The sequence below is a fragment of the Streptomyces sp. T12 genome (genome assembly GCF_028736035.1).
Lineage (GTDB): Bacteria > Actinomycetota > Actinomycetes > Streptomycetales > Streptomycetaceae > Streptomyces.
In genome coordinates this window covers 2,404,957-2,517,410 of sequence record NZ_CP117866.1, presented here as the reverse complement: position 1 = coordinate 2,517,410, position 112,454 = coordinate 2,404,957, and the positions used below count along the sequence as shown (strand labels likewise).

Genomic DNA, 112,454 nt, shown 5'->3' with positions numbered 1-112,454 from the left:
TGCACCACACCCAGTGGTACGGGCAGCACGAGCACTGGTACTGGCTGCCCGCCACCTCCGTCTTCCTCGTCAAGCCCGACCTCGGGCCGCTCGTGTCCCGGGTGCTGTGCCGGGCTGCCGGCACGGTGCTGGGAGCCCTCCTCTTCGCGGGCTTCGCGGCCGTGCTGCCCCGGCCGGAAGGGCTCATCGCGCTGGTGGCTCTCAGTGGTGCCCTCATTCCCGTGGCCACTCGGCACTTCGCCGCCCAGACCGCCGTCGTGACCGTCCTCGTGCTCGCCCTGGTGATGGTGGGCGGCGAGCCGCAGGCCTCCGCGAGCCGGATCGGGGAGACGCTGCTGGCCTGCGCGATCGTGCTGGTCGTGGGGCATCTGCCGATGCCGGGGCAGCGGGGCGGGGGTGTGCGAGCACGGCTCGCCGCGGCCAACCGGGCCGCACATGCCTACCTCGCGCATGTGCTGCGCGAGTCCGACGCCCGTACCCCGCTCCGGTCCGAGGCCCATGACGTGCCGGACGGCGGTGACCCGGCCCGTTCGGGCGACCGTGCCCTCCGTTGGACCCTCCGCCGCGAGGCCTACCGTGCGCTCGCCGAGGCGCGGGCCGCCATCGCTCTGGCCGCCGCGGAACTGCCCGCGCTCGCCCGGCACACGGAGGGCGCGGACGAAATCGTTGCCACCCTTGAGCGGCTCGTCGACACGACCACCGCGTGCGCCGTGCACCTCGACGACTCGGGCCGGCTCACGCCCTGGCACACCGCCCACCTCGCCGAGTTGCTGGAAGAACTCGCGCAGGAGCGCGACCGGGTCGGGCTACCGGGCCCCGAAGCCCCCGAGGTGCCGCTCGCCGGCTGACGTCGGCGCGGTGGCCCGCACCGCAGAGAGGCTGCTCCCCGCGCCGGTGCCGTTCAGGTCGGGCGTTCCGGCCACCGACCCCACGACTCGGACCCTCGACTCCACGACTCGGCCCCCTCGACCCCTCGGACCCCTCAACCCCCGACCCGTACCCAGACCGGCGCGTGATCCGACCCCGCCTCACCCCGCCGCTCCGCCGGATCCGCCCCCACCGACGGCAGCTCCGGCGAACCGGCCCCAGGCAACCCCGTCCCCGTCCCCGCCCCCGTCACCCGGAGGACCAGACGGTGGCTGCACAGTATGTGGTCGATCAGCTCACGCCGCCCCGAGTTCACCCGCGAGAACCGCTGCTCGGCGGGGATCAGCGGCGCCACGTTCCACAGGCGGCCGGCGTCGCCCTTGTCGGCCGTCCTGAAACCGGACGTGCCGATCTCCGAGCCGGGCGGGCCCAGCAGGATCTGCGTGGTCGCCGCCTGCACCTCGTCGTTGAGGTCGCCGAGGACGGCCACGTCCCGCCGACGTCCGTCACCGGCCAGCAGCACGTCCGCCAGCGCGCGCAGCGCCGTCGCCTCCGCCGCGCGCCGGTGGAGGGCGTATGCGCCGTAGCGGGCCCGTTCGCCCTCGTCACGGGGGAAGAAACGATCGCCCGGATACGTCAGCAACTTCGACTTGAGGTGGGCCACGGCCACCCTCAGCGGCCCGGTCTCCGCCTCCGTCTCCACCGCGAGGAAACCCCGGCCCGCCTCCGAGACCGTCACACCCTCGTCGGCCGCCTGTACCGGGTTCAGCTTCGCCGGGAACGCGTTCGTGTCGTGCAGGACCCGGAGCTCCGTACGGCTGAGAAAGCCGACCCGGATGCCCCGGCCGTCCGGGTGCTCGGAGAGCGCGACGTGCCAGTCGCCCGCCAGCATCCCGACCAGGTCCCGCAGGGCCTCCGGCTCCCCGACCTCCTGTATGCCGAGCAGTGCCGGGTCGAGTTCGGTGATGACCGCGGCCAGCGCGGCGAGCTTCGTCTCGTACGTGGCCTTGTCCTTGGGGCCGAACTCGCCGCCGGGCCGGTAGAGGTTCTCCAGGTTCCAGGTGCCGAGGAGCATGCCGGGCTCCTTCCAGAAGCCGCGGGCCGTCAGGCCGCCGAGCGAGCCGTGGTGAGGCCAGCGTGCCCGTGCGTCAGGTCCGTGCGACAGTCCCGTGACCGGATGCGCGGTTCACCTCACGCGACCCGACGACCGCGTCGTACGTTGGCGTGATGACGCCTTCTCCCGCAGAAGCTCCCGCCGACCTCGTCATCACCGGCTGCACCGTCCTCGTGCACGACGATCAGGAGCGGATCGGGTTCGAGGAGGATGCCGCGATCGTCGTACGAGGCGGAGTCGTCGAGGCCGTCACGACCGCCGGCGCCGTGCGCGACCGGCCCGCCGTCGAGCGCCTCGACGCGTCCGGCCAGGTCGCCCTTCCCGGTCTCGTCAACTGCCACACCCACGCCCCGATGGTCGCCCTGCGCGGTGTCGCCGAGGACCTGCCCACCGAGGAGTGGTTCAACGACGTCGTCTGGCCCGTCGAGTCCAACCTCACCGAGAAGGACGTGGAGCTGGGGGCGCGGCTCGCCTGCGCCGAGATGATCCGCGGCGGCGTCACCTGCTTCGCCGACCACTACTTCGCGATGGACGCCGTCGCCGCCGTCGTGACCGAGTGCGGGATCCGTGCCCACCTCGGCGAGGCCTACTTTTCCTCCCAGGGACCTCAAGGCCGGGAGAAATCAGTGGAGTTCGCGCTACGGCAGCGCGGCGGCGCCGACGGCCGTATCACCACCGCCCTCGCCCCGCACGCCCCCTACACCGTCGACGACGCCGACCTGGCCGCCACCGCCGAACTCGCCCGCGAGCACGGCCTCCCCGTCCACCTCCACGCCTCCGAGAACCGCGACCAGGCCGAAACCAGCCTCGCCCGCCACGGCGTCACCCCCATCGAGGTGCTCCGGCGCACCGGAATCCTCGACGTGGACGTCCTCATCGCGCACGGCACCGGCATCCTCGACCGCGACCTGCCGGTCCTGGGGAATGCCTCCGGGCATACGGCCGTCGCCACCGCTCCCCGCGGCTACCTGAAGTTCGCCTGGCCCACCACCACACCCGTACGCGCCCTGCGCGACCTCGGCATCCCCGTCGGCCTCGCCACGGACGGCGCCGCCTCCAACAACTCCCTCGACGTATGGGAGTCGATGGCGCTCACCGCCCTCATCCAGAAGTCGACCACCGGCGATCCGCGCTGGCTGACCTCCCGTCAAGCCCTGCACCACGCCACCCTGCAGAGCGCCCGCGCGGTCGGACTCGGTGACGCGGTCGGCAGCATCACACCCGGCCGGCGCGCCGACATCATCCTGGTCGACCTCACCGGCCCGCACACCCAGCCCGTCCACGACCTCGCCGCCACCCTCGTGCACAGCGCCCGCTCCTCCGACGTCCGCACGACGATCGTCGACGGGCGGGTCCTGATGCGCGACCGGGAGCTGCTGACCATCGATGTCCCCGCGGTGGTAAGGGAGCTGGGGGATCGGATGCCCTCGCTCCTGGACCGCAGTCACGGCAGGCGCATCCAGGAGTACGGCACATAGTCCGAGGTCCGTCGGCTTCGCCGACGGCCCTCACCGATCCGTGATCACGATGAGTACGGCGAGTGACACGGGGCGTAGTGGCTGATCATCGAGAGTGAGCGGTCGCTCACACATCGCGGTGAACGAGTGTCAACTACGTCTCAGTCCCGTCACCGGGCGAGGCGTTTCACCTCCGGCAGGCGTTAACTCCTACAAGTACGACGCTTACTGGAGGTGCAGGATGGTGAACGGGCGAACAGTGCTCGAACGCTTTCCCGCGGGCGGGCCGCGGGGATCGTGGCCCGCGGAGGAGTTCGCACACGCGCGGCGCATGGAGGGTCTGGACGCCGAGGTCGTCATGGACCTCGCGACGGACGCGTTCCTGGTGATCGTCCGTGGTGACCTCGCGGCTGACGCCGCCGCGTGACACGTGACATGAGGGCCGGGGCGCTCCCTGCCGGGCCCTCGTGCTGATCAGCCCGCCTTCGGGGCGGGCACCCGTGTCGTGAACTGCTCCGCCTGGAGCGAGTACAGCTCGGCGTAGACACCGCCGGTGGCCAGCAGTTCGTCGGGCGTGCCGGACTCCACCAGCCGCCCCTGGTCGAGGACGTGCACCAGATCGGCATGGCGTACGGACGCCAGCCGGTGGGTGATGAGGACGACCGTCTGCCCGGCGGAGGCCAGCGCGCGGATCTTCTCGAAGACCTCCAGCTCGGCCCGCGCGTCCAGGGCCGCGGTCGGCTCGTCCACGATCAGGATGTGGCCGCGCCGGTAGGCGGCCCGGGCGATCCCGAGCCGCTGCCACTGACCGCCGGACAGCTCGTGCCCGCCGCTGAAGTGGCGGGCCAGCAGGGTGTCCAGGCCACGCGGCAGATCGGCGACCACGTCCTCGGCCCCGGCCTCGGCGAGCGAGGCGGCCAGACGTTCCTCGGTGAGGGGCGCGGAGGAGCGTCCGACGGCCACATTGACCCGGGCGGTGAACGGCCAGCGCTTGAAGTCCTGGGCCACCATCGCGATGCGCTCGGCGAGTTGGTGCCGGTCGGCGCCGGCCGCGTCGACGCCGTCCCACAGGATCCGGCCCCGGTCCGGGACGTACAGGCCCGCCAGCAGCTTCACCAGGGTCGTCTTGCCGGAGCCGTTCTCGCCGACCAGCGCGACGATCCGGCCGAGGGGGAGGGTGAGCGTGACGTCGTCGAGGGCGGGGCGGGCGGATTCGCCGGGGTAGCTGAAGGTGACGTTCTCGAAGCGGACCTCCCGCGGGTCTTCCGGCAGGGCGGCCCCACCGACCGGAATCGCCCGTTCGGCCGCCTCGACGTACAGCCGCTGCAGATCGCCCACGAAGAGGGCCTCCTCGTGGAGGGCGTTGACCTCCAGGACGAGGGTGTCGAGGCTCGAAGAACCGGTGCGGATGGCGATGACGGCCGTGCCCGCCACCGAGAGCGCCATCGCGTCGGCGAGCAGCAGCCCGCCCAGCGTCGCGTACGTCGCGACGGTCGCGAGCCCCGTCCACGCCGCCGCGATGAGCCCCGTACGCGCCGCCAGCCGGGCCAGCCGCGCCTGCTCCGCCTCCGCCGTCTCCGACATGGCCCGGTAGTGGCGCAGCAGGAACGGCCCGACGCCGTGCACCCGGATCTCGGGCGCGGCAGCGGGCTCCGTCAGCAGCCCGCTGATCAGATGGCCCGCGCGGGAGTGCTGCACCCAGGTGTGGAAGGACTCGTAACGCCGCCGTGCGTTGGTCAGGGCGCTCCAGGCGCTGGGCAGCGTCATGGTGGCGAGGAGGGGGAGCAGGGCGGGGTGCAGCACGGTGAGCACGCCGGCCGCGGCGATCAGCGAGATGGCCGCGTTCACGACGCGCGTGCTGTACGCGATCATGCGGCGGGCGGACCCGGCGCCGTACTGCGCGGTGTCCAGCAGCTTGTGGAAGGCGTGGTCCTCGATCGCGGCCAGCTCCACGGCCGCCGCCCGCTCCAGATACAGCTCGGTCGCCACCCGCTCGACCTTGGGCTCCAGGCGCCCGGTCGCATACGTCGAAGCGGCCCGCAGCAACGTCGAGACCACCATCACGACGGCCATCGCGACGAGCGCGGGGACGGCACCCCGTAACCGCTCCTCCAGCGCCCCGCCCCCGATCAGCCGCCCCAGCACACTGTTCACGGCGAGCAGCCCGACCGCCTGTCCCAGCCCTCGCCCCACCTCGGCCACCAGCACGGTCCGCGCGGCCCGCCGGTCGGCCTGCCAGGCGAGCCGGAAACTCGACGCCAACAGCGACGGCAGCCGCGTCACCATGGCCCGCAAGCTCAGCTCCAGAAAGGCGTCCCGATGCTGATTCCACCCCATGTCGTACCGCAGGGGACCCCCGAAGAGCAGCCGCTCCGACTCAGAAACCCCGGCTCCACCAGCACCGCGCTTCTTTCCCACGCTAGCCCCTCCCCCGACCGCCCTCGTGGCGGAGGGCCACTATGGCGGGGTGGGGGCGTTCGGGGGAGGGCGCGAATGGGGGCGGGGGGTATGCGCGGGCGTACGCCCGTTTCAGTCACGCGCTGATCTGCCGAGACCACGTAGGCGTGGTCCCCGTCACCCGGCACAACGCCACATACAAAGGAATCGGCGGCGTATAAGGAACCGTCCCGGACGGCCGATGAATCAGCCTAGGGGTGTCCAGCACCACCGCCCCCGTCGTGTACCGCACAGCCGCCGGCCACTCCAGCGCGTAGTCGGAGTCGGACGGCACAATCCACCACCAGTGCACGTCGTCGGCGTACACGCACCCCACGCGAGGCAGTCGCGGCAGGACCAGCGGCCCGAAGCGCGCGGGAACAGCCACCGCGTCGCAGCCCAGCGGCGCCGTCATGCCGTCGGGAAAGGGCAGCCGCCGAGGAACAGCAGCGGAGCGCATACCGCGGCGGAGCCGGACCAGCGAGTCCAGGCTCAGCACCTGACCACCGCCGGACGCGCCGCTCACAGCCATGCGGACCCCGTTCCCCCACCGTGCCGCGCCTGCGCTTCGTCCTCGTCGCCCGAACCCCCGGCTGGACCCGGCTTGGGCCGGGACCCCCACCCGAGGTCGTTGTGCGGCCCAGTGTCCCCATGGGCGGTGTCCGGGAACCCGGCGGCGCGCCGCAGATCCGCCCAGACGACCAGCCCGGCCCCCTGCTCCTGGGTCCCCCAGGCGTGGCAGAGGGCGTCGATGAGAAGCAGTCCCCTCCCGTGCTCCTCCTCGGGTCGCGCCGCCAACGGATGGGGCTCACCCGGCGCGCACCCTTCGTCGCGCACGGCTATGCGTACCAGCTCGGCACCATCGCGCAGCTCACACACGATGTGCTCGCTCGCGGTGTGCACGATCGCGTTGGTGACCAGCTCGGACACGACCAGAGTCGCCGTGTCGCAGGTGTCCTCGCATACCGCCCAGCCGTTCAGCCGAGCCCGGGTCAGACGTCTGGCCTGCGCGGGAGAACCCGGATGCGCGGCCAGTTCGAAGCGGAACCGGCGCTCGGCGGCGGCACCCCGCTGGGGCCCGACTGCCGGGGCGGCACCGAGACCGTGGGGGGCCGCGGCGTCTGTTCCTAAGGGCGGGGACGGAATCACGCTTGCCACTATCGCCCCGCCGTGAACACTTGGCAAGTGTCACTCTGAAAATTGCAGAGTGCTGTGTGACGCGGTGGAAGGCCGTGGCACACTGCTCGCAACAGCATGTCGAGCGGCGCCAGTTGGGATCGCCGAGGATCCACCGGTTCACTGGTTCACCGGGGTCTTCGAATAGGTCTTCGAATGGCGCCGTCGGCCTGTCGGGATTCATCGGGATTCAATCGGCCTGTCGGTACTCATTCGTGGAGGTGGAGCGTGAGTGAGCCACGGTCCGCGCCGACGGTCGGTCAGGTCGTCCTCGGTCGGCGCCTGTTGGACCTGCGGGAGCGCGCCGGACTCAAGCGTGAGGAGGCCGCCCGTATCCTCCGCGTCGCCCCCGCCACGGTCCGCCGTATGGAGATGGCCGAGGTCGCGCTCAAGATCCCGTACCTCCAACTGCTCCTGAAGGCCTACGGCGTCTCCGACGCGGAGGCCGACGGCTTTGTGCAACTGGCCGAGGAGGCCAACAAACCCGGCTGGTGGCAGCGGTTCCACGACATCCTGCCCGGCTGGTTCTCGATGTACGTCAGCCTGGAGGGCGCCGCCGGCCTCATCCGGTCCTACGAACCCCACTTCGTGCCCGGCCTGTTGCAGACCGAGGACTACGCGCGCGCAGTGATGAGGTCGGGCGCCATCGGCCAGACCAGCCCCGACGACATCGAGCGCCATGTCGCCCTGCGCATGCAGCGCCAGCAACTGCTCACCCGTGAGGACGCGCCCCGGCTGTGGGTCGTGATGGACGAGACCGCGCTGCGCCGCCAGGTCGGCGGCCCGGAGGTGATGCGTGCCCAGCTCGACCGGCTGCTCGAGGCCACGAAGCTGCCCAACGTGACGCTGCAGGTGGCGCCGTTCGCGAACGGGCCGCACCCCGGCACGTACGGGCCTTTCGTGCTGTTCCGATTTGCCATGTCAGAACTGCCGGACATGGTCTACAGCGAGTACCTGACCGGCGCCGTCTACCTCGACGCGCGCACCGAGGTGGCGACCCATCTCGAGGTCATGGACCGCATGGCGGCGCAGGCCGCTACGGCACATCGCACGAAGGGGATCCTCCGGGATCTCCGCAAGGAGCTGTGAATGGATCGCATCAAGCCGCGCATACACGTCTACAACGGCATGCCCGCGCGGGACTTGGGCAGCGAGGGCTGGCACAAACCGTGGAGCGGCGGCAACGGCGGCAACTGTCTGGAGGCGATGAAGCTCGCCGACGGCCGGATCGCCGTGCGTCAGTCGACCGATCCGGACGGTCCGGCGCTGATCTACACCACGGACGAGATGACGGCGTTCATCGAGGGCGCCAAGGCGGGGGAGGCGGACTTCCTCCTTTCCTGAGCCACTTGCCTGTCTCTCGCACAACTTCCTTTACTTGGTGCTTAGTTGATAATCCATTGCGTTTTACGGAGTGCCCCATGATCGAGATCGACACCAGCAAGCCGCATCCCGCGCGGATGTACGACTGGTATCTCGGCGGCAAGGACAACTACCCCGTCGACGAGGCCATGGGGAAGCAGATGCTCGCCCTCGACCCGCGCGTCCCGGTGATGGCGCGGGTCAACCGCGCGTTCATGCACCGCGCCACCCGCTGGCTCGCCAAGAGTGGCGTGCGCCAGTTCCTGGACATCGGCACCGGAATCCCGACCGAGCCGAACCTCCATCAGATCGCCCAGCGGATCGCCCCCGACGCGCGCGTCGTCTACTGCGACAACGACCCCATCGTGCTGGCCCACGCGGCGGCCCTGCTGCGCGGTACGGACGACGGTACGACCGAGTACCTGCAGGCCGATGTGCGCGACCCCGACGCCATCGTCGAAGGCGCGAAGAAGGTCCTGGACTTCAGCCGTCCGGTGGCCCTTTCCCTCGTCGCGCTGCTGCACTTCGTCTCCGACGAGGACGGCGCGCACGAGCTGGTGAGCCGGCTGCTGTCCGAACTCCCCTCCGGCAGCTACCTGGTGGTGACCCACGCGAGCGCCGACTTCACTCCCGAGGAGTCGAAGGCGGCGACCGAGAAACTCAAGGCGGCCGGCGTCACCCTGGCCCTGCGCTCCCGCGAGGAGTTCACCCGCTTCTTCGACGGCCTCGAACTCGTCGAGCCCGGCGTCGCGGTGCCGCACCACTGGCACCCCGAACTGGGTGAGCCCGTACCCGGGCAGGATGACGGGGTCATCCCCGGGTACGGGGCGGTGGGGCGCAAGCCGTAGTTCTTCCTACGGGGTCGTTCTTCTTACAGGTACGACATCATGCGCCGCGGAGCGTCCACCAGGCGGCTGAGGGCCACCACCGGCAGCGGGGGCTGCTCCACCTTGGCCGGGCTGAGGTTCAGCCCGTAGTAGATCTGCTCGATCGACGGCGGGCCGACCGCGAGGTTGCGTCGGACCGCCTGCGACGGCGACTCCTCACCGGTCTTCACGAGGTACGCAGCGACCATCGCGCCCGTGCGGCCGACACCCGCGCCGCAGTGCACGAACACCGGGCCGGACGCCGACGAGACGACGCCGAGGAAGCGCTGCACCTGCTGGGGCGACGGCGTCTGCCCGTCACGGATCGGCAGGCGTACGGTCTTCAGCCCGGCCTTGCCCGGTTCGGCCAGCTCGGTCGCGCTCATGTGCTCGGCGCGCAGGTCGACGACGGTGGTGATGCCCATGCTCGCCAGTGCCCGGTAACCGGCAGGGGAGGGGGCGGAGCCGCGCCACAGCCGACCGCTGCTGTCCACCGGCTGGAAGTGGTTCACGCCCTGGACGGAGCGCGTCCCGGCCGGCGCCGAGGTCTCCTCGCGGGCCAGGTACGACAGCCCCAGGATGCTGCCGGCGCCGGCTGCCCACAGGGCGATGTAGCCGATGACGATGCCGAGGAGGATCCGTAGGGCGCGCCGTGACAGGGGGCGCTTGTGGAGAGCGGGGGAGGGCAGGGTTGCGGTGAGGACAGCCATGGGCGACCCGGGGGGCTAGGGGACGGGGTCGTTGGAATCGTAACCCGGGGTTTGTGATCAACTGGGTGATAAGTCCGTTTTGTGCGATTAGTCTCACTTGGCATGTTCAATTACTCGGTGCACGCAGTCGGACGGTCACGGTGCGTGGGGCACGGGGCGCGAGCTGGTCGGTCACGGTGCGTGGGGCGCGGTCAGCCCTCGTCCGCCTCCGCGTCGCCGACGCCGAGCACCGTGAGGTGGGCGCGCTCCAGGGTCGCGTCCTCCAGGCAGCCGCGCAGCCGCATGAGGTCGTGCTCGGTGAGGGCGGGCCGTACGACCCCGGCGTACGTGCCGTCCCCCAGGTCGCCCAGGCTGGCGTGCCGCAGCGGTGCGGCCGTGGAGTGCCGGCAGCTCTCCCAGATCTGCTGTGCGGCCAGAGCCTTCCCGTCGGACGACATGTCCGTGCCCCGCAGCTCGATCTGGACGACCACGGAGGTCGCCTTGTTCTCGTTGGCCTCTTCCTTCCTGGTCTGGGTGAGATCGGCGAGCCCCACGACCAGCGCGGCGACCAGGGCGGCGCCGACGAGGGTGACGGTGGTGAGACGTGCGGTACGGCCCCGGGAGGTGCCACCGGCCACCGGTGGCAGGTCCTCCAGATCCTCCAGGTCCTCCGGCGCTGCGGGGTCGGGTGCGGCGAGCACGGCCAGCCGCCCGGCCAGGCGCCGCTCGGCGGGTTTCGCCGTGGCCGACGCGACCTTCTGCACCACCCAGGCGAGCCCGGACAGCACTACGCCGGCCACCATGAGGACCGGCACGAAGACGTACGCCCGGTCCGCCGGGTCCTCCAGCCACCGGAACCGCCTCTCCTCCCGCGCCGCGGCCGGCTCGCGCAGCCGCGTCAGTACGTCCTCCTGGCGGGCGTCCAGCTCCCGCTGCCGCCGGTCGGTGTCGCGCAGCCGCTGCTCGATCCGGTTCAGCCGCCCCAGCGTCGCCAGGCCCAACAGCATCACCTCGACGACCAGCAGCAGCACCCCGCAGATCATCGCCCGCTGCCACTGCCAGCGGTACAGATAGACGACCAGGTAGGTGCCCGCGCCGGTGGCGACCAGCGCTCCGAAGACGTACGCGATCTTCCTCATGGCGCGTCCCCCAGTCGTACGTCACCTGCCGTTCCGTCGACGGTGAGCCGGGAACCGGGCGGGAAGCGGCGTACGGCGTCGGTGGCGCCGACGACCGCGGGGAGCCCGAACTCCCTTGCCAGAACGGCCAGATGGGACAACGGGCTGCCGGTCTGGGCGACCAGGCCGGTGAGGCCGGGCAGCAACGGGGCGAGCGCGGGGTCCAGGGTGCGCACGACCAGGACGGCGTCCGTCGGCCGAGGGCCCGTCCCGTCCCACACGGTTCCGACGACGCGCCCCGCTGACACGCCCCGTACACCGTCGCCCCGGCCGTCTTTCCGTTCGGCGACGACGACCTGACCGTCCGCGAGCCGGAAGGCGTCCGGCAACGGCGGTGACTGGGCCTGCGGCACGCGCGCGTGGAGGTCGTCGGGCAGGGTCCCACCGTCCAGCAGGGCGGCCAGCTCCGCCCACCGCAACAGCCCGACACGCTCCATGCCGACCCCCAGTCGCCGCGCCACCTCCCGCACGAGCCGCACCTGCAGTTCCTGCACCCAGCGGATGCGGAGGCGGAGGGCTTCTCGGGGTGGGAGGGCGGTGAAGGAGGGGGAGTGGGGGGTGGTGGAGCTGGTGGGCGCGGTGGGGTGTGGGGTCAAGGGGCGGGAGAGGGCGGCGGTTATCGAGTGGGGAGTGGTGTGGGTGGCTGTGGCTGATGCTGCGTGTGGGGCGGCGTAGATGGCGAAGGCCGCGCTCGTGGGGGTGCCTCGCTGTGACCGCTCGGGGCGGGCGGTGCCGTTCGCTTTGAGGGCCGGGGTCGGTTCGACCTGGCTCGGGGCGGCCGGTGCCGCCTGGTCGGAGGCGGTCGTCGCCGGTGCCGCCATTGCCGTCGCCGTAACGCCCGGCAGTCGCCCCCGTCCGCGCAGGCGCGGGGCGGTGAGGGTCAGGATCACCGGGTCCGTGGCGACCACCTGGTCGTCGGGGATGCCCAGGGCGCGGGCCTCGGCCAGGGCGGCCAGGGCCGTGCCGGCCGCGGTGCGGCTCTTGGGCGGTTCGTCGAGGAGGGCTCCCGCGAGGGCCTCCTGGGCGTGCAGGGAGACCAGGACCCGGCGGGCCCAGCGGAGCTCCGTGGCCAGGGCCGAGCCGGAGAGCCCGGTGGGCGACGGGATCTCGGCGAGGCGGCGGTCGACGTCCGCGGCGAGGTCGGTCGCCAGGCCGGGCAGCGCGGACGCGAGGCGGCCCACCCGCCAGGCCGCGGTGAGCCGGCGCGCTCCCGGCGCCGGGTTGAGCAGCGCGAGCCACCGGTGCCGCGGCGGCACGGCACCCAGGAGCCGCAGATCGGCGGCGGCGCGGCCGGTGACCGTCGTGACCACCGGCACGGAGTTCAGCAGCCGGCGCGGCGCGCTGCCCCCGATGTCGAGCGCGGCGGCGAGCCCACGGGCCATCGGCGCCACCCACAGGTCCTCCTCCAGCGGCGCCAACTGTTCCGGCAGCGTCTCCGCCACCGGACCGGGCCCGAGCAGGCGCGCCCCGCGTGCCGGCCGAGCCGTCATCGCGGTGATCGGCCGGCTCTGGAACAGCCACAACCGCCCGTCCGCGTCGAACCCGAACTCGATGTCCTGCGGCCCGCCGAAGACCCGACGGACCTGCCGCGCCAGCCGCGCCAGCCGGAACAGCTCGACGCGCGTGAGCAACGAGCCGCCCCCCTCGGACGAGGCTCGCAGGCCGCCTGAGGGCTCGGCCGGCGGACCGCCGGAGGGCTCCGTCGGGCCGTCCGAAGTCTCCGTCCGCAGGAGCCGTCCGTGCCCGCTCAGCCAGTAGTCGGTGCCGGCCTGCGCCCCACTGACCAGGCTGTCCGGCCCGCCGCGCACCGCGCTGACCAGCATCCGGTCGGCCCGCCCCGCCACCGGGTCGGCACCGAACATCACCCCGCCGACCCGTGCCGTGAGCATGGGCTGCACCAGCACCGCCATCGGTGCCGTGGACCCGTCGGACCGGTGTGCCGAGTCGAGCACGGTCTGTACGGCCCTACGAAAGTCCCGCCAGCCACGCACGTCGAGAACCGAGGCGAACTGACCGGCCAGGGACGACTCCTCGGTGTCCTCCTGCGGCGAGGAGGACCGTACGACGAGCGGGCGGGTGCCGCCGTCGGAGAGCTCGTCCCAGGCGCGCCGCAGGGCGACGGTGTCGCGTACTGCCTGGTGCGGTATCACGAAGCCGGGGAGCACGGGCAGCCCGGCGCGGGCCGCGCGGGCGAGGTTCGCGGCCTTGGACCCCATCAGTCCGGGAAGCGCGCTGCCGGGCCGGTCCAGCGGGGCCATGGCCGGGCCGTACGTCTCGGCCTTGCCCGGCGTGACGTCGTCCCGGAGTTCGTCCCCGTCGCGCGCACCTTCTCCGTGACGTTCATCGAGCGTCGTCATCGAACACCCTCCAGGACCGACCGCCAACAGGGGGGACGCGCTGGGGTGGCCCTGCGCCTGACGACGGAACGAAGGATGGGGGCGAGCCGCTGCCGTCCCGGGTCCGGGTACGACGACTACACGCCTCCTGCTCCGATGATCCCACTCCTGTTCGGATACATGTAGCCCGGAAGTCATCTTTCGGACACATGCGAGAACAACTCAGAATGCGACCGTATGCCTGTAATGAGAGATATATCCAGATTCAGTGGCCTTCGCCCGGCGGTAGCACCCCGCACAGTGCCTCCAGCGCGGCCCCGTAGGCGTGCTCCGAGGGTGTCGCGTATCCGACGACGATGCCGTCACGGATCGGCATGGCCGTCTCCGTGGCGTCCGGATGTCGGAACTCGGCGAGGCCGTCCAGGGCGATGCCCTGCCAGGTGGCAGCCTTGACCGTGGACCGCTCGGTGCCGGGCGGCAGCCGCAGCACCGCGTGCAGTCCGGCGGCGACACCGGTGACCTCGACGTGCGGCGCGTGCGTGGCGAGCGCCGCGACGAGGCGGTCGCGGCGGCTCCGGTACCGCTGTCGCATCCGCCGGACATGACGGTCGTATGCCCCGCGGGCCATGAAGTCGGCGAGGCTCAGCTGGTCAAGGGTGCTCGCCCACGCCTCGCGCTCGCCCTTGGCCGCGAGCACGTCGTCGACGTACCGCTCGGGCAGGACCATCCAGCCGAGCCGTACCGCCGGCGACAGGCTCTTGCTGACCGAGCCGATGAAGATCACTCGCTCGGGATCGAGCCCCTGGACGGCGCCGACGGGTTTGCGGTCGTAGCGGAACTCCCCGTCGTAGTCGTCCTCCAGAACCACGCCCCCACGCGCGCGTGCCCAGTCGATCACGGCGGCGCGGCGCTCGGGGTGCAGCGGGCCGCCGGTCGGGAACTGGTGCGCGGGCGTGAGCAGTACGGCACGCTCGCGCACCAGCCGGTCGACGCGTGCGCCGTCCTCGTCGAGGGGGAGCGGTACGGTCCGCACGCCCGCGGCGGCGAGGAGTTCCCGGTGGAAGCCCAGCCCGTACGCCTCCACGGCCAGCGGACCGCGCAGCACACCGCCGCCCCCGCCCCCGCCCCTGTCCTGCCCGAACAGCAGCCGCAGGGCGTGCGCGAAGCCGGAGCAGATCACGATCCGGCCTGGCTCGGTACGCACGCCACGCGCGCGTGCCAGGTACTCGGTGAGCGCCTCCCGCAGTTCCACGCGCCCGGCGGGATCACCGGGCCCGAAGACCTCGTTCGGCGCCTGCTGGAGGGCCCGCCGATAGGAGGCCAGCCAGGCAGCGCGCGGGAACGCCGACGCGTCCGGCGTGCCCTGCCGAAGGTCGTGCCGAGGTCCACGCGCGCGTGGAGGTGCCTTACGGGGCACACGCTCGGCGCGCAGGGGTTGGGCGCGCTCGGCCACCCTCGTCCCCGAGCCCTGGCGGGCGGTGAGCCAGCCCTCGGCCACCAGCTCCGCGTACGCATCGGCCACGGTGTTGCGGGCTACCCCCAGGTCGGCGGCGAGCGAGCGGTACGGCGGCAGCCGGGTGCCGGGCGCCAGCCGCCCGCTGCGCACGGCCTCGCGCAGCGCACGGATCAGCGCGGCCCGGTGCCCGCCCGGCCTGCCCGGCCCGGATGACCCGGGTGGCCCGGCTGACCCGGACAGCTCGGATGAGCTGGACAGATCCAGGTGCAGGTCGGCACCGATCCGCTCCGCGGAATTGACCCACAATTTCGCCATGGAAATGCACCCTACAACCGGTCTTTTTGGCCCGTAGGTTGATTCACATGACGACGAACACGATCGACACCAAGCCCGTAGCGTCCATCGCCGAGACCATCAACGAGGCCGAGGCCGCCCGCACCCGCCTCGACTTCGCGAAGTCCGCCCCGAAGGCCTTCCGCGCCATCGTGGGCTTCGACGCCGCCGCCCGTGAGGGCCTGGACCCGGCGCTCGTCGAACTGATCCAGATCCGCGCCTCGCACCTCAACCACTGCGCCTACTGCCTTCACATGCACACCAACGACGCCCGCAAGGCCGGCGAGAGCGAGGACCGGCTGCACATGGTCGCCGTCTGGCGCGAGGCCCGCCACTTCTTCACCGAGAAGGAACAGGCCGCCCTGGCCCTGACGGAAGCGGTGACCCTGGTGGCCGACGGCGGGGTCTCCGACGAGGTCTACGCCCAGGCCGCAGCCCACTTCGACGAAGGGGAACTGGCGCACGTACTGGCCCTGATCCTCACGATCAACACGTGGAACAGGGTGGCGCTGGCGACGGGGAAGGTGGCGGTGACGGACGAGCGGCGTTAGGGCCCGCTTCTCGCACCCGCGATCACTGCCGCTGCCGCTGCCGCTGCCGCGTCAGACAGTCATGGGGCGGTCGTACGGCGAGATCGGCGACGGCAGCCGTGAACTTCCCGTCAGGTAACGGTCGACGGCCGCTGCCACCGCCCGCCCCTCGGCGATCGCCCACACGATGAGCGACTGCCCCCGGGCGGCATCCCCTGCGGCGAACACACCGGGGACGTTCGTGGCGAACCCGGCATCCCGGGTGATCGTGCCGCGAGGCTCCAGCTCCAGCCCCAGCTGGTCGATCAGCCCGTCTTCCCGGTCGGGCCCGGTGAAGCCGAGGGCGAGCAGTACGAGGTCGGCCGGCAGCGTCCGCTCGGTGCCCGGCATCGGGCTGCGCTGCGCGTCCACCTCGGTCAGGTGCAGCGACTGTACGTGTCCGTCGGCGTCTCCCGTGAAGTGGAGCGTGGACGCCGCGAACAGTCGCGCGTCCGCGTCCGCCGCGGGCGCCGTCTGAAGATCGCGCGCCTCCTCGTGCGCGGCCGACAGACGGTAGATCTTCGGGTACGTCGGCCAGGGCTCGGCGTCCTCGTCCCGCTCGGCGCCCGGCTGGGCGTAGATGTCCAACTGCGTCACGGACGCGGCACCCTCCCGCACGGCGGTGCCCAGACAGTCGGCCCCCGTGTCCCCACCGCCGACGATGACGACATGCTTCCCGGCGGCGGACATGGGGGACGTCTCCAGATCCCCCTCGCACACCCGGTTGGCCAGCGGCAGATACTCCATCGCCTGATGGATGCCGCTCAACTCCCGCCCCGCGAGGGGGAGTTCACGCCAGGCCGTGGCTCCCGTGGCGATCACCACGGCGTCGTAGCGCGACCGCAGCTCGGCGGCCCCGATGTCCCGCCCGACCACCGTCGACGTACGGAACTTCGTCCCCTCGGCCTGCATCTGCTCGATCCGGCGCTCCAGATGGTGCTTCTCCATCTTGAACTCGGGGATGCCGTACCGCATCAGCCCGCCGATCCGGTCGTCCTTCTCGTACACGGCGACCGTGTGCCCCGCCCGGGTCAGCTGCTGCGCCGCCGCGAGCCCGGTGGGCCCCGAGCCGATCACCGCGACCGTGCGCCCGGACAGCCGGTCCGGCGCCCTCGGGGGCGCGAAACCCTCTTCCCAGGCCCGGTCGGCGATCGCGCACTCGACGTTCTTGATGGTGACGGCCGGCTGATTGATCGCCAGCACGCACCCCGCCTCGCACGGCGCCGGACACAACCGCCCCGTGAACTCGGGGAAGTTGTTCGTCGCGTGCAGCCGGTCGGCGGCCGCCCGCCAGTCCTCCCGCGACACCAGGTCGTTCCACTCGGGGATCAGATTGCCCAGCGGACAGGCGTCGTGGCAGAAGGGTATGCCGCAGTCCATGCAGCGGTCGGCCTGCTTGCTGATGATGGGCAGCAATGCCCCGGGGACGTACACCTCGTCCCAGTCCTTGGCCCGCTCCTCGACGGGCCGGCGCGGCCAGTCCTGGCGGGGGGTGGTCATGAAACCCTTGGGATCGGCCATGGCCGTCTTCCTTGCGTGCGCGTGTGACGTGTGGGAGCCGTGCGTCATCGGGCGGCACTCTTCCGGCAACGATACGTCTCACGGACCACGTGCGCAGAGTAGGGGGACAGCGCTTTCTCCGGCGGTCGCCACGGGGGTCGCTATGGGGGTCGCTACGAGGGTCACCACGGGGGTCCGGAGAGCAACGGGTCAGCTGAGGGACAGCACGTAGCACAGCGTCGCGGCGGCGGACGCGACCGTGCGGACGTGGTTCCACGCCGTCCACTCGCGCACGTACGTCGGCCAGTAGGCGGCCGCCTCCTGAGTGCCCGCCTCCAGCTTGAGCAGCGCCTCGTTGCGCGGCACGTTCGCCACCATGGTCACCCCGAACGAGCCGAACAGATACAGCGCACTACCCAGCAGCAGCTCCACCGTTCCCTCGTCCGGCCAGAGCACGAACGTCACCACGGCGATCACCGCGCACAGCACCGCCGACCCGACGAACACGAGCATGAACGCCGGCATCAACGCCGTCACGTTGATCGCCTTCATCGCGGCCACGCCCTGCGCGGGCGGCAGCGCGGCGAGCCCACGCATCACGAAGGTCGAGAAAGCGCAGAAGACTCCGGCCACGAGACCGGTCCCGACCACGCCGATCACGATCAGTACGAAGTACGGTCCATCAATCATGTCAACGTCAACTCCCGTATCCCGCCGGGATCCTGCCCGGCTCCCTCCATCACTACCAGTGAAAACGTGCACGAGATCAGTGACCATGGCCGAGCGGCGCGAGCACATACGCGAGCGTCCAGCGGGGCGCAGACGGGTGCTGCGGTGAACGTCGCGCCTTGAGGGAGGGCGCTGGGTAGGGGGCGGTTCGCCCCCAGCGGTTTGTCTACTGGCGGTTTGCCTCCCGGGCCCCGCCGCGGCGGCATCGGCTCGGCTGTTCCTGACTCCGTCGGCACTTTCAGCCGACCCCCGACACCTCCGCCCGCCACCCCCGCAACGTCGTCTCCACCGCCGCCGCGATCCGGCGCCGAGCCTCGTGGCGCGGCACCCCGCTCATCAGCAGCTGGTCGTACGGCGTGTCCATATGCCGTACGGACGCCATGACCGCCGACGTCACCGCCGCCTCGGACAACGCCTGCCCCGCCGCACTCCTCCCCACCCGTCCACTGCCCCGCACCGACGCATGCGCGGCTATGTCCTGCGCCCGGTCCGCCGGACACCCCGGGAACAGCCGCCGTATCTCACCCGCGAACGCCTCCGCGAACCGCACGTCCTCCCGCGCCCGACGCCGGGCGTCCCGCACCCGGCGCCGCCGGCGTGCCTCCGCGTCCGCCAGGCACCGCTCCTCGGCGCGAGCGAGTCCCGCCTCCTCGACGAGGACGCCCTGCCGCTCATAACGGCTCCTGCGTCGGTTGAACCGCACGACCACCGCCGACAGCGCACTCTCCTCCCGTGACCGACGTGTCAACGCCGTGTCGCCGCGCGGCAGAAACACCAGATGCCCGAGGTCGGAACAGTCGAGACACCGCGGCGCACCCTCCTCCAGCACGAGCATCTGCAACGGTCCCGCATGACACTCCGCACACTGCCGCCGCTTGAGGGGCTGGATCACGAGAAGGCCGGTACGGGGCGGGGGAGTTGCGAGGGGCGCCATACGGGGTTCATTCCCCTCGGGGCAGGCCTGGGGAACTCCCTGACCGGGGCAGAGGAGCCGTCTGGTCAGCGTTGGCGACGGCGACGGCGACGGCGACGATGGCGAGGGCGCGGAGCGCGCCGCACCCGTGCCGCGCCGTGTCGCATCATGGGCCGTGTGCGACTCGAAGCGATCACCTGGGACCGGCTCGGCGACCTGCTGGCCGAGCGGCTGCTCGACCTGAAGCCGGCCGATGGCAGCCCTTGGCCGCGTATCGCGTTCGACGGTGCCCCGGCGGCCCGCCCGGGCGACCTCGCCGAGCGCGTCGGGGAGGCGCTGCGCATGCGCGGCCGGCCCTCGCTCGCCGTCGGCGCGGAGGGTTTCCTGCGCCCCGCCTCGGTCCGCCTGGAGTACGGCCACCAGGACGTGGACGCCTACTACGACGGCTGGTTCGACACCGGCGCCCTGTGGCGAGAGGTCTTCGGCCCCCTCGAACCGGGCGGTGACGGTCGCGTCCTGCCCGACCTGTGGGACCCGGTCACCGACCGAGCCACCCGCAGCTCCTACGTCCAACTCCCGCCTGGCGGCGTCCTGTTGCTGCACGGCCCCCTCCTGCTGCGTCACTGGTTCCCCTTCGACCTGACTGTCCACGTCCTCCTCTCGCCCGGTGCCCTGCGCCGCCGTACCCCCGAGACCGAGCACTGGACCCTCCCCGCCTTCGAGCGCTACGACTACGAGACCGACCCCGCCGGTACGGCGGACGTCCTGGTACGCGCCGACGATCCGCGACACCCGGCGTGGAGCGGTTGATCCTTGAGGGGGAGCGCTTGCGCGCTTGCGTGCTTGAGCAGTTGAGCCGGAGTCGGCAAAACCAGTTCTATATGCACGTGCATTTAATTACTCTGTCCCCATGACGACCTCCACGAGTGATCCGATCTCCTTCGACGACTCCGTCCGCTCCCTGCTCGACGGCAAAAACTTCGCCAGCGTGGCCACCCTCGACCCCGACGGCGCCCCGCAGAACTCGGTGGTCTGGATCAAGCGCGAGGGCGACACCGTGCTCTTCTCCTCCGTCGACGCCCGCCAGAAGGTGCGCAACCTCCGCCGCGACCCCCGCATCAGCGTCTCGGTCTACGACCTTGCCAACCCCTACACCTCGGTCGAGATCCGCGGCACCGCCGAGATACTTCCGGACGACGCCAAGCGGCTCCCCTTCGAGCTCTCGCACAAGTACCTCGGCATCGACCCGCCCGCCGAGAAGGACGACGAGACCCGCGTGATCATCCGCGTCGTCCCGCGGAAGATCGTGGGCTTCTCGGCCTGAGCGCCGCCCGCTGCCGGGGCCGTACCGCTCGGCTCCGGGTGCGGGTGCCGGGTGGCACGGCGAGAATGAAGGGCGCCGGGACTAGCGGTGCGTCGTGCGCCGCGCCGGCCGTCCGGCATCGGGAGGTACTCCATGACCACTGCCGGAGACATCATGCACCGTGGTGCCCAGTGGATCCCGGCCCACGAGACCCTGGACCGCGCTGCCCAGCTCATGCGCGAGCTGGGCGTCGGTGCCCTGCCCATCAGCGACCAGAACGAACGGCTCTGCGGCATCCTCACCGACCGCGACATCGTCATCGGCTGCGTGGCCGTGGGACGCGACCCGAGCAAGGTCACCGCCGGTGAGATGGCCCACGGCACCCCCCGCTGGATCGACGCCAACGCCGACATCAGCGACGTGCTCCGGGAGATGAAGGAGCACCAGATCCGCCGGCTCCCCGTGATCGAGAACAAGCGCCTGGTCGGCATGATCAGCGAGGCCGACCTGGCCCGGAACCTGCCGGAGAACGAGGTCGCCCACTGGGCCGAGAGCGTCTACGCCAGGACCACGGCACCGACGACGCACTGACCCGGCGCACGTCCCCTCACGTCCTGTGCCGTCTCCGTCCGGCCGACCGTGCCGGACGGGGACGCGCCGCAGTCGGCCGGCGGTCGGCCCAAGGAAGCGTCAGAGCCATCCGTTGCGCCGGAAGCCGCGGTACAGCGCCACACACGCGACGGATATCACGCCTACGACCAGCGGATAGCCGTACGTCCAGCGCAGCTCCGGCATGTAGTCGAAGTTCATCCCGTACAGCCCGCACACCATCGTCGGTATGGCGACGATCGCGGCCCATGCCGTGATCTTCCGCATGTCCTCGTTCTGCGCGACCGTGACCTGTGCCAGGTGCGCCTGCAGGATCGAGTTCAGCAGTTCGTCGAAGGCCGCTATCTGCTCCTTGGCGCGCAGCAGATGGTCCGAGACGTCGCGGAAGTAGGCCTGTATCTCCGGCTCGACCACCCGGATGGGCCGCGTGGCCAGTTCCTCGAGCGGGCGACTCAGTGGAACCACGGCCCGCTTCAGTTCGAGGAGTTCCCGCTTGAGCTGGTAGATCCGCCCCGGGTCGGCCCGCGCGCCGTTCTCCGCGAACACGTCCGTCTCGACCTGGTCGATGTCCTCCTGCACCGAGTCGGTGACGCTCAGATAGTCGTCGACCACATGGTCCGCGATCGCGTGCAGCACCGCCGCGGGGCCCTTGGCGAGCTGCTCGGGGCTCGACTCCAGTTCCTCGCGCAACGGGCCCAGCGAGCCGTGCCGCCCGTGCCGCACCGTGATCACGAAGTCCCGGCCGACGAACACCATGATCTCGCCGGTGTTCACGACCTCGCTCGTCGCCGTGAGTTCCTCGTGCTCGACGTAGCAGACCGTCTTGAACACCGCGAACAGCGTCTCGTCGTAGCGCTCCAGCTTCGGCCGCTGATGCGCCTCGACCGCGTCCTCGACGGCCAGCGGATGCAGGGCGAACAGCTCGGCGATGCCCGCGAACTCCTGGTCCGTTGGCTCATGGAGGCCGAGCCAGACGAACCCGGCGCCGCGTTTGCGCACCTTCTGTACGACGTCGACCAGGTCGCCGCTCTCCGGGACCCGCACGCCGTCCCGGTACGTCACGCAGTTCACCACCGAGGAGCCCAGCGGGGACCTGGCGGGATGGCTGAGGTCGACGCGGGGGCGCCGTCGAGTCAGCCGTGCCACCTTGCGGAGGCCGCCGACCTTGCTGAGGCCCGTGACCTTCCGCAGATTCCCTGCCATGGACATCTGGATCTCCTTGCGTGGATCTCCCCATTGATGTGCGACTCGCCTCCGGGGCACTCCAGCCCCTTCGGCTCGCTCGCGGTGCGCCGCATCTCTGCGCCGTGGTCCGCCAGTTTGCCAGGTGGGTGTGAGACGTGGGTAAGCCTGTGGGAGCAGGTGGTTCCGCTTTGTTCCCGGCTGTGGATGAAGAGTCCGCGTCGGCGTCGCCACTGGGGAGGGGCGGCCGTACCGGATTCAGGGCCGTCCTGCCGAATTCGAGGCCGTCCTGCCGAGCGTCGCCCCCTCCGGACAAGCCGGGCAACTGGGATGATCGCATCATGACGCGAACCCACGGGTATCTCCTCGGCAATCGGCAGGGCGAGGCGGGCGAGCGCTTCGACGCCTTCGCCACCCTCTTCGACCCCACGACGTTCCGACACCTAGAACGGCTCGGCGTCGGACCCGGCTGGCTCTGCTGGGAGGTGGGCGCCGGCGGCACCTCCGTGGTGTCCTGGCTGGCCAAGAAGGTCGGCCCGACCGGACGGGTCGTCGCGACCGACATCGACACCTCACGGCTCACCCCGGCCGCCCGTCCGCCGGTCGAGGTCCGCGTCCACGACGTGGGTGCGGACGAGCCGCCGGGGGAGGGGTTCGACCTTGTGCACGCACGGCTTGTGCTCGTGCATGTGCCGGACCGCGAACGGGCGTTGAGCTCGATGATCAGCGCCCTGCGCCCCGGCGGCCGACTTCTGATCGAGGACGCCGACCCCGCTCTGCAGCCCCTGCTCTGCCCCGACGAGTACGGCCCCGAACAGCAGCTCGCGAACCGCCTCCGCAACGGCTTCCGCACACTGCTGGCCAAACGTGGCGCCGACCTCTCCTACGGCCGCAGGCTTCCGCGTCTGCTCCGTGAGGCAGGTCTGCGGCGGGTGGAGGCCGAGGCGTACTTCCCGGTCGCCTCGCCCGCCTGCACCGCCCTGGAGTCCGCCACCGTCCGCCAGATCCGCGACCAGCTCGTCACCGAGGGCCTCGCCACCGACGAGGACATCGACCGCCACCTCGCCAACGTCGCCGCTGGTGACATGGACCTGGCCACTGCCCCGATGATCTCGGCGTGGGGCCGCAAGGCGTAAGTGTGGAGCGAGAGTTGACGTGGATTCAGCGGGGTGGGCGGAAGCCGGTCATCGTCACTTCGCCGTAGGTGGCCTTCCACCCACCCGGTTCACCGCCAGCGCACCGGCCCGGCAGCCCTCCCGCGCCGCATCCTCGGGCCCGGCGCCCGCGAGCAGGGCCGCGAGGAAGGCGCCCGTGAAGGCGTCGCCGGCCCCCGTTGTGTCCCTCGGCGTCGCCGGCGCGGCGGGGACGTGGGCGCGCACGGCGCCGGACCGGGCCACCAGCGCACCGTCCGCGCCCTGCTTGGCGACCACCAACGGCACGTGACGGCTCAGCTTGGCCGCCGCGTCCGCCGCGTCGGACAACCCCGTGAGCAGGCATGCCTCATCTCGGCTGGGCAGCAGGACGTCCACGCCTTCCACCAGTGCCAGGAAACGGTCGACGCCCAGCTCCACGAGGAAACCGGCCGACGCCGGATCCAGGCTCACCGGCACACCATGCGCGCGTGCCGACGCCAGAGCCACCGCCACCAGGGCCCGGCTCGGCTCGGAGAACAGCAGGTAGCCCGAGAGGTGCAGGCGGGCGACACCGTCGAGCAGCGCGTCCGACCAGTCGTCGGGGTCGAGCCGCAGGGACGCTCCGCTGTCGGTGAGGAACGTCCGCTCGGCAGCGGCGTCCGTGTCGACCAGGCAGATCACCGTCCCGGTCGGCGCCTGCGGATCCACGACGAGAAGGGGCCGTACTCCGCTCGCGGTCAGCGCCCGCTCGTGCCACGCTGCCGCGTCCGTACCGACCCGCCCCAGCAGCCGCACCTCTGCACCGCCCCAATGCGCGGCCCAGCAGGCCACATTGGCGCCCGCGCCGCCCGGCACCGTCCGGATGGCCGCGGCCGTGTCCGTGCCCGAGGCGAGCGGCCCCCGGTGCCGGGCGATGACGTCCGTCACCACGTCCCCGACGACCAGCAGCGCGCCGCCGCGCTCGCCGGCCGGGACGGGCCCGTCCCCCGCGTCGCCGCGCCCCGGCCCGTTCCCCGGCTCGCTCACGCCCCGGCCCAGGCCGCCGCGATCCGCCCTGCCAGCCGTACGTTGCCGCGCACCGCCGCGAGATTGGCGCTCAGCGAGGCACCCTCCGTGTGCCGTACCAAGTAGTCCAGCAGGAACGGCGTGACCGCCTGACCGGTGATGCCCCGCTCCTCGCACGCGTCCAGCGCGTCGGCGAGCACACGCGCGTGCAGCTCGGGATCCAACTGCTCCGCCTCGGGCACCGGATTGGCGACGATCAGCGCCGACTCCGGCCCGTCGAGCGCGTCCTGAGCGCGCATCACCTCGGCCGCCTCCTGGGGTGACTGAAGCGTCCAGTCCACCGGATGCCCCGAGTCGGACAGATAGAAGCCGGGGAAGTGCTCCGTGCGGTAGCCGGCGACCGCGACGCCGAGGGTCTCCAGCCGCTGCAGGGTCGCCGGGACATCCAGGATCGACTTCACGCCGGCGCACACCACCGTGATCCGCGTGCGCGCCAGCAGCCCCAGGTCGGCCGACTCGTCCTGCGTCACCGTCCACTGCCGGTGCACGCCGCCGAGCCCGCCCGTCGCGAACACCCGTACGCCCGCGAGGGCCGCCAGCAGAGCCGTCGCCGACACCGTGGTCGCCCCGCTCGCCCCGGAGGCCACCGCGAGCGGCAGATCACGGTGCCCCAGCTTGCGGATCCCGTCCTCGTTCGCGATCCGCTCCAGCTGCTCCTTGTCCAGTCCGACATGGGGCCGCCCGTCCAGCACGGCGATCGTCGCGGGAACGGCGCCCTCCTGCCGTACGACGTCCTCCAGCTCCAGCGCCACCTGCAGATTGCGCGGGCGGGGCAGCCCGTGCGCGATGATCGTGGACTCCAGGGCCACCACGGGTTGACGCGCGTTGATCGCCTCCCGCACTTCTTCGGACACCATCAGCACCACGCGCCTGCCTCCTGTCGTTCGGTCTTCCCTCATCTCTGGCGGGCGGCACGCCCGGTCAAACCCTTGCGGCCTGTGGGGGACGACACCAGCCTTGGACGCATGACCGACAACACGACACGTCTCGACCACGTGGTCCTATGGGTGAGCGACCCGGCCGCCTCGGCCGAGTTCTACGAGAAGACACTCGGCATGGCGCCCATCAGGCTCAGCGAGTTCACCGCGGGCGAGGCGCCGTTTCCCTCGGTGCGCGTCAACGAGGAGACCATCCTCGACCTCATGCCGATGGCCATGGCGGAGCGCATGAAGATGCTCCCCGGTGCCGCCCGGAGCGCGGGGCACCCGGTCAATCACGTCTGTCTGTCCTTGCCGGAGGCCGACTTCCAGGGGCTGCGCACCCACCTGGAGGAGCACGACGTGCCCGTGTCGGACTACTCGTACGACTCCTTCGGCGCCCGCGGCAAGGCCAGGCGCAGCTTCTACTTCCGCGACCCCGACGGCAACGTCTTCGAGGCCCGGCACTACGACTAGCACGCCGGCGAGGGGGGGCACGCGTGCGTGGCCCCCCTGCGGTGACGTCAGACCGGCCGTACGCCGTCCAGCGCCCCATGCGGGCTCAGCACGTACTTGCCCGATCGTCGAGCGGTGACTCTTGGCCCGGCCGAGGCCGAGCCGCACCTTCAGCGTGCCGGACCTGGCGTCGTCGTCGATCCCGCGGGGTCGTCCGTGACGTACGGCCCTGGGATGCCGAGAGCACCGCGCGCGCGTGATCCCCATCAGCCGTGTTCGACGACCTCTCCGGTGATCTCGTGTCCGAGGACCTGCCCCTTGGGCGCGGTCGTCCGCCCGGGTCTGTCCTGAAGCATGAGCGTCGGGTGGTCGATGCTCCTGACTCCCCGCCCCGTGCCCGGCTTGAGATACGCCACTGCCCTGTTTCCGCGCATGCATGATCACCGTCCCTTCAGCTCCGTGTCTGTCGGATGCCGGTCGGATGCCAGCGGCTGTGCGCATGGCGGAGTCTGGTGCCGCGGCCGTGGTCCGGCCAGCCTCCGCGCGGCCACCGGAACCGGCGGCGACCGGAAACACCTGGCCTCGTCCGCCCAGGGTGTGCCGGGCGAGCCAGGGCTTGACCTCAGTCGCCCGCCGGAACGTCGGCCGCCCGTCTGCCCCGCGTGAACAGCACCAGCGCCGCCAACGGAAGCAGCAGGCAGGCGGCGGTGAAGTTCAGCCAGCCGTAGCTCGCCTGGGCGACCACGAGGCCGGCGACCGCGCCACCGACGCCCGCGGAGGCGTTCATGACGAGGTCCGACAGCCCCTGAGCGGCGGCCCGCGCGGGCTGCGGCACGGAGTCCGTGAGCAGCGCGGAACCGGACACGAGCCCCGCCGACCAACCGAGGCCCAGCACGAAGAGCCCGACGGCCGTCTGCCCGTGACTGCCACCCGCCGTACCGGCGAGGAACACCGCGCACGCCAGCAGTCCCACCGCGAGCCCGATCCCGGACAGCCGCCCCAGCCGGTCCGACAACCGCCCCATGAGCGGCGCGAACGCGTACATGCCGGCGATGTGCCCGCTGATGACCAGCCCGATCAGATCGATGCCCGCGCCGTGGTGGGCGAGGTCGACCGGGGTCATCGCCATCACCGACACCATCGCCGTGTGCGCCACGGCAACGGTTACCACCGCGAGTCGCGCACGCGGGGAGGCGGCCACGGCTGCCATCCCGGCGCGCAGTGAACGGGCCGCGGGCGACTGCTCCTCGGCCGGTGCGAGCGCACGCGCCGTCAGCAGCGGGTCCGGCCGCAGCAGTACGGCCACCACGACCGCGGATATCAGGAAGATCCCGGCCGCCCACAGGAACGGACCCGCCGCCGCGGGTATCCCGAGGCCCGTGACGCTCCGACCGGCGGGCGAGGCGATGTTCGGGCCGAGGACCGCGCCGATGGTGGTCGCCCACACGACGAGGGAGATGGCACGGGCCCGCCGCTCCGGCTCGGCCAGATCGGCGGCCGCGAACCGCGCCTGGAGGTTCGCCGACGAAGCCGCGCCGAAAGCGGCCATCCCGCAGAGCAGCAGAGGAAAGCTCCCGATGTCGGCCGCGACCACCGTGACACCGGCGCCCAGGGCTCCGATGAGATAGGCCAGGACGAGCCCTGGACGTCGCCCCCGCGCGGTCATCAGCGCGGCCAGCGGCATCGACAGCACCGCCGTACCGGCCACGGTCGCGGTGGGTGCGAGCCCGGACAGTGACTCGGTGCCGCTGACCTGCGTCGCCAGGACGGCCGCGAGGGCGATGCCGGTGGCGACGCCCAGCCCGCCCAGGATCTGCGTCGCGATCAGCACGGCCGAGATACGGCGCCGCAGTGCCGGCAACCGGTCGGGCGTGACGGACGCGACGGCCCCTCGCTCGACGGCGGTCATGAGGCAGACCCGGCTGTACGCCGCGTCCGAGCGGCCGACATGGGGCGGCGCACCGGACCTGCCGACCCGGGACAGCACACCGGACCTGTCGCGTACATGTGGGTGAAAGGTGTCGTCACAGGCGCAGTCTCCCCCCTCTTCTCCTGCCTGTCTTCTGTCGCCTGTCCGACTCTGCGGAAGACCGGAAGCCCTCAGAACAGCGGCTCCGGCAGCACCCCCTCCAGCGCGAGCAGCTTCCGCTTGGTCTCCAGGCCGCCCCCGAACCCGCCGATGCCGCCGTCGCTCTCCACGACCCGGTGGCAGGGCACGACGACCGGCAGCGGATTGGCGCCCATCGCCATCCCCACCGCCTGGGCCGCGCCCGGCTGCCCCACCCGTCCGGCCAGATCGCCGTACCCGACGACCGTGCCGTACGGGACACCGGACGCCAGCTCGTGCAGCACCTGCCGGTTGAAGCCGGAGATGAGCGACCAGTCCAGCGGCAGCTCGAAGTCGCGCCGCGCACCGGCGAAGTACTCCTCCACCTGACGTGTCGCCTCGGCCAGCAGTGGAGAACCGGGCGCCTCGACCGGCTCGGCGCCGAGCCGGGACGCCAGTCGGTCGAGCGCCTTCTCGCGCACCCCCTCCGTGGCGTGGAACACGACGCTGACCAGGCCGTCGCGGGTCGCGGCCAGCATCAGCGGACCGATGTCGGTACCGACGACGGCCCACACGACCTGATGCTCGTACTGCCCATGGCTGTCCATGCGCCCACCGTACGACCCACCACTGACAACGCCCCGGGAGCGGGCCCCGGCTGCCGGGCGGGACGGCCGGGGCTGTCGGGCCTCAGCCCTTGGGGAACGCGTCCCGCACCACGTCGGGACTGTTGGTGATGATGCCGTCGACTCCGTACCTGCCGACCAGCCGAGCGGTGTCCGCGTCGTTCACTGTCCAGGTGAAGACCTCCAACGGCCCGCCGTGCGGTCCCTGGAACCCATGGACGGAGGCGACATAGTCCGTGGAGATGGAGGAGTACGAAGGGTTGATCTGGTCGGCGAAGGTCGCATACCAGGACAGGTCCGCCACGGGCGGCGTCCCCAGGAAGCCGGTCTTCACGGCCGGCTTCAGCCGGTGGACGGTGCGCGTGCTGTCGGCGCTGAAGCTCTGCACGATCAGCCGGCTCGCGAGGTGGCCCGGGTCGAGCCAGCCCTCGTTGCCCAGGACCTTGAGGGTCTGCTGCTCGATGCCCGGGTACAGCTCAGGGTTCTTGATCTCCAGAAGCAGCTTCTGGCGGTGCAGCTCCACGCGGTCCATGAACTGCTCCAGCGTCGGTACGCGCTCGCCCGCGTACGCGGGGCCGAACCAACTGCCCGCGTCCAGGTGGGCGATCTCGGCGGCGGTGAAGTCCTTCACCTTCCACGGCGCCCGGTCGGGGAAGATCTCCTCCACATCGGTCGTGCGCTTGAGATTGTCGTCGTGGAGGACGACCAGCTCGCCGTCCTTGGTGCGCTGGACGTCGTTCTCGACCCAGCTGATGCCCAACTCGGCGGCCTCGTCGACGGCGGCCAGTGTGTTCTCGGGGGCGTAGGCGGAGGCCCCCCGGTGGGCGATGATCGTGGGCCGCTCGGCGCCGGCCCGGGCGGCGTGGGCGGGGAGCAGAAGAGCGGCGGCTCCCAGGAGCGCGGTCGTCGTGGTGGCTACAGCGCGCGCGTGCATGCGTACTCCTCGCGTCGAGCGATCACGGACAGCTCAACTGTGACAGCAGAGGGTCAACGGTGGGGGAGTACAGAATGGCCACAGATTGAATGGAGTTGCCCGGGCCCGCTCACTCGTGCCGCACAACTGGGGCAAGGCCGTGTTTCTTTGCCGGAGAATCGTTCGACCATTCCGGTGGGGGTTACTCTCTGCCTCAACCCTGACCGCTCGGTCGGTCGTGGGAGGGGGCGCATTTCACAGAGTTCCGGGACGTAAAAGGGCGGGAAGGGCAGCTGCGTATGCAGGGCACGATCGACGGATTCAGCTACGGACTCGTCACACCGCTGGTGGCCTACCTGATGGCCTGCCTCGGTGGTGCCCTCGGTCTGCGCTGCACCACAAGATCGATGCTCGTCTCGCAGTCCTGGCGCCCGGGCTGGCTCGCCCTGGGCTCGGCGGCCATCGGCTCCGGCATATGGACCATGCACTTCGTCGCGATGATGGGGTTCACGGTCAAGGAGACGCCGATCCACTACGACAAGCCGATGACGTTCGCGAGCCTGGCCGTCGCCGTCGTCATGGTGGGCGTCGGGATCTTCATCGTCGGCTACAAGGGCGCCAGCGGAACGGCCCTGTTCACCGGCGGCACCATCACCGGCCTGGGCATAGCCTCGATGCACTACCTGGGCATGGCCGGCATGCGGCTCAACGGCAAGCTGGAGTACAACACGTTCACCGTCGCCGTCTCCGTCGCCATAGCCATGGTCGCGGCCACCGCCGCCCTGTGGGCCGCCGGACAGGTCAGAGGGCTGATGTGGAGCGTGGGCGCGAGCCTCGTCATGGGCCTCGCGGTCAGCGGCATGCACTACACCGGCATGGCCGCCCTCAGCGTCCATCTCCACGGCACGGAGGCCCCCGCCACGGGCGACTCACCCGCCGCCCTGCTCGCGCCCATGCTGATCGGCCCGCTCGCCTTCCTGCTCCTCGCGGGCGCCGTCATGCTGTTCGACCCGAAGCTGGTCATGGGGAGGCCCGCCGGCGTCCCCGTCGAGCACAAGCCCGGCGTCCCGGCCCACGCCACCGTCCCGCACCCCACCCGCCGCCCGCCGCTGCGCCGCACCCTCGGGCAGCGAGGCCCCCGCACCCCGCAAAACCACTGATCGGACCGCGTTGTCAGTGGCGGGTCGTACGGTTGACTCCATGCGGCCCGTTTCCAGCATCGAACGCACGGTGGCGCCCTTCGAGGTCGTCAGCCCCTACCAGCCCAGCGGCGACCAGCCGCAGGCCATCACCGAGCTCGCCCGGCGCATCGAAGCCGGCGAGAAGGACGTCGTCCTGCTCGGCGCGACCGGCACAGGCAAGTCCGCCACCACCGCGTGGATGATCGAGAAGCTCCAGCGCCCCACCCTGGTGATGGCGCCGAACAAGACGCTCGCCGCCCAGCTGGCGAACGAGTTCCGCGAGCTGCTGCCGAACAACGCCGTCGAGTACTTCGTCTCGTACTACGACTACTACCAGCCCGAGGCGTACGTCCCGCAGTCGGACACCTACATCGAGAAGGACTCCTCGATCAACGAGGAGGTCGAGCGCCTGCGTCACTCCTCGACCAACTCGCTGCTCACCCGCCGCGACGTCGTCGTGGTCGCCTCGGTCTCCTGCATCTACGGCCTCGGTACTCCACAGGAGTACGTGGACCGCATGGTCCCCCTCAAGGTCGGCGAGGAGATCGACCGGGACCAACTGCTGCGCCGTTTCGTCGACATCCAGTACACGCGCAACGACCTGGCCTTCACACGTGGCACCTTCCGGGTGCGCGGCGACACCATCGAGATCTTCCCGGTCTACGAGGAGCTCGCCGTCCGCATCGAGATGTTCGGCGACGAGATCGAGGCGCTGTCCACGCTGCACCCGCTCACCGGCGAGATCATCAGCGACGACGAGCAGCTGTACGTGTTCCCGGCCTCCCACTACGTCGCGGGCCCCGAGCGCATGGAGCGGGCCGTCAACGACATCGAGAAGGAGCTGGGCGAGCGCCTTGCCGAGCTGGAGAAGCAGGGCAAGCTCCTGGAGGCCCAGCGCCTGCGGATGCGCACGACGTACGACCTCGAGATGCTCCGTCAGATCGGCAGCTGCTCCGGAGTCGAGAACTACTCGATGCACTTCGACGGCCGCTCGCCCGGCTCCCCGCCGAACACCCTGCTGGACTACTTCCCGGACGACTTCCTGCTCGTCATCGACGAGTCGCACGTCACCGTGCCGCAGATCGGAGCCATGTACGAGGGCGACGCGTCCCGCAAGCGCACCCTCGTCGACCACGGCTTCCGCCTGCCCTCCGCCCTCGACAACCGCCCCCTGAAGTGGGAGGAGTTCCAGGAGCGCATCGGACAGACGGTCTACCTGTCGGCGACCCCGGGCAAGTATGAGCTCTCCCGCTCGGACGGCCAGGTCGAGCAGATCATCCGCCCCACCGGCCTTATCGACCCCGAAGTCGTCGTCAAGCCCACCGAGGGCCAGATCGACGACCTGGTCCACGAGATCCGGGGACGGGTCGAGAAGGACGAGCGCGTCCTGGTCACCACTCTCACCAAGAAGATGGCCGAGGACCTCACGGACTACTTCCTGGAGCTCGGCATCCAGGTGCGTTATTTGCACAGCGACGTCGACACGCTGCGCCGCGTCGAGTTGCTGCGCGAGCTGCGCGCGGGCGAGTTCGACGTCCTGGTCGGCATCAACCTCCTCCGCGAGGGCCTCGACCTTCCCGAGGTGTCCCTGGTGGCGATCCTCGACGCCGACAAGGAGGGCTTCCTGCGCTCCGGCACCTCCCTCATCCAGACCATCGGCCGCGCAGCGCGCAATGTCTCCGGCCAGGTCCACATGTACGCCGACAAGATCACCCCGGCGATGGAGAAGGCCATCGACGAGACCAACCGCCGTCGGGAGAAGCAGGTCGCGTACAACAAGGCGAAAGGCATCGACCCCCAGCCGCTGCGCAAGAAGATCAACGACATCGTCGCGCAGATCGCCCGCGAGGACGTCGACACCGAGCAGCTGCTCGGCACGGGCTACCGCGCCAAGAAGGACGGCCGCGGCACCAAGGCCCCCGTGCCCTCCCTCGGCGCCAAGGCGGCCAAGGGCGCCAAGGCTGCCAAGCCCGCCAAGGGCAAGGCCAAGGAGACGGTGCCGACCGACCGGCCGGCGGCCGATCTCGCAGAGCAGATCGAGGAGTTGACGGAGCGTATGCGCGCCGCCGCCGCGGATCTGCAGTTCGAGATCGCGGCCCGGCTGCGTGACGAGGTGTCCGAGATGAAGAAGGAACTGCGCCAGATGAAGGAGGCGGGCCTGGCCTGACGGGACCACGGGCGCTGGTCCACGCTTGCGGAACCAGCGTCCCCGAACGGCCTCCCAGGGCATGCCGCGCACGCGCTGTGTTGCAAGACCGACACAAAGTGCGGACCGGGGTACGGCACTGTCAGTGCCCCTGCGTAGGGTTCTCGTCATCCGCGGAGTCCGCGGCCAACAGGGGACAGCTCGAGAGGGGAATCAGCACGTGACCGTCAACATGACCAAGGGTCAGGCCATCAGTCTGCAGAAGAACGACGGCGGCAGCCTGACCGCGGTGCGCATGGGTCTCGGCTGGCAGGCGGCTCCCCGGCGCGGCCTGTTCGGCTCGCGCACGCGGGAGGTCGACCTCGACGCCTCTGCGGTCCTGTTCGCGGACAAGCAGCCGGTCGACGTCGTCTTCTTCCGCCACCTGGTGAGCGACGACGGCTCGGTCCGCCACACCGGTGACAACCTCGTCGGCGGTGTCGGCCAGGGCGGCGACGACGAGGCGATCCTCGTCGACCTCGCGCGCATCCCGGTCCACATCGACCAGATCGTCTTCACCGTGAACTCCTTCACGGGCCAGACCTTCCAGGAGGTGCAGAACGCGTTCTGCCGCCTGGTCGACGAGACCAACGGTCAGGAGCTGGCCCGCTACACGCTCGCGGGCGGCGGCTCCTACACGGCCCAGATCATGGCGAAGGTGCACCGTTCGGGCCCGGGCTGGACGATGACGGCCCTCGGTACGCCGGCCAACGGCCGCACCTTCCAGGACCTGATGCCGTCGATCCTGCCGCACCTGTAGGACCTTCCGCACCGTAGGACCTGAAGGGCCTGGGGACCTGTGAGGCGGCCCGGCGAGCAGCACACAACACAACAAGCGACACAGGGGGACGAAGGCATGACGGCCGAGCTGGTGCGGGGGCAGAACCACCCGCTCTCCCAGGCCCGTCTGGAGATCCGGGTCTCGGCCGGCACGCCGATCGTGGCCGCAGCCACGCTCGGTGACGAGCAGGGCCGGATCCACGGCGTCGAATGGGTGGCGCACCCCGGCGCCCCCACCCTGCCCGGCCTCGAGGTCTCCCGGCAGGCGGCCGCCGACCATCGCCTCGCGGTGGACCTGGACGCCATGCCGGAAGCCGTCCACCGTGTCAGTGTGCTGCTCGCCCTGCCCACCGGGGTCGCCGGTCCGACCCGGTTCGGCGCCGTCGCCACCCCCTTCGTCGCGGTCACCGGCCTCGACGGCACCGAGGTCGCCTCCTACAGCATCACCGGCCTGGAGGCCGAGTCGGCCGTCGTCGCCCTGGAGCTCTACCGCCGCCAGGGTGCCTGGAAGGTGCGCGCCATCGGCCAGGGCTACGCCGGCGGCCTCGCCGACCTCTTCACCGACCAGGGCCTGCCCGAGGCCCGGCAACTCGCCGGCGGCATCAACGACGCGGTGGCCCAGGGCGTGGCCCGCTCGGTGCCGGCACCCCCGCCCCGGCCGGACGGCGACCGCTCCCGGCAGGCGGCCGCTCCGGCACTCGGCGCGGATCAGGGCGGTCCCGCACCGCAGGGCGCCGCCGACCCCGTACCGCCGCAGCCGACGTCGCCCTACGGCACCCAGACGCCTGGTGTGCCCGGGCAGTCCACACCGCAGCCGAACTCCCCGTACGGCACCCAGCCGTCCGGCGTACCGGGCCAGTCCGCGCAGCAGCCGTCGTACCAGAGCGGAACCGGCGCCACCGATCCCGCCCAGCCGTCCGCGCCCACGTCCGGCGGCCCGATCGACTACAGCCACCCGCGCCGCCAGAACGCGGCTCCGCCGCCGCCCCCGCCGACCGCGCCCCCGGCCCAGCCCGGGCAGCCCGCGCAGCCGGTCGCGGGTGACGCCACCGGCTGGTCCATGGACGAGCGGCTCTACAACCAGGTGTGGGGCATGTTCGAGGACCTGGCCCGCACGACCGCCGCCTACCGCAGCGCGGTCGACTTCGCCGACTCGCGCATGGAGAAGGAGCTCGACCAGGTCCTGTCGGACCCGCGCAGCCGGATCGGCGGACAGGGCGACGCCGCACGCGAGGCGGCCCAGGCCAAGCACGCCGAGCTCGTCAACCAGGCCAGGGCGACGCTCGACCGGGACCTGACCCAGCTCACCGCCGAGTCCGAGGTCGTCGAACCCGCGCTGCCAGCCGCGTACGCGCGCTGGGACAACCCCGTCTGGCACGGCTACCGCGTACCGATGGAGATCCCCATGGCCCTGCGCCTGGGCGACCTCCACCTGCCCGAGAGCGCCCAGCTGCGCATCCCGATGCTGGTCCGGCTGCCGCTGGAGCGGGGCCTGTGGATCGACAGCGGACGCGGCGGATCGCTCGACGGATCGTTCACCGACTCCCACGACCTGCGGCGCCTCGCGATGGAGACGGCCGTGGCGCACACGGCCCGACTGCTCGCCGTCTACCCGGCTGGCGAGTTCACCGTGCACGTCATGGACCCGGCCGGTTCGGGCGCGCAGGCACTCGTACCGCTGGTGCAGACCGGCGTGCTCGCGGCCCCGCCCGCCGTGGGCGCGGCGGGCGTCGCGGACGTCCTCGCGCGGCTCACTCAGCGCGTCGACCTGGTGCAGATGGCGGTGCGCGGCGGAGCACCCGACTCCCTGCCGCCCGGTTTCGACACCTCCGAGCAGCTGCTGATCGTCAATGACTTCCCGCACGGCTTCGACGACCGGGCGGTGAACCAGCTGCGCTACCTGGCCGACGAGGGGCCCGCCGTGGGCGTCCACCTCATGATGGTCGCGGACCGCGAGGAGGCCGCCGCCTACGGCCCGTTGCTCGACCCGCTGTGGCGTTCGCTGCTGCGACTGACCCCGGTCCCGGACGATCACCTCGCCGACCCGTGGGTGGGGCACGCCTGGACGTACGAGCCTCCGCTCGTGCCGCCGGGCAGCCAGGTGCTCCAGCAGGTGCTCACGCAGGTCGCCGCAGCCCGCGCCAAGTACAGGTAAAGCGCCACTGACCAGCACACTTGGCATTTCTTTTGCCAAGTACTTTACCTTTCCTTGGTGATTGGGTACTGTTCATTGCACGGAGGGGAGTACTCCCTGTCTGCTGCGACGTACCCGTCAATACGGATCCGGCCAGATCCCGGGGCGTCGGCCCATCGTGGGTGGAAGAGACCTCCGGCGCGCGACGACGCTGACATTTGCCGTTACGTACTGCCGGAGGCGCAGTGGATGTTTCCCCGACCCTATGGGTCCTGACCATCGTGGGCCTTGCCGCCCTCATCGCGGTCGACTTCTTCATCGGCCGTAAGCCGCACGACGTATCGATCAAGGAAGCCGGTATCTGGACGGTCGTCTGGATCGTCCTGGCGGGCCTCTTCGGGCTCGGCCTGCTCGTCTTCGGCGGCGGACAGCCGGCCGGTGAGTTCTTCGCGGGCTTCATCACCGAGAAGTCGCTGAGCGTCGACAACCTCTTCGTCTTCGTCCTGATCATGGCGAAGTTCGCGGTTCCCTCGCAGTACCAGCAGCGCGTGCTCCTCATCGGGGTCCTCATAGCCCTGGTCCTGCGCGCGATCTTCATTGCCGCCGGTGCCGCGATCCTCGCGAGCTTCTCGTGGGTGTTCTACCTCTTCGGTGCCTTCCTCATCTGGACCGCCTGGAAGCTCATCCAGGAGGCGCGGGCCGACGAGGAGGACGAGGAGTACGAGGAGAACAAGCTGCTCAAGGCCGCCGAGCGCAAGTTCGGTGTCGCCGACCGCTACCACGGCACCAAGCTGTTCATCACCGAGAACGGCAAGCGGATCATGACCCCGATGCTGGTCGTGATGCTGGCGATCGGCACCACGGACGTGCTGTTCGCCCTCGACTCGATCCCGGCGATCTTCGGCCTGACGCAGGACCCGTACATCGTGTTCACGGCCAACGCCTTCGCCCTGATGGGTCTGAGGCAGCTGTACTTCCTCATCGGCGGCCTGCTGAGGAAGCTGGTCCACCTCAGCTACGGCCTGTCGATCATCCTGGGCTTCATCGGAGTCAAGCTGGTGCTGCACGCGCTGCACGAGTCCGGGGTCCATGTCCCCGAGATCAGCATTCCGGTCTCGCTCGGCGTGATCTGCTCGGTGCTGATCGTCACCACGATCACCAGCCTGAGGGCCTCCAAGAAGCAGGCGGCGGCCGAGGCGGCGCAGGAGCGGAGCGAAGGCGCTCCGAAGGACAGCATCGACGTCTGACCACGTCGGACGTAGGAAGAACCAACACCGGGAGTGGTGCCCAGCGAATTGCCGAGCACCGCTCCCGGTGCTTCGTTGGGTGCTGGGTGTTCCCGGCCGGGGACACCACGGCCGGGTGGAGGCACCAGTGGACGCACCCATGAAGTTCGTGCAGATCATCGACTTCGAGACCGAGCGCATCGATGAGATGCGGGAGCTGGCTCATGAGACGGCACAGCGTCTGGCGGGTCGCAGCGGCGGCCCCACGCGCCGTCTCGTCCTCAAGGACAGGGGCCAGGCCAACCGCTACCTCGTGGTGATCGAGTTCGACTCCTACGAGGACGCCATGCGCAACAGCGACGACCCCGACACGACCAAGTTCGCGGAGCAGATGGCCGCACTGTGCACCAGGCCGCCGTCCTTCACGGACTGCGACGTACAGGAGATGACCGATTTCGCGTAGCGACATACGACCCACAGGGGCCCCGCATCCCGAGGGCGCGGGGCCGCCTGACAACCCACCAGACCGGAATGCGAACCCCCAACGCCTCTGCGACGATCGCTCCATGATCGCTCGGCTCAGGCCGCTCACGACCCAGTGGACGTACGTCGTGCCGGTGCTCGCGGTCGTCCTGCTGGCCTTCACCTGGGGACGAGACCTGCCCGGCGCGGTCGTCGCGCTGGTGACACTGGTCCTCGCGGGTGCCGTCCTGGCCGCCGTACACCACGCCGAAGTGGTCGCACACCGGGTCGGCGAGCCCTTCGGCTCCCTCGTCCTCGCCGTGGCCGTCACGATCATCGAGGTCGCCCTGATCGTGACCCTGATGGTCGACGGCGGCGACAAGAGCTCCACCCTCGCCCGGGACACGGTCTTCGCAGCCGTGATGATCACCTGTAACGGCATCGTCGGCCTGTGCCTGCTGGTCGCCTCGCTGCGGCACCGTACGGCGGTCTTCAACCCCGAGGGCACGGGTGCCGCGCTCGCGACCGTCGCCACCCTGGCCACGCTCAGCCTGGTACTGCCGACGTTCACCACGAGCAAGCCCGGGCCGGAGTTCTCCAGCGTGCAGCTGACGTTCGCCGCGCTCTCCTCGCTGGTCCTGTACGGCTTGTTCGTGGCGACGCAGACCGTGCGGCACCGCGACTACTTCCTGCCCATCACCCGGCAGGGCGAGGTGATCACCGCGGACGACCACGCCCACGCGCCCTCCGCCCGCACCGCGATGATCAGCCTCGGGCTGCTGGGCCTGGCCCTGATCGGCGTGGTCGGCCTGGCCAAGGGCGTGTCGCCCACCATCGAGTCCGCAGTGGCGGCCGCCGACCTGCCGCATGCCGTCGTCGGCGTGATCATCGCCCTGCTGGTGCTGCTCCCCGAGACGATCGCCGCGCTGCGCTCCGCCCGCCGTGACCGCGTGCAGACCAGCCTGAACCTCGCGCTCGGCTCGGCCATGGCCAGCATCGGACTGACCATCCCCGCGGTCGCCCTGGCCTCCATCTGGCTCTCGGGCCCGCTCGTCCTCGGCCTCGGCCCCACCCACATGGTGCTGCTCGCCCTGACGGTGGTGGTGAGCTCGCTGACAGTGGTGCCCGGGCGGGCGACACCGCTCCAGGGAGGCGTTCATCTGGTGCTGTTCGCGGCGTATCTGGAGCTCGCGATCAATCCGTAGCCGCCGTGTTCCGCAGCCGATCGTCCTTCGTAGCGGCGCTGTCCTGCATAGCTGCGGTGTCCGGAGCCCGTCACCCGGTGGCGGGCTCCGGCGCCGCGGCAGGCACCGGACGCGTCTCGGGCAGCAGCGCGAAACACCCCAGGCTGAGCAGCGCGATCCCGGTCAGATACGCCCCCACTCCCCAGGGCACCCGACCGCCCTGCTCGGCGAGTGCCGTCGCCACGATCGGCGTGAGCGCGCCGCCGAGGACGCCGCCGAGGTTGTAGCCCACCGCCGCGCCCGTGCAGCGCACCCGGGGCTCGTACAACTCCGGCAGATACGCGGCGATCACGGCGAACATCGTGATGAACGCGAGCATCGCCCCGAGGAAGCCCAGGAACATCAGCAGTGGCTCACCCGTCGCGAGGAGCGCGACCAGGGGAAACATCCACAGGGCGGCGGCAGCGCACCCGATCAGGGTCAGGGGCCGCCGCCCGTACCGGTCGCCGAGCATCGCCACCAGCGGTGTGAGCGAGCCCTTCACCAGCACCGCGCCCATGATGCAGGTCAGGATGACGCCCCGGCCCACACCGAGCCGCTCGGTGGCGTAGGCGAGGGACCAGGTCGTCACGGTGTAGAAGATCGCGTATCCGATCGACAGCGCCCCGGCCGTCAGCAGAACGAGCCGCCAGTGGTCGCGCACGACTTCGGCCAGCGGCACACGCGCGTGGTCATCGATTTCGAGGAACCGGGGGCTCTCGGCGAGCGACGACCGTAGCCACAGCCCCACTACGGCGAGCACCCCCGCCGCCCAGAACGGCACACGCCACCCCCACGCGGCGAACTGCGCGTCGGACAACGTCGCCGACAGCCCCAGCACCACACCGTTGGCGAGCAGGAAGCCCAGCGCCGGCCCGACCTGCGGGAAGCTCGACCACAGACCGCGCCGCTCGGCCGGCGCGTGCTCCACGGTCAGCAGGACGGCCCCGCCCCACTCACCGCCGATGCCGAGCCCCTGCAGAAAGCGCAGCACGAGCAGCAGCAGGGGAGCGGCGACACCGATCGTGTCGTACGTCGGTACGCAGCCGACCGCGACCGTGGAGGCACCGGTCAGCAGCAGCGAGGCGACGAGGACAGGCCGGCGTCCGTGCCGGTCCCCGATGTGCCCGAACAGCACCGACCCCAGGGGCCGCGCCACAAAGCCCACGCCGAACGTCGCGAAGGCGGCCAGGGTTCCCGCCACCGGCGAGAACGTCGGGAAGAACAGCGGCCCCAGGACCAGCGCCGCCGCGGTCCCGTAGACGAAGAAGTCGTAGAACTCGATGGCCGTTCCGGCGAGTGAGGCGGCCGCAAGCCGCAGCATGGAGGGCGCCCTTACGGTGCGTACGTCGTGCATGCTGCGTCAACTACCCACGGTGACCGAGGGTTACGGGGGCGTACGGGCGCGCCGGGGCTTCGTCAGTACGTGACGGTGATGCGCCGGGCGGGGCCGTCGACGCGGACGATGCCGCCGTAGGGGATCACGAGCTGCGGATCCGTGTGCCCGTAGTCCACATCGAAGACGATCGTGGTGTCGGGAGCATAGGCCCGCATGGCGCGCAGGACTGCCTCGCGCTGCTCTGCCGCGTAACGAGCGGCCTCCTCGGGGCTGTTGGGGCGCTCGAAGGACCAGGTCTTCGCGCGGCCCATGAGGAGTGCGGAGAAGCGCTGGAGCAGCCCGCGCTCGCCCATGTTGCGCATGGTGCGGAAGACCTCCTCGCCGCTCGGCATCTCCTCCGAGGTCTCCAGGAGCAGCACTCCGCCGTCGTATTCCGAGAGGTCGCGCGCGATTTCCCGGTCCGCCATCAGCATCCAGCCGAGGATCTCCAGACAGCCGCCCCAACTGCGGCCTTCCACCACCCCGTCGGCGTTCACCCACGTCCATCCGTCGGAGGGTCGCATCTCCGGCTCCGCGTCGAAGGTCGCCGGGTCTGCCCAGTCACGGTTGATGTCGTTCCAGAGCTCTGCGGGCTTCAGCTCGTACTCGCCCGACGTGAACAGCGCCGCCCGCAGTGACTCGGCGGTCAACTGGGCCATGGCAACAGGGCGGCCCAGCGCGGTCATGACGGTCGCGCCGTGGTAGCCGACGATGCCGGTGTTGCGCAGGAACATGAGCAGGTTCGTGTTGTCGCTCATTCCGAAGAACGGCTTCGGATTCGCCCGGATCAACTCCCGGTCCAGCAGCGGCAGCACGGTGATCTGGTCGTCGCCGCCGATCGACGCGATGACCGCCTTGATGTCGGGATCGGCGAACGCGGCGTGTATGTCGTCGGCGCGCTCCTGCGGCGTCGAGCCCATCTTGCGGGTCGTCGGGTACTCGACCGGTTCGAGCCCGTAGTCCTTGCGCAGCCGCTCCAGGCCCAGTTCGAAGGGGCGGGGGAACAGACCGGGAAGGCCCGCACCGGGCGAAATGACGGCGATGCGGTCGCCGGGGGAGGGCTTGGGAGGGTACGAGATCATGGTCATGACGGGAGGGTATGGCTCGCGGCGTGGTCCGTGCACCGTGATAAACCGGGGTCTGAGCAGCGGTCGTCGACGGACCGCCGCATCCCCGAACGGACCGGAGGAACCGTGCCCCGCACCCTGGCCAACGCCCCGATCATGATCCTCAACGGCCCCAACCTGAACCTGCTCGGCCAGCGTCAGCCGGAGATCTACGGCTCCGAGACCCTGGCCGATGTCGAGGCCCTGTGCGCCAAGGCGGCGGCCGCGCACGGCGGCACGATCGACTTCCGGCAGTCCAACCACGAGGGCGAGCTGGTCGACTGGATCCACGAGGCACGGCTGAACCACAGCGGGATCGTGATCAACCCCGGCGCCTACTCGCACACGTCGGTTGCGATTCTGGACGCACTCAACACCTGCGACGGACTGCCTGTGTTGGAGGTCCACATCTCCAACATCCACAAGCGCGAGTCGTTCCGGCACCACTCGTACGTCTCCCTGCGCGCCGAAGGCGTCATCGCGGGGTGCGGTGTGCAGGGGTACGTCTTCGGGGTGGAGCGAGTCGCGGCGCTGGCGGGGGCGGGGCAGGCGGACACATGACCTGGACAGGCTGGGCGAGCGGCCACCGCACGTCGGTCGGCGGGGCGGACGTGTAAGCCCCGCCGCCCATGGCGAGCGGTCCTTACAGCCGTCCCGCCTCCACGATCCGCCGCAGGAAGCGCTGGGTGCGCTCCTGCTGCGGTTCGCCGAAGATCTGGTCGGCCGTGCCGCGCTCCAGCACGACGCCTCCGTCCAGAAAGCAAACCTGGTCGGCGACCTCGCGCGCGAACCCCATCTCATGGGTGGCCAGCACCATGGTCATCCCGTCCTCCTTCAAGTCGCGGACGACGGTGAGGACTTCGCCCACGAGCTCCGGGTCGAGGGCAGCGGTGATCTCGTCGAGCAGCAGCAGCCGAGGCCGTACGGCAAGGGCACGCACGATCGCGACGCGCTGCTGCTGGCCGCCGCTCAGCCGGTCCGGGTACTCGCCCGCCTTGTCGGCCAGCCCGAGCCGCTCCAGCAGCTCACGCGCGCGTGCCTCGGCCTCCGCGCGGGACACCCCGTGCACCCGGCGCGGGGCGAGGGTGATGTTCTCCAGGACCGTCATGTGCGGGAAGAGGTTGTAGGCCTGGAACACCACGCCGATACGGCGCCTCACGGTGTCCTGGTCGACCCGCGGATCGGTGATCTCCTCGCCGTCCAGCCAGATCGCACCGTCGTCGATGTCCTCCAGCAGGTTCGCGCACCGCAGCAGCGTGGACTTGCCGGAGCCGGAGGCGCCGATCAAGGCGGTCACGGTGTGCGGGGCGACCTCCAGGTCGACGTCCCGCAGCACGACCGAGCTGCCGAAGGTCTTGCGGACGGACTCCATGCGCAGCACAGGTGCGTCGCTCACAGGGCTCCTCCTTGGGCGCGCCGGCGGTCCATCCGCGCCGTCACCCAGTCCGTGAAGCGGGTCATCGGGATGGTCAGCGCCACGAAGACCAGGCCCGCGACGATGTACGGCGTGTAGTTGAGGCTGCGGCCCGCGATGATGTCCGCGGCCCGTACGGCGTCCACCGCACCGCCGATCGACACCAGACCGGTGTCCTTCTGCAGCGACACCAGGTCGTTCAGCAGGGGCGGCACCTGACGGCGCACGGCCTGGGGCAGGACGACGTGCCGCAGTGCCTGCCGGTTGCTGAGGCCGAGCGAGCGGGCCGCGGCGCGCTGCGACGGGTGGACGGACTCGATGCCCGCGCGGAACACCTCGGCGACGTACGCCGAGTACGTCAGCGTCAGCGCGGTACCGCCCAGCAGTACCGGATCGACGGTCACGCCCTGCAGCCGCAGCGCGGGAACGCCGAGCACGACGATCATCAAGTTGATGATGAGAGGCAGGCCCCGGAAGAAGTCCGTGTACGCCGCCGCCAGCGCCCGCAGAGGGAAGAACACCGGGCCGCGCAGCGTACGCGCGACGGCGATGAGTATCCCGAGGACCAGCACGGCCGCACCGCAGACCAGCAGCAGCCGGACGTTGAGCCAGAGCCCTTCGAGGACCTTGGGGAACGCCTCGCGCGCGTACTCACCGTTGAAGAACGTCTCCTTGGTGCGCGGCCAGCCCGGCGCGTTGACCACGACCAGGTAGAGCACGACGCCGGTGAGCAGAGTGGAGAGGGCGGCGATCGCCGTGGCGCGGCGGGCACGGGCGCGTTTGTAGCGCTCGCGGTCCAGACGCCGCTGAGAGGGGACGTAACCGTCGCCGCCCGCGCCGGACATGCCGCCGTCGTCGTCCGCGCCCTCCTGGCCGGACTCCTCCTTCGTGACCGTCACTTGAGCACCGGAGCGTCGACCGCGTCCGACAGCCACTGCTGTTCGAGCTTGTCCAGGGTGCCGTCCTTGCGCAGGGCGTCCACGGCGTCCGTCACGCACGTGGTGAGCGCGCTGCCCTTGTCGAGCACGAGCCCGAACTGCTCCGGTGCAGCGCCCTGGTTCTCGAACTGCCCGACGATCGTCGCGTCCGTCACCTCGGCCGCGGTGATGTAGAAGGCGGTCGGCAGGTCGACGACGATGGCGTCGACCTGACCGTTCTTCAGCGCGGACTTGGCCTGGTCGTTCTTGGCGTACGCGGCGGCCTCCTGCGTCGGCTTCACCACGTCGTCGATGTAGTCGAGGCTGGTGGTGCCGACCTGTGCGCCAAGCTTGAGGCCCTTCAGGTCCGCGATGCTCTTCGCCTTGGCGGCCTTGGTGCCCTTCAGGGCGATGACGGCCTGGCGGACGTCGTAGTAGCCGGAGGAGAAGTCCACGGCCTTCTTGCGCTCGTCGCTGATCGACACCTGGTTGATGTCGAAGTCGAAGGTCTTCTCGCCGGGCGCGAAGGCCTTGTTGAACGGGACGCTCTGCCAGACGACGGCGCTCTTGTCGTAGCCGAGCTGCTTCGCCACGGCGTACGCGACCGCCGACTCGAATCCCTCACCGCCCGCGGGCTTGTCGTCCTTGAACCAGGGCTCGTACGCCGGCTCGTCGGTGGCGATCGTCAGCTTGCCGGAGGTCTGGGTGGCCAACTTGCCCTTGGCGCAGGTGTTCCCGGCCGACCCCGAGGGTGCGTCGGCGGCCTTGTCATCCGGCTGCGGGGCACAGCCGAGAGCGGTGGCGAGCAGGGCTGTCGTTGCGACGGCGACGGCGCGGCGCAGCGCGCGAGGGGCAAGATGCATGGCGGGAGATTGACAGTACATCGTCGTGTTTGTCGAGGTCACGACGGTAACTGTCCGCATAGTGGGAACGGGTGTTGCGTTCCTGTGAACAGGCCCCTCGGCGTGCCGCCGGGGCCGCCGGCCGAGGGCGGGGTTTGAGAGGCCGGCGGCCCTTACCGCTCAGGAGCCGTCATCCTGTGCGGGGCTGCTTCCAGTTGACTGCGCAACAACGTCCGCCGGGAGCGCGCGCGTGGCACCGGCGCGTGTGAACGATTCACACGGGGCGCGTGCGCGGGGCGCTCGCTCGCGTCGCCGCGATTACCGCCCTCGCGCGCTCACCAGCCCCGCGCGTGCCACTCCGGCAGCTGCGGCCGTTCCGCGCCCAGCGTCGTGTCGTTGCCGTGCCCCGGGTAGACCCAGGTCTCGTCCGGCAGCACGTCGAAGATCTTCGTTTCGACATCGTGGATCAGACTGGCGAACGCCTTGGGATCCTTACGGGTGTTGCCCACGCCGCCCGGGAACAGGCAGTCCCCGGTGAACACATGGGGATGTCCGTGCGGGTCGTCGTAGACGAGGGCGATCGAACCCGGCGTGTGCCCGACCAGGTGGCGCGCGGTGAGCTCCACGTGCCCCACCCGGATGGTGTCGCCGTCGTCGACCAGGACGTCGGTCGGCACCGGGATGCCGTCGGCGTCGTCCCGGCCGGCGTACGTGCGCGCGCCGGTGGCCTCGACGACCGCGGCGAGCGCTTGCCAGTGGTCGCCGTGCTGGTGCGTGGTGACGACGGACGCGATGCCGTCGTCACCGATCATGCCGAGCAATGCGTCCGCGTCGTTGGCGGCGTCGATCAGCAGTTGCTCGTCCGTGGCCCGGCAGCGCAGCAGATAGGCGTTGTTGTTCATCGGGCCGACCGCGATCTTGGTGATCATCAGGTCCTTGAGCTCGTGCACGTCGGCGGGGCCACCGACCGTCACCTGTCCGCTGTACGTCATGGCGGCAGCCTATAGCGGGAGTGCGGTCCAGGGACGGTCCAGGAGCTACAGCGGGGGGAGCGACGGCAACGCGCCGCCCTCCAGGGTCAGCCCGGCCCCGTCGCGGCGCCCGGCGAGCCAGCCGAGCAGGTCGGGCGCCGGGCCCGTGACGGTGATCTCGGGCGTGCCCGCCTCCCGGCCCGTGCTCCACGCGCGCGTGCCGTCCGTGAGGCGGGTCGGCGGCACATCGGGGTGCCCGGAGAACCGCTCGGCGAGGAAGTCGATCTCCCGCTCCACGAACTCGGTCGGCAGATCCTCCAGCTCGTACCCGATCCCGAGATCCACGTGATGCAGCTCCACCTCGACCCAGCGCCGGAACGGCACCCGGGCCGCCGCGTCGATGACGCCGTTGCGCAGCTCCACGGTGCGCGACCAGTCCGCGGGTGCCGCCCCCGTCTCCTGGAAGCGGGCCGCGCTGTCGCGCACGTCGGTGAGCTGAGCGTCGAGGGGGCGCGGGGCGTCCCGCTCGATGTCGGCGTCCCGGGCCGTCGCCGAGACGTACATGGGGCGCCCTTCGAGGACGTTCACGAGGGCGTCGGCGTTGCGCGCGAGGTGCGCGAGAACGTGGCCGCGGCTCCAGCCGGGGAGCCGTGACGGCTCGGCCACCGACGCGTTGTCCAGCTTGGCCGCTGCGGTGAGCAGCCGTTCCGTCGCTTCACGTACAGACACCAGGTCACGAGCGTGATCAACCATGGTGCTGACACTAGCCCCGCCACACCTTTGGGTGAAGGTGGTGAACGAGTGCCGTAAATCGAATGCACGTGCTATAGGGTCGGTCTTGGCGTCGGGCATGCTGGATGGTCCGGGATTGTTGTCCCATTCGGGAATCCGACCGGCGTTGTCAGTGGCTCCCCCTAGTCTGAAAAGCACGGGGGCCTCGCCCCTGTCACTTCTCTCAAGAAAGGTGCGGACCGGCGTGGCCGACCGTCTCATCGTCCGTGGCGCGCGCGAGCACAACCTGAAGAATGTCTCGCTCGACCTGCCGCGCGACTCGCTCATCGTCTTCACGGGCCTGTCCGGGTCGGGCAAGTCCTCGCTGGCCTTCGACACCATCTTCGCCGAGGGGCAGCGGCGCTACGTGGAGTCGCTGTCGTCGTACGCCCGGCAGTTCCTCGGGCAGATGGACAAGCCGGACGTCGACTTCATCGAAGGTCTGTCCCCGGCGGTCTCCATCGACCAGAAGTCGACCTCGCGCAACCCGCGCTCGACGGTCGGCACCATCACCGAGGTCTACGACTACCTGCGTCTGCTCTTCGCGCGCATCGGCAAGCCGCACTGCCCCCAGTGCAGCCGCCCGATCTCGCGCCAGTCGCCGCAGGCCATCGTCGACAGGGTTCTGGAGCTGCCGGAGGGGAGCCGCTTCCAGGTGCTGTCGCCGCTGGTGCGCGAGCGCAAGGGCGAGTTCGTCGACCTCTTCGCCGATCTCCAGACCAAGGGCTACTCCCGCGCGCGTGTGGACGGCGAGACGATCCAGCTCTCCAACCCGCCGACGCTGAAGAAGCAGGAGAAGCACACCATCGAGGTGGTCGTCGACCGCCTCACGGTGAAGGACTCCGCCAAGCGCCGCCTCACCGACTCCGTGGAGACCGCCCTCGGCCTGTCCGGCGGCATGGTCGTGCTCGACTTCGTCGACCTCCCCGAGGACGACCCCGAGCGCGAGCGCATGTACTCGGAGCACCTGTACTGCCCGTACGACGACCTCTCCTTCGAGGAGCTGGAGCCGCGCTCCTTCTCCTTCAACTCGCCCTTCGGCGCCTGCCCCGAGTGCACCGGTATCGGTACGCGCATGGAGGTCGACCCCGAGCTGATCGTCCCGGACGAGGACAAGTCCCTCGACGAGGGCGCCATCCACCCCTGGTCGCACGGGCACACCAAGGACTACTTCGGCCGCCTGATCGGTGCCCTCGCCGACGCGCTCGGCTTCCGGACGGACATCCCCTTCGCGGGCCTGCCCCAGCGCGCCAAGAAGGCCCTCCTCCACGGGCACAAGACGCAGATCGAGGTCCGCTACCGAAACAGGTACGGCCGCGAGCGCGTGTACACCACGCCCTTCGAGGGTGCTGTCCCCTTCGTGAAGCGCCGGCACAGCGAGGCCGAGAGCGACGCCAGCCGTGAGCGTTTCGAGGGCTACATGCGCGAGGTGCCCTGCCCCACCTGTGAGGGCACGCGCCTGAAGCCGATCGTTCTCGCGGTCACGATCATGGAGAAGTCGATCGCCGAAGTCTCCGCGATGTCCATCAGCGACTGCGCGGACTTCCTGGGCAAGCTGAAGCTCAACGCCCGCGACAAGAAGATCGCCGAGCGCGTGCTGAAGGAGGTCAACGAGCGGCTGCGGTTCCTGGTCGACGTCGGCCTCGACTACCTCTCGCTCAACCGCGCGGCGGGCACGCTCTCCGGCGGCGAGGCCCAGCGCATCCGCCTGGCCACCCAGATCGGCTCCGGACTAGTCGGCGTCCTGTACGTCCTCGACGAGCCCTCCATCGGCCTGCACCAGCGGGACAACCACCGGCTGATCGAGACCCTGGTCCGGCTGCGCGACATGGGCAACACGCTCATCGTCGTCGAGCACGACGAGGACACCATCAAGGTCGCCGACTGGATCGTCGACATCGGTCCCGGCGCGGGCGAGCACGGCGGCAAGGTCGTGCACAGCGGCTCCCTGAAGGAACTGCTCGCCAACGCCGAGTCGCAGACCGGGCAGTACCTGTCCGGCAAGAGGTCCATCCCGCTGCCCGACATCCGCCGCCCGCAGGACCCGTCCCGCCGGCTCACGGTGCACGGCGCCCGCGAGAACAACCTCCAGGACATCGACGTGTCCTTCCCGCTGGGCGTGTTCACCGCGGTCACCGGCGTCTCCGGCTCCGGCAAGTCGACGCTGGTCAACGACATCCTGTACACGCATCTGGCCCGCGAGCTCAACGGCGCACGCAACGTCCCCGGGCGGCACACGCGCGTGGACGGTGACGACCTCGTCGACAAGGTCGTGCATGTCGACCAGTCGCCCATCGGCCGCACCCCGCGCTCGAACCCGGCGACGTACACCGGCGTCTTCGACCACATTCGCAAGCTGTTCGCCGAGACCACCGAGGCGAAGGTCCGCGGCTACATGCCGGGCCGCTTCTCCTTCAACGTCAAGGGCGGCCGCTGCGAGAACTGCGCGGGCGACGGCACGATCAAGATCGAGATGAACTTCCTCCCGGACGTCTATGTCCCGTGCGAGGTCTGCCACGGCGCCCGGTACAACCGGGAGACCCTGGAGGTCCACTACAAGGGCAAGTCCATCTCCGAGGTCCTGAACATGCCGATCGAGGAAGCCATGGACTTCTTCGAGGCCGTCCCGGCGATCAACCGCCACCTCAAGACGCTGAACGACGTCGGTCTCGGCTATGTCCGGCTCGGCCAGTCCGCGACCACCCTGTCCGGCGGTGAGGCGCAGCGGGTGAAACTCGCCAGCGAGCTGCAGAAGCGCTCCACGGGCCGTACGGTCTACGTCCTCGACGAGCCGACCACCGGTCTGCACTTCGAGGACATCAGCAAGCTGCTGAAGGTCCTGGCCGGCCTGGTCGACAAGGGCAACACGGTCATCGTCATCGAGCACAACCTCGACGTGATCAAGACCGCCGACTGGGTCGTGGACATGGGCCCCGAGGGCGGCGCCGGTGGTGGCCTCGTCATCGCCGAGGGCACGCCCGAGGAGGTCGCCGCGGTGCCCACCAGCCACACCGGCAAGTTCCTGCGCGAGATCCTCGGCGCCGACCGGATCAGCGACGCGGCCTCGGTGAAGGCCCCGCGCAAGGCGGCAGCCAAGAAGACGGTCGCGGCGGGCTCGACGGCGAAGAAGACGGCGACGGCCAGGACCACGAAGACGACCAAGGCCGCCAACAACACCGCCACGAAGAAGGCGGCCGGCGCCACGAGGAAGGCGGCACCCGCGAAGAAGACGACGCGGGCCCGCAAGGCCTGAGGCTCGCGAACAACGAGCCCGAACACATTCCGAAAGTGCGGCGCCCCGCGGGAACTCCCCGCGGGGCGCCGCGCGTTGCATGATCAGCCGCTCGATCCCCGCGGCTGTGACGAACCTTGACTCCTCAAGAGTGGAATGGCACGGAACGCCTCCTAGAAGTCCCCCAGTTCAGAGGCGTACGGCGGCTCGGCGCCCGCCCGGGAGCAGGTGATCGCGGCAGCCCGCGCCGCGAACCGCAACAGCCGTGTCCAGCCGTCGGCGCCCAGTCCCAGGAGCGCCTCGGCGGACAGGGCGTCCTGGGCGGCCAGGCCGTGCAACAGGGCCGCGTTCACGGTGTCGCCCGCACCGATCGTGTCCACGACGTCGACCTCCTCGCCCGCTACGGCGTGCACCGCGCCGTCCCGCGTGAAGGCGGTCAGCCCGTCACCGCCCTGAGTGATCACCACGGCCGCCGGTCCCGCGGCCAGCCACTCGCGCGGCGTGCCGCCCAGCCAGAGCGCGTCCTCCTCGGAGAGCTTGAGCAGCGACACCGACGGCAGCCAGCTCTTGAATCGGGCCCGGTAACCGTCCGGGTCCGGGATCAGTCCGGCCCGGACGTTGGGGTCGAGCGCGGTGAACACCCCTTGCGCGGCCGCGCTCCGCATCAGCTCCTCATAGGCGCTCGCCCCCGGCTCCAGGACGAGCGAGCAGGTACCGAAGGACACCGCGCGGGTCGCCGCGGGCAGCTCCGGGGGTGCCGTGAAGAGCCGGTCGGCGGTGCCCTCGACGTAGAAGGAGTAGGCGGCCGAGCCCTTCGCGTCGATGGTGGCGACCGCGAGGGTGGTCGGCTCCATACCGCGCTGCACGGCCGATACGTCGACCCCGGCCTCCCGCAGCCCGTCGAGCAGGGCGTCACCGAAGGCGTCGTAGGAGGTGCGGGAGCAGAAGGCGGTGGGGGAGCCGAGGCGACCGAGGGCCACGGCGGTGTTGTAGGGCCCGCCGCCGAGCGCCGGCTGCAGGCCCGCCAGGGCGCCCGTGCCCTGCGGTACCAGGTCGATCAGGGCCTCACCGGCGACGACGATCACGAGATGGTTCCTTTCACGGACGTCAGGGGTTGTTCGGGGCTGCCGGATGGCGGGGGCTTGGCGGTGCCCTCGGGTTCCCCGGGCCTGGCGGGTATTTCGCGCACCTCGGGTGTCTCGGGTTTCGCCGCTGTCCTGGATGTTCTGGATGTCGCGGAATCCCGAGGCTGTTCGGCACAGCCGCACGATGTGCGATGCACGAAGGTGCAGGGGAGACGCACCGTCTGGGCAGCTCGGTCCGGCGAGGCGAGCCGGTCCAGCAGCACGCGGACCGCGTGGGCGCCGATGTCCCTGCTGGGCTGGGCTATCGCGGTGAGCCGGGGTGAGAACAGGTCGGCCCAGGCGAAGTCGTCGAAGCAGCACAGCGCGATGTCGTCGGGCACGGACAGACCGCGGTCGCGCAGGGCGCGCAGGGCACCGATCGTCATCGCGTTGTTGGCGGTGACGAGTGCGGTCGGCGGCGAGGCGAGCGACAGCAGTGCGGCGGTGGCCTGTTCGGCGCCGGCCGACTCGGAGTCGCCGTGCATGACGAGGTGTTCGTCGAAGGCGAGCCCGGCGGCCGCCAGGCCGTCCCGGTATCCGGTGAGCCGCTCGCTGGTGGTGCTGAGTCCGGGCAGGCCGGCGACCAGGGCGATCCGCCGGTGGCCGAGGTCGGCAAGATGAGTGACGAGCCGGGCCACGGGTTCGGCGCTGTCGGCGCAGACCTGGTCGAAGTGCGGAGAGCCGTCGGTCGTGGTGTCGACCACGCGGTCGAGGAGGACGGTCGGCACGTTGTGGCGCCCGAGGTAGGCGATGAGCTCGCGCGGGTCCGCGGAGGGCGTGACGATCATGCCGTCCACGCGGCGCTCGTGCAGGAGCTGGACGACCTTGCGTTCATGCTCCGGATCGTCGTGCGGGTCGGCGATGAGCAGGCTGTAGCCGTGTTCCAGAGCAGCGGCCTCGACGCCCTGGAGTATCTCCGTGAAGTACGGGTTGCTGATCGCCGACACCGCGAGCCCTATGGACCGGGTGCGGGAAGTCACCAGGGAACGGGCGAGGGTGTTGGGCGTGTAGCCGAGCTCGTCCATGGCGTCCAGCACCGCCTGGCGGGTGTGGGGCAGCACCGGCCGGGTGCCGTTCAGCACATGCGAGACGGTCGCCACGGACACGCCGGCGCTCCGCGCGACGTCGGCCATGGTTGCCATCGAGATCCCCTCCCGGTTCTGTCTGTGCCGCGGGCCCCTCCCCGGGCCGCCGCGGGTCTTCTGGGCGGGAAGGTATCCCATTCGGGGCCGGACGTAAACGCTTGCGCAATCGTTTACGTCTCCCTCCAGGCCCTGCCGAGGGGAATGTCGGCCGTCCCGGGATCAGAAGCTGGTGGTCGTCCGGACCGATGAGAAACGTGGTGGTCAGCGAGCCCGGCCGGTTCCTGAATGAGAGCGTTGGCCTGGCTTGTTTCAGAATGCAGTGGTCAATCCGGAACGGTTCCAGAATGTGGGGGTTGGACCGGCCGGTTCAGGACGTGGCGGTCGGCCCGGCCGGATCAGAACGCGGCGGTCTGCCGAGCCTGGGACGGATCGGAGCGGCGGCTCACTCCCACTCCCACCCGATGCCCACGATCCCGGTCCGCACTCGCGGCTCGACAAGGTGGACGGAACGGTGCAGCCCGCTGAAGGCCAGTCCCTGACGGCCGCTGCGGGGCGCTGCCGCCGAGTGCTGGGCGAACCGGTGACAGCGGACCGGGAGGGCGTTCTCGGCGAAGCGGACCTGCAGGGCGTACTGGCCGCCCGCGAGAGGGAAACCGCGGGCGTACTCGCGGGACACGTCGGCCGTGCCGTCCTCGACGCCGTAGCGGAAGAGGTAGGTGTCACCGGCCCGTAGACGGGTACCGAAGAGCAGCTCGGCCACGAGGACACCGGTGTCGTGGTGCCAACGGACCCGTCCCGTGCGGCAGTTCTCCAGCGCGTGCACCGCGATGCGCTCCGGCGTGCATCCCGGGTCGCCGTGGTGGACGGCGACGAAGCGGTCCACGCCGTCCTTGTGGGCGCGCACGATGTGGTGCGACTCGCGCCCCGCCAGCTCGCGGCGCGGCCCGATCAGCACCCGCTCGTGGTGGGCGAGGGTGTGCAGGCCGCCGTCGACCGGACAGTCCAGCTCGGCCAGCAGCTGTTCCAGGACGCCCGAGGCCTCCACCAGGGAGCGGTACGAGCGGGCCGCGGGCCGTTGGAGGGCGGAGTGGTCGTCTGCTTCGGCGAGCAGCCTGATCAGGGACTCCTCCGGCAACTGGAGGATCTCCTCCAGTGCCCGTACCGCACGCAGTGACTCGGGGCGCTGTGGCCGCCGGGCGCCCTGCTGCCAGTAGCTCAGGCTGGTGACGCCGACCTTCACACCGCGACGGGACAGATGATGCTGCACGCGCTGCAGCGGCAGTCCCCGGGCGGCTATCGCGGCGCGCAGGGCGAGGTGGAATGGGCCCCCTCGCAGGGCCGTGTCCAGTTCCGCGGTGGCAGGGGTGTCCGCGTGCTGTGTGGCGTGCGGCATGCAGGGGCCTTTCTGTGGTTGTTCACAACGGGTGGTCAGACCGTTCGCGCGGCTGCTCGGGGCCACCCCGTCGGCAGGCGGCAGGGGTCTTCACATCCGTGCGCCGTCGTTCACGGCCCCGAGTTCCCCCGCATTGAAGCGTGTTGACCAAGTCCCGACAACACCTGATGCCCAACAGTGGGCAATCCTGGCCGAGTCGCGATGCGTTCGCCTCAAGTCGCCGTGCACGTCCCGGTGTTGCCCAGCACTACGCCGACGGCGTGCGCGGACAGAGCCGATTTGTGCAGGAAACCGCGGGCCGGACTGGTGGCGACGAGTTCTTGGAAGTCCTCCAGGGAGCGTGTGGAGATCGGGGCGATCACGCAGGAGACGCCGATGCCGCCCGACCACGCCACGAAGCGCCCCAAGGCGGCCCGCACGATCCACGAGCGCCACCCAACGCCGGCATGGGCCGCCGCCTGTGCGTCACCGAGGGCACCGTCGAGAAGTACGCCCGCAGCATCCTGGGCAAACTCCGACTCCCGGAGGGCGGCGACGACGATGCCGGGCCCGTGACGGCCGACGAGGCGGTCCGTTTGCTGCGGGACCGGATCTCCGGTGTCCGGCTCGAACCGCGGACAGGCCCGCGGCGGGCAGGGTGAAGCCGAGGTCACGCCACTCGTCGGTGAGGTGGCTGACCAGTTCTTCGGGGCGTCGTCCGGCGGTGCTGGGCAGCACCGAGCGCGCCATGGCGATGCTGCTGGACGACGAGCACGACGAGCACGACGAGCACGACGAGCACGACGAGCACGACGAGCACGACGAGCACGACGAGCACGACGAGGACGACGAGGACGACGAGCACGACGAGGACGACGAGGACGACGAGGACGACGAGGACGACCCCGGCGCGCCCGCCGCTGACCCCGGGACCGAGGGGCAGAGCGCGGGGGCTATGTGCTCATGAACGGGCAGTGTGACGGGTACCCGGACGCGGACACGGTGCCGCTCGCGGCGCCGCTGCGGACCGCCCGCCACGTGCTGGAATCCGGGGCACCGCCGCCCGACGTGGCCCGGGTCGTGGACCGCTGGACCCGGACGCTCCGGCGTTGTCCACAGCCCCGCCGGACTGTCAGCGCTCGCCAGTAGGGTGTGAGACATGGCCGATCCCTCCAGCTACCGCCCCAAGCCGGGACAGATCCCGGACTCTCCCGGGGTGTACAGGTTCCGTGACGAGCACCGCCGGGTGATCTACGTCGGAAAGGCGAAGAGCCTGCGCCAGCGCCTGGCGAACTACTTCCAGGACCTGGCGGGCCTGCACCCGCGCACCCGCACGATGGTCACCACGGCCGCGTCCGTGGAGTGGACCGTGGTGTCCACAGAGGTCGAGGCCCTGCAGCTGGAGTACTCCTGGATCAAGGAGTTCGACCCCCGGTTCAACGTCAAGTACCGCGACGACAAGAGCTACCCGTATCTCGCGGTGACGATGAACGAGGAGTACCCGCGTGTGCAGGTGATGCGCGGTCACAAGAAGAAGGGCGTCAGGTATTTCGGGCCGTACGCGCACGCGTGGGCGATCCGTGACACCGTCGACCTCCTCCTGCGCGTCTTCCCGGTGCGCACCTGCTCGGCCGGCGTCTTCAAGAACGCCCGCCGCACCGGCCGCCCCTGCCTGCTCGGCTACATCGGCAAGTGCTCCGCCCCCTGCGTGGACCGCGTCTCCGCCGAGGAGCACCGTGAACTGGCCGACGAGTTCTGCGACTTCATGACCGGCCGCACGGGCACGTATCTGCGCCGCCTAGAGAGGCAGATGATGGAAGCGGCCGACGAGATGGAGTACGAGCGGGCCGCCCGCCTGCGCGACGACATCGAGGCCCTGAAGAAGGCCATGGAGAAGAACGCGGTCGTGCTCGCCGACGCGACCGACGCCGACCTCATCGCGGTCGCGGAGGACGAGCTGGAGGCGGCCGTGCAGATCTTCCACGTCCGCGGCGGCCGGGTGCGCGGCCAGCGCGGCTGGGTCACCGACAAGGTCGAGGAGATCACCACCGGAGCCCTCGTCGAGCACGCCCTCCAGCAGCTCTACGGCGAGGAGACCGGGGACGCGGTGCCCAAGGAGGTCCTGGTCCCGGCCCTGCCCGACCCCGTGGAGCCCGTGCAGGAGTGGCTGTCGGGGCGCCGCGGCGCCAACGTCTCGCTGCGCATCCCCCAGCGCGGCGACAAGCGCGCCCTCATGGAGACCGTCGAGCGCAACGCCCAGCAGGCGCTCGTCCTGCACAAGACCAAGCGCGCCTCCGACCTGACCACGCGCTCGCGTGCCCTGGAGGAGATCGCCGACGCCCTCGACCTGGACAGCGCCCCGCTCAGGATCGAGTGCTACGACATCTCGCACCTCCAGGGCGACGACGTCGTGGCCTCCATGGTCGTCTTCGAGGACGGGCTGCAGCGCAAGAGCGAGTACCGCCGCTTCCAGATCAAGGGCTTCGAGGGCCAGGACGACGTCCGCTCCATGCACGAGGTGATCACCCGCCGCTTCAAGCGCTACCTCGCCGAGAAGGAGAAGACGGGCGAGTGGGCCGACGGCGAGAACACCCTCGGTGACACCTCGCCCGGTCCCCTCACCGACGCCGAGTCCGACCCGCTCACCGACGCCTCCTCCGTCCCCCTCGCCAACGGCCTCAAGGACGACGACGGCCGCCCCAAGCGCTTCGCCTACCCGCCGCAGCTCGTCGTCGTCGACGGCGGGCAGCCGCAGGTCGCGGCCGCCCAGCGGGCCCTGGACGACCTAGGTATCGACGACATCGCCGTCTGCGGCCTCGCCAAGCGCCTGGAGGAGGTCTGGCTGCCCGGCGAGGACGACCCGGTCGTCCTGCCCCGCACCAGCGAGGGCCTCTATCTGCTCCAGCGCGTCCGGGACGAGGCCCACCGCTTCGCGATCACCTACCAGCGCACCAAGCGCGCCAAGCGTTTCCGGTCGAGCCCGTTGGACGACGTCCCCGGCCTCGGTGAGACTCGCAAGCAGGCGCTGATCAAGCACTTCGGTTCGGTGAAGAAGCTGCGATCCGCGACAATCGACCAGATCTGTGAGGTTCCAGGTATAGGTCGCAAGACGGCCGAGACGATCGCCGTGGCTCTCGCCCAGGCCGCCCCGGCCGCACCCGCCGTGAACACGGCGACTGGAGAGATCATGGAAGACGAGGAATCCGATACGACGGCGGAGACCTCGGGGGAGCCCGTGTCCGCGGGTGCCCCGGACGAACGACGGGGGCAGGAGAGATGAGCGAGCACGACACACAGCCCACAGGTGAGCGAGATCAAGAAGCTCAGGAAACCCACAACAAGACCGGCGAGGATCTCACCCAGCAGGACGCACCCCAGGAAGACGGAGCACAGGTGAGTACGGGCATCGAGACAGCCGGGGTCCCCGAAGCGGTCATCCCCGAGCTGGTGATCATCTCCGGCATGTCCGGGGCCGGCCGCTCTACGGCCGCCAAGTGTCTGGAGGACCTCGGCTGGTTCGTCGTCGACAACCTTCCGCCCGCGCTGATCCCCACCATGGTGGAGCTCGGCGCCCGCTCCCAGGGCAATGTGGCGCGGATCGCGGTGGTCGTCGACGTCCGTGGCCGACGCTTCTTCGACAACCTCCGCGAGTCCCTCGCCGAACTCGACACCCGGGGCGTCACACGCCGGATTGCCTTCCTGGAGTCCTCCGACGACGCCCTGGTGCGCCGCTTCGAGTCGGTGCGCCGCCCGCACCCCCTCCAGGGCGACGGCCGCATCGTCGACGGCATCGCCGCCGAGCGCCAGCTGCTGCGCGAGCTGCGCGGCGACGCCGACCTGGTGATCGACACCTCCAGCCTCAACGTGCACGAGCTGCGGGCCAAGATGGACGCCCAGTTCGCCGGCGAGGAGGAGCCCGAGCTGCGGGCGACGGTCATGTCCTTCGGCTTCAAGTACGGCCTCCCGGTCGACGCCGACCTGGTCGTGGACATGCGCTTCCTGCCCAACCCGCACTGGGTCCCGGAGCTGCGCCCCTTCACCGGCCTCAACGAGGAGGTGTCGGCGTACGTCTTCAACCAGCCCGGCGCGAAGGAGTTCATCGACCGCTACTCCGAGCTGCTCCAGCTCATCGCGGCCGGATACCGCCGGGAGGGCAAGCGGTACGTGACGATCGCGGTCGGCTGCACCGGCGGCAAGCACCGCTCGGTCGCCACATCCGAGAAGCTCGCAGCACGCCTTGCCTCCCAGGGCGTGGAGACGGTGGTCGTACACCGGGACATGGGACGGGAATGACGGGACGTACTCCGCGGCTGAGCAGGTTGCGCCGGGCGGTGCCCGAGTCGCGGGCCGGGCGGCCCGCCGAGGCCCGCGGTGCCAGGCCGCGCCGCCGCGGCGCCCAGCCCAAGGTCGTCGCCCTCGGTGGCGGCATGGGCCTGTCCGCCTCGCTCGCCGCGCTGCGCCGGATCACCGGCGACCTCACCGCCGTCGTCACCGTGGCCGACGACGGTGGCTCCAGCGGGCGCCTGCGCGACGAGCTGGGTGTGCTGCCGCCCGGCGACCTGCGCAAGGCGCTGGCCGCGCTGTGCGGCGACGACGACTGGGGCCAGACCTGGGCCCGCGTCATCCAGCACCGCTTCCACTCCAAGGGCGACCTGCACGACCACGCGGTCGGCAATCTGCTGATCGTCGCCCTGTGGGAGCAGCTCGGCGACCACGTCCAGGCCCTCGACCTGGTCGGCAAGCTGCTCGGCGCGCACGGGCGCGTGCTGCCCATGTCCGCCGTACCGCTGGAACTGCAGGCCCTGGTCAAGGGCCACGACCCGGACCTGCCCGAGGCCGTCGACACCGTCCGCGGGCAGGCCAACGTCGCCCTCACCCCCGGCGAGGTGCAGTCGGTGCACGTCGTGCCGCACGACCCGCCCGCCGTTCCGGAGGCCGTCGCCGCAGTCCGGGACGCGGACTGGGTGGTGCTCGGCCCGGGCTCCTGGTTCTCCTCGGTCATCCCGCATCTGCTCGTGCCGGAACTCCTGGACGCCCTCACTGAGACGAAGGCGCGCCGGGTACTCTCCCTGAACCTCGCCCCGCAGCCGGGAGAAACCGAAGGCTTCTCCCCGCAGCGTCATTTGGAGGTTTTGGGACGACACGCCCCTAAACTCGCCCTGGACGTGGTGCTGGCCGACGAGGCCGCCGTGCCCGACCGGGATGTGCTCACCGAGGCCGCCAAGCGGCTCGGTGCTGCGGTCGAGCTGGCCCCGGTGGCCCGGACGGACGGGACGCCCCGGCACGACCCGGAGCTCCTCGCCGCCGCGTACGACCGTATTTTTCGGATGCATGGAAGGATCGGCCCATGGCGATGACGGCAGCGGTGAAGGATGAGATCTCCCGGCTCCCCGTCACCCGGACCTGTTGCAGGAAGGCGGAGGTCTCCGCCATTCTGCGGTTCGCCGGCGGCCTCCACCTGGTCAGCGGACGCATCGTGATCGAGGCGGAGCTGGACACCGCGATGGCGGCCCGTCGGCTCAAGCGGGACATCCTGGAGATCTTCGGCCACAGCTCCGAGCTGATCGTGATGGCGCCGGGCGGGCTGCGCCGCGGTTCGCGCTACGTCGTGCGCGTGGTCGCGGGCGGTGACCAGCTGGCCCGCCAGACCGGCCTGGTCGACGGGCGGGGCCGCCCGATCCGTGGCCTGCCCCCGCAGGTGGTCTCCGGGGCGACCTGCGACGCCGAGGCCGCCTGGCGCGGCGCCTTCCTGGCGCACGGCTCGCTCACCGAGCCCGGCCGCTCGTCCTCCCTGGAGGTGACCTGCCCGGGCCCCGAGGCCGCGCTCGCGCTGGTCGGCGCGGCCCGCCGGCTGTCGATCGCCGCCAAGGCCCGCGAGGTGCGCGGCGTGGACCGCGTGGTCGTCCGGGACGGCGACGCGATCGGCGCCCTGCTGACCCGGCTCGGGGCGCACGAGTCCGTGCTGGCCTGGGAGGAGCGCCGGATGCGCCGCGAGGTGCGTGCCACGGCGAACCGCCTCGCCAACTTCGACGACGCCAACCTCCGCCGCTCCGCGCGCGCGGCCGTCGCCGCCGGCGCCCGGGTCCAGCGCGCCCTGGAGATCCTCGCCGACGAGGTCCCCGAGCACCTCGCCGCCGCCGGACGCCTGCGCATGGAGCACAAGCAGGCCTCCCTCGAAGAGCTGGGCGCGCTCGCCGACCCGCCGCTGACCAAGGACGCCGTCGCCGGCCGTATCCGCCGCCTGCTGGCCATGGCCGACAAGCGGGCCCAGGACCTCGGCATTCCTGGCACGGAGGCCAACCTCTCCGAGGAGCTGGCGGACAACCTCGCGGGCTGACGTGAAAGATCGTCAACCTGCCGGTGCCGACGTCCACTTGGGACGTCGGCACCGGTATTTGTCAGTCTTTGCGGCACTCTTGACTGGACCGTGAAGTGGCATGAGCCTGGCAGTCATTCGTCACTGTGGCGAATCACTGCTAGGGGGGTTCATGAGACCCAGAGCGAGATCGATCCTCGCTGCCGGTGCGCTCCTGATAGGCGGAGCGAGCATCGCACCCATCGCCCAGGCACAACCGGGAAGTTCACAAGAAACCGACCCGAACGAAGTCAAGGTCTTCCGCGCCGAGGTCACCAAGAAGCAGGTACCCCTGCTGCTGGCGGCCGGCCAGGACGGCCACGAACTCAGTGAGCAGGCGCCCGAGAAGGGCACCGCCACCGTCGAGGTCTACCTCACCGACGACCAGGCCAAGAAGCTGGAGAAGAAGGGTGTCGAGCTCACCGAGCACGACCTCTCCGCCAAGGCCGAGGCTCGCACCGAGAAAGCCGCCGAGGGCGTGTACCGCCCGTACAGCGGAAGCGGGGGGCTCAAGGAGGAGATCGTCCGGACCGGGCAGGAGAACCCCGGCCTCACCAAGGTCGTCTCCATCGGCAAGACGATCAACGGCCAGGACATCCTGGCGCTCAAGCTCACCAAGAACGCCAAGAAGACGAAAGACGGCGCCAAGCCCTCCGTCCTCTACGTCTCCAACCAGCACGCGCGCGAGTGGATCACGCCGGAGATGACCCGGCGCCTGATGCACTACTACCTGGACAACTACAAGACGGACAAACGCGTCAAGAAGATCGTCGACTCGACCGAGCTGTGGTTCGTCCCCTCGGCCAACCCCGACGGCTACGACTACACCTTCCAGGGCTCCAGCACCCGCCTGTGGCGCAAGAACCTGCGCGACATCAACGGCGATGGTGCCATCAGCACCGGCGACGGCGTCGACCTCAACCGCAACTTCACCTACAAGTGGGGCTACGACGACGAGGGTTCCTCCCCCAACCCCACCAGCGAGACCTACCGCGGCGCGTCCCCGGCCTCCGAGCCCGAGACCAAGGCGCTGGACGCCTTCGAGCGACGTATCGGCTTCGACTACGGCATCAACTACCACTCCGCGGCCGAGCTCATCCTCTACGGCGTCGGCTGGCAGGTCGCCACCGACACCCCGGACGACGTCCTCTACAAGTCGCTCGCCGGCACGCCGGACAACCCCGCGGTCCCCGGCTACCACCCGCAGGTCTCCTCGGAGCTGTACACGACGAACGGCGAGGCCGACGGCCACGCCTCGAACGTCAACGGCATAGCGATGTTCACGCCCGAGATGTCGACCTGCCAGACCGCGTCGAACATCGACCCGAACGACCAGTGGAACGCGCGGGACTGCCAGTCGGTCTTCAACTTCCCGGACGACGAGAAGCTGATCCAGCAGGAGTTCGCCAAGAACGTCCCGTTCGCGCTCTCCGTCGCCGAGTCCGCCGTGCGCCCCGACCAGCCGGCCTCGTCGGTCGGTCTGAAAGCCGCCGACTTCACGCCGGCGCCGTTCACCACGTCGTACTCCCGCGGCGCCGACCAGGAGGTCTCCGTCGTCGTACGGAAGTCCGTGCGCGACAAGGAGCTCAAGTACCGCGTCAACGGCGGCCGTACGCAGGACATGGCGCTGCGGCCCTGGAAGGGCGGTGAGACGTACGGCGGTGACGACAACCTCTACTTCGACGAGTACCGGGCCAAGGTCGCGGACGGCGACCGGGGCGACAAGGTCGAGGTGTGGTTCACCGGCGAGACGAAGAGCGGAAAGCCCACCTCCAGCGAGCACTTCACGTACACGGTCGCCGAACGGCCGCGCGCGGACGTCCTCGTGGTCGCCGAGGAAGGCGCGACCGCCACGCACGCGCAGAAGTACGTCGACGCGCTCAAGGCCAACGGCCACAGGGCGATCGTCTGGGACGTCGCCGCTCAGGGCGCGCCCGACGCGCTCGGCGTGCTGAGCCACTTCGACACCGCGGTCCACTACACCGGCGCGAACGTCCCGGGCAAGGCCACCCAGCTCCAGCTGCGCGCCTACCTCAACGAGGGCGGCAAGCTGATGGAGGCGGGCGAGCAGGCCGGCGGCAACGTCGACCTCGGCGGCGGCACCCTGTCCGACGACTTCAGCCAGTACTACCTGGGCGCCTACTCCCGTACGTCGCTCCCCGGGGCCACCGGCTTCACCGGCTCCGGCAAGCTCGGCGGCTTCACCGGAGCGCTCGGCGACGCCACCGGCAACCTGCTCGACAAGGCCGGGACCTACAGCGTCACCTCGGACGAGCTCCCTGCCGCCACGCACCCGCAGTTCGCCAGCGCGGGCGCCGGCCAGTTCGCCGGGACCGTCAACCCGTACGGGCCGTACGCGGGTTCCTCCATGGCGGCCGCCGTGCACACCGACGACGCCTACAAGCGGCTGACCAGGACCGTCGACCTCACCGGGGTGAGCGCGGCGCAGAAGCCGAGCCTGCGCACCCAGTTGCTGTGGGACGTCGAGCCCGGCTACGACAACGTCCTGGTCGAGGCCCACACCACGGGGGCCCAGGACTGGACGACACTCCCCGAGGCGGGCGGTGCCACCAGCACCACCGTGCCGGCGGACTGCGAGGCCGGGTTCTACGTGGGCGAGCACCCCTGGCTGGCCCACTACCTCACCGTGGCCACCAGCGGCTGCACCGCGAGCGGCAGCAGCGGCCAGTGGAACGCGCTCACCGGCGCCTCCGAGGGCTGGAAGCAGGTCGAGTTCGACCTGAGCGCGTACGCCGGAAAGTCGGTCGAGGTCTCGATCGGCTACGTCACCGACCCGAGCACGGGAGGCCACGGCGTCCTCGCCGACGAGGCCTCGCTCGTCGTCGGCGGCACGGCCACCCAGACCGAGGGCTTCGAGACGTCGCTCGGTTCTTGGAGCGTGACCGGACCGCCCGCGGGCAGTCCGGCCGTCCTCAAGGACTGGGCGCGCACCGGAGCGCTGTTCCAGACCTATGGAGCGGTCACCACGGACGACACGGTGCTGCTGGGCTTCGGCCTGGAACACGTCACCGCGGCGGCCGACCGTACGGCGCTCATCGGAAGGGCCCTCGACTCACTTGACGAGTGACACGCCGAGGTCAACCGTGCACGACGCACGGTGACCAAAACGAGTGATCCGGGCTTCAGGCCGGGGCGGTCCGTACCCCTACTGGCGGGTACGGACCGCCGTGCCGTGTATGGGGCATCTGGATGTCACCACGGCGGCTTCAGAGAGGTAGGGTCGTAGGCGGTCGGGGACATCCCAAATAGAGCTCGCCGGCACCGCATAGCCGGCGTACCAACGAGGAGATCGGTTCGTGACGATCCGCGTAGGCATCAACGGCTTCGGTCGTATCGGTCGCAACTACTTCCGCGCGCTGCTGGAGCAGGGTGCTGACATCGAGATCGTGGCTGTCAACGACCTGGGTGACACCGCGACCACCGCCCACCTGCTGAAGTACGACACCATCCTGGGCCGCCTCAAGCAGGAGGTCACCCACACCGCCGACACGATCACCGTCGACGGCCACACCATCAAGGTGCTGTCCGAGCGCAACCCCGCCGACATCCCGTGGGGCGAGCTGGGCGTCGACATCGTCATCGAGTCGACGGGCATCTTCACGAAGAAGGCCGACGCCGCGAAGCACCTCGCCGGCGGCGCCAAGAAGGTCCTCATCTCGGCTCCGGCCAAGGACGAGGACATCACCATCGTGATGGGTGTCAACCAGGACAAGTACGACCCGGCGAACCACCACGTCATCTCGAACGCCTCCTGCACCACCAACTGCGTGGCGCCGATGGCCAAGGTCCTCGACGAGAACTTCGGCATCGTCAAGGGCCTGATGACGACGGTCCACGCGTACACCAACGACCAGCGCATCCTGGACTTCCCGCACTCGGACCTGCGTCGTGCCCGCGCCGCCGCCGAGAACATCATCCCGACCACCACCGGCGCCGCCAAGGCGACCGCCCTGGTCCTGCCGCAGCTCAAGGGCAAGCTGGACGGCATCGCGATGCGCGTCCCGGTCCCGACCGGTTCGGCCACCGACCTGGTCGTGCAGCTGCAGCGCGAGGTCACCAAGGACGAGGTCAACGCCGCGTTCAAGAAGGCGTCCGAGGACGGCGACCTGGCGGGCTACCTGTCGTACACCGAGGACCCGATCGTCTCCTCGGACATCGTCAGCGACCCGGCCTCCTGCACCTTCGACTCCTCCCTGACCATGGTCCAGGAGGGCAACTCGGTGAAGATCCTCGGCTGGTACGACAACGAGTGGGGCTACTCCAACCGCCTCGTCGACCTCACGGTCTTCGTCGGCAACCAGCTCTGATATCCAGAGCAGGCACATTGATGTGAGAGCAGGGCTCGGGCGGCGCAGGGACGCGTCGCCCGAGCCCTGACTCACGTGCAGATCAGACCTGTTGGATCACGAGCGTTTCCGAGCGATCACGAGCCCTTCTCAGGAGCCCCCTTCATGAAGACGATCGACGAACTTCTCTCCGAAGGCGTCGCCGGCAAGCGGGTCTTCGTCCGCGCCGACCTGAACGTGCCGCTGGACGGCACCACGATCACCGACGACGGCCGTATCCGCGCCGTACTGCCCACCGTCAAGGCGCTGGCCGAGGCGGGCGCCCGCGTGGTCGTCGCCTCCCACCTGGGCCGCCCCAAGGGCGCCCCGGACCCCGCCTTCTCCCTGGCACCGGCCGCCGCGCGGCTCGGTGAACTCCTCGGCGCCGACGTGGCGTTCGCGACCGACACGGTCGGCGAGTCCGCCCAGGCCACGGTCGCGGGCCTCACCGACGGCCAGGTCGCGGTCGTCGAGAACCTCCGCTTCAACGCCGGCGAGACCAGCAAGGACGACGCCGAGCGTGGCGCCTTCGCCGACCAGCTGGCCGCCCTCGCCGACGTCTACGTCAGTGACGGCTTCGGCGCCGTGCACCGCAAGCACGCCTCGGTGTACGACCTTCCGGCCCGCCTGCCGCACTACGCCGGCCACCTCATCGCCACCGAGGTCGGCGTCCTGAAGAAGCTCACCGAGGACGTCAAGCGGCCCTACGTCGTCGCGCTCGGCGGCGCCAAGGTCTCCGACAAGCTCGCCGTCATCGACCAGCTGCTCGCCAAGGCCGACCGGCTGCTCATCGGCGGCGGCATGGCGTACACCTTCCTCAAGGCCAAGGGCTACGAGGTCGGCATCTCCCTCCTCCAGGCGGACCAGATCCCGGCCGTCACCGAGTACATGGAGCGCGCCGAGAAGAACGGCGTCGAGATCGTCCTGCCGGTCGACGTCCTGGTCTCCACCGAGTTCCCGGACCTGAAGACCAAGGCCCCGGCCAACCCCACGACCGTCGCCGCGGACGCCATCCCGGCCGACCAGGAGGGCCTGGACATCGGTCCGGAGACCCGCAAGCTGTACGCCTCGAAGCTCGCCGACGCCGCCACCGTCTTCTGGAACGGCCCCATGGGCGTCTTCGAGCACCCCGACTACGCCGAGGGCACCAAGGCGGTCGCCCAGGCCCTCGTCGACTCCAAGGGCTTCACCGTGGTCGGCGGTGGCGACTCCGCCGCGGCCGTCCGCACCCTGGGCTTCGACGAGAACGCATTCGGCCACATCTCGACCGGTGGCGGCGCCTCCCTCGAATACCTCGAGGGCAAGACGCTCCCCGGCCTCGCCGCACTGGAGGACTGACTCTCTATGAGCACGCGCACGCCGCTGATGGCGGGCAACTGGAAGATGAACCTCAACCACCTCGAGGCCATCGCGCACGTCCAGAAGCTCGCCTTCGCCCTCGCGGACAAGGACTACGAGGCCGTCGAGGTCGCCGTCCTGCCGCCCTTCACCGACCTGCGCTCCGTGCAGACCCTGGTCGACGGCGACAAGCTGAAGATCAAGTACGGCGCCCAGGACATCTCGGCCCAGGACTCCGGCGCCTACACCGGCGAGATCTCCGGCTCGATGCTGGCCAAGCTGAAGTGCACCTACGTGGCGATCGGCCACTCCGAGCGCCGCCAGTACCACGCCGAGACCGACGAGATCGTCAACGCCAAGGTCAAGGCCGCCTACAAGCACGGCCTCACCCCGATCATGTGCGTCGGCGAGGAGCTGGACGTCCGCGAGGCCGGCAACGCCGTCCCGCACACGCTCGCCCAGGTCGAAGGCGGTCTGAAGGACCTCCCGGCCGAGCAGGCCGAGACCATCGTGATCGCCTACGAGCCCGTCTGGGCCATCGGCACCGGCAAGGTCTGCGGCGCCGAGGACGCCCAGGAGGTCTGCGCCGCCATCCGCGGCAAGCTCGCCGAGCTGTACTCGCAGGAGCTGGCCGACAAGGTCCGCATCCAGTACGGCGGCTCCGTGAAGTCCGGCAACGTCGCCGAGATCATGGCCCAGGCCGACATCGACGGCGCCCTGGTCGGCGGTGCCTCGCTGGACGCCGACGAGTTCGTCAAGATCGTGCGGTTCCGCGACCAGTGAGTATGCGGTAACGGCGATTCGTCGTACCCTTGCGGGGGTCGGGGCTTGGAATGTGAGCATGAGGCTCACAAAAAGGGCTTCGACCCCCGTCGTCATCCGAATCCGAGGAAGTTGGTCCAGCCGTGGTTTTGGGGTTCTCGATCGCCCTGATCGTCTTCAGCCTGCTGATGATGCTGCTGGTGCTGATGCACAAGGGCAAGGGCGGCGGCCTCTCCGACATGTTCGGTGGCGGCATGCAGTCGTCCGTCGGCGGCTCCTCGGTCGCCGAGCGCAACCTCGACCGGATCACCATCGTGGTCGGTCTGCTGTGGTTCGCGTGCATTGTCGTGCTCGGCATCCTGATGAAGGTGAACAACTGACCGGCACGCACATTCCGCACGTAAGGCCCCATGTCCGGTACGCGCAGCTGAGCGCGGCCTATCATGGGGCTTGCGTCTTGGTGTGGGGGCTATGTAACTCCAATCACTGGACGCGCGTTGGGCCTTACGTAGACTGAGGCGCTCGCAGCGAAGCGAAACGCCGACTCGCTTTGCGGCACCATCACGCAGGGAGTTACGACCGTGGCAAGTGGCAACGCGATCCGAGGAAGCCGGGTCGGGGCGGGGCCGATGGGCGAGGCCGAGCGGGGCGAGTCCGCGCCCCGGCTGCGCATCTCCTTCTGGTGCTCCAACGGGCATGAGACGCAGCCCAGCTTCGCCAGCGACGCGCAGGTTCCCGACACCTGGGACTGCCCGCGCTGCGGCTTTCCCGCCGGACAGGACCGGGACAATCCGCCGGACCCGCCGCGCACCGAGCCCTACAAGACGCACCTGGCGTATGTACGGGAACGGCGCAGCGACGCGGACGGCGAGGCGATCCTCGCCGAGGCGCTCGCCAAACTGCGCGGCGAGATCTAGGAGTTGAGGACCGGCCAGGTGCCTGTGGGTGCCTGGCCGGACCTGTTGGACGCACCGGTTCGCCGGTGGTCGACTCCTGCTCCGAGGCCGATTGTCAGTGGTGCCCTCTACGGTTTGTGTATCGATCTTCTGCATCGATGGACCGAGGGGGAGTTGTGGCGACGGCTGAGACCGGGGGAGTGCGTGCGCCTGCGTGGCGCGGGGGGTTCGGACGGCTGTGGAGCGCCGCCGTGCTCTCCAGCTTCGGTGATTCCCTGCGTACGGCCGCCCTGCCGCTCCTTGCCGTGACGCTGACGGACCGGCCGCTGCTGATCGCCGCGGTCACCGCCTGTGGCTATCTGCCGTGGATCGTCTTCGGGCTGCTCGGCGGCGCCGTCGCCGACCGGGTGGACCAGCGGCGCGCGATGTGGACGGTGGATGCGTTACGAGCCCTGCTGGTCGGCGCGTTCGCGGTGGCCGTGGCGCTCGGGCACGCCTCGATCGGACTGCTCATCGCACTGGCCTTCACCCTGACCGCACTCCAGACGCTGTTCGACAACGCCGCGACGGCCCTGCTCCCCTCGCTGGTGGACCATGACGCCCTCGGCAGCGCGAACGCCCGCCTGATGACCGGCCAGCGCATCGCCGGCGGACTGGTGGGCGGGCCGGTCGTGCCGGTACTGCTGGCAGTGGGAGCCGCCGTTCCCTTCGCGGCCGACGCCGGTACCTACCTGGTGGCGGCCGCCCTGGTGGCCTCGCTGCGGATCGAGGCGCCCGAACGAAAGCCGGCACCGGCGGGCAGCACCCTGCGCCGGGAGATCGGGGAGGGACTGCGCACCCTGTGGCGCGACCGGGACCTGCGGGGCCTGTGCGCCGCCACCGCGCTGTGCAACATCGGCATGGGCGCCCAGCTCGCCACCCTGGTCGTCCTGGTGACCGGGTGGCTGGACGCCGGTTCTGTGGGGTACGCGGCGGCGGGCGCCGCGTTCACCGTCGGAGGTCTGGCCGGGGGAGTGATGAACGGCCGGATCGTGCAGCGGCTGGGCACGATCCGGGCCGTGCTGCTCGCCGGTGCGGTGCAGACCGCGACCCTCGTGGTCATGGGCACCGTGCGCAGTCTGGCGGTGCTGGTGGCCGCCCTGGTCGTCTTCGGGCTCATGGGCATGGTGTGGAACGTCAACACGACGACGCTCATGCAGCAGCGCAGCCCTGGTGAGCTGCTGGGCCGGGTGGCCTCGGCCTTCCGGACCCTGGCCTTCGCCGGGGTGCCACTCGGCGCCCTGCTGGGCGGTGCCGTCGCCACCGCCTGGGGCCTCAACACGCCGCCCCTGCTCACGGCCGGCTTCTTCGTGCTCGCCCTCACCGCGCTGATACCTGTGCGCAAGCCGGACGTACCTGTTGTTGCGTCGGACGACGACGCCACGACGGCTCACGCCCCGCGCTGATCAACTAGGTTGGAACAGCTGGGACAGGCACGAAAGAAGGCTGAAGTCGGACATGAACGCAGACGGCCGTACCAGGCTCAACCAGACGCCCGAGTGGACCGCGCTGGCCAAGCACCGTGAGGAGCTCGGCGAGGTGCAGCTGCGGGAGCTGTTCGCCGCTGATCCGAGGCGCGGTGCGGGGTACACGCTGCAGGTCGGTGACCTGCACATCGACTACTCCAAGCACCTCGTCACCGACGAGACCCTGCGCCTGCTGCGCGAGCTGGCCGTCGCGACGGACGTGTTCGGGCTGCGGGACGCCATGTTCCGAGGCGAGAAGATCAACACCACCGAGGACCGCGCCGTCCTGCACACCGCGCTGCGCGCGCCGCGTGACGCGGTGATCGAGGTCGACGGGGAGAACGTCGTCCCGGGTGTGCACGCCGTCCTGGACAAGATGGCCGCCTTCGCCGAGCGGGTCCGCTCCGGCGCCTGGACCGGGCACACCGGCAGGCGCATCAAGAACGTCGTCAACATCGGTATCGGCGGCTCCGATCTCGGCCCGGCGATGGCGTACGAGGTACTGCGCAGCTACACCGACCGCGGCCTCACGGTCCGCTTCGTGTCGAACGTCGACGGCGCCGACCTGCACGAGGCGACCCGCGACCTGGACGCGGCCGAGACGCTGTTCATCATCGCGTCCAAGACGTTCACCACGATCGAGACGATCACCAACGCCACCTCGGCCCGCAACTGGCTGCTGGGTGAGCTGAAGGCGGGACAGGAAGCTGTCGCCAAGCACTTCGTCGCACTGTCGACGAATGCCGAGAAGGTCGCCGGCTTCGGCATCGACACGGTCAACATGTTCGAGTTCTGGGACTGGGTGGGCGGGCGCTACTCGTACGACTCGGCCATCGGGCTCTCGCTGATGGTCGCCATCGGCCCGGACCGGTTCCGCGAGATGCTCGACGGATTCCGGATCGTCGACGAGCACTTCCGCACCGCGCCCGCCGAGTCCAACGTGCCGCTGCTGCTCGGCCTGTTGGGCATCTGGTACGGCAACTTCCACGACGCCCAGTCGCACGCCGTGCTGCCGTACAGCCACTACCTGTCCAAGTTCACGGCGTATCTGCAGCAGCTGGACATGGAGTCCAACGGCAAGTACGTCGGCCGGGACGGGCGGGAGGTCGACTGGCAGACCGGGCCGGTCGTGTGGGGCACGCCGGGCACCAACGGGCAGCACGCGTACTACCAGCTGATCCACCAGGGCACCAAGCTGATCCCGGCGGACTTCATCGGCTTCGCCGAGCCGGTCGCCGAGATGAGCGACGAACTCAAGGCGCAGCACGACCTGTTGATGGCGAACTTCTTCGCGCAGACGCAGGCGCTGGCGTTCGGCAAGACGCCGGACGAGGTGCGTGCGGAAGGGGTGCCGGAGGTGCTGGTGACTCACAAGACGTTCAAGGGCAACCACCCGACGACCACGGTACTCGCGCGCGAGCTGACCCCGTCCGTGCTCGGTCAGCTGATCGCCCTGTACGAGCACAAGGTGTTCGTACAGGGCGCGGTGTGGAACATCGACTCCTTCGACCAGTGGGGCGTCGAACTCGGCAAGGTCCTCGCCAAGCGGGTCGAGCCCGCGCTGACCGAAGGCGCCGAGGTACCGGGGCTGGACGCGTCGACGCAGGCGCTCGTCGCCAAGTACCGGGAGCTGCGCGGCCGGCAGTGATCACGGATACGGAAAGCGGGCGGCGCGCGGTCGTCCGCTTCCCGTAGACTCCCTCGGCGATCATGAGCGCGATCACTCGGGGGAGTGCAAGTTGACGAATCCATACGGGAGTTGGACCGGCGGCACGCTGACCGCCCGTTCGTTCCTGAAGCCCCATCACGTGGCGCGGGCGGTGTTCCACCCGACCTGGATCCCGGACTCACTGGATCCGTCGGTGGACGCGCTCAAGAAGGCGCGTGTCATCGCCGGTGCGGTGGCGGCGTTCGGGGTCTACACCTTCGTCGAGGGCGGGTTCGCCTTCGACGAGATGCTGGACAACGCGGCGACCGCGTGTGTCGTCCTGCTGTTCATCACACCGCTCACGGTCGGCGTGATGCTCCACATCTGGCGGCGTTCCGGCGCGGGCACGGTGGGGCAGCTACGGGAGCCGCTGGTCAGGTCGCTGAAGTTGCTGCTGCTGTTCATCGGCTCGGCGCTCGGGACGGTGGCGATCTTCCAGTTGGGCGGCTCCCTAGGAGTTCTCGGGAGCCTGTTGTTCAGCGTCGTCGGGCTCTGGATGGGCTTCTTCGTGATCGCCGGTGCCTACCGGATCTCGGGGAACTTCTTCGGCACCGCTGCCGTGCACCGCTGTCTGCCGCCGCTGCTCGCCGCGGTGACGACCTGGCTCATGGCCATCCCCGATCTCTTCACGGGGGACCTGCACGGCCTCGGCCTCGTGATGGGCGTCGTCTTCATCCTGGGCGCGCCCGTGACGGTCACGGGCATCGCCCTGCTGGAGATGGGCCGGCTCCGGACCCGGTACGGCATCCGGCTGGCGGCCCACCCGGCCACCCTGCCGACACCGACACCGACCCCGCCGCCACCGCCGTACGCACCGAACGGCTTCGTACCGCCGCAGGGCAACCCTTACGCGCCGCCCCCGCAGGGCAACCCCTACGCACCGGGGCCGCAGCCGGCGTACAACCCGTCGCCCCCGTACAACCCACAGCGGCCCCACGGCCCCGGCCCCTACGGCGGCTGACCCCGGGATCAGGAACCCGTCGGCCCCGCCGTCGGTCAGGCGACCGCGCTCAGTGTGTCCGCGAGCCTGCGGCGGGCCGCGCGGGAGGCCGGGACGGCGGCGAGGGCGGCCGCTCCCGTGACCGCCGCCGCGCCGAGCAGCAGCAGGAGAGCGGCGGACGGGCTCTGGGCGATGCCGGCGCCGATGCCGCTCGATCTGCCCTGGGCGTCGATCAGCCAGTGCGCGAGGGGGGTACCCAGGGCCGTACCGAGGACGACCGCGGCCAGGGCGGTGCAGGCGGTGGACGTGACGGTGATCGCGGTGATCTGGCGGGGGGACAGGCCGATGGCCTTGAGCGCCAGCAGGTCGCGCTCGCTCTCGCGGACGGTGCCGCCGATCGCGGTCAGCAGTTCGATGAGCCCGATCAGGGCCAGTACGGCGATCAGGCCCACGACGACTCCGCGCAGCGGGGAGAGGCCGTCGGCGGGGTTCGGTACGGCGTGTACGTCCAGGCGCCCGTGTCCGGCGGTGGCGAGGCGGTCGGCGACCTCGTACGGTTGCGCGCCCGGTCGGAGCCTTAGCTCGTAGAGGGTGGGGCCGAGGCCCGGGTCGTTCTCGCGCAGGGTGTCGAGCGAGGTGGAGATGACCCGGCCGGCGTTCTCGGGCTCGATGCTGCGGCCCACGATGTGCAGGATCTGCGGCTGGTCGCCGACGGTCATCCGGACCCAGTCACCGACCTTCACGTCCAGCAGGTCGAGCAGGCCCTGTCCGGCCACGGCCTCGTCGCGGCCCTGGGCGGCACGGCCCTCGGCCAGGGCGTACGGGTAGGGATCCTCGTGGGTGCCGAGACCGCGCAGGGCGATCGTGCCCTTCTGGTCCGGGACCAGGGCGGCCACCTCGACGCCCGGGTAGGCGGCGGCGACCTGGGGGTCGCGTTCCAGCAGCGTGCGGGCGTCCCGGTCGGGCAGGCCGGAGTCGGCGTGGACGGTGAGGGCGGTCGGCAGACCGATCTGGTCGGGCCTGCTGTCGAAGCGGTCGATGGTGGTCCACGCGCTCATCGCGACCACGATCAGCAGCAGCGGCAGCGCGAGCCGGGCGACCGTGGCCAGGGACCGCAGGCGACGCGTGAACGCCCGGTGCCAGCCCAGCACCAGCGCGGGCGGCAGCCGCAGCCCGAGCGCCTGCCGGGCCACGCCGGAAAGCCGCCCGCCGAGCGGAGCCGCGGGCCGCGGCACCGGCACCGGGGGCACACGTCCCGCCCGCCACGCGGCGAGCCCCGTGGTCGCGCCGATGAACAGCACCGCGCCCACGGGCACCACGAACAGCGCCACGCTGTGCCCGGGCAGCCCCTGCCACACCCCGACCGCGTCCCCGAGCCGCCCGGGGATCCGGCTGCCCAGGGCCTGGATGACGGCCGCGGCGGCCACCGCACCCAGCAGCGCGTAGGCGAGGTGCTGGAGCAGGAAGACGCGGACCACCTGACCCGGGGTGAAGCCGATCGCCTTCAGTACCGAGATGTCCCGCAGATGGCCGCGGATACGGGTGCCGATCGCCCCGTGCACGGCGAGCCCGGCGGCGACCAGGGCGCCCAGCCCGAACAGGCCCAGCACCTGTCCCAGCAGCCGGTTGTCGCCCTGTGCCTCGGCGCGCGCCTGCTTCCAGGTGGAGACCTCGCTGACCGCGCCGGCGCCCAGTACGGTCACGGCGCGCTGGACGGCGTAGTCCGTGTCGTCGGGGTCGGCCAGGCGCAGTCCGATCACCTGGCCGCCCGGATCGCGCACGGCGGCCGGCGGCGCCCAGACCAGCCCCGGCTGCTCGCCAGGCCGGTAGCGCGGCTCGGCGCTGTCGGCGACGCCGAGGACGGTCAGGGTCCGGTGGGCGCCGGGCAGGGTGAGGGTGTCGCCGGGGGCGGCCAGGAGGGCGCGGGCCAGGCGGCTCTCCAGGACGACGCCGTCGGGGTTCGCGGGGTTCAGCCAGTGGCCGGAGGTGAGGAGCGGGCGGTCGACGGAGGGGCGGTCGGGCATGCCGCGCAGCTCGATAGAGGCGCGGGTGCCGCGGGAGGCCAGGGTGGCGGAGGCGGTGGGGTAGGGGCCCGCGACGGAGTCGACGCCGTCGAGCTCGGCCAGTTTCCCGGTATCGGCCGAGGCGCCGGTGTGCAGCCAGACGTGCGCGCCGTGCGCCTGGGTGAAGACGCGCTGCCAGGGGTTGGTGGCGTAGCCGAACAGCGCCGTGGCCAGCAACAGCGACACGACGATCCCGGCCGTGGCCAACACGAGGAACAGCGCCTCGCCGCGGTGCGTACGCAGATCGGAGTGCGCCCAGCGCAGGGTGGCTCGCACGACGTCAGCCTCTCCGCTCGCGGGGGGCGACCGGGCGGGCCGGCTCGCCTACGGCGGACCCGGGCACCCGCGCTTCGGCCCGGCGCCAGGACTCGCGTGCGTTCAAGCGGCTCGGTGGCCGACGGTCGTACAGCCGCATCTCAGTCCTTGAGCTCCAGCACACCCGATATCCCCGTCCGGCGCGGCGGGGGGCCGCCGTCCAGTTCGGCGTCGTCGGCGATGCGGCCGTCGAAGAAGCTGATGACGCGGTCCGCCGCGCTCGCCAGCCGGGCGTCATGCGTGACCAGCACGATCGTCTGGCCGCGCTGGTGGAAGCGGGACAGCAGCCGCATCACCTCGCGGGTGCCCTTGCTGTCCAGGCTGCCGGCGGGTTCGTCGGCCAGCAGCAGCGGGGGACGGTTGACCAGCGCGCGGGCCAGTGCGACGCGCTGCTGTTCGCCGCCGGACAGCTCGCCCGGCATGCTCCGCTCCTTGCCCGCCAGGCCCAGCTCGCCCAGCAGCTCCGCCCGCTCGGCGCGGGCCCGCTTCGGCGGGACGCCGGCCAGCAGCGCGGGCAGCTCGACGTTGTCGGCGACGGACAGGTCGGAGACCAGGTTGAAGAACTGGAAGACGATCCCGATGCGCTTCCTTCGCTGCACCGCCCAGCGGGCCTCGCTCCACGCATCGGCGCACTCGCCGTCCAGCCAGATGCTGCCGCTGTCGGGTCGCTGCAGTCCGCCGAGCAGATGCAGCAAGGTCGACTTACCGGCACCGGACGGACCGGTGACGGCCACGAACTCGCCCTGCCGGACGGCAAGATCAACGCCCCGCACGGCATGCGCCGGAGCGCCCTCGCCGTAATGCGTCTTGACCAGGCCTTCGGCGCGCAGCAGGGGACTCTCGGTGCGCGGCGCAGATTCCTCCGCGCGCAGCACAGGAGTGGAATCGTCGCTCACTCCAGCTCCTCCAGCTCTTCCTGGCACCGTTCCAGCCAGTCGAGGTCGGCCTGCAGATGCAGCATCGCGCCCTCTATCAGCAGGTGGGCGATGCGGTTGTCCCGGTCCTCGGCGGCGGCCAGCTTCGACAGTTGACGCATGGTGTTCAGGTACTGGCGCCGCTGTCTGTTGATGAGGGCGATCTGTTCGGCGAGACCGGTCTGCGGGGCGAGGGCCAGCTTCATGAAGAACTCGTCCCGTACCCGCGGCTCGTCCTCGGGCTCCTCGAACCAGGCGCGCAGCGCCTCACGCCCGGCGTCGGTGAGGTGGTAGACCTTTTTGTTGGGTCGGCTGGACTGCTCGACGTCCTCGCCCTCGATCAGTCCCTGCTTCTCGAGGCGGCCGAGGGTCACATAGATCTGGCCGACGTTCGGCTGAGGGTACGCGGAGCCCAGCGTCTGCTCAAGGTCCTGCTTGAGCTCGTACCCGTGGGCCGGTCCGCGTGCGAGCAGGGCCAGGAGGGGCAGCCGCACTCGTGCTCTCCTCCTCGCATCTGGGTAATGTGCCGCGAGGCCTAGTATCGCGCATACCTAACAGGTATACATGGCCTCTGACCCAGGGCGACGATGACCGGGGCCGGTGTGCAAGGAGGAACCTATGCGGTGGATACATGCCGCCGGTAGGGGCCTCCTCGTCCTCGTCGTGGTCATGACCGGCTACGTCACCTCCGGAGCGCGGGCGGAAGAGGCCGCGGCGAGCGGTCGCGGGCCGCTCACCCTCGCCACTGCCGGCGACCTCACCGGCTATCTCGGCTCCGTCCTGGACGGCTGGAACCGCACCCACCCCGGCGAAAAAGTCACCCTCGTCGAGCTGCCCGACTCCGCCGACGAGACCCACGCGCAGATGACCACCGACCTGCGCGGCGGCGACCGCAGCCGTTTCGACGTCCTCAACATCGACGTCAGCTGGACCTCGGAGTTCGCGGCGCAGGGCTGGATCCGTCCACTGACGCGCGACCGCTTCCCGCTGGACACCTTCCTGCCGCCGGTCGTGGACACGGCAACCTACGACGGGCAGTTGTACGCGGTCCCGTACGTCACCAACGCCGGCCTGCTCCTCTACCGCAAGGACATCCTCGCCAAGGAGGGCGTCGACCCTCCGCGCACGTGGTCCGAACTGGAACGGGCCGCGAAGACCATCGCGCCGAAGTACGGCCTCGACGGCTACGCGGGCCAGTTCCTGCCGTACGAGGGCCTCACGGTCAATGCCGCCGAGGCCGTCTATTCGGCGGGCGGCTCGATCCTCGGCGACGAGGGCGCGCGCGTCACCGTGAACTCGACAGCGGCCCGCGAGGGCATCGGCTTCCTCGCCCGTGGCGTGCGTGAGGGCTGGATCCCGAAGCGGGCGCTGATGTACAAGGAGGAGGAGTCCAAGCAGGCCTTCCAGGACGGACGCCTGCTCTTCCTCCGTAATTGGCCGTACGCCTATGTCGGCGCCTCGGCCAAGGGCTCACCGGTCGCCGGGAAGATCGGCGCCGTCCCCCTGCCGGGCCCGGACGGGCCGGGGACGAGCGTCCTGGGCGGCTCCAACCTCGCCGTCAGCACACATGCCCGGCACTCCGACTCGGCCGCCCGCCTGATCGCGTACCTGACCAGTGAGCGCGTCCAGCGCCAGGTCCTCACCCGCGGGGCGCTGCCACCCGTACGGGCCGACCTGTACGAAGATCCCGAGCTGGTGCGGGAGTTCCCGTATCTGCCGACCCTGCGCGAGAGCGTGCGCACGGCCGCGCCACGTCCCAAGAGCCCGCGCTACGACCAGGTGAGCCTGGTGGTGCAGGCGGTCGTGCGCGACGCGATGACCGGGCGTGAGACGCCCGAGGCGGCGGTGCGGCGGCTGGCGCGGGAGCTGGCGGCCGTCTCCAGCCGCTAGTTACTTGTTAAGTAACGGCGATGTCTCATCTGTCGATCCGGCGCCCCTATAAGTCCGTATTTGGCGCCCTGACTCGGCAGTAGCTTGCGTTTCATTCATTGACATCTCTGCGACACGCCTACCTAACATGCATGCATGTTGAGTAAGTACCACTGGTGGCGCGACGCGGTGATCTACCAGGTGTATGTCCGCAGCTTCCTGGACAGCACCGGCGACGGCATCGGCGATCTGGCCGGGGTCCGCGCCGGACTGCCGTATCTGAAGAAGCTCGGGGTCGACGGGATCTGGCTGAGCCCCTTCTACCCCTCGCCGCAGCACGACCACGGCTATGACGTCGCCGACTACTGCGACGTCGACCCGCTCTTCGGCGACCTCGCCGAGTTCGACCTGCTGGTCGCGGCGGCCCGCCGGCTCGGCGTCAAGGTGCTGCTCGACATCGTCCCCAACCACTGCTCCAGCGAGCACCCGTGGTTCGAGGAGGCGCTGGCCGCGGAGCCCGGCAGTGCGGCCCGTGCCCGGTTCCACTTCGCCGACGGACGCGGCCCCGACGGGTCCGAGCCGCCCAACAACTGGCACTCCATGTTCGGCGGCCCGGCCTGGAGCCGGGTGACCGAGGCGGACGGCCGGCCCGGCCAGTGGTACCTGCACATGTTCGCGTCCGAGCAGCCCGACTGGAACTGGCGCAACCCCGAGATCGGCGCCGAGTTCGACCGGATCCTCCGCTTCTGGCTGGACCGGGGCATCGACGGCTTCCGTATCGACGTCGCCGCCGGCCTCTACAAGCACCCCGAGCTGCCCGACTCGGACGACCCGGAGGCCGACGCCCGCACCCGCGACTCGGTCAACCCGCTCGCCTGGAACCAGCCCGAGGTGCACGAGGTGTGGCGCCAGTGGCGTTCCATATGCGAGGCGTACACCGCCCGCGACGGCCGCGAGCGGCTCCTCGTCGGTGAGGTGTCCGTCCCCACCGCGCGCGAACACGCCCAGTACGTCCGCTCCGACGAGCTCCACCAGGCCTTCTTCTTCGACCTGCTCAGCGCACCCTGGGAGGCCGGCGCCTTCCGCAAGGTCATCTCCGAGGCCATGCAGGACATCGCCGGCACGGGCTCCACGGTCACCTGGGTCCTCAACAACCACGACCAGGTCCGCACCGTCACCCGCTACGGCGAACCCGCAACCGGAGGCAGCGGCCTCGGCGCCGCCCGCGCCCGCGCCGCCGCGCTGCTGATGCTGGCGCTGCCCGGAGCCGCGTACATCTACCAGGGCGAGGAGCTGGGTCTGCCCGAGGTCGTCGACCTGCCCGACGACGTGCTCACCGACCCGATCTTCCACCGCACCGGCAGCCGGGCCCGTATCCGCGACGGCTGCCGGGTGCCGCTGCCCTGGTCGGGACAGGCGTCGCCCTTCGGCTTCACCTCCGGCGCCGAGAGCGCCAAGCCCTGGCTGCCGCAGCCGGAGTACTTCGCCGAGTACGCCACCGACCGCGCCCTCGCCGACACCCGCTCCTTCTGGCACCTGTACCGCGACGGCCTCCAACTCCGGCACGCCCTGCCCCAGTTGGGTGAGGGCGCGCTGCGCTGGCTGGACACCCCGCCCGACGTCCTGGCCTTCGTCCGCGGTGACGGCCTCGTCTGCGCCGTCAACTTCGGTACGGCCCCCACGCCGGCGCCGGTCTCCGGCACCCCCCTGCTGTCGAGCGGCCCCTGTCCGGCCGGGGTGCTGCCCGGTTCGACGGCCGCGTGGTGGATCGGCGACGGCGCCGACCTCTGAAGCCCCCCAGGAGCCCCGAGCTCCCGTCAACTCCCAACCCCCCGAAGGGACATCAACGATGATGCGACGACGTACGACCCTGCTCACCGGCTGCACCGCCCTCGTCCTGGCACTCGGCGCGACCGCATGCGGCGGCGGGCCGGTCTCCGCGGGCGGCGGTGACAAGGCGCTCAGCGGCCAGACCGTCACCGTGGCCGGTGTCTGGTCCGGCACCGAGCAGAAGAACTTCCAGAAGGTGCTGGACGCGTTCACCGAGAAGACCGGCGCCAAGACCCAGTTCACGTCCACCGGGGACAACGTCTCCACCGTCGTCGGCAGCAAGATCGAGGGCGGCAACGCCCCCGACGTCGTGATGGTCCCGCAGGTCGGCGTGCTCCAGCAGTTCGCGAAGAACGACTGGCTCAAGCCGCTGTCCAAGACCACCCAGCAGTCCGTGGACACCAACTTCGCACCCGTGTGGAAGGACTACGGCAGCGTCGACGGCACCCTCTACGGCCTCTACTTCAAGGCCGCCCACAAGTCGACCGTCTGGTACAGCCCCGACGCCCTCACCCAGGCGGGCGTTCAGCCGCCGAAGTCGTACGACGACCTGCTGAAGGCCGGCCACACCGTCTCCGACTCCGGGCTCGCCGCCTTCTCGGTCGCGGGGCAGGACGGCTGGACGCTGACCGACTGGTTCGAGAACGTCTACCTCTCCCAGGCAGGCCCCGAGAAGTACGACGCCCTCGCCGCGCACAAGCTGAAGTGGACCGACGCGTCCGTGGTCGAGGCGCTCGGCACCCTCGGCAAGCTGTTCAAGGACAAGCAGCTGATCGCGGGCGGCCAGAAGGGGGCTCTCAACACCGACTTCCCGGGCTCGGTGGAGAAGGTGTTCGGGCCCAAGCCCGAGGCGGGCATGGTCTACGAGGGCGACTTCGTCGCGGGCGTCGCCAAGGACCAGTTCGGCAAGTCGATCGGTCAGGACGCGAACTTCTTCCCCTTCCCGGCGGTCGGCGCCGGTAAGGCGCCCGTGGTCAGCGGCGGTGACGCGGCCGTCGTCCTGAAGGACGGCAAGAACCAGAAGGCCGGCATGGCGCTGCTGGAGTACCTGGCGACGCCGGAGGCCGCGGCGGTGTGGGCGGAGGCGGGAGGCTTCCTGTCCCCGAACAAGAACGTCGACCCCGCCTCGTACGGCGACGACGTCACCCGCGCGACCGCCAAGTCCCTTGTCTCGGCGGGCGATTCGGTCCGCTTCGACATGTCCGACCAGGCGCCGGCCGCCTTCGGTGGCACGAAGGGCGCCGGCGAGTGGAAGCTCCTGCAGGACTTCCTGCGCGACCCGTCGGACCCGAAGGCGACCGCGGCGAAGCTGGAGGCCGCGGCGGCCAAGGCGTACCAGGGCCAGGGCTGACCGGTCATGACCGCAACACTCGTGAAAGAGACGAACCCGGCGCCCGCCGCGGGCGCCGGGAAGGCGCGCAGCCGGCGCACCCGGCGGCGCGCCCGGATCATCGCCCTGCTCTTCGTCTTCCCCGCACTGCTCCTGCTCGGTGCCCTGGTCGTCTACCCCGTCCTCTTCTCCGTCGGACGCAGCTTCTTCGACGCCTCCGGCACCCGTTTCGTGGGCGGCGAGAACTACTCCGAGATGTTCCGCGACCCGGCCACCCTCAAGGCCATCCGCAACACCACGATCTGGGTGGTGGTGGCCCCGGCTCTGCTGACCGGCCTCGGCCTGATCCTGGCCGTGCTGGTGGAGAAGGTCCGCTGGGCGACCGCGTTCAAGCTGCTGCTCTTCATGCCGATGGCCGTGTCCTTCCTCGCCGCCGGCATCATCTTCCGGCTCGCGTACGACGAGGACCCCGACAAGGGCGTACTGAACGCCGCCGCCGTCTCCGTGCACGACGCCTTCCAGGGCACGTCGACGTACCCGACGGCCCGGGCGCGCGACGGGCAGGGGCTGACGAAGGGCACGGACGGCTCGTACCGCACGAGCGCGAGCGTCTCCCCGGGCGAGGCGGTGACGCTGGGCCTCGTCGGTGTGCTCCCCGACGACCTGCCCGGGGGCACCGAGCCGGCGTACGCGGCGGCGGGGCACAAGGCGAGCCCCGGTGAGCTGCGCGGCGTCGTGTACCTCGACTTCACACCCGGTGGGGGAGGGCAGCAGGGCAAGGTCGACCGGCGGGAGAACGGGCTGCCGGAGATGACGGTCGAGGCGGTGCAGGCCGGGAAGGCGGTCGCCTCGACGACCACGGCGTCCGACGGCTCCTTCCGCTTCGAGGGGCTGGACGAGGGCTCGTACACGGTGAAGCTGCCGGCCTCGAACTTCGCCGCTCCCTACGAGGGCATCTCCTGGCTCGGGCCGACGCTCGTCACGCCGGCGATCATCGGGGCGTACCTGTGGATCTGGACCGGCTTCGCGATGGTCCTGATCGGCGCGGGTCTCGCGGCCCTCCCCCGGGACGCGCTGGAGGCGGCGCGGATGGACGGCGCGAACGAGTGGCAGATCTTCCGGCGGATCACGGTGCCGCTGCTGGCACCGGTGCTCACGGTCGTGTTCGTCACCCTCGTCATCAATGTGATGAAGGTCTTCGACCTCGTCTACATCATCGCGCCCGGACCGGTGCAGGAGGACGCGACCGTGCTCGCGACGCAGATGTGGCTGGTGTCGTTCGGCGGCGGCAACAACCAGGGGCTCGGCAGCGCACTGGGCGTACTGCTTCTGCTGCTGGTCATCCCGGCCATGGTCTTCAACGTCCGCCGCTTCCGAGGGAGTCAGCGATGAACGCGGTCAGGCGCGGCCTGGGCAACTCACTGGTCCAGGCGTTTCTGGTGGTGATCGGGCTGGTGTGGCTGACGCCGCTGGCCGGCCTGTTCCTGTCGTCGCTGCGGTCCGCCGAGGACACGGCCAAGGGCGGCTGGTGGACGGTGTTCACCAGTCCCGGCCAGCTGTCCTTCGACAACTACTCGACGCTGCTGGGGAACGCCGGGATCACCCAGGCCTTCTGGAACACCGTGCTGATCTCGGTGCCGACGACCCTGCTGGTGGTCGTCCTCGCGGCACTCGCCGGGTACGCCTTCGCGTGGCTGGACTTCCCCGGACGGGAGGCGATCTTCCTGGTCGTCGTGGCGCTGCTGGTGGTGCCCGTGCAGATCGGGCTGCTGCCGGTCGCCAAACTCTTCGGCCAGCTGGGGCTGTTCGGCACGATTCCCGGCGTCGTCCTCTTCCACGTGGCGTACGGGCTGCCCTTCGCCGTGTTCCTGCTGCGCAACTACTTCGCCGAGATGCCGAAGGAGATGCTGGAGGCGGCGCGGATGGACGGCGGCACCGAGTGGCGGATCTTCACCCGGCTGGTGCTGCCGGTGGGGCGGCCGGCCATCGCCTCGCTAGCCATCTTCCAGTTCCTGTGGGTGTGGAACGACATGCTGGTGGCGTTGCTGTTCGCCGACAGCGCGTCGCAGCCGCTGACGGTGGAACTCCAGTCACAGATACGGCAGTTCGGCAGCAACATCGATGTGCTGGCGCCGGGGGCGTTCGTGTCGCTGGTGGTGCCGGTGGTCGTGTTCTTCGCATTCCAGCGGCACTTCGTGCAGGGAGTGATGGCCGGGTCGGTGAAGTAGCGCGGGGAAGCAGCGCAGAGAAGCAGCGCTGAGAAGCAGCGCATGTGCGTCGGGCCCTCGCTTCACCGGGAAGCGAGGGCCCGAGCGCGTTCACGCGGACGCCGGTGGATACAGCGACCTCGGCAGTTGCGACGCCGCTGCCGCGTCCAGCAGCCAGAGCGTCCTGGCGCGGCCGTACGCCCCGGCCGCCGGCGCCTGGATCTCGCCCGCGCCCGACAGGGCGATCGCCGCGGCCTGCGCCTTGTCCTCGCCGGCCGCCAGCAGCCACACCTCACGTGCCGCCCGGATCGCCGGGAGTGTGAGGGTCACACGGGTCGGCGGGGGCTTCGGGGCGCCGTGGACGCCGACGACCGTGCGCTCCGTCTCCCGCACCGCGGGGAGTTCCGGGAACAGCGAGGCGACGTGGGTGTCGGGGCCCACGCCCAGCATGAGGACGTCGAAGGTGGGGACCGAGCCGTGGTTCTCCGGGCCCGCCGACCTCGCCAGTTCCTCCGCGTACGACGCGGCCGCCGCTTCCACGTCCGTGCCGAACGGGCCGTCCGACGCGGGCATGGCGTGCACGCGCTTCGGATCCAGCGGCACCGTGTCCAGCAGGGCCTCGCGGGCCTGCGTGACGTTGCGCTCCGGGTCGCCCTCGGGGAGGAAGCGTTCGTCGCCCCACCAGAGGTCCAGCCGGGTCCAGTCGATGGCGTCCCGGGCGGGGGCGGCCGCGAGCGCGGCCAGCAGGCCGTTGCCGTTGCGGCCGCCGGTGAGGACCACGGACGCCGAGCCCCGGGAGGCCTGGGCGTCCACGATCTTCGTGATCAGCCGGGCCGCCGCGGCCTGCGCCATCAGCTCCTTGTCGTGGTGCACGACCAGCTGAGGAGTACTCACTTCGCCGCCGCCTTCGTCACCGGTTCCTGCGCCGTCGCTTCCTTCGCGGATGCTTTCGCAGCGATTTCGGCGGGCGCTCCGACCGATTCTCCTTTGGCCGGAGATTCCCCTTTGGCCGAAGGCTCCTCCTTGGCCGGGGACTCCTCGGCCGGAGACTCCTCGGCCCGCGCAACGGCAGCCTCGGCCAGGGCCACGGCCTGCACAGCCTTGGCCACCGCGGCCTCGGCGGCCTCCGCGCCCCGAACCGCCGAAGCCGGCACCGAGTTCAGCCGCTCCACCCCGAACCGCAGCGCCGACGCGTACGTGTCGTCCGGGTCGAGCCGCCGCAGCTCCTCCGCGATCAGCTCGGCCGTCTCCCGCCGCTTCAGCGCCACCGCACGGTCCGGCTGGCCCTGGATGGAGAGGGTCGCCAGGGAGCCGTCCGCCCGGTCCAGCACTATCGGGCCGCAGTCGGTGTCCATCCGGACCGCCGTCAGACCGGGGCCCGACGACAGCGACCGCTTCACGGGCACGTCCAGCCGGTCCGCGAGCCACATCGCCAGCAGCTCACAGCTCGGGTTGAACTCCTCGCCCTCCACCTCAACGGCCTTCACCTCGCAGACCACCTGGTCCAGAGCCGCCGCCAGCATCGAACGCCACGGCGTGATACGGGTCCAGGAGAGATCCGTGTCGCCCGGTGTGTAGGTGTCCGCCCGCGCCGACAGCTCCCGCACCGGCTGCTCCGAGGCGTAGGTGTCGGTCACGCGGCGCTGGGCCAGCGCGCCCAGCGGGTCGTTCGCCGGGTCGAGCGGGGCGTTCACCGGCCACCAGACCACCACCGGGGCGTCCGGCAGCAGCAGCGGCAGGACGACGGACTGCGCATGGTCGGACACCTCGCCGTACAGCCGCAGCACCACCGTCTCGCCGCTGCCCGCGTCGGCGCCCACCCGCACCTCGGCGTCCAGCCGGGACTGCGTACGGTCGCGGGGCGAGCGCGAGACGCGCTTGATGACCACCAGCGTGCGCGAGGGGTGCTCGTGCGAGGCGTCGTTCGCGGCCCTCAGGGCGTCGTACGCGTTCTCCTCGTCCGTGACGATGACCAGCGTGAGCACCATGCCGACGGCCGGCGTGCCGATGGCGCGGCGACCCTGCACCAGTGCCTTGTTGATCTTGCTGGCCGTGGTGTCCGTGAGGTCTATCTTCATGGCCGACGCCAGCTCCGTCCGTCTCGCTCGAGCATTTCGTCCGCCTCGACGGGGCCCCAGGTGCCGGACGGGTACTGGGCGGGCCTGCCGTGCTTGTCCCAGTACTCCTCGATCGGGTCGAGGATCTTCCAGGACAGCTCGACCTCCTCGGTGCGCGGGAAGAGGTTGGAGTCGCCGAGCAGGACGTCGAGGATCAGCCGCTCGTACGCCTCGGGCGAGGACTCCGTGAAGGACTCGCCGTACGCGAAGTCCATCGACACGTCCCGGATCTCCATCGAGGTGCCCGGCACCTTCGAGCCGAACCGGACCGTGACGCCCTCGTCGGGCTGGACGCGGATCACGATCGCGTTCTGGCCCAGCTCCTCGGTGGCCGTCGTGTCGAAGGGGGAGTGCGGGGCGCGCTGGAAGACCACCGCGATCTCGGTGACGCGGCGGCCGAGCCGCTTGCCGGTGCGCAGATAGAAGGGGACGCCCGCCCAGCGGCGGTTGTCGATCCCCAGCTTGATCGCGGCGTACGTGTCGGTCTTCGACTTGGGGTCGGTGCCCTCCTCCTGGAGGTACCCGACCGCCTTCTCGCCGCCCTGCCAGCCGGCCGCGTACTGCGCGAACACGGTGTCCCGGCCCAGGTCCTTCGGCAGCCGTACGGCACCGAGCACCTTGGTCTTCTCCGCCGCCAGCGCGTCCGCGTCGAAGGAGGCGGGCTCCTCCATGGCGGTCAGGGCCATCAGCTGGAGCAGGTGGTTCTGGATGACGTCACGGGCGGCGCCGATGCCGTCGTAGTAGCCGGCGCGGCCGCCGATGCCGATGTCCTCGGCCATGGTGATCTGCACGTGGTCCACGAAGGACCGGTTCCAGATCGGCTCGAACATCGTGTTGGCGAAGCGCAGCGCCAGGATGTTCTGGACGGTCTCCTTGCCCAGGTAGTGGTCGATGCGGAAGACCTGGTCCGGGGCGAAGACCTCGTGGACGACCTTGTTGAGCTGCTCGGCGGACTTCAGGTCGTGGCCAAAGGGCTTCTCGATGACCGCGCGGCGCCAGGAGCCGCTCGTCTGGTCGGCCAGGCCGTGCTTCTTGAGCTGCTGGATGACCACCGGGAAGGAGCGCGGCGGCACCGACAGGTAGAAGGCGAAGTTGCCGCCCGTGCCCTGCGCCTTGTCCAGTTCCTCGATGGTGCCGCGCAGCCGCTCGAAGGCGTCGTCGTCGTCGAAGGTGCCCTGGACGAACCGCATGCCCTGGATGAGCTGCTGCCAGACCTCCTCGCGGAAGGGGGTGCGGGCATGCTCCTTGACCGCGTCGTGGACCTCCTGTGCGAAGTCCTCGTGGGCCCACTCGCGGCGGGCGAAGCCGACCAGCGAGAAGCCCGGCGGCAGCAGACCCCGGTTGGCGAGGTCGTACACGGCGGGCATCAGCTTTTTACGTGACAAATCGCCCGTAACGCCGAAGATCACCAGGCCCGACGGCCCCGCGATACGCGGGAGCCGTCGGTCGGCGGCGTCACGAAGCGGATTCGCTTCCGTGACGGTAAAGGGTGGCAAGGGATCAGCCCTCCGAGGGGGCGAGGCGCTCGAGCTCCGCCTCGGTCGACTTCAGCAGGTCGTTCCAGGACGCCTCGAACTTCTCGACGCCCTCGTCCTCCAGCACCTGGACCACGTCGTCGTACGAGATCCCGAGCTTCTCGACGGCGTCCAGGTCCGCGCGGGCCTGCGCGTAGGTGCCGGCGATGGTGTTGCCGGTGATCGAGCCGCTCTCCTCGGTGGCCTGAAGAGTGGCCTCCGGCATGGTGTTGACCGTGTTCGGCGCGACCAGGTCGTCGACGTACAGGGTGGCCTTGTAGGCCGGGTCCTTCACGCCGGTGGAGGCCCACAGCGGACGCTGCTTGTTGGCGCCCGCGTTCTCCAACACGCTCCAGCGGTCGGTCGAGAAGACTTCCTCGTACGCCTGGTAGGCGAGCCGGGCGTTGGCGACGGCGGCCTTGCCGCGCGCGGCCTTGGCCTCGTCGGTGCCCAGCGCGTCGATCCGCTTGTCGATCTCGGTGTCCACGCGGGACACGAAGAAGGACGCCACGGAGTGGATCAGCGACAGGTCCAGGCCCTTGGCCTTGGCCTTCTCCAGGCCCGCGAGGTACGCGTCCATGACCTCGCGGTAGCGCTCGAGCGAGAAGATCAGCGTGACGTTGACGCTGATGCCGTTGCCGATCACCTCGGTGATGGCCGGCAGGCCCGCCTTGGTGGCCGGGATCTTGATGAGGGTGTTGGGCCGGTCCACCAGCCAGGCCAGCTGCTTGGCCTCGGCGACCGTCGCCTTGGTGTGGTGCGCCAGCCGCGGGTCGACCTCGATCGACACCCGGCCGTCCTGGCCGCCGGTGGCGTCGAAGACAGGGCGCAGGATGTCGGCGGCGTCGCGGACGTCCGCCGTCGTGATCATGCGAACGGCCTCTTCGACGGTGACCTTGCGGGCGGCGAGGTCCGCGAGCTGCTGCTCGTAACCGTCCCCGGAAGAGATCGCCTTCTGGAAGATCGTCGGGTTGGTGGTGACGCCCACGACGTGCTGCTGGTCGATCAGCTCGGCGAGGTTGCCGGACGTGATCCGCTTGCGCGACAGGTCGTCCAGCCAGATCGCGACGCCCTCCTCGGAGAGGCGCTTGAGTGCGTCTGTCATGGAATTACATCTCCTACGTGTCGTATATGAGCGTCAGCGCTGGGCAGCGGCGAGGGATTCCCGGGCCTTCGCGGCCACGTTCTCGGCAGTGAAGCCGAACTCGCGGAAGAGGACCTTGCCGTCGGCGGAAGCACCGAAGTGCTCCAGGGAAACGATGCGGCCGGCGTCCCCGACGTACTTGTGCCAGGTCAGACCGATCCCGGCCTCGACCGCGACCCGCGCCTTCACCGACGGCGGCAGGACGCTGTCCCGGTACCCCTGGTCCTGCTCCTCGAACCACTCCACGGACGGCATGGACACGACCCGCGTCGGCACACCGTCGGCCTCCAGCTGCTCGCGCGCCTCGACGGCGACGTGCACCTCGGAACCGGTGGCGATGAGGACGACCTCGGGAGTCCCGTTCGACGCCTCGAAGAGGACGTAACCGCCCTTGGCGGCATCGTCGTTGGGCTCGTACGTCGGCACGCCCTGACGGGTCAGCGCCAGACCGTGCGGGGCGCCCTTGCCGAAGACCTTCGTGTAGCGCTTGAGGATCTCGCGCCAGGCGACCGCGGTCTCGTTGGCGTCCGCCGGGCGGACGACATTGAGGCCGGGGATGGCGCGCAGCGAGGCGAGGTGCTCGATGGGCTGGTGGGTCGGGCCGTCCTCGCCGAGCCCGATGGAGTCGTGGGTCCACACGTACGTCACCGGCAGGTGCATCAGCGCCGACAGACGCACGGCGTTGCGCATGTAGTCGGAGAAGACGAGGAAGGTGCCGCCGTAGATACGGGTGTTGCCGTGCAGCGCGATGCCGTTCATCTCCGCGGCCATGGAGTGCTCGCGGATGCCGAAGTGGATCGTGCGGCCGTAGGGGTTCGCCTCCGGCAGCGGGTTGTCCGCCGGCAGGAACGAACTGTCCTTGTCGATCGTCGTGTTGTTGGAGCCGGCCAGGTCGGCGGAGCCGCCCCACAGCTCGGGGATGACCGCGCCGAGGGCCTGGAGCACCTTGCCGGACGCGGCACGGGTGGCGACGCCCTTGCCGGGCTCGAAGACCGGGAGCTTCTCCTCCCAGCCGGTGGGCAGCTCGCCCTTGCTGACGCGGTCGAACTCGGCGGCGCGCTCCGGGTTGCTGTTGCGCCACTCCTGGAGCTGCTTCTCCCACTCGGCCTTCGCCTGGCGACCGCGGTCGAGGGCCTGGCGGGTGTGGGCGATGACCGCCTCGGAGACCTCGAAGCTCTGCTCCGGGTCGAAGCCGAGGACACGCTTGGTGGCCGCGACCTCGTCGTCGCCGAGTGCCGAGCCGTGGGCGGCCTCGGTGTTCTGCGCGTTCGGGGCGGGCCAGGCGATGATCGAGCGCATGGCGATGAAGGACGGCTTGTCCGTCACCTTCTTCGCTTCCTCGATCGCGTTGTAGAGCGCGTGCGGGTCGAGGTCGCCGTCCGGCTTCGGGGCGACGCGCTGCACGTGCCAGCCGTACGCCTCGTACCGCTTGACGGTGTCCTCGGAGACGGCCGTCTCGGTGTCGCCCTCGATCGAGATGTGGTTGTCGTCCCACAGCAGGACCAGGTTGCCGAGCTTCTGGTGGCCGGCCAGCGAGGACGCCTCGGCGGAGATGCCCTCCTGGAGGCAGCCGTCACCGGCGATGACGTAGACGAAGTGGTCGAAGGGCGAGGTGCCCTCGGCGGCCTCCGGGTCGAACAGACCGCGCTCGTAGCGGGCGGCCATGGCCATGCCGACGGCGTTGGCGACACCCTGGCCGAGCGGGCCGGTCGTCGTCTCGACGCCCTTGGTGTGGCCGTACTCCGGGTGACCGGGGGTCTTCGAACCCCACGTCCTGAACGCCTTCAGGTCGTCCAGCTCCAGGCCGAAGCCGGCCAGGTACAGCTGGGTGTAGAGGGTCAGGGACGAGTGGCCCGCGGACAGCACGAAGCGGTCGCGCGCGACCCACTCCGGGTCGGCCGGGTCGTGCCGCATCACCTTCTGGAAGAGGGTGTAGGCGGCAGGCGCCAGGCTCATCGCCGTACCCGGATGGCCGTTGCCGACCTTCTGTACGGCATCGGCGGCCAGGACGCGGGCGGTGTCGACGGCCCGCTGGTCCAACTCGGTCCACTCGAGGTCTGTGGTGGTCGGCTTGGTGCTCACCCTGGGTCAGGGCTCCTCTCCACATGTCACGCATGTCGAATGCCGGTGCACGGGGCGCCCCGGCCGTGGTCGAGCCTACCCCCGTAAGTACGTGCGTCTTTTCGAGTCATTCCAGACTGCCGGGACTCGCGGGGATCCGCCTCCCCACTGGGCTGGATCGCATTCGGCAACTGAATACGCAGCCGCTCGTCCGAGTGCTCAACAGAGTGCCGGGGAGCTCTTCCGACAGCGCCGCCCAACACGACCCGACCCCCGCGAATGTCCGGGTCTGGGCAACGTCTACAGTGGCGTGGTACGCGCGAGCCTTTACCGGGACTTCACACGGGGAGGCTTGCTGGGATGTCTCTGTCAGGGGTGTGCGTGACGGCCGTTGAATCCCGTCCAGCGGGGATTATCGGGACGAGCCAGAGCCCGAGCCGGCGGCCGATCGGGGCCCGGGTCAAGGCGTTCGTGGCGCTGACCAAGCCGCGGATCATCGAGCTGCTGCTGATCACCACCGTTCCGGTGATGTTCCTGGCCGAGCAGGGCGTGCCCGACCTTGGCCTGGTGCTCCTCACCTGCATCGGCGGCTACCTCTCGGCCGGCGGCGCCAACGCGCTGAACATGTACATCGACCGTGACATCGACGCGCTCATGGACCGCACCTCGCAGCGCCCGCTGGTCACCGGGATGGTCAGCCCGCGCGAGTGCCTGGCCTTCGGCATCACGCTGGCGGTCGTCTCGACGCTGCTGTTCGGCCTCACCGTCAACTGGCTGAGCGCCTGGCTCTCCCTCGGCGCGCTCCTCTTCTACGTCGTCGTCTACACGATGATCCTCAAGCGCCGTACGTCGCAGAACATCGTGTGGGGCGGCATCGCGGGCTGCATGCCGGTGCTGATCGGCTGGACGGCCGTCACGAACTCCCTCACCTGGGCGCCGCTCATCCTCTTCATGGTGATCTTCTTCTGGACGCCGCCGCACTACTGGCCGCTGTCCATGAAGGTGAAGGACGACTACGCGCGCGTGGGCGTGCCGATGCTCCCGGTCATGGCCTCCAACAAGGTCGTCGCCAAGCAGATCGTCATCTACAGCTGGGTGATGGTGGCGGTGTCGCTGCTGTTGCAGCCGCTCGGCTACACGGGCTGGTTCTACACCGCGGTCGCGCTGGGCGCGGGCGGCTGGTGGCTGTGGGAGGCGCACGCGCTGCAGAACCGCGCGAAGGCGGAGGTGACGGGCGCGAAGCTGAAGGAGATGCGCCTGTTCCACTGGTCGATCACGTATGTGTCGCTGCTGTTCGTGGCGGTCGCGGTGGATCCCTTCCTGAGGTAGGCGCTCTGAGGCACGGGTCACTCGCCCCGCCCGTCGCCATTCGATCTACTCGTCGGTAGCATCCTGGCCATGGCAGACAAGGTGGCCAAGCTGGCCAAGCAGATCAACACCTTCGCGAAGTCCCACGGCGGCGCCGAGGCCCAGGTCGCGTACATCGGACAGCGCGGCGCCCGGATCGTCCTCGTGGGTGAGGACGGCGGCTGGGGCGACCTGGTGGCACCGTCGTACGAGATCGCCGAGAAGGCGGTCGAGAAGGCCGGAGTCACGCGCCACGAGTCCTTCGACGGCGAGTTCGCGGCCAAGGTGAAGACCGGCCCGTACGAGTGGAGCCGCATGGCGGGCATCCAGATCGGTGGACCGAGCAACGGCTGATACCTGTCGACGTTTCGCATGGGGTGTGTGACACCAACACCTGATGCCCGGTTCACCCGTTAGGACCTGTGAGGAACACACGGTCCAGCCCACGGGGAGCCCGGATGATCGACACGCCGTCCCTCGTGGACCAGTACTGCCACGGCGTACTGCGCACGGAACTGGGCCTCGGCACCTTCGAGGCCCAGTTGGCCCGCACCGAGGGCCCACCGGCTCCCGGCACCACGCTCTTCGACACCCAGACCGGTTTCGCCGTACGCCGCTGGTGCCCCCCGCTGCTCGGCCTGGAACCGCACTGCCCGCCCGCCCGCTATCTGGCCAGGCGCCGTGAACTCGGCGTACTGGAGGCGGGCCGGCGTCTGCTGCGCGGCAGCGGCATCACGACGTATCTGATCGACACCGGCCTGCCCGGCGACCTCACCGGCCCCCCGGAGATGGCGTCGGCCGCGTCCGCCGACGCCCACGAGATCGTGCGCCTCGAACTCCTCGCCGAACAGGTCGCCGACACCTCAGGGACCGTGGAGTCCTTCCTGGCCAACCTCGCCGAGTCGGTGCACGGCGCCGCGGGGAACGCGGTGGCCTTCACCTCCGTGGCGGGCGTACGGCACGGCCTCGCCCTCGCGCCGGAGCCGCCGGGACCGGGGGAGGTGCGGGGCGCGGCGGGACGCTGGCTGGCGGCCCGCACCGTCGGCGGTGAGCTGAGCGACCCGGTGCTGCTACGGCACCTGCTGTGGATCGCCGTGGCGTCCGGACTGCCGCTCCAGCTGCACGCGGGGCTCGGGGAGCCGGGCCTGCGCATCGACCGCACGGACCCGGTACTGCTGACGGACTTCGTCCGCTCGACGGCCGGCCTCGGCACCGACCTGATCCTGCTGCACGGCTACCCGTACCACCGCCACGCCGCCCACCTGGCCGGCGTCTTCTCGCACGTCTACGCCGACTCGGGCGCCGCCCTCATCCGCACGGGCGCCCGCGCGGCCACGATCCTCGCCGAGATCCTGGAACTGGCCCCCTTCGGCAAGATCCTCTTCTCCAGCGGGGCACAGGGCCTGCCCGAACTGCATGTGGTGGGCGCCCAGCTCTTCCGCGAGGCCCTCGGCCGGGTGCTCGGCGGCTGGGTGGCCGAGGGGGCGTGGTCGCTGGCGGACGCGCAACGGGTGGCGGGGATGGTGGCGGCGGGGAACGCGCGCCGGGTGTACGGGCTGGAGTGAGCCGTACAGACTGGGCGGATGCTGACGGATGCCTTACTCGACCGCTTTCTCACGGAGCTGGAGCCGCTCGCTCCCCTCGCCGTCTGGGCGCACGGCTCGCTCGCCGGCGGCGACTACCAGGAGGGCCGCAGCGACCTTGACCTGATCGCCGTACTGGACGGCCCGCTCACGCCCCGCACCGTCTGGCGGCTGGCGAAGCTCCACGCCCGGCTGAGGGCCGAGCCGCTCGCCGCGCAGCTGCACTGCACGTACCTGACGCCCGACACGGCGGGTGAGCCCGGCCGGCGCCATCTCACCTGGGCACACGAGGAGCTGTTCAGACGGCCGGTGACCGCGGTGACCCGGCGCGAGCTGCACGCCTTCGGACGAGTGCTGCACGGGCGGGCCCCCGCCGCCCTGCTGCCGCCGGTTTCGGACCGGGAGCTCGGCGACTTCGTCGTACGCGACCAGCGCGACTTCTGGCGGCCGGCCGTCGACAACGCTCCGTTGTGGACGCGGGACGTCTGGGTCGCCCTGGGGCTGATCACCTTCGCGCGGGCCAGTGTCACCCTGCGCGACGGCCGCCTGATCACCAAGCGGGAGGCCCTGGAGCTGCTGCCCGGCCTCGGGGCGTCCGTGGAGGTGGTCGAGGACATCCGCAGGCGCCGCTACGACGACGACGCCGCGCCGCCGACCGAGGAGTGGGCGGCGCGCAGGGCCGGTCTGACCCGGGCCTACCTGGGGCCGGCGATCGACGCGCTCGTGGCCTCGTACGACTGAACGGGCAGGTCGGGCAGTTCCGCCTCGGGCCGTTCCCGCAGGGACATCAGCACGCGCAGCACGGCGATCCACGTCACGGCCGAGCCGAACATGTGCAGGCCGACCAGGACCTCCGGAAGGTCCGTGAAGTACTGGACGTAGCCGATGACGCCCTGCGCGAGGAGGATCAGGAAGAGGTCGCGGGTGCGGTTGAGGGGGCCCTTCGGGGCGTCGACCGCCTTGAGGACGAACCACAGGGCGAACGTCAGCGTGACCACGATCCAGGCCAGCACGGCGTGCAGCTTGGTGACGTTCTCCCAGTCGACCGGCATCCGCTCGACCTCGCTGGAGTCGCCCGCGTGCGGGCCCGCGCCGGTGACCACCGTGCCGACCAGGATCAGCAGCACCGAGGCCCCGACCAGGACCCACACCAGCTGCTGCACCGCCTTGCCGACCAGGGGACGCGGCGCCGCGTCGCCCTCCCGGGTGCGCTGCCACATCACCGTGGCCACCGCGATGAGGGCGGACGTCGCCACGAAGTGGGCCGCGACCGTGTACGGGTTGAGGCCGACCAGGACGACGATGCCGCCGAGCACCGCGTTGCTCATCACGATCCAGAACTGCGCCCAGCCCAGCCGGGTCAGGCCGCGCCGGTACGGCTTCTCGGAGCGCGCGGCGATGATCGCCCAGCCGACGGCGGCGCACAGCACGTACGTCAGCATGCGGTTGCCGAACTCGATGGCACCGTGGAAGCCCATCTCGCTGGTGGCGGTGAGGGAGTCGTCGGTGCACTTGGGCCAGGTCGGGCAGCCGAGGCCGGAACCGGTGAGCCGTACCGCACCGCCGGTGACCACGATGAGCACCGACATCACGAGCGCGGAGAGGGCCGCCCGTTGGACCGTCCTCGGGGTCGGGGTCCAGCGTGCGGCGATGAAGGCGAGCGGGTTGCGCACGGCCGCTACGGCGTCGGCGCGGGTCACGTTTGGCACGCGCCCTATCGTAGGCGGCCGCTTGTGCACGCTTTCACGAGGGTCCCCGGGAGGCCTGCCCCGGTCTACTCCCAGCGGAAGAACTTCCCCGCCGCCGCCAGCCCGACGACCGCCCACACGGCCAGAATCCCCAGGTCGCCCCAGGGCATCCCGGCCCCGTGCTGGAGCACGTCACGCAGCCCGTCCGACAGGGCCGAGATCGGCAGCAGACCGAGGACGTCCTGCGCGCCGGGCGGGAACTTGTCCAGCGGCACGATGACCCCGCCGCCGACGAGCAGCAGCAGGAAGACCAGGTTGGCGGCGGCCAGGGTGGCCTCGGCCTTGAGGGTGCCGGCCATCAGCAGGCCCAGACCCGAGAAGGCGGCCGTCCCCAGGACCAGCAGGAGGACGACGGCTGCCGGGCTGCCGTGCGGCGACCAGCCCAGCGCGAAGGCGATCACCGTCAGCAGGAGGATCTGCAGGACCTCCGTGACCAGCACCGACGCCGTCTTCGCCGTCATCAGGGCCCAGCGGGGCAGCGGCGAGGAGGCCAGCCGCTTCAGCACGCCGTACCGGCGCTCGAAGCCTGTCGCGATCGCCTGGCCCGTGAACGCCGTCGACATCACGGCGAGCGCGAGGATGCCCGGGGTCAGGAAGTCGACGGCCTCGCCGGCGCCCGTGTCGACGATGTCCACCGAGCTGAAGAGGACCAGCAGGAGGGTGGGGATCACGACGGTCAGGAGCAGCTGCTCGCCGTTGCGCAGCAGCATCTTCGTCTCGAGCGCCGCCTGGGCCCCGATCATGCGGGGGAGGGGGGCCGCCCCTGGCTTCGGGGTGTACGCACCCGTACCGACGGTGGTCACGAACGCAGCTCCTTGCCGGTCAGCTCCAGGAAGACGTCTTCGAGGGTGTGCCGCTCCACGGAGATCTTCTCCGGCATCACCCCGTGCTGCGCGCACCACGACGTCACCGTCGCGAGCAGCTGCGGGTCGACCTTGCCGACGACCCGGTACGAACCCGGCGTCAGCTCGGCGGCCGCGCAGTCGGCGGGCAGGGCCTTCAGCAGGGAGCCCACGTCCAGGCCGGGGCGGCCGCCGAAGCGGAGGGTGTTCTCGGCGCCGCCCCGGCACAGCTCCTCCGGGGAGCCCTGGGCGATGACGCGGCCGGCGTCGATGATCGCGACGTCGTCGGCGAGCTGCTCGGCCTCGTCCATGTAGTGGGTCGTGAGGATCACGGAGACGCCGTCCGCGCGCAGGTCCCGGACCAGGTCCCAGGTCGCCCTGCGGGCCTGCGGGTCGAGCCCGGCGGTCGGCTCGTCCAGGAACACCAGCTCCGGGCGGCCGACCACGGCCATGGCGAGCGCCAGCCGCTGCTGCTGACCGCCGGAGAGACGGCGGTACGTGGTCCGGCCGCAGCCGGCAAGGCCGAGCCGCTCTATGAGGGCGTCGACGTCCAGGGGGTGCGCGTGCAGTTTCGCCACATGCCGCAGCATCTCGTCCGCCCGCGCGCCCGAGTAGACGCCGCCGGACTGCAGCATCACGCCGATGCGCGGCCGCAGCTCGCCGGACTGTCTCACCGGGTCGAGGCCCAGGACGCGCACCGTGCCGGAGTCCGGCTTCCGGTACCCCTCGCAGGTCTCGACGGTCGTCGTCTTGCCCGCGCCGTTGGGTCCGAGGACGGCGGTGACACCGGCCCGGGCCACCAGGTCAAGGCCGTTCACCGCGGTTTTGTCGCGGTACCGCTTCACCAGGGCCTGGACCTGGACCACGGGCTCAGTTCGCATGGCTCCAGAGTCTAGGTACGCGGCCGGTGACCCAAGCGGCCGGGTTCGGATCTCCCCCCCCACGGCCCGGCTCAGATCTCCTCGGCGCGGGGCCGGTGTATCTCCAGCCACCGCTGCGCGTACGCCACCGCCTCCGCCAGCGGAAACAGCCTTACGTCGGCCGCGCCCACCTTCCCGCGTACGACGGGACGGTCCCGCTCGAAGTCATGGCCCAGCTCGTCGAACCGGTCCGAGGTGATCGACAGCTCGGTCACCACCTCCCAGCCCGTGGGCCCCGGCCGCCCCACCTTCACCAGCGGCGAGGCGATGCGGTATTCGGCCAGATGGAAGCCGGTGCACGCGTCGTAACCGGCGCCGAGCAGCAGCACGCGCGCGTGGAGCGCCTCCAGCCGGGCCAGCGGGCTGCGCTCGCCGAGGCGGCAGTCGGGGGCGTGCCCCTCGACGATCTCCGCGGCACGCGGGCCGAGGGCGGCGAAGGAGGTCTGCGGATGCGCACTGCGCAGGGCGCCCGGCCAGGTCCGTACGGTCTCCGGGACGACGCCGACCCCGCGCGCGGGCGTGACGAGGGGGTCGTAGGCGGGCATCGTCGCCCGGATCGTGTCCCACCACTCCTCGGGCACCGGCGGGTTGCTCCAGACCGCCGGGTCCGACAGGTCGCCGGTCTGCGTGGGGACCACCAGCGTGCCGTCCGGGCCGAGCGCGTCGAGCAGTCCCTGGACGACCGCGACGGCTCCTCCGCAGACCCAGCCGAGGGAGCTGAGGGAGGAGTGCACGAGGAGCGTTTCACCGCTTCGGACGCCTAGCTCGCGCAGTTGTGCGGCGAGGGTGTCTCGGGTGACAAGAGGGCCGGTCGGAGGGGGTGTCGACATGGTTCGGGAGTGTCCCGGAGGGAGCCCGGCGGCGCCACCGAATTGATCGATCAAAGATCATTTCCGCAGGTCAGATTAGGTATGCCTAAGTGACGCAGGGCACCGTCGAGGGATCCGGACGCGGCTTGCCTGGCTTTGAGGAATTACGCAACAATGGCGTTGTGAAAAACGTCGGCGAGGCTCGGGAGACCCCCATGGGGACCCCTCAGGAGGAGCTCGCGGCTGGGTTGCGCTCGGACCGCTCCACGCGCAACCGGGTCGCGCGGTCCATCCTGGACCACGGGCCGTCGACCGTCGCCGAGCTGGCCGGCCGGCTGGGACTGACCCAGGCCGCCGTACGCAGGCATCTGGACGCGCTGGTCGTGGACGATGTCGTGGAGGCCCGGGAGCAGCGGGTGTACGGCACGCGTACGCGTGGCCGTCCCGCCAAGGTCTTCGCGCTCACCGACTGCGGCCGCGACGCCTTCGACCAGTCGTACGACAAGCTCGCCGCGGACGCCCTGAAGTGGATCGCCGAGCGCGAGGGCGGGCAGGAGGCGGTCGCCGCCTTCGCCCGGGCCCGGATCGCCGCCCAGGCGAGCGCGTACCGCAAGGCGATCGAGGCCGTCAGCCCGGACGAGCGCACCGAAGCCCTGGCCAAGGCCCTGAGCGTGGACGGGTACGCTGCTACGGCGCGCAGCGCACCCCTCCCGCAACAAGGCGAGCAGCTGTGCCAGCACCACTGCCCGGTCGCCCACGTGGCGGAGCAGTTCCCACAGCTGTGCGAGGCGGAGACGGAGATCTTCGCCGAGCTGCTCGGAACGCACGTCCAGCGACTGGCGACCATCGCGCACGGCGACGGCGTCTGCACGACGTTCATCCCAAAGATTTCCCACACGCAAGTTCATAGCGACAACGCATCTGCAAGCACGGCCGGGAGGAACCCCGCATGACTCTCCCCATCGAGGAGACTGCCCACCCTGAGCTCGAGGGTCTGGGTAAGTACGAATACGGCTGGGCCGACTCCGACGAAGCCGGCGCCTCTGCGAAGCGCGGTCTGAGCGAGGATGTCGTCAAGGACATCTCCGCGAAGAAGTCCGAGCCGGAGTGGATGACCAAGCTTCGTCTCAAGGGCCTGCGGCTGTTCGACAAGAAGCCCATGCCGAACTGGGGCTCGGACCTTTCCGGTATCGACTTCGACAACATCAAGTACTTCGTACGCTCCACGGAGAAGCAGGCGGAGTCCTGGGAAGACCTGCCCGAGGACATCAAGAACACCTACGACAAGCTCGGCATCCCCGAGGCGGAGAAGCAGCGCCTCGTCGCCGGTGTCGCGGCCCAGTACGAGTCCGAGGTCGTCTACCACCAGATCCGCGAGGACCTGGAGGAGCAGGGCGTCATCTTCCTCGACACCGACACGGCCCTGAAGGAGCACCCGGAGCTCTTCAAGGAGTACTTCGGGACCGTCATCCCGGTCGGTGACAACAAGTTCGCGTCGCTGAACACCGCCGTGTGGTCGGGCGGCTCCTTCATCTACGTCCCGCCGGGCGTCCACGTGGAGATCCCGCTCCAGGCCTACTTCCGGATCAACACGGAGAACATGGGCCAGTTCGAGCGGACCCTGATCATCGTCGACGAGGGTGCCTACGTGCACTACGTCGAGGGTTGTACGGCCCCGATCTACAAGTCGGACTCGCTGCACAGCGCCGTGGTCGAGATCATCGTCAAGAAGAACGCCCGCTGCCGCTACACGACCATCCAGAACTGGTCGAACAACGTCTACAACCTGGTCACCAAGCGCGCCGTCGCCTACGAGGGCGCGACCATGGAGTGGATCGACGGCAACATCGGCTCCAAGGTGACGATGAAGTACCCGGCCGTCTACCTGATGGGCGAGCACGCCAAGGGCGAGACCCTGTCCATCGCCTTCGCGGGCGAGGGGCAGCACCAGGACGCCGGCTCCAAGATGGTCCACATGGCGCCGAACACGTCCTCCAACATCGTGTCGAAGTCCGTGGCGCGTGGTGGCGGCCGTACCTCCTACCGCGGTCTGGTGGAGATCGGCGAGGGCGCCCACGGCTCGAAGTCCAACGTGCTGTGCGACGCGCTGCTCGTCGACACCATCTCCCGCTCCGACACGTACCCCTACGTGGACGTCCGCGAGGACGACGTGTCCATGGGCCACGAGGCCACCGTCTCCAAGGTCTCCGAGGACCAGCTCTTCTACCTGATGAGCCGCGGTCTGAGCGAGTTCGAGGCGATGGCGATGATCGTGCGCGGCTTCGTCGAGCCCATCGCCAAGGAGCTGCCGATGGAGTACGCCCTCGAGCTCAACCGGCTGATCGAGCTGCAGATGGAAGGCGCGGTCGGCTAAGACCCGCCCCCCAGCAGTAGCGGCCCGCCTCGCGGGCGGGCCGAGGATCTCAACTGACGTAGGAAAGAGAGCAGACCGACAGCCATGGCTGAGGCTCAGAACATCCCCGTGGGGTCCACCACCGCGGGCCAGATCGCGGTGGCCGCCGAGTCGACCGTCGCCACGCGCATGAGCGCGCCCCCGTCCTTCGACGTCGCGGACTTCCCGGTCCCGCACGGCCGCGAGGAGGAGTGGCGGTTCACCCCGCTGGAGCGCCTGCGCGGGCTGCACGACGGCACCGCCGTGGCGACCGGCGACGGCCTCCAGGTCACCGTCGAGGCCCCCGAGGGCGTCACCGTCGAGACCGTCGGCCGTGACGACGCGCGCCTCGGCAAGGCGGGCACCCCCGTGGACCGCGTCGCCGCCCAGGCGTACTCGGCGTTCGAGAAGGCCGGTGTCGTCACCGTCCCCAAGGAGACGGTCCTCACCGAGCCGATCCGTATCGCCGTGCACGGCGAGGGCGGGGTCGCCTACGGCCACCAGGTCGTGGAGCTCGGAGCCTTCGCCGAGGCCGTCGTCGTCATCGACCACACCGGTGACGCGGTGCTCGCCGCCAACGTCGACTACATCCTGGGCGACGGCGCCAAGCTCACCGTCGTCTCCGTCCAGGACTGGGACGACAAGGCCGTGCACGTGGGCCAGCACAACGCGCTGATCGGCCGGGACGCCACCTTCAAGTCGTTCGTGGTCACCTTCGGCGGCGACCTCGTACGCCTCCACCCGCGTGTCGCCTACGCCGGCACCGGTGGCGAGGCCGAGCTGTTCGGCCTCTACTTCACCGACGCGGGCCAGCACCAGGAGCACCGCCTCCTGGTCGACCACAACACCCCGCACTGCAAGTCCAACGTCGCCTACAAGGGCGCGCTCCAGGGCGACGACGCGCACGCCGTGTGGATCGGTGACGTCCTCATCGAGGCCAAGGCCGAGGGCACGGACACGTACGAGATGAACCGCAACCTGGTTCTGACCGACGGCGCCCGTGTCGACTCCGTGCCGAACCTGGAGATCGAGACCGGCGAGATCGTCGGCGCCGGCCACGCCTCCGCGACCGGCCGCTTCGACGACGAGCAGCTCTTCTACCTGATGGCCCGCGGCATCCCGGCCGACGAGGCCCGTCGCCTGGTCGTGCGCGGCTTCTTCGCCGAGCTGGTCCAGCAGATCGGCGTCGACGACATCGAAGAGCGCCTCCTCGTGAAGATCGACGAGGAGCTGGAGGCCACGGTCTGATGGCTTTCGTACGCGCCTGTGGGCTGAGCGAGCTGGAGGAGGACACCCCCAAGCGGGTGGAACTCGACGGCACGCCGGTCTCGGTCGTGCAGACCGAGGGGGAGGTGTTCGCCATTTACGACATCTGCTCCCACGCGAACGTCTCGCTCTCCGAGGGCGAGGTGGAGGACTGCCAGATCGAGTGCTGGCTGCACGGCTCCAGCTTCGACCTGCGCACCGGCAAGCCGTCCGGCCTCCCCGCGACGCGCCCCGTCCCCGTATACCCCGTAAAGATCGAAGGGGACGATGTTCTCGTCTCCCTCAACCAGGAGTCCTGAGGCACCCATGGCAACGCTTGAAATCCGAGACCTGCGCGTCACCGTCGAGGCCGACAACGCCACGAAGGAGATCCTCAAGGGCGTCGACCTCACCGTGAAGCAGGGCGAGACGCACGCCATCATGGGCCCCAACGGCTCCGGCAAGTCGACCCTCGCCTACTCCCTCGCGGGTCACCCGAAGTACACGATCACCGGCGGCACCGTCACCCTCGACGGCGAGGACGTCCTGGAGATGTCCGTCGACGAGCGCGCCCGCGCCGGCCTGTTCCTCGCCATGCAGTACCCGGTCGAGGTCCCCGGCGTCTCGGTCTCCAACTTCCTGCGCACCTCCGCCACCGCCATCCGCGGCGAGGCCCCCAAGCTGCGCACCTGGGTGAAGGAGGTCAAGGAGGCCATGGAGCGCCTCAACATGGACCCGTCCTTCGCCGAGCGCAACGTCAACGAGGGCTTCTCCGGCGGTGAGAAGAAGCGCCACGAGATCCTCCAGCTGGAGCTGCTCAAGCCGAAGGTCGCGATCCTCGACGAGACGGACTCCGGTCTGGACGTCGACGCCCTTCGCATCGTCTCCGAGGGCGTCAACCGCGTCCGCGAGACCGGCGAGGTCGGCACCCTGCTGATCACGCACTACACGCGCATCCTGCGCTACATCAAGCCCGACTACGTCCACGTCTTCTCCGGCGGCCGCATCGTCGAGTCCGGCGGCGCCGAGCTCGCGGACAAGCTGGAGAACGAGGGCTACGAGGCCTACACGAAGGGTGGCGCATCCGCGTGACACAGCTGCCGGGCCTCCTCGACACCGAGGCGCTCCGCAAGGACTTCCCGATCCTGGACCGCGTCGTCCACGGCGACAAGAAGCTCGTGTACCTGGACAACGCGGCGACCTCGCAGACGCCGCGCCAGGTGCTCGACGTGCTCTCCGAGTACTACGAGCAGCACAACGCCAACGTCCACCGTGGCGTGCACGTCCTCGCCGAGGAGGCCACGGCGCTGTACGAGGGCGCGCGCGACAAGGTCGCGGAGTTCATCAACGCGCCCAGCCGCAACGAGGTGATCTTCACCAAGAACGCCTCCGAGTCGCTCAACCTCGTGGCGAACATGCTCGGCTGGGCCGACGAGCCCTACCGGGTGGACCACGAGACCGAGATCGTCATCACGGAGATGGAGCACCACTCCAACATCGTGCCGTGGCAGCTGCTCGCGCAGCGCACGGGCGCGAAGCTGAAGTGGTTCGGTCTCACCGACGACGGCCGCCTCGACCTGTCCAACATCGACGAGGTCATCACGGAGAAGACGAAGATCGTCTCCTTCGTGCTAGTGTCGAACATCCTGGGCACCCTCAACCCGGTCGAGGCGATAGTGCGCCGTGCGCAGGAGGTCGGCGCGCTGGTGTGCATCGACGCCTCGCAGGCCGCGCCGCACATGCCGCTGGACGTGCAGTCGCTCCAGGCCGACTTCGTGGCCTTCACCGGCCACAAGATGTGCGGTCCGACCGGCATCGGCGTCCTCTGGGGCCGCCAGGAGCTGCTGGAGGACCTGCCCCCGTTCCTGGGCGGCGGCGAGATGATCGAGACGGTGTCGATGCACTCGTCGACGTACGCTCCCGCCCCGCACAAGTTCGAGGCGGGCACGCCGCCGATCTCGCAGGCGATCGGTCTCGGCGCGGCGATCGACTACCTCAACTCGATCGGCATGGACAGGATCCTCGCCCATGAGCACGCGCTCACCGAGTACGCGGTGAAGCGGCTGGGGGAGGTCCCGGACCTGCGGATCATCGGCCCGACCACGGCCGAGGACCGCGGCGCCGCGATCTCCTTCACGCTCGGCGACATCCACCCGCACGACGTGGGCCAGGTCCTCGACGAGCAGGGCATCGCGGTCCGGGTCGGCCACCACTGCGCCCGCCCGGTCTGCCTGCGCTACGGAATTCCTGCGACCACGCGAGCGTCGTTCTATCTGTACTCCACGCCGGCCGAGATCGACGCTCTGGTGGACGGCTTGGAGCACGTACGGAACTTCTTCGGCTGACGGGACGGGACGAGCGATCGCATGAAGCTGGATTCGATGTACCAGGAAGTCATCCTGGACCACTACAAGAACCCGCACGGGCGTGGTCTGAGGGATGGCGACGCAGAGGTACACCACGTGAACCCGACGTGCGGCGACGAGATCACCCTCCGCGTGAAGTACGACGGCACCAAGATCGAGGACGTCTCGTACGAGGGCCAGGGCTGCTCGATCAGCCAGGCCTCGGCGTCCGTACTGAACGAACTGCTGGTCGGCAAGGACCTCGCGGACGCCCAGAAGATCCAGGAGACCTTCCTGGAGCTGATGCAGTCCAAGGGCCGGATCGAGCCGGACGACGCGATGGAGGAGGTGCTGGAGGACGCGGTCGCGTTCGCCGGAGTCTCCAAGTACCCCGCCCGGGTCAAGTGCGCCCTCCTGAGCTGGATGGCGTGGAAGGACGCGACGGCCCAGGTGCTGGGCGGAGCCGACGCCGAAAGGAAGACGGCATGAGTGACACCGTGGAGATGAAGCCGGCCTCGGAAGAAGAGGTCCGTGAGGCGCTGTACGACGTCGTCGACCCCGAGCTGGGTATCGACGTCGTCAACCTCGGCCTGATCTACGGCATCCACATCGACGACGCGAACATCGCGACGCTCGACATGACCCTGACCTCGGCGGCCTGCCCGCTGACGGACGTCATCGAGGACCAGGCCAAGTCCGCCACGGACGGCCTCGTCAGCGAGCTGCGCATCAACTGGGTGTGGATGCCGCCGTGGGGCCCGGACAAGATCACGGACGACGGTCGTGAGCAGCTTCGGGCGCTGGGATTCAACGTCTGAGTTCGTCCGTACGACTGTGCAGTGGCCCTCGGCGGTTTCGCCGGGGGCCACTCGCGCGTCCGGGCTCAGGCCAGCCCCGCCACCAACCGGAACGCCGAGTCCGCCAGGTACTGGCCGCTGTGCTCGTACGGATCCAGGCGGAGCTGGAAGTTCTCGTGGCGCAGGAAACGGCCCGGGTAGTTGACCGACTCCAGCATGACCGCGCCCGAGTACGCCGCTGAGCGGGCGCAGAAGGTGGCGTCCTGCTTGAACAGGGCCGAGCCGTCGTTGCGTTCGGAGCGCAGGACGAAGTTGCGGTGGCGCAGGTAGGCGCCGTCGGCCGTGGCGAAGGAATAGCAGGAGGCGTCGGCCAGGCCCTTGACCAGTTCGAAGGTGGAGTCCGCGCGGCTCTCCGAGCCACTGACCGCGTCCAGCTTCACGTAGCCGCCGCTCGGGTGCCAGTAGCGGTCGGGATAGTTGACCGAGCGGACGGACCGCCAGGTGGTGGCCGGGGGCTTCGGGGCGTCGGGTGAACTGCCCTCGCCGGAAGTCGACTTGGACGGCTTCGGCTTCGGCTCCGGCGCGGGCTTGGGCGTGTCGGCATCCGGGCGGCGGGGTGCCTTCGTCGTCGCCTCGGCTGTCGACAGACCACTCTTGCCTTCCGGGGGTGTCTGCGACGGGGTGGCGAAGGAGATCAGGCCGGGGACCGACGCGGTGTCGTCGGCCGGTGCCGAGCGCGTCTGCGCGTCAGGTGCCCTGTCCGTCACGGCAATTGCCGTGAAACAGGCGACGATCGTCGCCACCGCCATCCCGCCCGCCAGCCAGAGGCGGCGCGTTCCCGGTGCCCGGGAGGTGTCCGGGGCCCAGCCGTTCTCCCAAGGTTGCTCCTGAGGCGGCCGGGACTTGTTTTCTGGCATGCGCTGATCCTCCAGCGGCATCACGTGACGACAGCCGCGGCTGCGAAGGCCCGGTATGTGAACGCTGAAACACTAGTGGTTACAGGGGCGTTGGAGCAGGGGTTTGGAACGAGCCGTATGCACATCGATCTCTCGGCGCCCGCGACGGTCCCGTCATCCGGAGCCGGGCAGCCGTTGTGTACACCCGTACGCAACGTTGTGTACGATCGTACACATGGGATATCTGCTGCTCGCCGGAGCCATCGCGGCCGAGGTGGCCGCCACGACCGCCATGAAGTACAGCGACGGCTTCAGCAGGCTGTGGCCGTCGCTGCTGACGGGGCTCGGATACGTCGTCTCCTTCGCCTTGCTCGCCCAGACGCTGAAGACCGTCTCCGTGGGCACGGCGTATGCGATCTGGGCCGGCGTCGGCACCGCGGCCATCGCCGCGATAGGGATCGTCTTCATGGGGGAGGGGATGACCGCCGTGAAGGCCGCCGGGATCGCGCTGATCATCGTCGGCGTGGTCGTGCTGAACCTGGGAGGGGCGCACTGATGCCCCGGCGCTACGACCCCGAGCGACGCCAGCGGATCATCGACGCGGCGATCCGTGTCGTCGGGGAGAAGGGCATCGCGGGGCTGAGCCACCGCACCGTCGCCGCCGAGGCGGACGTGCCGCTCGGCTCCACCACGTACCACTTCAAGACCCTCGACGACCTGATGGTCGCCGCCCTGCGCCAGGCGAGCGAGGGCTTCGCCAAGGTGATCGCCTCGCGTGGGGGGCTGGAGGACCCGGAAACCGACCTCGCCACCGAACTCGCCGCCTGGATGGGCGAGTGGCTCGCGGGCGACCGCACCGGCGTGGAGCTGGAGTACGAGCTCTACCTCGCCGCCCTGCGCCGCCCCGCCCTGCGCCCGGTCGCCGCCGAGTGGGCGCAGGACCTCGCCGACCGGCTGTCCCGCCGTACGGACGCGGTCACGGCGCGGGCGCTGGTGGCGCTGATGGACGGGATCTGCCTGCAGGTGCTGCTCACCGAGGTGCCGTACGACGAGGGGTACGCGCGGGATGTGTTGCGCCGCGTGATTCCTTGAGGTGCTGTGCCGTCCTGGGCGAACCCCGCGGCGGCCGGCCACACCTCACGCCGGGCGGACCGTACCCTGAGACGCCCCTCCCGCCGGTTGGCCCGGGCGGCCCCCCGCCGGTTAGGTTGCCCTCATGACCGACACGACTGCTCCTCGCACCACCGGCGCCGTGGCCGCCGGCCTCGCCACGATCGCCGCCGACGGCACTGTTCTCGACACCTGGTTCCCCGCGCCCGAGCTCGTCGCCGAGCCCGGTCCCTCCGGCAGCGAGCGGCTGTCCGCCGAGCGCGCCGTAGAGCTGCTCGGTGAGGGTGCCGCGAAGGCGATCGGTCCGGACGCCCGCCGGGGCGTCGAGGTCGTCGCGGTCCGCACGGTCATCGCCTCGATCGACGACAAGCCGATCGACGCGCACGACGTCTACCTGCGCCTGCACCTGCTCTCCCACCGCCTGGTCAAGCCGCACGGCCTGAGCCTGGAGGGCCAGTTCGGCTTCCTCGCCAACGTCGCCTGGACCTCCCTCGGCCCGGTCGCCGTCGACGACGTCGAGAAGGTCCGCCTGAACGCCCGCGCCGAGGGCCTGCACCTCCAGGTGACCTCGATCGACAAGTTCCCGCGGATGACGGACTACGTGGCCCCCAAGGGCGTCCGCATCGCCGACGCCGACCGGGTCCGCCTCGGTGCGCACCTCGCCGAGGGCACCACCGTCATGCACGAGGGCTTCGTGAACTTCAACGCCGGCACCCTCGGCACCTCCATGGTCGAGGGCCGTATCTCCGCGGGCGTCATCGTCGGCGACGGCTCCGACATCGGTGGCGGCGCGTCGACGATGGGCACGCTGTCGGGCGGCGGCAACGTGATCATCTCCATCGGCGAGCGCTGCCTGATCGGCGCCGAGGCGGGCGTCGGCATCGCGCTCGGCGACGAGTGCGTCGTCGAGGCCGGCCTCTACGTCACCGCCGGCACCCGCATCACCATGCCCGACGGCCAGATCGTCAAGGCCCGCGAGCTGTCCGGCGCCTCCAACATCCTCTTCCGCCGCAACTCGGTCACCGGCACCGTCGAGGCCCGCCCGAACAACGCGGTGTGGGGCGGCCTGAACGAGATCCTGCACAGCCACAACTGACGCCTGCCGGCGGCAACCCGGCGCGCTCACGTACGGGTTACTCCTCGTGACCTCATCGCGGTCCAGGCAGATGAACGGGTGGACGCAGTTTCCGATCACATGCCGAACCGACGAAATGAGGGCCGATGACCGGTCGAGTGAAGACGAACGCGTGGACCAGGGTCGTACTCCGCCTGGTGGTCGGCACGCTGGCCGCGGGGGCGGTGTGCTGGCTGCCGGCCGGGACCGCGTACGCCGACGAGACCAACACGGGCTCGCACAACGGACCCCGCATCGGGTTGGTCAACGTCGGGCAGGTGGATGATCCGATGGAGGATGTGCTGGAGCACTTCCTGCTCTTCGGTGACGGGTACAAGTGGGGCTGATCGCGCGCCCAGCAGTACCGGGCGGCACCGGGCAGTACCCGATGCAGCGCGGGCCGGGGCCCGTACCGCACAGGATGCGGTACGGGCCCCGGGCCGTTCCCGGAATTTTTTTCTGTGTGTCGGCATAGCGGCGGCCCGCCGCACGCGTCACCAGGAGTAGGAGAGGCGGGCGCGGGGCCGGCCCGGGGGAAGAGAAGGTGACGATGGATGCCGAAGCGCAGGACAGCTTTCGGGAGTTCGTGGAGAACCGGTCGTCCGCGCTGTTGAAGACCGCCGTGCTGCTGAGCGGCGGCGATCGGCACGCCGCCGAGGACCTTCTGCAGAACGCCCTGGTCAAGGCGGCAGACCGCTGGCACCGCATCGACGAGCCGGAGGCATACGTACGTCAGGTCCTGTACCGGCAGCAGATCAGCCGCTGGCGGCTGAAGTGGCGTCGGCGTGAACTCACCGTCGCCGAGCCGCCCGAGACCGGCGCGAGCCCGGACGCCGCGCCCGCCGCGGAGCTACGGCTGCTGATGCGCGGGGCGCTGGCCCGGCTGACGGCACGGCAGCGCATGGTGCTGGTGCTGCGCTACTTCGAGGACCTGCCGGAGGCGGATGTGGCCCGCGTCCTGGGCTGTTCCGTGGGCACCGTACGGTCCACCACCCACCGTTCGCTGGCCCGGCTGCGCGCGCTCGCGCCCGAGCTGGCGGCCTTGGGCCCGGCCGACGTCGAGTCGCAGCCGTCCCGTGACTTCTCGCCCGTGGAGGTGCGACCGTGAATGTCGAGGAACTCGTGCGTGACTCCCTGCGGGAGCTGGCCGACGAACAGACGTCGACGGGACCGGGGTTCGCCGACCGGGTCCTGGTGGTGCGCCGGCGCCGACGCACCCGGCGGATCGCCTCCGTCGCCGCGGCCACCGCTGCCGTCGTCGCCATCGGCGTCGCGGTGCCGCTGCTGGACTCCGGGAAGGAGGACGTGCGGCCCGCGGACGTCGTCCAGAAGAGCAAGGACATCGCGCACCCGGACCAGTCGCCGCCCCGCGAGCTGATCTCGGCCGGCAACACGGTGCTGGCCGCGTACTACGTCCCCCGGACCGTCAAGCACTCCGCCGACCGGGCCGAACGCGTCCGCGACTACTGGCTGCTGGACCAGAAGACGGACAAATACGTGAAGACCACCCAGTGGTCCTACGTCGCCGTCGCCCCGGGGATGAAGACCGCCGCCGTCCTGGAGCGGAACCTGCCCGCCTCACGGATCGGAATGCTCGACCTGGCCACCGGCAAGGTCGCCCGGTGGATCCAGCTCGACCACAAGGTCGCCGGACTCTCGTTCTCGCGCGACGGTCTGAAGCTGGTCGCGACGACCTACGGCGAGAACCCCGACCAGCTGGTCAAGATGCAGGGTTCCGACGGCTGGGACCAGAAGCAGCCGTCGAGCCGTACCGGCTTCTACGTCCTCGACGCGGTCTCCGGCAAGGGCTCCTGGAGCGAGGTCAAGCTCGCAGGCGACCCGAACGACCCCATGGGCGACGGCTTCATCAACGCCCGCCAGGACTTCGCGCTCAGCCCCGATGGCAGGCATGTCTGGGCCGGGAACCCCATGGGCGACATCGGCAAGCAGTTCTACGACTTCACGGGCGCCGAGGTCGAGGTACCGGCGGACCAGAAGCACCTGGAGTGGTTCGTCGACGCGTGGCAGTCGCCCAGCGGCAGACTGGTCGCCGGTGACTTCGCGGGTGAGAAGTGGAAGACGTCCTCCTGGGTCATCGACGCCCGCACCGGCCGGAAGACCGAGGTGCGCGGGCAGCAGCTGCTCGCCTGGGTCGGTGACACGTCGCTGATCGCCTGGGACATCGCGAAGGACGGCAAGAGCGAGTTCCGCCAGCGGCTCGTGAAGGTCACCATCGGCAGCGACAAGACCGTTCCCCTCACCGGCTTCCGCACGGGCAACGACGGGGACGCCGGGCGCTGGGAGCCCGTCTTCGCCGAGCGCTGATCAGTCGGTGACCAACTCCTGGTACGCCGCCAGCAGTCCGTCGACCGCCTCGCGGCCGGCGGGCCGCAGCGGTGCGCGGACGGGACCCGCGGGCAGGCCCAGTTCATGGAGCAGGGCCTTGGCGGTGACCGTGCCGGGCAGCCCCGCCGACATCATCAACTCGATGAGCGGCGTGGCACGTTGTTGGAGGCGGGCGGACACGGGGGTGTCGCCCGCCTCGAACGCGTCGAGTACCGCCCGTAGTTGGGCGGGGACGACATTGGCGACCGTACTGATGTATCCGGCGCCCCCCACCGCGTACAGCGCGAGGTTGTGCTCGTCGCACCCCGCGTAGTACGCCAACTCCGTGCGCGACAGCACCTTCTGGGCGCCGAGGAAGTCGTAGGAGCAGTCCTTCACCGCCACGACCCGCGGGTGCTCGGCGAGCCGGATCAGTGTCTGCGGCTCGATGCGGGTGCCGGTGCGGCCCGGGATGTCGTACAGCGCGAGGGGCAGTCCGGCGGCGTCGGCCACCTCGCGGAAGTGCGCCTCGACGGCGTCCTGCGGGGGCTTGCTGTAGTACGGCGCGACCACCAACAGGCCGTCGGCGCCCGCCTTTTCGGCCGCCAAAGCCAGCTCGACGGTGTGCCGGGTGTCGAAGGTGCCCACCCCTGCGACGATCGACGCCCGGCCGCCCACCGCCTCCCGCACGGCCCTGATCAGATCCGACTTCTCGGCGTCCGTCGTGGTCGGCGACTCGCCTGTCGTACCGGAGAGCACCAGCCCGTCGCACCCCTCGGACACCAGCCGGTCGGCGAGACGCTGCGCGCCGTCCAGGTCGAGCGATCCCGCCTCGGTGAAGGGCGTGATCATGGCGCACAGGGCGCGGCCGAAGGGCGGGGCGGCGGAGGGCGTCGTCGTCATGGAAGTAGTCTCGGCGGGCTGAAAGTGAAGCTCCACTTAATTCTTCTACCAGGTATTGGTAAGTGTTGCTGCGGGGTGAGTGTCCGCCGGGCCCTACGCAGGCCCTATGTCCAAACTCGGGCGTCATGGGTCACTATGGCCAGGACGGTCATCGACCCTTGGTCATGGGAGGCGTCATGAAGCTCGGCAAGGCACTCGCCACCGGAGTCGCGCAGGAGCGGCCGCAGACCCGCGAGGAAGAACCCGAACTCCAGCTCCCCGAAGAGATCGAGGAACTGAAGGCGCCCGAAGAGGTCCCGGCCGCCCGATGAGGCTGCGGCTTCCGGAGGAACGCCCGACGGAGCCGCCGACCGGATACAAGATCGCCCACCCGCTGCTGTCCCAGGACGGCACCCGGGCCGGGTTCACCGGTGTGTCGCTGGGCGGCGCGCTGCCGTACGGAGTCCTGGCCGAGGCGTCCTGCGTCTACGGCCTGCGGCACCGGGCGCCGAGCCGCCGCTGCGACTGCGGCTTCCACTGTGTGCACGACCGTACGGTGGCCGAGGCGCTGCTGTGCACGGCCGAGCACCGGGCGGCCGTACTGCTCGAGGTCACCGTGCTGGGCCGGTACATCCGCTTCGAGCGCGGCTTCCGTTACGCCCGTCAGCGGGTGCGCACCGCCACGGTCGGCCCGTGCGCCTGCGGTGCGGTCGCCGCCGTCCTGGCCGACGCCGGCTGGGGCCGCCCCGGCTGGACGGCCCTCGCCCCTGCCTGCGCGGGCTGCCTGCGCGGCCGTACGTCGGTCTCGCTCGCGGGGTTCGCGCGGCTGGGCGGGGAGGGGCTGCGGGTGGTGGCCGGGAAGGGGACGGCGTCCGTGGCGGTGGCCGGGCTCGGGGACGCCGAGGGCCTGGGCGTGCCCGAACTCGCCGCCGAGGCCGCGCTGTTGCAGGCCCGCCTCGACTGGTTCCAGGCCCAGCTGGCCCGGCTGGGCGAGCGCGGACCAGGTGGCGGACGGAAGGGATAGCGGGGGCCGGCCCGGGTACCCGGGTGTTCCGAACCGAGAGGAGGCGGATCACGGTGACCGGGACCACGGCCCCCGAGCGGGTGCGGGACGAGCGCCACTCGGTGGGTGAACTCGTCGGACAGGCCAGTGAACAGCTTTCCCGTCTCGTGCGGCAGGAAGTCGCCCTCGCCAAGGAGGAACTGGCCGAGAAGGGCCGGCGTGCCGGCCGTGGCGGCGGGCTGCTGGGCGCGGCGGGCGCCGTCGCGTACGCCGGCCTGCTGTTCCTGGCCGGGACGGCCACCGCCGCGCTCTCGTTGACGCTGTCCGTGTGGGCCGCGGCGCTGATCGTGACGGCGGTGCTGTTCGCCGTCGCGGGCCTGCTCGCCGTGACCGGCCGCGCCCAGCTGCGGCGCGCCGCTCCGCCCACGCCGGAGGAGGCCCTCGGCAGCGTCAGGGCCGATGTCGAGGAGATCAAGGGAAGGGCGCACCGATGACGGACGAGGCAGCGGGGGGCACGGGCGGCGAGGCCGCTAAGGCGGGAGCCGCGAAGGCGGGAGCCGCCAAGGCGGCCGGCGGGGCCAAGGGGCCCGAGGAGCTGCGGCGGCAGATCGAGCAGACGCGCGGCGAACTCGGCGACACCGTGGCCGAGCTGGCGGGCAAGGCGGACGTGAAGGGCAGGGCCCAGGCGCGGGCCGCCGACCTCAAGGACAAGGCGGGCGCGATGACTGTGCAGCTGCGCAGCAGCGCGGCCCAGGCGGGCCACGCGCTGCAGGACCGGGCGACGCGGGCGGGCCATGTCGTGCAGGACCGGGCGACCCAGGCCGGTCATGTGGTGCAGGACCGGGCGACTCAGGCCGGTCACGCGGTGCAGGACAGGGCCACCCACGCGGGCCACACCGTCCAGGACAAGGCGACGCACGCGGGCCACACCGTGGAGCACGGCGTGCCGCGCCCCGTCCGCACCGTCGTTCAGGCCGGGCTGCGGCACCCGCGGCCGGTACTGATCGTCGGGGCGGCGGTGGGAGCGGTGGTCGCGACCGAGGTGCTGCGCCGGCGACGCCACGGCCATCACTGAGGCGCCGGCGGGACGAGTAGGGGCACTGGGCAGCAGGCAGTGGGCGGCAAGACGGCGCGGGACCGGTCACCGGTCCCGCGCCGCGCTGCGCGATCCAGTGAACCCTCGTCCTCCATGGTCCCACTTGACCTCAAGTCCGGTTGAGGTCGAAAGGTGATCGGCGCACGCATCGACCGCCGATTCCCGGAGGCCCCCATGACCCGCCGCACCGACACCCACCCCGACCTCACCCGCCCCGAGGTCGGCGCCCCCTTCTTCAGTACCTGGCGAGTGGGCACCCCGCTCCGGCAGAAGCAGAGCGTCGAGGCGATCGCCGGCACCTGGGAGGGCCGCTCCTGGCCCGCGGACGACCTGCTCGGCTACTACGTCTACACCGGCCATGACGCCTCCACCCTCCTGCACTACTCACAGTGGGCGAGCGAGCAGGCGTACGAGGCCTTCGTGAAGGTCCACCGGCAAAAGCGCAACGACGAGATCGACACCGCCGTACCGGGCATCGAGCGACTGTGGCTCGGCCGCTACCGGCACTACCGCAGCGCCCGCCGCGAGGGCGACCCGCGTGTCCCCGGCTGCATCGTGGTCGTCGACATCGAGTTCGAGGGCCCCGACCCCGACCGGCAGCGCGCCTGGGTCGACGCCGTCTTCGAGGCGCTGGAGAGTGAGCCGAACCCCCATCCCGGCGGTATCTCCGGCCACTTCCACCTCAGCACCGACGGCACCCGCGTCCTCAATTACGCCGAGTGGGAGAGCGCCCAGGCCCACATCGACGCCCTCGCCGCCCCGGGCGACGGCATCGGCTCGGCGACCGAGCTGTGGCACCGCGTGCAGAACTGGCCGGGGCTGAAGAGCAGCACGGTCAGCCGGTACGACTACGCCCTCGGCCTCGTCCCCGACTGACTCTGACGAGACGGCCGTACACCAGACCTCCAACCGACAAGTCGAACCGTCTGGACAAAAAAAGTTTTCGGTGGGACGGTGGATCCATGCTGGACGTCACCGTGATCGAGGACCCCGAGGCCGCAGCCGTCTCCCTGGACCCCATAAGGGCCCGGCTGCTCGCCGAACTGGCGGCCGGGCCCGCGTCGGCCGCCATGCTGGCCGGGAAGGTCGGGCTGCCCCGGCAGAAGGTGAACTACCACCTCAAGGCGCTGGAGCGGCACGGCCTGGTCGAGCTGGCCGGTGAGCGGCGCAAGGGCAATGTCACCGAGCGGCTGATGCGGGCGACCGCCGCGTCGTACGTGATCTCGCCGCTCGCGCTCGCCTCCGTGCAGCCGGACCCGGACCGTTTCCGGGACCAGCTCTCCGCCCGCTGGCTGCTCGCGCTCGGCGCCCGGCTCGTGCGGGACGTCGGTTCGCTGATCACCGGCGCGGCGAAGGCCCGCAAGCGGCTGGCGACGTATGCGCTGGACGGCGAGGTCCGTTTCGCCTCGGCCGCCGAACGGGCCGCGTTCATCGAGGAGTTGACGGCGGGCGTGAGCGCGTTGATCCGCAAGTACGACGCGCCCGACGCCGAGGGCGGCCGGGATCACCGGATCGTCGTCGCCGTACATCCGACGGTCAAACCCACGGCCGATCCCACGGCCGATCCCACGGCCGATCCCACGGCCGATCCCACGGCCGATCCCGCGGTCGAGGATCAGCCCGCCCAGGAAATCGAGCAGTAGGACTCAGGAGCCCATCATGTCCAAGGAATTCGAGATCGCCCGCGAGTTCGAGGTCGACGCCACCCCTCAAGAGGTGTGGGAGGCGGTCACCACCGGGACCGGTGGCTATCTGTGGCCGATGGAGCCGCCGGAGCCCAAGGTCGGCGGCAAGGGACCCTTCGGGTCCACGGTCACCGCCTGGGACCCGCCGCACCGCTACACCAACCGCGTCGAGGACGTCGAGGGCATCGCCGAGCAGACCGCCAACCAGCTCGACTACACCATCGAACCGCGCGACGAGGGCCGGCGCGCCTGGGTGCGGTACGTGCACAGCGGGATCTTCGTCGACGACTGGGACAACCAGTACGACGGTGCCGCCAAGCACACCGACTTCTATCTGCACACCCTGCGCGAGTACCTGGTTCACTTCGCGCCCCGGCCGGCCGCCTTCGCCACGTTCGACGGGCCCGAGGGCTCGAAGGCCGCCGACGCCCTCGCCGCCGTCGGGCGGGCGCTCGGAGTCGGGGAG

At 70.4% G+C, this 112,454-nt stretch carries 109 protein-coding genes (2 of these 109 only partly in view); 66 read left to right on the top strand and 43 right to left on the bottom strand.

Annotated features, from left to right (window positions below):
- On the top strand, window positions 1–848 hold the end of the coding sequence (locus tag PBV52_RS11205) for an FUSC family protein (RefSeq protein ID WP_274238166.1). Its footprint begins 1,105 nt before the window's first position; 848 of the gene's 1,953 nt are visible here — the last part of the coding sequence; its start codon lies beyond the left edge, outside the window; it ends in the stop codon at window positions 846–848.
- A gap of 134 nt (window positions 849–982) precedes the next feature.
- Here PBV52_RS11205 and PBV52_RS11200 read toward each other — a convergent pair whose 3' ends face one another.
- Window positions 983–1,942: an endonuclease/exonuclease/phosphatase family protein gene (locus tag PBV52_RS11200; RefSeq protein WP_274238165.1), complete on the bottom strand. Its 960-nt coding sequence runs from the start codon at window positions 1,940–1,942 to the stop codon at window positions 983–985.
- Between the two features lie 152 nt (window positions 1,943–2,094).
- Between PBV52_RS11200 and PBV52_RS11195 the strand changes: the two genes are divergently transcribed.
- Window positions 2,095–3,459, top strand: coding sequence for an amidohydrolase (locus PBV52_RS11195; RefSeq protein ID WP_274238164.1), 1,365 nt, complete (start codon window positions 2,095–2,097; stop codon window positions 3,457–3,459).
- Between the two features lie 220 nt (window positions 3,460–3,679).
- Window positions 3,680–3,865: a hypothetical protein gene (locus PBV52_RS11190; protein WP_274238163.1), complete on the top strand. Its 186-nt coding sequence runs from the start codon at window positions 3,680–3,682 to the stop codon at window positions 3,863–3,865.
- A gap of 47 nt (window positions 3,866–3,912) precedes the next feature.
- Here PBV52_RS11190 and PBV52_RS11185 read toward each other — a convergent pair whose 3' ends face one another.
- The 3 genes from PBV52_RS11185 to PBV52_RS11175 form a co-directional block, all read right to left on the bottom strand.
- Window positions 3,913–5,856 (bottom strand): ABC transporter ATP-binding protein, encoded by a 1,944-nt coding sequence (locus PBV52_RS11185; protein ID WP_274238162.1) that lies wholly within the window; start codon window positions 5,854–5,856, stop codon window positions 3,913–3,915.
- A 115-nt stretch (window positions 5,857–5,971) separates the two neighbouring features.
- Window positions 5,972–6,406, bottom strand: coding sequence for a hypothetical protein (locus tag PBV52_RS11180; protein WP_274238161.1), 435 nt, complete (start codon window positions 6,404–6,406; stop codon window positions 5,972–5,974).
- Window positions 6,397–7,032, bottom strand: coding sequence for an ATP-binding protein (locus PBV52_RS11175; RefSeq protein WP_274238160.1), 636 nt, complete (start codon window positions 7,030–7,032; stop codon window positions 6,397–6,399). The genes PBV52_RS11180 and PBV52_RS11175 overlap by 10 nt, the downstream gene beginning before the upstream one ends.
- A gap of 246 nt (window positions 7,033–7,278) precedes the next feature.
- Between PBV52_RS11175 and PBV52_RS11170 the strand changes: the two genes are divergently transcribed.
- The 3 genes from PBV52_RS11170 to PBV52_RS11160 all read left to right on the top strand — a co-directional run bounded on the left by PBV52_RS11170 (window position 7,279) and on the right by PBV52_RS11160 (window position 9,260).
- On the top strand, window positions 7,279–8,139 hold the full coding sequence (locus tag PBV52_RS11170; RefSeq protein ID WP_274238159.1) for a helix-turn-helix transcriptional regulator: 861 nt from the start codon (window positions 7,279–7,281) through the stop codon (window positions 8,137–8,139).
- Window positions 8,140–8,394: a DUF397 domain-containing protein gene (locus PBV52_RS11165; RefSeq protein WP_062703874.1), complete on the top strand. Its 255-nt coding sequence runs from the start codon at window positions 8,140–8,142 to the stop codon at window positions 8,392–8,394.
- A 77-nt stretch (window positions 8,395–8,471) separates the two neighbouring features.
- Window positions 8,472–9,260, top strand: coding sequence for an SAM-dependent methyltransferase (locus tag PBV52_RS11160; RefSeq protein ID WP_274238158.1), 789 nt, complete (start codon window positions 8,472–8,474; stop codon window positions 9,258–9,260).
- A gap of 23 nt (window positions 9,261–9,283) precedes the next feature.
- Here PBV52_RS11160 and PBV52_RS11155 read toward each other — a convergent pair whose 3' ends face one another.
- The 4 genes from PBV52_RS11155 to PBV52_RS11140 form a co-directional block, all read right to left on the bottom strand.
- The gene (locus PBV52_RS11155; protein WP_274238157.1) at window positions 9,284–9,988 is read right to left on the bottom strand and encodes a dual specificity protein phosphatase family protein; all 705 of its coding nucleotides are present in this window, start codon (window positions 9,986–9,988) and stop codon (window positions 9,284–9,286) included.
- 191 nt (window positions 9,989–10,179) lie between these two features.
- Window positions 10,180–11,106: a hypothetical protein gene (locus PBV52_RS11150; protein ID WP_274238156.1), complete on the bottom strand. Its 927-nt coding sequence runs from the start codon at window positions 11,104–11,106 to the stop codon at window positions 10,180–10,182.
- Window positions 11,103–13,502, bottom strand: coding sequence for a PEP/pyruvate-binding domain-containing protein (locus tag PBV52_RS11145; RefSeq protein ID WP_274238155.1), 2,400 nt, complete (start codon window positions 13,500–13,502; stop codon window positions 11,103–11,105). The genes PBV52_RS11150 and PBV52_RS11145 overlap by 4 nt, the downstream gene beginning before the upstream one ends.
- 244 nt (window positions 13,503–13,746) lie before the next feature.
- Entirely contained in the window at window positions 13,747–15,252 is a 1,506-nt protein-coding gene (locus PBV52_RS11140; protein WP_274238154.1) for a PLP-dependent aminotransferase family protein, read from the bottom strand.
- A 47-nt stretch (window positions 15,253–15,299) separates the two neighbouring features.
- Between PBV52_RS11140 and PBV52_RS11135 the strand changes: the two genes are divergently transcribed.
- Window positions 15,300–15,821, top strand: coding sequence for a carboxymuconolactone decarboxylase family protein (locus PBV52_RS11135; protein WP_274238153.1), 522 nt, complete (start codon window positions 15,300–15,302; stop codon window positions 15,819–15,821).
- Window positions 15,822–15,872: 51 nt separating this feature from the next.
- Here PBV52_RS11135 and PBV52_RS11130 read toward each other — a convergent pair whose 3' ends face one another.
- From PBV52_RS11130 to PBV52_RS11120, 3 genes are all read right to left on the bottom strand, one after another.
- Complete coding sequence (locus PBV52_RS11130; protein ID WP_274238152.1) at window positions 15,873–17,360, bottom strand: glutamate synthase subunit beta; 1,488 nt, start codon at window positions 17,358–17,360, stop codon at window positions 15,873–15,875.
- Between the two features lie 189 nt (window positions 17,361–17,549).
- Entirely contained in the window at window positions 17,550–18,029 is a 480-nt protein-coding gene (locus tag PBV52_RS11125) for a DUF1772 domain-containing protein (protein ID WP_274238151.1), read from the bottom strand.
- Between the two features lie 277 nt (window positions 18,030–18,306).
- Window positions 18,307–19,002 carry a DUF2293 domain-containing protein gene (locus PBV52_RS11120; RefSeq protein ID WP_274238150.1) on the bottom strand — a complete coding sequence of 232 codons (696 nt, stop codon included), beginning with the start codon at window positions 19,000–19,002 and terminating at the stop codon, window positions 18,307–18,309.
- Between the two features lie 156 nt (window positions 19,003–19,158).
- Here PBV52_RS11120 and PBV52_RS11115 point away from each other — a divergent pair, with 156 nt between their 5' ends.
- The 3 genes from PBV52_RS11115 (at window position 19,159) to PBV52_RS11105 (ending at window position 20,875) form a co-directional block, all read left to right on the top strand.
- Window positions 19,159–19,791 carry a uridine kinase gene (locus tag PBV52_RS11115; protein ID WP_274238149.1) on the top strand — a complete coding sequence of 211 codons (633 nt, stop codon included), beginning with the start codon at window positions 19,159–19,161 and terminating at the stop codon, window positions 19,789–19,791.
- 100 nt (window positions 19,792–19,891) lie between these two features.
- A complete protein-coding gene (locus PBV52_RS11110; protein ID WP_274238148.1) occupies window positions 19,892–20,305 on the top strand; it encodes a PPOX class F420-dependent oxidoreductase in 414 nt (137 codons plus the stop codon).
- 132 nt (window positions 20,306–20,437) lie between these two features.
- Complete coding sequence (locus PBV52_RS11105) at window positions 20,438–20,875, top strand: CBS domain-containing protein (protein ID WP_274238147.1); 438 nt, start codon at window positions 20,438–20,440, stop codon at window positions 20,873–20,875.
- A gap of 99 nt (window positions 20,876–20,974) precedes the next feature.
- Here PBV52_RS11105 and PBV52_RS11100 read toward each other — a convergent pair whose 3' ends face one another.
- On the bottom strand, window positions 20,975–22,102 hold the full coding sequence (locus PBV52_RS11100; RefSeq protein WP_274238146.1) for a magnesium and cobalt transport protein CorA: 1,128 nt from the start codon (window positions 22,100–22,102) through the stop codon (window positions 20,975–20,977).
- A gap of 314 nt (window positions 22,103–22,416) precedes the next feature.
- On the opposite strand from PBV52_RS11100, the gene PBV52_RS11095 reads away from it, so the two are divergent.
- The gene (locus PBV52_RS11095) at window positions 22,417–23,211 is read left to right on the top strand and encodes a methyltransferase (RefSeq protein WP_274238145.1); all 795 of its coding nucleotides are present in this window, start codon (window positions 22,417–22,419) and stop codon (window positions 23,209–23,211) included.
- A gap of 54 nt (window positions 23,212–23,265) precedes the next feature.
- Here PBV52_RS11095 and PBV52_RS11090 read toward each other — a convergent pair whose 3' ends face one another.
- Window positions 23,266–24,234 carry a carbohydrate kinase family protein gene (locus PBV52_RS11090; protein WP_373921846.1) on the bottom strand — a complete coding sequence of 323 codons (969 nt, stop codon included), beginning with the start codon at window positions 24,232–24,234 and terminating at the stop codon, window positions 23,266–23,268.
- Entirely contained in the window at window positions 24,231–25,139 is a 909-nt protein-coding gene (locus PBV52_RS11085) for a pseudouridine-5'-phosphate glycosidase (protein WP_274238144.1), read from the bottom strand. The genes PBV52_RS11090 and PBV52_RS11085 overlap by 4 nt, the downstream gene beginning before the upstream one ends.
- A gap of 99 nt (window positions 25,140–25,238) precedes the next feature.
- Between PBV52_RS11085 and PBV52_RS11080 the strand changes: the two genes are divergently transcribed.
- Window positions 25,239–25,667: a VOC family protein gene (locus PBV52_RS11080; RefSeq protein WP_274238143.1), complete on the top strand. Its 429-nt coding sequence runs from the start codon at window positions 25,239–25,241 to the stop codon at window positions 25,665–25,667.
- Window positions 25,668–25,912: 245 nt separating this feature from the next.
- On the opposite strand, the gene PBV52_RS11075 is transcribed toward PBV52_RS11080, so the two are convergent.
- The 4 genes from PBV52_RS11075 to PBV52_RS11060 all read right to left on the bottom strand — a co-directional run bounded on the left by PBV52_RS11075 (window position 25,913) and on the right by PBV52_RS11060 (window position 29,253).
- Window positions 25,913–26,080: a hypothetical protein gene (locus tag PBV52_RS11075; protein ID WP_274238142.1), complete on the bottom strand. Its 168-nt coding sequence runs from the start codon at window positions 26,078–26,080 to the stop codon at window positions 25,913–25,915.
- 188 nt (window positions 26,081–26,268) lie between these two features.
- Window positions 26,269–27,555: an MFS transporter gene (locus tag PBV52_RS11070; protein ID WP_274238141.1), complete on the bottom strand. Its 1,287-nt coding sequence runs from the start codon at window positions 27,553–27,555 to the stop codon at window positions 26,269–26,271.
- Between the two features lie 191 nt (window positions 27,556–27,746).
- A complete protein-coding gene (locus tag PBV52_RS11065) occupies window positions 27,747–28,301 on the bottom strand; it encodes a methylated-DNA--[protein]-cysteine S-methyltransferase (RefSeq protein ID WP_274238140.1) in 555 nt (184 codons plus the stop codon).
- 82 nt (window positions 28,302–28,383) lie between these two features.
- Window positions 28,384–29,253: a glycerophosphodiester phosphodiesterase family protein gene (locus PBV52_RS11060; RefSeq protein WP_274238139.1), complete on the bottom strand. Its 870-nt coding sequence runs from the start codon at window positions 29,251–29,253 to the stop codon at window positions 28,384–28,386.
- A 278-nt stretch (window positions 29,254–29,531) separates the two neighbouring features.
- Between PBV52_RS11060 and PBV52_RS11055 the strand changes: the two genes are divergently transcribed.
- The 7 genes from PBV52_RS11055 to PBV52_RS11025 all read left to right on the top strand — a co-directional run bounded on the left by PBV52_RS11055 (window position 29,532) and on the right by PBV52_RS11025 (window position 38,405).
- Window positions 29,532–30,392 (top strand): MHYT domain-containing protein, encoded by an 861-nt coding sequence (locus tag PBV52_RS11055; RefSeq protein WP_274238138.1) that lies wholly within the window; start codon window positions 29,532–29,534, stop codon window positions 30,390–30,392.
- A 40-nt stretch (window positions 30,393–30,432) separates the two neighbouring features.
- On the top strand, window positions 30,433–32,580 hold the full coding sequence (uvrB, locus tag PBV52_RS11050; protein ID WP_274238137.1) for an excinuclease ABC subunit UvrB: 2,148 nt from the start codon (window positions 30,433–30,435) through the stop codon (window positions 32,578–32,580).
- A 199-nt stretch (window positions 32,581–32,779) separates the two neighbouring features.
- On the top strand, window positions 32,780–33,358 hold the full coding sequence (locus PBV52_RS11045) for a TerD family protein (protein ID WP_274238136.1): 579 nt from the start codon (window positions 32,780–32,782) through the stop codon (window positions 33,356–33,358).
- 96 nt (window positions 33,359–33,454) lie between these two features.
- Window positions 33,455–35,533 (top strand): TerD family protein, encoded by a 2,079-nt coding sequence (locus tag PBV52_RS11040; protein WP_274238135.1) that lies wholly within the window; start codon window positions 33,455–33,457, stop codon window positions 35,531–35,533.
- A 224-nt stretch (window positions 35,534–35,757) separates the two neighbouring features.
- Window positions 35,758–36,759 carry a TerC/Alx family metal homeostasis membrane protein gene (locus PBV52_RS11035; RefSeq protein WP_274238134.1) on the top strand — a complete coding sequence of 334 codons (1,002 nt, stop codon included), beginning with the start codon at window positions 35,758–35,760 and terminating at the stop codon, window positions 36,757–36,759.
- A gap of 139 nt (window positions 36,760–36,898) precedes the next feature.
- Window positions 36,899–37,201: a hypothetical protein gene (locus PBV52_RS11030; RefSeq protein WP_274249354.1), complete on the top strand. Its 303-nt coding sequence runs from the start codon at window positions 36,899–36,901 to the stop codon at window positions 37,199–37,201.
- Between the two features lie 103 nt (window positions 37,202–37,304).
- Window positions 37,305–38,405: a calcium:proton antiporter gene (locus PBV52_RS11025; RefSeq protein ID WP_274238133.1), complete on the top strand. Its 1,101-nt coding sequence runs from the start codon at window positions 37,305–37,307 to the stop codon at window positions 38,403–38,405.
- Window positions 38,406–38,475: 70 nt separating this feature from the next.
- Here PBV52_RS11025 and PBV52_RS11020 read toward each other — a convergent pair whose 3' ends face one another.
- Window positions 38,476–39,747, bottom strand: a complete 1,272-nt coding sequence (locus tag PBV52_RS11020) for an MFS transporter (protein WP_274238132.1) — start codon at window positions 39,745–39,747, stop codon at window positions 38,476–38,478.
- 95 nt (window positions 39,748–39,842) lie between these two features.
- Window positions 39,843–40,889: a S66 peptidase family protein gene (locus PBV52_RS11015; protein ID WP_274238131.1), complete on the bottom strand. Its 1,047-nt coding sequence runs from the start codon at window positions 40,887–40,889 to the stop codon at window positions 39,843–39,845.
- Window positions 40,890–40,994: 105 nt separating this feature from the next.
- Between PBV52_RS11015 and aroQ the strand changes: the two genes are divergently transcribed.
- On the top strand, window positions 40,995–41,468 hold the full coding sequence (gene aroQ / locus PBV52_RS11010) for a type II 3-dehydroquinate dehydratase (protein ID WP_274238130.1): 474 nt from the start codon (window positions 40,995–40,997) through the stop codon (window positions 41,466–41,468).
- A gap of 82 nt (window positions 41,469–41,550) precedes the next feature.
- Here aroQ and PBV52_RS11005 read toward each other — a convergent pair whose 3' ends face one another.
- The 5 genes from PBV52_RS11005 to PBV52_RS10985 all read right to left on the bottom strand — a co-directional run bounded on the left by PBV52_RS11005 (window position 41,551) and on the right by PBV52_RS10985 (window position 45,804).
- Window positions 41,551–42,279 carry an amino acid ABC transporter ATP-binding protein gene (locus PBV52_RS11005; protein WP_274249353.1) on the bottom strand — a complete coding sequence of 243 codons (729 nt, stop codon included), beginning with the start codon at window positions 42,277–42,279 and terminating at the stop codon, window positions 41,551–41,553.
- 20 nt (window positions 42,280–42,299) lie between these two features.
- Window positions 42,300–43,220 carry an amino acid ABC transporter permease gene (locus PBV52_RS11000; protein ID WP_274238128.1) on the bottom strand — a complete coding sequence of 307 codons (921 nt, stop codon included), beginning with the start codon at window positions 43,218–43,220 and terminating at the stop codon, window positions 42,300–42,302.
- Window positions 43,217–44,101 carry an ABC transporter substrate-binding protein gene (locus tag PBV52_RS10995; protein WP_274238127.1) on the bottom strand — a complete coding sequence of 295 codons (885 nt, stop codon included), beginning with the start codon at window positions 44,099–44,101 and terminating at the stop codon, window positions 43,217–43,219. Before PBV52_RS10995 ends, PBV52_RS11000 begins: the two co-directional genes overlap by 4 nt.
- 314 nt (window positions 44,102–44,415) lie before the next feature.
- Complete coding sequence (locus tag PBV52_RS10990; RefSeq protein ID WP_274238126.1) at window positions 44,416–45,072, bottom strand: MBL fold metallo-hydrolase; 657 nt, start codon at window positions 45,070–45,072, stop codon at window positions 44,416–44,418.
- Window positions 45,073–45,117: 45 nt separating this feature from the next.
- A complete protein-coding gene (locus PBV52_RS10985; protein ID WP_274238125.1) occupies window positions 45,118–45,804 on the bottom strand; it encodes a maleylpyruvate isomerase family mycothiol-dependent enzyme in 687 nt (228 codons plus the stop codon).
- 223 nt (window positions 45,805–46,027) lie between these two features.
- Between PBV52_RS10985 and uvrA the strand changes: the two genes are divergently transcribed.
- Window positions 46,028–49,075, top strand: coding sequence for an excinuclease ABC subunit UvrA (uvrA, locus tag PBV52_RS10980; protein WP_274238124.1), 3,048 nt, complete (start codon window positions 46,028–46,030; stop codon window positions 49,073–49,075).
- A gap of 152 nt (window positions 49,076–49,227) precedes the next feature.
- Here the strand turns inward: uvrA and PBV52_RS10975 are convergent, their stop codons facing one another.
- From PBV52_RS10975 to PBV52_RS10960, 4 genes are all read right to left on the bottom strand, one after another.
- Window positions 49,228–50,139 carry a carbohydrate kinase gene (locus PBV52_RS10975; protein WP_274238123.1) on the bottom strand — a complete coding sequence of 304 codons (912 nt, stop codon included), beginning with the start codon at window positions 50,137–50,139 and terminating at the stop codon, window positions 49,228–49,230.
- Window positions 50,136–51,320 (bottom strand): LacI family DNA-binding transcriptional regulator, encoded by a 1,185-nt coding sequence (locus PBV52_RS10970; protein ID WP_274238122.1) that lies wholly within the window; start codon window positions 51,318–51,320, stop codon window positions 50,136–50,138. The genes PBV52_RS10975 and PBV52_RS10970 overlap by 4 nt, the downstream gene beginning before the upstream one ends.
- Window positions 51,321–51,705: 385 nt before the next feature.
- Entirely contained in the window at window positions 51,706–52,656 is a 951-nt protein-coding gene (locus PBV52_RS10965; protein WP_274238121.1) for a hypothetical protein, read from the bottom strand.
- A gap of 212 nt (window positions 52,657–52,868) precedes the next feature.
- Complete coding sequence (locus PBV52_RS10960; protein WP_274238120.1) at window positions 52,869–53,075, bottom strand: hypothetical protein; 207 nt, start codon at window positions 53,073–53,075, stop codon at window positions 52,869–52,871.
- Window positions 53,076–53,102: 27 nt separating this feature from the next.
- Here PBV52_RS10960 and PBV52_RS10955 point away from each other — a divergent pair, with 27 nt between their 5' ends.
- The 15 genes from PBV52_RS10955 (at window position 53,103) to PBV52_RS10885 (ending at window position 70,506) form a co-directional block, all read left to right on the top strand.
- Window positions 53,103–53,297 carry a hypothetical protein gene (locus PBV52_RS10955; RefSeq protein WP_274238119.1) on the top strand — a complete coding sequence of 65 codons (195 nt, stop codon included), beginning with the start codon at window positions 53,103–53,105 and terminating at the stop codon, window positions 53,295–53,297.
- Window positions 53,298–53,359: 62 nt separating this feature from the next.
- A complete protein-coding gene (locus PBV52_RS10950) occupies window positions 53,360–53,602 on the top strand; it encodes a hypothetical protein (RefSeq protein WP_274238118.1) in 243 nt (80 codons plus the stop codon).
- A 192-nt stretch (window positions 53,603–53,794) separates the two neighbouring features.
- Window positions 53,795–55,915: an excinuclease ABC subunit UvrC gene (gene uvrC / locus PBV52_RS10945; protein ID WP_274238117.1), complete on the top strand. Its 2,121-nt coding sequence runs from the start codon at window positions 53,795–53,797 to the stop codon at window positions 55,913–55,915.
- Window positions 55,912–56,928, top strand: coding sequence for an RNase adapter RapZ (gene rapZ, locus PBV52_RS10940; protein ID WP_274238116.1), 1,017 nt, complete (start codon window positions 55,912–55,914; stop codon window positions 56,926–56,928). Before uvrC ends, rapZ begins: the two co-directional genes overlap by 4 nt.
- Complete coding sequence (yvcK, locus tag PBV52_RS10935; RefSeq protein ID WP_274238115.1) at window positions 56,925–57,992, top strand: uridine diphosphate-N-acetylglucosamine-binding protein YvcK; 1,068 nt, start codon at window positions 56,925–56,927, stop codon at window positions 57,990–57,992. The genes rapZ and yvcK overlap by 4 nt, the downstream gene beginning before the upstream one ends.
- Window positions 57,983–58,972, top strand: coding sequence for a DNA-binding protein WhiA (gene whiA / locus PBV52_RS10930; RefSeq protein WP_031477421.1), 990 nt, complete (start codon window positions 57,983–57,985; stop codon window positions 58,970–58,972). The genes yvcK and whiA overlap by 10 nt, the downstream gene beginning before the upstream one ends.
- A 151-nt stretch (window positions 58,973–59,123) precedes the next feature.
- Entirely contained in the window at window positions 59,124–62,078 is a 2,955-nt protein-coding gene (locus PBV52_RS10925) for a M14 family metallopeptidase (protein ID WP_274238114.1), read from the top strand.
- A 229-nt stretch (window positions 62,079–62,307) separates the two neighbouring features.
- Window positions 62,308–63,318: a type I glyceraldehyde-3-phosphate dehydrogenase gene (gene gap, locus PBV52_RS10920; protein WP_274238113.1), complete on the top strand. Its 1,011-nt coding sequence runs from the start codon at window positions 62,308–62,310 to the stop codon at window positions 63,316–63,318.
- 144 nt (window positions 63,319–63,462) lie between these two features.
- A complete protein-coding gene (pgk, locus tag PBV52_RS10915) occupies window positions 63,463–64,674 on the top strand; it encodes a phosphoglycerate kinase (protein ID WP_274238112.1) in 1,212 nt (403 codons plus the stop codon).
- A 6-nt stretch (window positions 64,675–64,680) separates the two neighbouring features.
- The gene (gene tpiA / locus PBV52_RS10910) at window positions 64,681–65,457 is read left to right on the top strand and encodes a triose-phosphate isomerase (RefSeq protein ID WP_274238111.1); all 777 of its coding nucleotides are present in this window, start codon (window positions 64,681–64,683) and stop codon (window positions 65,455–65,457) included.
- Between the two features lie 122 nt (window positions 65,458–65,579).
- The gene (gene secG, locus PBV52_RS10905) at window positions 65,580–65,816 is read left to right on the top strand and encodes a preprotein translocase subunit SecG (protein ID WP_274238110.1); all 237 of its coding nucleotides are present in this window, start codon (window positions 65,580–65,582) and stop codon (window positions 65,814–65,816) included.
- A gap of 201 nt (window positions 65,817–66,017) precedes the next feature.
- Window positions 66,018–66,353, top strand: a complete 336-nt coding sequence (locus PBV52_RS10900) for an RNA polymerase-binding protein RbpA (RefSeq protein WP_003957010.1) — start codon at window positions 66,018–66,020, stop codon at window positions 66,351–66,353.
- Between the two features lie 137 nt (window positions 66,354–66,490).
- Complete coding sequence (locus PBV52_RS10895; protein WP_274238109.1) at window positions 66,491–67,777, top strand: MFS transporter; 1,287 nt, start codon at window positions 66,491–66,493, stop codon at window positions 67,775–67,777.
- Between the two features lie 52 nt (window positions 67,778–67,829).
- Complete coding sequence (pgi, locus tag PBV52_RS10890) at window positions 67,830–69,485, top strand: glucose-6-phosphate isomerase (protein ID WP_274238108.1); 1,656 nt, start codon at window positions 67,830–67,832, stop codon at window positions 69,483–69,485.
- 91 nt (window positions 69,486–69,576) lie between these two features.
- Entirely contained in the window at window positions 69,577–70,506 is a 930-nt protein-coding gene (locus tag PBV52_RS10885) for a DUF3824 domain-containing protein (protein WP_274238107.1), read from the top strand.
- Between the two features lie 35 nt (window positions 70,507–70,541).
- Here the strand turns inward: PBV52_RS10885 and PBV52_RS10880 are convergent, their stop codons facing one another.
- The 3 genes from PBV52_RS10880 to PBV52_RS10870 all read right to left on the bottom strand — a co-directional run bounded on the left by PBV52_RS10880 (window position 70,542) and on the right by PBV52_RS10870 (window position 74,271).
- Window positions 70,542–72,824, bottom strand: a complete 2,283-nt coding sequence (locus tag PBV52_RS10880; protein WP_274238106.1) for an ABC transporter permease — start codon at window positions 72,822–72,824, stop codon at window positions 70,542–70,544.
- Between the two features lie 140 nt (window positions 72,825–72,964).
- The gene (locus PBV52_RS10875) at window positions 72,965–73,759 is read right to left on the bottom strand and encodes an ABC transporter ATP-binding protein (RefSeq protein WP_373921845.1); all 795 of its coding nucleotides are present in this window, start codon (window positions 73,757–73,759) and stop codon (window positions 72,965–72,967) included.
- On the bottom strand, window positions 73,756–74,271 hold the full coding sequence (locus tag PBV52_RS10870) for a PadR family transcriptional regulator (RefSeq protein ID WP_274238105.1): 516 nt from the start codon (window positions 74,269–74,271) through the stop codon (window positions 73,756–73,758). Before PBV52_RS10870 ends, PBV52_RS10875 begins: the two co-directional genes overlap by 4 nt.
- A gap of 124 nt (window positions 74,272–74,395) precedes the next feature.
- Here PBV52_RS10870 and PBV52_RS10865 point away from each other — a divergent pair, with 124 nt between their 5' ends.
- The 5 genes from PBV52_RS10865 to PBV52_RS10845 all read left to right on the top strand — a co-directional run bounded on the left by PBV52_RS10865 (window position 74,396) and on the right by PBV52_RS10845 (window position 81,034).
- Entirely contained in the window at window positions 74,396–75,667 is a 1,272-nt protein-coding gene (locus PBV52_RS10865) for an ABC transporter substrate-binding protein (RefSeq protein ID WP_274238104.1), read from the top strand.
- A 135-nt stretch (window positions 75,668–75,802) separates the two neighbouring features.
- Window positions 75,803–77,437, top strand: a complete 1,635-nt coding sequence (locus PBV52_RS10860) for a glycoside hydrolase family 13 protein (RefSeq protein WP_274238103.1) — start codon at window positions 75,803–75,805, stop codon at window positions 77,435–77,437.
- Between the two features lie 58 nt (window positions 77,438–77,495).
- Window positions 77,496–78,827 (top strand): ABC transporter substrate-binding protein, encoded by a 1,332-nt coding sequence (locus PBV52_RS10855; protein WP_274238102.1) that lies wholly within the window; start codon window positions 77,496–77,498, stop codon window positions 78,825–78,827.
- 6 nt (window positions 78,828–78,833) lie between these two features.
- Complete coding sequence (locus tag PBV52_RS10850; RefSeq protein ID WP_274238101.1) at window positions 78,834–80,198, top strand: ABC transporter permease subunit; 1,365 nt, start codon at window positions 78,834–78,836, stop codon at window positions 80,196–80,198.
- Window positions 80,195–81,034, top strand: coding sequence for a carbohydrate ABC transporter permease (locus PBV52_RS10845; RefSeq protein WP_274238100.1), 840 nt, complete (start codon window positions 80,195–80,197; stop codon window positions 81,032–81,034). The genes PBV52_RS10850 and PBV52_RS10845 overlap by 4 nt, the downstream gene beginning before the upstream one ends.
- Before the next feature lie 90 nt (window positions 81,035–81,124).
- On the opposite strand, the gene pgl is transcribed toward PBV52_RS10845, so the two are convergent.
- From pgl to tkt, 5 genes are read right to left on the bottom strand one after another with little or no spacing between them, the layout of a single operon-like run.
- Complete coding sequence (gene pgl / locus PBV52_RS10840) at window positions 81,125–81,907, bottom strand: 6-phosphogluconolactonase (protein WP_274238099.1); 783 nt, start codon at window positions 81,905–81,907, stop codon at window positions 81,125–81,127.
- Window positions 81,904–83,091 carry a glucose-6-phosphate dehydrogenase assembly protein OpcA gene (gene opcA / locus PBV52_RS10835; protein WP_274238098.1) on the bottom strand — a complete coding sequence of 396 codons (1,188 nt, stop codon included), beginning with the start codon at window positions 83,089–83,091 and terminating at the stop codon, window positions 81,904–81,906. Before opcA ends, pgl begins: the two co-directional genes overlap by 4 nt.
- On the bottom strand, window positions 83,088–84,626 hold the full coding sequence (gene zwf / locus PBV52_RS10830) for a glucose-6-phosphate dehydrogenase (RefSeq protein WP_274238097.1): 1,539 nt from the start codon (window positions 84,624–84,626) through the stop codon (window positions 83,088–83,090). The genes opcA and zwf overlap by 4 nt, the downstream gene beginning before the upstream one ends.
- 4 nt (window positions 84,627–84,630) lie before the next feature.
- A complete protein-coding gene (gene tal, locus PBV52_RS10825; RefSeq protein WP_274238096.1) occupies window positions 84,631–85,749 on the bottom strand; it encodes a transaldolase in 1,119 nt (372 codons plus the stop codon).
- A gap of 33 nt (window positions 85,750–85,782) precedes the next feature.
- On the bottom strand, window positions 85,783–87,870 hold the full coding sequence (gene tkt / locus PBV52_RS10820; RefSeq protein ID WP_274238095.1) for a transketolase: 2,088 nt from the start codon (window positions 87,868–87,870) through the stop codon (window positions 85,783–85,785).
- Between the two features lie 339 nt (window positions 87,871–88,209).
- Between tkt and PBV52_RS10815 the strand changes: the two genes are divergently transcribed.
- From PBV52_RS10815 to PBV52_RS10800, 4 genes are all read left to right on the top strand, one after another.
- A complete protein-coding gene (locus tag PBV52_RS10815) occupies window positions 88,210–89,178 on the top strand; it encodes a heme o synthase (protein WP_373921844.1) in 969 nt (322 codons plus the stop codon).
- Between the two features lie 69 nt (window positions 89,179–89,247).
- Window positions 89,248–89,550: a hypothetical protein gene (locus PBV52_RS10810; protein WP_274238094.1), complete on the top strand. Its 303-nt coding sequence runs from the start codon at window positions 89,248–89,250 to the stop codon at window positions 89,548–89,550.
- Window positions 89,551–89,654: 104 nt separating this feature from the next.
- Complete coding sequence (locus PBV52_RS10805) at window positions 89,655–90,761, top strand: amidohydrolase family protein (RefSeq protein WP_274238093.1); 1,107 nt, start codon at window positions 89,655–89,657, stop codon at window positions 90,759–90,761.
- Between the two features lie 18 nt (window positions 90,762–90,779).
- Window positions 90,780–91,520 carry a nucleotidyltransferase domain-containing protein gene (locus PBV52_RS10800; RefSeq protein WP_274238092.1) on the top strand — a complete coding sequence of 247 codons (741 nt, stop codon included), beginning with the start codon at window positions 90,780–90,782 and terminating at the stop codon, window positions 91,518–91,520.
- Here the strand turns inward: PBV52_RS10800 and PBV52_RS10795 are convergent.
- The 4 genes from PBV52_RS10795 to PBV52_RS10780 all read right to left on the bottom strand — a co-directional run bounded on the left by PBV52_RS10795 (window position 91,475) and on the right by PBV52_RS10780 (window position 95,119).
- The gene (locus tag PBV52_RS10795; RefSeq protein ID WP_274238091.1) at window positions 91,475–92,488 is read right to left on the bottom strand and encodes a heme A synthase; all 1,014 of its coding nucleotides are present in this window, start codon (window positions 92,486–92,488) and stop codon (window positions 91,475–91,477) included. The two genes, PBV52_RS10800 and PBV52_RS10795, sit on opposite strands and share 46 nt — an antisense overlap.
- A gap of 65 nt (window positions 92,489–92,553) precedes the next feature.
- The gene (locus PBV52_RS10790; RefSeq protein ID WP_274249350.1) at window positions 92,554–93,270 is read right to left on the bottom strand and encodes an ABC transporter permease; all 717 of its coding nucleotides are present in this window, start codon (window positions 93,268–93,270) and stop codon (window positions 92,554–92,556) included.
- Between the two features lie 56 nt (window positions 93,271–93,326).
- Window positions 93,327–94,250: an ABC transporter ATP-binding protein gene (locus tag PBV52_RS10785; protein WP_274238090.1), complete on the bottom strand. Its 924-nt coding sequence runs from the start codon at window positions 94,248–94,250 to the stop codon at window positions 93,327–93,329.
- A gap of 71 nt (window positions 94,251–94,321) precedes the next feature.
- Window positions 94,322–95,119: an aminoglycoside N(3)-acetyltransferase gene (locus PBV52_RS10780; protein WP_274238089.1), complete on the bottom strand. Its 798-nt coding sequence runs from the start codon at window positions 95,117–95,119 to the stop codon at window positions 94,322–94,324.
- A gap of 161 nt (window positions 95,120–95,280) precedes the next feature.
- Between PBV52_RS10780 and PBV52_RS10775 the strand changes: the two genes are divergently transcribed.
- From PBV52_RS10775 to PBV52_RS10740, 8 genes are all read left to right on the top strand, one after another.
- Window positions 95,281–96,051, top strand: coding sequence for a metalloregulator ArsR/SmtB family transcription factor (locus PBV52_RS10775; protein WP_274238088.1), 771 nt, complete (start codon window positions 95,281–95,283; stop codon window positions 96,049–96,051).
- Entirely contained in the window at window positions 96,048–97,472 is a 1,425-nt protein-coding gene (gene sufB / locus PBV52_RS10770; protein ID WP_128437113.1) for a Fe-S cluster assembly protein SufB, read from the top strand. Before PBV52_RS10775 ends, sufB begins: the two co-directional genes overlap by 4 nt.
- An 84-nt stretch (window positions 97,473–97,556) precedes the next feature.
- Window positions 97,557–98,738 carry a Fe-S cluster assembly protein SufD gene (sufD, locus tag PBV52_RS10765; protein ID WP_274238087.1) on the top strand — a complete coding sequence of 394 codons (1,182 nt, stop codon included), beginning with the start codon at window positions 97,557–97,559 and terminating at the stop codon, window positions 98,736–98,738.
- A complete protein-coding gene (locus tag PBV52_RS10760) occupies window positions 98,738–99,055 on the top strand; it encodes a non-heme iron oxygenase ferredoxin subunit (RefSeq protein ID WP_234764573.1) in 318 nt (105 codons plus the stop codon). The genes sufD and PBV52_RS10760 overlap by 1 nt, the downstream gene beginning before the upstream one ends.
- A 7-nt stretch (window positions 99,056–99,062) precedes the next feature.
- Entirely contained in the window at window positions 99,063–99,827 is a 765-nt protein-coding gene (gene sufC, locus PBV52_RS10755) for a Fe-S cluster assembly ATPase SufC (protein ID WP_274238086.1), read from the top strand.
- The gene (locus PBV52_RS10750) at window positions 99,824–101,080 is read left to right on the top strand and encodes a cysteine desulfurase (protein ID WP_274238085.1); all 1,257 of its coding nucleotides are present in this window, start codon (window positions 99,824–99,826) and stop codon (window positions 101,078–101,080) included. Before sufC ends, PBV52_RS10750 begins: the two co-directional genes overlap by 4 nt.
- 21 nt (window positions 101,081–101,101) lie before the next feature.
- Window positions 101,102–101,569, top strand: a complete 468-nt coding sequence (gene sufU, locus PBV52_RS10745; protein ID WP_062710285.1) for a Fe-S cluster assembly sulfur transfer protein SufU — start codon at window positions 101,102–101,104, stop codon at window positions 101,567–101,569.
- Window positions 101,566–101,898, top strand: a complete 333-nt coding sequence (locus tag PBV52_RS10740) for a metal-sulfur cluster assembly factor (RefSeq protein ID WP_057618336.1) — start codon at window positions 101,566–101,568, stop codon at window positions 101,896–101,898. The genes sufU and PBV52_RS10740 overlap by 4 nt, the downstream gene beginning before the upstream one ends.
- Before the next feature lie 65 nt (window positions 101,899–101,963).
- On the opposite strand, the gene PBV52_RS10735 is transcribed toward PBV52_RS10740, so the two are convergent.
- Window positions 101,964–102,794: an AbfB domain-containing protein gene (locus PBV52_RS10735; protein ID WP_274238084.1), complete on the bottom strand. Its 831-nt coding sequence runs from the start codon at window positions 102,792–102,794 to the stop codon at window positions 101,964–101,966.
- 214 nt (window positions 102,795–103,008) lie between these two features.
- Here PBV52_RS10735 and PBV52_RS10730 point away from each other — a divergent pair, with 214 nt between their 5' ends.
- The 6 genes from PBV52_RS10730 (at window position 103,009) to PBV52_RS10705 (ending at window position 107,322) form a co-directional block, all read left to right on the top strand.
- Window positions 103,009–103,329, top strand: a complete 321-nt coding sequence (locus tag PBV52_RS10730) for a multidrug efflux SMR transporter (RefSeq protein WP_274238083.1) — start codon at window positions 103,009–103,011, stop codon at window positions 103,327–103,329.
- Complete coding sequence (locus PBV52_RS10725; RefSeq protein WP_274238082.1) at window positions 103,329–103,865, top strand: TetR/AcrR family transcriptional regulator; 537 nt, start codon at window positions 103,329–103,331, stop codon at window positions 103,863–103,865. The genes PBV52_RS10730 and PBV52_RS10725 overlap by 1 nt, the downstream gene beginning before the upstream one ends.
- 124 nt (window positions 103,866–103,989) lie before the next feature.
- Window positions 103,990–104,979 (top strand): 2,3,4,5-tetrahydropyridine-2,6-dicarboxylate N-succinyltransferase, encoded by a 990-nt coding sequence (dapD, locus tag PBV52_RS10720; protein ID WP_274238081.1) that lies wholly within the window; start codon window positions 103,990–103,992, stop codon window positions 104,977–104,979.
- Between the two features lie 125 nt (window positions 104,980–105,104).
- Window positions 105,105–105,344: a hypothetical protein gene (locus PBV52_RS10715; protein ID WP_274238080.1), complete on the top strand. Its 240-nt coding sequence runs from the start codon at window positions 105,105–105,107 to the stop codon at window positions 105,342–105,344.
- A 203-nt stretch (window positions 105,345–105,547) separates the two neighbouring features.
- Window positions 105,548–106,105 carry a SigE family RNA polymerase sigma factor gene (locus PBV52_RS10710; protein WP_274238079.1) on the top strand — a complete coding sequence of 186 codons (558 nt, stop codon included), beginning with the start codon at window positions 105,548–105,550 and terminating at the stop codon, window positions 106,103–106,105.
- Window positions 106,102–107,322: a WD40 repeat domain-containing protein gene (locus PBV52_RS10705; RefSeq protein ID WP_274238078.1), complete on the top strand. Its 1,221-nt coding sequence runs from the start codon at window positions 106,102–106,104 to the stop codon at window positions 107,320–107,322. Before PBV52_RS10710 ends, PBV52_RS10705 begins: the two co-directional genes overlap by 4 nt.
- Here the strand turns inward: PBV52_RS10705 and dapA are convergent, their stop codons facing one another.
- Entirely contained in the window at window positions 107,323–108,225 is a 903-nt protein-coding gene (gene dapA / locus PBV52_RS10700) for a 4-hydroxy-tetrahydrodipicolinate synthase (RefSeq protein WP_274238077.1), read from the bottom strand. It lies immediately after the preceding gene.
- Between the two features lie 176 nt (window positions 108,226–108,401).
- Between dapA and PBV52_RS10695 the strand changes: the two genes are divergently transcribed.
- The 7 genes from PBV52_RS10695 to PBV52_RS10665 all read left to right on the top strand — a co-directional run.
- Window positions 108,402–108,536: a hypothetical protein gene (locus PBV52_RS10695; RefSeq protein WP_274238076.1), complete on the top strand. Its 135-nt coding sequence runs from the start codon at window positions 108,402–108,404 to the stop codon at window positions 108,534–108,536.
- Window positions 108,533–109,228: a hypothetical protein gene (locus PBV52_RS10690; RefSeq protein ID WP_274238075.1), complete on the top strand. Its 696-nt coding sequence runs from the start codon at window positions 108,533–108,535 to the stop codon at window positions 109,226–109,228. The genes PBV52_RS10695 and PBV52_RS10690 overlap by 4 nt, the downstream gene beginning before the upstream one ends.
- A 53-nt stretch (window positions 109,229–109,281) precedes the next feature.
- Complete coding sequence (locus PBV52_RS10685; RefSeq protein WP_274238073.1) at window positions 109,282–109,701, top strand: phage holin family protein; 420 nt, start codon at window positions 109,282–109,284, stop codon at window positions 109,699–109,701.
- Complete coding sequence (locus PBV52_RS10680) at window positions 109,698–110,282, top strand: DUF3618 domain-containing protein (protein WP_274238072.1); 585 nt, start codon at window positions 109,698–109,700, stop codon at window positions 110,280–110,282. Before PBV52_RS10685 ends, PBV52_RS10680 begins: the two co-directional genes overlap by 4 nt.
- Before the next feature lie 195 nt (window positions 110,283–110,477).
- Window positions 110,478–111,179 carry an antibiotic biosynthesis monooxygenase gene (locus PBV52_RS10675; RefSeq protein WP_274238071.1) on the top strand — a complete coding sequence of 234 codons (702 nt, stop codon included), beginning with the start codon at window positions 110,478–110,480 and terminating at the stop codon, window positions 111,177–111,179.
- 86 nt (window positions 111,180–111,265) lie between these two features.
- On the top strand, window positions 111,266–111,946 hold the full coding sequence (locus PBV52_RS10670) for a helix-turn-helix domain-containing protein (RefSeq protein ID WP_274238070.1): 681 nt from the start codon (window positions 111,266–111,268) through the stop codon (window positions 111,944–111,946).
- A 16-nt stretch (window positions 111,947–111,962) separates the two neighbouring features.
- On the top strand, window positions 111,963–112,454 hold the 5' portion of the coding sequence (locus tag PBV52_RS10665) for an SRPBCC domain-containing protein (protein WP_274238069.1). It continues 243 nt past the right edge of the window; the window shows 492 of its 735 coding nt (coding positions 1–492); its start codon is at window positions 111,963–111,965; its stop codon lies beyond the right edge, outside the window.

Excerpts from the sequence above, each read along its gene's own strand:
- PBV52_RS11200 (WP_274238165.1), bottom strand. The coding sequence starts at position 1,942 with ATGCTCCTCGGCACCTGGAACCTGGAGAACCTCTACCGGCCCGGCGGC.
- PBV52_RS11195 (WP_274238164.1), top strand. The coding sequence starts at position 2,095 with ATGACGCCTTCTCCCGCAGAAGCTCCCGCCGACCTCGTCATCACCGGC.
- PBV52_RS11190 (WP_274238163.1), top strand. The coding sequence starts at position 3,680 with ATGGTGAACGGGCGAACAGTGCTCGAACGCTTTCCCGCGGGCGGGCCG.
- PBV52_RS11180 (WP_274238161.1), bottom strand. The coding sequence starts at position 6,406 with ATGGCTGTGAGCGGCGCGTCCGGCGGTGGTCAGGTGCTGAGCCTGGAC.
- PBV52_RS11165 (WP_062703874.1), top strand. The coding sequence starts at position 8,140 with ATGGATCGCATCAAGCCGCGCATACACGTCTACAACGGCATGCCCGCG.
- PBV52_RS11160 (WP_274238158.1), top strand. The coding sequence starts at position 8,472 with ATGATCGAGATCGACACCAGCAAGCCGCATCCCGCGCGGATGTACGAC.
- PBV52_RS11155 (WP_274238157.1), bottom strand. The coding sequence starts at position 9,988 with ATGGCTGTCCTCACCGCAACCCTGCCCTCCCCCGCTCTCCACAAGCGC.
- PBV52_RS11150 (WP_274238156.1), bottom strand. The coding sequence starts at position 11,106 with ATGAGGAAGATCGCGTACGTCTTCGGAGCGCTGGTCGCCACCGGCGCG.
- PBV52_RS11145 (WP_274238155.1), bottom strand. The coding sequence starts at position 13,502 with ATGACGACGCTCGATGAACGTCACGGAGAAGGTGCGCGCGACGGGGAC.
- PBV52_RS11140 (WP_274238154.1), bottom strand. The coding sequence starts at position 15,252 with ATGGCGAAATTGTGGGTCAATTCCGCGGAGCGGATCGGTGCCGACCTG.
- PBV52_RS11135 (WP_274238153.1), top strand. The coding sequence starts at position 15,300 with ATGACGACGAACACGATCGACACCAAGCCCGTAGCGTCCATCGCCGAG.
- PBV52_RS11130 (WP_274238152.1), bottom strand. The coding sequence starts at position 17,360 with ATGGCCGATCCCAAGGGTTTCATGACCACCCCCCGCCAGGACTGGCCG.
- PBV52_RS11125 (WP_274238151.1), bottom strand. The coding sequence starts at position 18,029 with ATGATTGATGGACCGTACTTCGTACTGATCGTGATCGGCGTGGTCGGG.
- PBV52_RS11120 (WP_274238150.1), bottom strand. The coding sequence starts at position 19,002 with ATGGCGCCCCTCGCAACTCCCCCGCCCCGTACCGGCCTTCTCGTGATC.
- PBV52_RS11110 (WP_274238148.1), top strand. The coding sequence starts at position 19,892 with ATGACGACCTCCACGAGTGATCCGATCTCCTTCGACGACTCCGTCCGC.
- PBV52_RS11105 (WP_274238147.1), top strand. The coding sequence starts at position 20,438 with ATGACCACTGCCGGAGACATCATGCACCGTGGTGCCCAGTGGATCCCG.
- PBV52_RS11100 (WP_274238146.1), bottom strand. The coding sequence starts at position 22,102 with ATGTCCATGGCAGGGAATCTGCGGAAGGTCACGGGCCTCAGCAAGGTC.
- PBV52_RS11095 (WP_274238145.1), top strand. The coding sequence starts at position 22,417 with ATGACGCGAACCCACGGGTATCTCCTCGGCAATCGGCAGGGCGAGGCG.
- PBV52_RS11080 (WP_274238143.1), top strand. The coding sequence starts at position 25,239 with ATGACCGACAACACGACACGTCTCGACCACGTGGTCCTATGGGTGAGC.
- PBV52_RS11075 (WP_274238142.1), bottom strand. The coding sequence starts at position 26,080 with ATGCGCGGAAACAGGGCAGTGGCGTATCTCAAGCCGGGCACGGGGCGG.
- PBV52_RS11070 (WP_274238141.1), bottom strand. The coding sequence starts at position 27,555 with ATGACCGCCGTCGAGCGAGGGGCCGTCGCGTCCGTCACGCCCGACCGG.
- PBV52_RS11065 (WP_274238140.1), bottom strand. The coding sequence starts at position 28,301 with ATGGACAGCCATGGGCAGTACGAGCATCAGGTCGTGTGGGCCGTCGTC.
- PBV52_RS11060 (WP_274238139.1), bottom strand. The coding sequence starts at position 29,253 with ATGCACGCGCGCGCTGTAGCCACCACGACGACCGCGCTCCTGGGAGCC.
- PBV52_RS11055 (WP_274238138.1), top strand. The coding sequence starts at position 29,532 with ATGCAGGGCACGATCGACGGATTCAGCTACGGACTCGTCACACCGCTG.
- uvrB (WP_274238137.1), top strand. The coding sequence starts at position 30,433 with ATGCGGCCCGTTTCCAGCATCGAACGCACGGTGGCGCCCTTCGAGGTC.
- PBV52_RS11040 (WP_274238135.1), top strand. The coding sequence starts at position 33,455 with ATGACGGCCGAGCTGGTGCGGGGGCAGAACCACCCGCTCTCCCAGGCC.
- PBV52_RS11030 (WP_274249354.1), top strand. The coding sequence starts at position 36,899 with ATGAAGTTCGTGCAGATCATCGACTTCGAGACCGAGCGCATCGATGAG.
- PBV52_RS11025 (WP_274238133.1), top strand. The coding sequence starts at position 37,305 with ATGATCGCTCGGCTCAGGCCGCTCACGACCCAGTGGACGTACGTCGTG.
- PBV52_RS11020 (WP_274238132.1), bottom strand. The coding sequence starts at position 39,747 with ATGCTGCGGCTTGCGGCCGCCTCACTCGCCGGAACGGCCATCGAGTTC.
- PBV52_RS11015 (WP_274238131.1), bottom strand. The coding sequence starts at position 40,889 with ATGACCATGATCTCGTACCCTCCCAAGCCCTCCCCCGGCGACCGCATC.
- PBV52_RS11005 (WP_274249353.1), bottom strand. The coding sequence starts at position 42,279 with ATGGAGTCCGTCCGCAAGACCTTCGGCAGCTCGGTCGTGCTGCGGGAC.
- PBV52_RS10995 (WP_274238127.1), bottom strand. The coding sequence starts at position 44,101 with ATGCATCTTGCCCCTCGCGCGCTGCGCCGCGCCGTCGCCGTCGCAACG.
- PBV52_RS10990 (WP_274238126.1), bottom strand. The coding sequence starts at position 45,072 with ATGACGTACAGCGGACAGGTGACGGTCGGTGGCCCCGCCGACGTGCAC.
- PBV52_RS10985 (WP_274238125.1), bottom strand. The coding sequence starts at position 45,804 with ATGGTTGATCACGCTCGTGACCTGGTGTCTGTACGTGAAGCGACGGAA.
- PBV52_RS10970 (WP_274238122.1), bottom strand. The coding sequence starts at position 51,320 with ATGGCAACCATGGCCGACGTCGCGCGGAGCGCCGGCGTGTCCGTGGCG.
- PBV52_RS10965 (WP_274238121.1), bottom strand. The coding sequence starts at position 52,656 with ATGCCGCACGCCACACAGCACGCGGACACCCCTGCCACCGCGGAACTG.
- PBV52_RS10955 (WP_274238119.1), top strand. The coding sequence starts at position 53,103 with ATGGGCCGCCGCCTGTGCGTCACCGAGGGCACCGTCGAGAAGTACGCC.
- uvrC (WP_274238117.1), top strand. The coding sequence starts at position 53,795 with ATGGCCGATCCCTCCAGCTACCGCCCCAAGCCGGGACAGATCCCGGAC.
- rapZ (WP_274238116.1), top strand. The coding sequence starts at position 55,912 with ATGAGCGAGCACGACACACAGCCCACAGGTGAGCGAGATCAAGAAGCT.
- yvcK (WP_274238115.1), top strand. The coding sequence starts at position 56,925 with ATGACGGGACGTACTCCGCGGCTGAGCAGGTTGCGCCGGGCGGTGCCC.
- whiA (WP_031477421.1), top strand. The coding sequence starts at position 57,983 with ATGGCGATGACGGCAGCGGTGAAGGATGAGATCTCCCGGCTCCCCGTC.
- PBV52_RS10925 (WP_274238114.1), top strand. The coding sequence starts at position 59,124 with ATGAGACCCAGAGCGAGATCGATCCTCGCTGCCGGTGCGCTCCTGATA.
- pgk (WP_274238112.1), top strand. The coding sequence starts at position 63,463 with ATGAAGACGATCGACGAACTTCTCTCCGAAGGCGTCGCCGGCAAGCGG.
- tpiA (WP_274238111.1), top strand. The coding sequence starts at position 64,681 with ATGAGCACGCGCACGCCGCTGATGGCGGGCAACTGGAAGATGAACCTC.
- PBV52_RS10895 (WP_274238109.1), top strand. The coding sequence starts at position 66,491 with ATGGACCGAGGGGGAGTTGTGGCGACGGCTGAGACCGGGGGAGTGCGT.
- pgi (WP_274238108.1), top strand. The coding sequence starts at position 67,830 with ATGAACGCAGACGGCCGTACCAGGCTCAACCAGACGCCCGAGTGGACC.
- PBV52_RS10865 (WP_274238104.1), top strand. The coding sequence starts at position 74,396 with ATGCGGTGGATACATGCCGCCGGTAGGGGCCTCCTCGTCCTCGTCGTG.
- PBV52_RS10860 (WP_274238103.1), top strand. The coding sequence starts at position 75,803 with ATGTTGAGTAAGTACCACTGGTGGCGCGACGCGGTGATCTACCAGGTG.
- PBV52_RS10855 (WP_274238102.1), top strand. The coding sequence starts at position 77,496 with ATGATGCGACGACGTACGACCCTGCTCACCGGCTGCACCGCCCTCGTC.
- PBV52_RS10850 (WP_274238101.1), top strand. The coding sequence starts at position 78,834 with ATGACCGCAACACTCGTGAAAGAGACGAACCCGGCGCCCGCCGCGGGC.
- PBV52_RS10845 (WP_274238100.1), top strand. The coding sequence starts at position 80,195 with ATGAACGCGGTCAGGCGCGGCCTGGGCAACTCACTGGTCCAGGCGTTT.
- opcA (WP_274238098.1), bottom strand. The coding sequence starts at position 83,091 with ATGAAGATAGACCTCACGGACACCACGGCCAGCAAGATCAACAAGGCA.
- tal (WP_274238096.1), bottom strand. The coding sequence starts at position 85,749 with ATGACAGACGCACTCAAGCGCCTCTCCGAGGAGGGCGTCGCGATCTGG.
- PBV52_RS10815 (WP_373921844.1), top strand. The coding sequence starts at position 88,210 with ATGTCTCTGTCAGGGGTGTGCGTGACGGCCGTTGAATCCCGTCCAGCG.
- PBV52_RS10810 (WP_274238094.1), top strand. The coding sequence starts at position 89,248 with ATGGCAGACAAGGTGGCCAAGCTGGCCAAGCAGATCAACACCTTCGCG.
- PBV52_RS10805 (WP_274238093.1), top strand. The coding sequence starts at position 89,655 with ATGATCGACACGCCGTCCCTCGTGGACCAGTACTGCCACGGCGTACTG.
- PBV52_RS10800 (WP_274238092.1), top strand. The coding sequence starts at position 90,780 with ATGCTGACGGATGCCTTACTCGACCGCTTTCTCACGGAGCTGGAGCCG.
- PBV52_RS10790 (WP_274249350.1), bottom strand. The coding sequence starts at position 93,270 with ATGATCGGGGCCCAGGCGGCGCTCGAGACGAAGATGCTGCTGCGCAAC.
- PBV52_RS10785 (WP_274238090.1), bottom strand. The coding sequence starts at position 94,250 with ATGCGAACTGAGCCCGTGGTCCAGGTCCAGGCCCTGGTGAAGCGGTAC.
- PBV52_RS10780 (WP_274238089.1), bottom strand. The coding sequence starts at position 95,119 with ATGTCGACACCCCCTCCGACCGGCCCTCTTGTCACCCGAGACACCCTC.
- sufB (WP_128437113.1), top strand. The coding sequence starts at position 96,048 with ATGACTCTCCCCATCGAGGAGACTGCCCACCCTGAGCTCGAGGGTCTG.
- sufD (WP_274238087.1), top strand. The coding sequence starts at position 97,557 with ATGGCTGAGGCTCAGAACATCCCCGTGGGGTCCACCACCGCGGGCCAG.
- PBV52_RS10760 (WP_234764573.1), top strand. The coding sequence starts at position 98,738 with ATGGCTTTCGTACGCGCCTGTGGGCTGAGCGAGCTGGAGGAGGACACC.
- sufC (WP_274238086.1), top strand. The coding sequence starts at position 99,063 with ATGGCAACGCTTGAAATCCGAGACCTGCGCGTCACCGTCGAGGCCGAC.
- sufU (WP_062710285.1), top strand. The coding sequence starts at position 101,102 with ATGAAGCTGGATTCGATGTACCAGGAAGTCATCCTGGACCACTACAAG.
- PBV52_RS10740 (WP_057618336.1), top strand. The coding sequence starts at position 101,566 with ATGAGTGACACCGTGGAGATGAAGCCGGCCTCGGAAGAAGAGGTCCGT.
- PBV52_RS10735 (WP_274238084.1), bottom strand. The coding sequence starts at position 102,794 with ATGCCAGAAAACAAGTCCCGGCCGCCTCAGGAGCAACCTTGGGAGAAC.
- PBV52_RS10730 (WP_274238083.1), top strand. The coding sequence starts at position 103,009 with ATGGGATATCTGCTGCTCGCCGGAGCCATCGCGGCCGAGGTGGCCGCC.
- PBV52_RS10725 (WP_274238082.1), top strand. The coding sequence starts at position 103,329 with ATGCCCCGGCGCTACGACCCCGAGCGACGCCAGCGGATCATCGACGCG.
- dapD (WP_274238081.1), top strand. The coding sequence starts at position 103,990 with ATGACCGACACGACTGCTCCTCGCACCACCGGCGCCGTGGCCGCCGGC.
- PBV52_RS10715 (WP_274238080.1), top strand. The coding sequence starts at position 105,105 with ATGACCGGTCGAGTGAAGACGAACGCGTGGACCAGGGTCGTACTCCGC.
- PBV52_RS10710 (WP_274238079.1), top strand. The coding sequence starts at position 105,548 with ATGGATGCCGAAGCGCAGGACAGCTTTCGGGAGTTCGTGGAGAACCGG.
- dapA (WP_274238077.1), bottom strand. The coding sequence starts at position 108,225 with ATGACGACGACGCCCTCCGCCGCCCCGCCCTTCGGCCGCGCCCTGTGC.
- PBV52_RS10695 (WP_274238076.1), top strand. The coding sequence starts at position 108,402 with ATGAAGCTCGGCAAGGCACTCGCCACCGGAGTCGCGCAGGAGCGGCCG.
- PBV52_RS10690 (WP_274238075.1), top strand. The coding sequence starts at position 108,533 with ATGAGGCTGCGGCTTCCGGAGGAACGCCCGACGGAGCCGCCGACCGGA.
- PBV52_RS10680 (WP_274238072.1), top strand. The coding sequence starts at position 109,698 with ATGACGGACGAGGCAGCGGGGGGCACGGGCGGCGAGGCCGCTAAGGCG.
- PBV52_RS10675 (WP_274238071.1), top strand. The coding sequence starts at position 110,478 with ATGACCCGCCGCACCGACACCCACCCCGACCTCACCCGCCCCGAGGTC.
- PBV52_RS10670 (WP_274238070.1), top strand. The coding sequence starts at position 111,266 with ATGCTGGACGTCACCGTGATCGAGGACCCCGAGGCCGCAGCCGTCTCC.